General features: G+C 69.8%; 93 protein-coding genes, 2 tRNA genes and 2 pseudogenes (1 of these 97 only partly in view). 29 read left to right on the top strand and 68 right to left on the bottom strand.

Annotation, left to right across the window (positions count from 1 at the left end; translation table 11 throughout):
• Nucleotides 1–549 precede the first annotated feature (549 nt).
• From ACIA8R_RS35950 to ACIA8R_RS35900, 11 genes are all read right to left on the bottom strand, one after another.
• A complete protein-coding gene (locus ACIA8R_RS35950; RefSeq protein WP_364095836.1) occupies nt 550–1,047 on the bottom strand; it encodes a hypothetical protein in 498 nt (165 codons plus the stop codon).
• A complete protein-coding gene (locus ACIA8R_RS35945) occupies nt 1,044–1,544 on the bottom strand; it encodes a hypothetical protein (RefSeq protein ID WP_357708274.1) in 501 nt (166 codons plus the stop codon). Before ACIA8R_RS35945 ends, ACIA8R_RS35950 begins: the two co-directional genes overlap by 4 nt.
• A 6-nt stretch (nt 1,545–1,550) precedes the next feature.
• On the bottom strand, nt 1,551–2,711 hold the full coding sequence (locus ACIA8R_RS35940; RefSeq protein WP_397042231.1) for an MlaD family protein: 1,161 nt from the start codon (nt 2,709–2,711) through the stop codon (nt 1,551–1,553).
• The gene (locus tag ACIA8R_RS35935) at nt 2,708–3,688 is read right to left on the bottom strand and encodes an MCE family protein (protein WP_397042230.1); all 981 of its coding nucleotides are present in this window, start codon (nt 3,686–3,688) and stop codon (nt 2,708–2,710) included. The genes ACIA8R_RS35940 and ACIA8R_RS35935 overlap by 4 nt, the downstream gene beginning before the upstream one ends.
• Complete coding sequence (locus tag ACIA8R_RS35930; protein WP_364095845.1) at nt 3,685–4,674, bottom strand: MCE family protein; 990 nt, start codon at nt 4,672–4,674, stop codon at nt 3,685–3,687. Before ACIA8R_RS35930 ends, ACIA8R_RS35935 begins: the two co-directional genes overlap by 4 nt.
• Entirely contained in the window at nt 4,665–5,657 is a 993-nt protein-coding gene (locus ACIA8R_RS35925; protein ID WP_397042229.1) for an MCE family protein, read from the bottom strand. The genes ACIA8R_RS35930 and ACIA8R_RS35925 overlap by 10 nt, the downstream gene beginning before the upstream one ends.
• Nucleotides 5,654–6,709, bottom strand: a complete 1,056-nt coding sequence (locus ACIA8R_RS35920; RefSeq protein ID WP_397042228.1) for an MCE family protein — start codon at nt 6,707–6,709, stop codon at nt 5,654–5,656. Before ACIA8R_RS35920 ends, ACIA8R_RS35925 begins: the two co-directional genes overlap by 4 nt.
• On the bottom strand, nt 6,706–7,488 hold the full coding sequence (locus tag ACIA8R_RS35915; RefSeq protein WP_364095854.1) for an ABC transporter permease: 783 nt from the start codon (nt 7,486–7,488) through the stop codon (nt 6,706–6,708). The genes ACIA8R_RS35920 and ACIA8R_RS35915 overlap by 4 nt, the downstream gene beginning before the upstream one ends.
• The gene (locus ACIA8R_RS35910) at nt 7,485–8,231 is read right to left on the bottom strand and encodes an MlaE family ABC transporter permease (RefSeq protein WP_397042227.1); all 747 of its coding nucleotides are present in this window, start codon (nt 8,229–8,231) and stop codon (nt 7,485–7,487) included. Before ACIA8R_RS35910 ends, ACIA8R_RS35915 begins: the two co-directional genes overlap by 4 nt.
• Nucleotides 8,232–8,299: 68 nt before the next feature.
• Complete coding sequence (locus ACIA8R_RS35905) at nt 8,300–9,301, bottom strand: ABC transporter ATP-binding protein (protein ID WP_397042226.1); 1,002 nt, start codon at nt 9,299–9,301, stop codon at nt 8,300–8,302.
• 103 nt (nt 9,302–9,404) lie between these two features.
• Nucleotides 9,405–9,971: a TetR family transcriptional regulator gene (locus ACIA8R_RS35900; RefSeq protein ID WP_357708265.1), complete on the bottom strand. Its 567-nt coding sequence runs from the start codon at nt 9,969–9,971 to the stop codon at nt 9,405–9,407.
• 90 nt (nt 9,972–10,061) lie between these two features.
• On the opposite strand from ACIA8R_RS35900, the gene ACIA8R_RS35895 reads away from it, so the two are divergent.
• Nucleotides 10,062–10,460, top strand: coding sequence for a nuclear transport factor 2 family protein (locus ACIA8R_RS35895; RefSeq protein WP_397042225.1), 399 nt, complete (start codon nt 10,062–10,064; stop codon nt 10,458–10,460).
• Here the strand turns inward: ACIA8R_RS35895 and ACIA8R_RS35890 are convergent.
• The 10 genes from ACIA8R_RS35890 to ACIA8R_RS35845 form a co-directional block, all read right to left on the bottom strand.
• Nucleotides 10,450–10,677, bottom strand: a complete 228-nt coding sequence (locus ACIA8R_RS35890; RefSeq protein ID WP_397042224.1) for a hypothetical protein — start codon at nt 10,675–10,677, stop codon at nt 10,450–10,452. The genes ACIA8R_RS35895 and ACIA8R_RS35890 overlap by 11 nt on opposite strands.
• A gap of 95 nt (nt 10,678–10,772) precedes the next feature.
• Nucleotides 10,773–11,717 carry a glycosyltransferase family 39 protein gene (locus ACIA8R_RS35885; protein WP_397042223.1) on the bottom strand — a complete coding sequence of 315 codons (945 nt, stop codon included), beginning with the start codon at nt 11,715–11,717 and terminating at the stop codon, nt 10,773–10,775.
• A 169-nt stretch (nt 11,718–11,886) separates the two neighbouring features.
• Nucleotides 11,887–12,279, bottom strand: coding sequence for a 50S ribosomal protein L7/L12 (gene rplL / locus ACIA8R_RS35880; protein ID WP_357708258.1), 393 nt, complete (start codon nt 12,277–12,279; stop codon nt 11,887–11,889).
• Between the two features lie 72 nt (nt 12,280–12,351).
• Nucleotides 12,352–12,879, bottom strand: a complete 528-nt coding sequence (gene rplJ, locus ACIA8R_RS35875) for a 50S ribosomal protein L10 (RefSeq protein ID WP_357708257.1) — start codon at nt 12,877–12,879, stop codon at nt 12,352–12,354.
• A 239-nt stretch (nt 12,880–13,118) separates the two neighbouring features.
• Entirely contained in the window at nt 13,119–13,946 is an 828-nt protein-coding gene (locus ACIA8R_RS35870; RefSeq protein WP_397042222.1) for a DUF1396 domain-containing protein, read from the bottom strand.
• Between the two features lie 231 nt (nt 13,947–14,177).
• On the bottom strand, nt 14,178–14,897 hold the full coding sequence (rplA, locus tag ACIA8R_RS35865; protein ID WP_352325431.1) for a 50S ribosomal protein L1: 720 nt from the start codon (nt 14,895–14,897) through the stop codon (nt 14,178–14,180).
• Between the two features lie 60 nt (nt 14,898–14,957).
• Nucleotides 14,958–15,389 (bottom strand): 50S ribosomal protein L11, encoded by a 432-nt coding sequence (gene rplK, locus ACIA8R_RS35860; RefSeq protein ID WP_357708255.1) that lies wholly within the window; start codon nt 15,387–15,389, stop codon nt 14,958–14,960.
• Nucleotides 15,390–15,506: 117 nt separating this feature from the next.
• Nucleotides 15,507–16,319 carry a transcription termination/antitermination protein NusG gene (nusG, locus tag ACIA8R_RS35855; RefSeq protein WP_397042221.1) on the bottom strand — a complete coding sequence of 271 codons (813 nt, stop codon included), beginning with the start codon at nt 16,317–16,319 and terminating at the stop codon, nt 15,507–15,509.
• Nucleotides 16,320–16,379: 60 nt separating this feature from the next.
• A complete protein-coding gene (gene secE, locus ACIA8R_RS35850) occupies nt 16,380–16,625 on the bottom strand; it encodes a preprotein translocase subunit SecE (RefSeq protein ID WP_125642950.1) in 246 nt (81 codons plus the stop codon).
• Nucleotides 16,626–16,700: 75 nt separating this feature from the next.
• Nucleotides 16,701–16,773, bottom strand: a tRNA-Trp gene (locus tag ACIA8R_RS35845).
• A gap of 158 nt (nt 16,774–16,931) precedes the next feature.
• Between ACIA8R_RS35845 and ACIA8R_RS35840 the strand changes: the two genes are divergently transcribed.
• A complete protein-coding gene (locus ACIA8R_RS35840) occupies nt 16,932–18,140 on the top strand; it encodes a pyridoxal phosphate-dependent aminotransferase (RefSeq protein ID WP_357708252.1) in 1,209 nt (402 codons plus the stop codon).
• A gap of 88 nt (nt 18,141–18,228) precedes the next feature.
• Here the strand turns inward: ACIA8R_RS35840 and ACIA8R_RS35835 are convergent, their stop codons facing one another.
• Nucleotides 18,229–18,753, bottom strand: coding sequence for a hypothetical protein (locus ACIA8R_RS35835; protein WP_364095883.1), 525 nt, complete (start codon nt 18,751–18,753; stop codon nt 18,229–18,231).
• 41 nt (nt 18,754–18,794) lie between these two features.
• A complete protein-coding gene (locus ACIA8R_RS35830) occupies nt 18,795–19,382 on the bottom strand; it encodes a hypothetical protein (protein ID WP_357708248.1) in 588 nt (195 codons plus the stop codon).
• Between the two features lie 150 nt (nt 19,383–19,532).
• Between ACIA8R_RS35830 and ACIA8R_RS35825 the strand changes: the two genes are divergently transcribed.
• Nucleotides 19,533–20,555: an adenosine deaminase gene (locus tag ACIA8R_RS35825; RefSeq protein ID WP_357708247.1), complete on the top strand. Its 1,023-nt coding sequence runs from the start codon at nt 19,533–19,535 to the stop codon at nt 20,553–20,555.
• Here ACIA8R_RS35825 and ACIA8R_RS35820 read toward each other — a convergent pair.
• Nucleotides 20,544–21,326: a hypothetical protein gene (locus ACIA8R_RS35820; RefSeq protein WP_397042220.1), complete on the bottom strand. Its 783-nt coding sequence runs from the start codon at nt 21,324–21,326 to the stop codon at nt 20,544–20,546. The genes ACIA8R_RS35825 and ACIA8R_RS35820 overlap by 12 nt on opposite strands.
• Nucleotides 21,313–21,852, bottom strand: coding sequence for an RNA polymerase sigma factor (locus ACIA8R_RS35815; RefSeq protein ID WP_357708245.1), 540 nt, complete (start codon nt 21,850–21,852; stop codon nt 21,313–21,315). The genes ACIA8R_RS35820 and ACIA8R_RS35815 overlap by 14 nt, the downstream gene beginning before the upstream one ends.
• Nucleotides 21,853–21,968: 116 nt before the next feature.
• Between ACIA8R_RS35815 and ACIA8R_RS35810 the strand changes: the two genes are divergently transcribed.
• Nucleotides 21,969–22,706 carry a methyltransferase domain-containing protein gene (locus tag ACIA8R_RS35810; protein ID WP_357708244.1) on the top strand — a complete coding sequence of 246 codons (738 nt, stop codon included), beginning with the start codon at nt 21,969–21,971 and terminating at the stop codon, nt 22,704–22,706.
• A 98-nt stretch (nt 22,707–22,804) separates the two neighbouring features.
• Here ACIA8R_RS35810 and ACIA8R_RS35805 read toward each other — a convergent pair whose 3' ends face one another.
• From ACIA8R_RS35805 to ACIA8R_RS35785, 5 genes are all read right to left on the bottom strand, one after another.
• Entirely contained in the window at nt 22,805–23,689 is an 885-nt protein-coding gene (locus ACIA8R_RS35805; protein ID WP_397042239.1) for a carbohydrate ABC transporter permease, read from the bottom strand.
• Entirely contained in the window at nt 23,689–24,573 is an 885-nt protein-coding gene (locus tag ACIA8R_RS35800; protein WP_357708243.1) for a sugar ABC transporter permease, read from the bottom strand. Before ACIA8R_RS35800 ends, ACIA8R_RS35805 begins: the two co-directional genes overlap by 1 nt.
• A gap of 73 nt (nt 24,574–24,646) precedes the next feature.
• Complete coding sequence (locus ACIA8R_RS35795; protein WP_357708241.1) at nt 24,647–25,915, bottom strand: extracellular solute-binding protein; 1,269 nt, start codon at nt 25,913–25,915, stop codon at nt 24,647–24,649.
• 208 nt (nt 25,916–26,123) lie between these two features.
• Nucleotides 26,124–27,995, bottom strand: coding sequence for an acyl-CoA dehydrogenase family protein (locus tag ACIA8R_RS35790; protein WP_397042219.1), 1,872 nt, complete (start codon nt 27,993–27,995; stop codon nt 26,124–26,126).
• Complete coding sequence (locus ACIA8R_RS35785) at nt 27,988–29,235, bottom strand: amino acid permease (RefSeq protein WP_364095899.1); 1,248 nt, start codon at nt 29,233–29,235, stop codon at nt 27,988–27,990. Before ACIA8R_RS35785 ends, ACIA8R_RS35790 begins: the two co-directional genes overlap by 8 nt.
• An 80-nt stretch (nt 29,236–29,315) precedes the next feature.
• Here ACIA8R_RS35785 and ACIA8R_RS35780 point away from each other — a divergent pair, with 80 nt between their 5' ends.
• The 4 genes from ACIA8R_RS35780 (at nt 29,316) to ACIA8R_RS35765 (ending at nt 32,317) form a co-directional block, all read left to right on the top strand.
• Entirely contained in the window at nt 29,316–29,786 is a 471-nt protein-coding gene (locus tag ACIA8R_RS35780; protein WP_397042218.1) for an Lrp/AsnC family transcriptional regulator, read from the top strand.
• Nucleotides 29,787–29,856: 70 nt separating this feature from the next.
• Nucleotides 29,857–31,278: a serine hydrolase domain-containing protein gene (locus ACIA8R_RS35775; RefSeq protein ID WP_397042217.1), complete on the top strand. Its 1,422-nt coding sequence runs from the start codon at nt 29,857–29,859 to the stop codon at nt 31,276–31,278.
• A gap of 20 nt (nt 31,279–31,298) precedes the next feature.
• On the top strand, nt 31,299–31,730 hold the full coding sequence (locus ACIA8R_RS35770) for a hypothetical protein (protein WP_397042216.1): 432 nt from the start codon (nt 31,299–31,301) through the stop codon (nt 31,728–31,730).
• Complete coding sequence (locus tag ACIA8R_RS35765) at nt 31,727–32,317, top strand: TetR/AcrR family transcriptional regulator (RefSeq protein ID WP_397042215.1); 591 nt, start codon at nt 31,727–31,729, stop codon at nt 32,315–32,317. The genes ACIA8R_RS35770 and ACIA8R_RS35765 overlap by 4 nt, the downstream gene beginning before the upstream one ends.
• 370 nt (nt 32,318–32,687) lie before the next feature.
• Here the strand turns inward: ACIA8R_RS35765 and ACIA8R_RS35760 are convergent, their stop codons facing one another.
• The 6 genes from ACIA8R_RS35760 to ACIA8R_RS35735 form a co-directional block, all read right to left on the bottom strand.
• Complete coding sequence (locus ACIA8R_RS35760; protein ID WP_397042214.1) at nt 32,688–33,833, bottom strand: acetyl-CoA C-acetyltransferase; 1,146 nt, start codon at nt 33,831–33,833, stop codon at nt 32,688–32,690.
• Between the two features lie 72 nt (nt 33,834–33,905).
• A complete protein-coding gene (locus ACIA8R_RS35755; RefSeq protein WP_364095917.1) occupies nt 33,906–34,556 on the bottom strand; it encodes a hypothetical protein in 651 nt (216 codons plus the stop codon).
• A gap of 24 nt (nt 34,557–34,580) precedes the next feature.
• Nucleotides 34,581–35,255, bottom strand: a complete 675-nt coding sequence (locus ACIA8R_RS35750) for a class F sortase (RefSeq protein WP_357708230.1) — start codon at nt 35,253–35,255, stop codon at nt 34,581–34,583.
• A 71-nt stretch (nt 35,256–35,326) separates the two neighbouring features.
• Entirely contained in the window at nt 35,327–36,631 is a 1,305-nt protein-coding gene (locus ACIA8R_RS35745) for a hypothetical protein (RefSeq protein WP_397042213.1), read from the bottom strand.
• Between the two features lie 133 nt (nt 36,632–36,764).
• Nucleotides 36,765–37,544, bottom strand: coding sequence for a class F sortase (locus ACIA8R_RS35740; protein ID WP_397042212.1), 780 nt, complete (start codon nt 37,542–37,544; stop codon nt 36,765–36,767).
• Nucleotides 37,544–38,854 carry a hypothetical protein gene (locus tag ACIA8R_RS35735; RefSeq protein WP_397042211.1) on the bottom strand — a complete coding sequence of 437 codons (1,311 nt, stop codon included), beginning with the start codon at nt 38,852–38,854 and terminating at the stop codon, nt 37,544–37,546. The genes ACIA8R_RS35740 and ACIA8R_RS35735 overlap by 1 nt, the downstream gene beginning before the upstream one ends.
• Before the next feature lie 268 nt (nt 38,855–39,122).
• Between ACIA8R_RS35735 and ACIA8R_RS35730 the strand changes: the two genes are divergently transcribed.
• Nucleotides 39,123–40,268 (top strand): acyl-CoA dehydrogenase family protein, encoded by a 1,146-nt coding sequence (locus ACIA8R_RS35730; RefSeq protein ID WP_357708226.1) that lies wholly within the window; start codon nt 39,123–39,125, stop codon nt 40,266–40,268.
• Nucleotides 40,269–40,311: 43 nt separating this feature from the next.
• Nucleotides 40,312–40,473, top strand: a complete 162-nt coding sequence (locus tag ACIA8R_RS35725) for a hypothetical protein (protein WP_357708225.1) — start codon at nt 40,312–40,314, stop codon at nt 40,471–40,473.
• Nucleotides 40,474–40,486: 13 nt separating this feature from the next.
• On the opposite strand, the gene ACIA8R_RS35720 is transcribed toward ACIA8R_RS35725, so the two are convergent.
• Nucleotides 40,487–40,915 carry a MarR family winged helix-turn-helix transcriptional regulator gene (locus ACIA8R_RS35720; protein WP_397042210.1) on the bottom strand — a complete coding sequence of 143 codons (429 nt, stop codon included), beginning with the start codon at nt 40,913–40,915 and terminating at the stop codon, nt 40,487–40,489.
• Nucleotides 40,916–40,935: 20 nt separating this feature from the next.
• Here ACIA8R_RS35720 and ACIA8R_RS35715 point away from each other — a divergent pair, with 20 nt between their 5' ends.
• Nucleotides 40,936–41,298 carry a MarR family transcriptional regulator gene (locus ACIA8R_RS35715; protein WP_364095936.1) on the top strand — a complete coding sequence of 121 codons (363 nt, stop codon included), beginning with the start codon at nt 40,936–40,938 and terminating at the stop codon, nt 41,296–41,298.
• Here ACIA8R_RS35715 and ACIA8R_RS35710 read toward each other — a convergent pair.
• The 3 genes from ACIA8R_RS35710 to ACIA8R_RS35700 all read right to left on the bottom strand — a co-directional run bounded on the left by ACIA8R_RS35710 (nt 41,295) and on the right by ACIA8R_RS35700 (nt 45,145).
• Complete coding sequence (locus tag ACIA8R_RS35710) at nt 41,295–42,098, bottom strand: alpha/beta fold hydrolase (protein ID WP_397042209.1); 804 nt, start codon at nt 42,096–42,098, stop codon at nt 41,295–41,297. The two genes, ACIA8R_RS35715 and ACIA8R_RS35710, sit on opposite strands and share 4 nt — an antisense overlap.
• Nucleotides 42,095–44,317, bottom strand: coding sequence for a SpoIIE family protein phosphatase (locus ACIA8R_RS35705; protein WP_364095939.1), 2,223 nt, complete (start codon nt 44,315–44,317; stop codon nt 42,095–42,097). Before ACIA8R_RS35705 ends, ACIA8R_RS35710 begins: the two co-directional genes overlap by 4 nt.
• 123 nt (nt 44,318–44,440) lie before the next feature.
• Complete coding sequence (locus ACIA8R_RS35700) at nt 44,441–45,145, bottom strand: metal-dependent transcriptional regulator (RefSeq protein WP_357708219.1); 705 nt, start codon at nt 45,143–45,145, stop codon at nt 44,441–44,443.
• A 102-nt stretch (nt 45,146–45,247) separates the two neighbouring features.
• Here ACIA8R_RS35700 and ACIA8R_RS35695 point away from each other — a divergent pair, with 102 nt between their 5' ends.
• Nucleotides 45,248–45,871, top strand: coding sequence for a UdgX family uracil-DNA binding protein (locus ACIA8R_RS35695; protein WP_397042208.1), 624 nt, complete (start codon nt 45,248–45,250; stop codon nt 45,869–45,871).
• On the opposite strand, the gene ACIA8R_RS35690 is transcribed toward ACIA8R_RS35695, so the two are convergent.
• Together ACIA8R_RS35690 and pdxH are read right to left on the bottom strand one after the other, a co-directional pair.
• Nucleotides 45,817–47,103 carry an MFS transporter gene (locus ACIA8R_RS35690; RefSeq protein ID WP_357708215.1) on the bottom strand — a complete coding sequence of 429 codons (1,287 nt, stop codon included), beginning with the start codon at nt 47,101–47,103 and terminating at the stop codon, nt 45,817–45,819. The two genes, ACIA8R_RS35695 and ACIA8R_RS35690, sit on opposite strands and share 55 nt — an antisense overlap.
• Nucleotides 47,104–47,113: 10 nt before the next feature.
• Complete coding sequence (pdxH, locus tag ACIA8R_RS35685; protein ID WP_357708213.1) at nt 47,114–47,791, bottom strand: pyridoxamine 5'-phosphate oxidase; 678 nt, start codon at nt 47,789–47,791, stop codon at nt 47,114–47,116.
• A 153-nt stretch (nt 47,792–47,944) separates the two neighbouring features.
• Between pdxH and ACIA8R_RS35680 the strand changes: the two genes are divergently transcribed.
• Both ACIA8R_RS35680 and serC read left to right on the top strand, forming a co-directional pair.
• Nucleotides 47,945–49,051 carry a citrate synthase 2 gene (locus ACIA8R_RS35680; protein WP_357708212.1) on the top strand — a complete coding sequence of 369 codons (1,107 nt, stop codon included), beginning with the start codon at nt 47,945–47,947 and terminating at the stop codon, nt 49,049–49,051.
• A 111-nt stretch (nt 49,052–49,162) separates the two neighbouring features.
• Nucleotides 49,163–50,272, top strand: coding sequence for a phosphoserine transaminase (gene serC / locus ACIA8R_RS35675; protein ID WP_357708210.1), 1,110 nt, complete (start codon nt 49,163–49,165; stop codon nt 50,270–50,272).
• Here serC and ACIA8R_RS35670 read toward each other — a convergent pair.
• Nucleotides 50,269–50,640: a BlaI/MecI/CopY family transcriptional regulator gene (locus ACIA8R_RS35670; RefSeq protein WP_397042207.1), complete on the bottom strand. Its 372-nt coding sequence runs from the start codon at nt 50,638–50,640 to the stop codon at nt 50,269–50,271. The two genes, serC and ACIA8R_RS35670, sit on opposite strands and share 4 nt — an antisense overlap.
• Before the next feature lie 37 nt (nt 50,641–50,677).
• On the opposite strand from ACIA8R_RS35670, the gene ACIA8R_RS35665 reads away from it, so the two are divergent.
• Nucleotides 50,678–51,256: a TIGR00645 family protein gene (locus ACIA8R_RS35665; RefSeq protein ID WP_357708207.1), complete on the top strand. Its 579-nt coding sequence runs from the start codon at nt 50,678–50,680 to the stop codon at nt 51,254–51,256.
• A 3-nt stretch (nt 51,257–51,259) separates the two neighbouring features.
• On the opposite strand, the gene ACIA8R_RS35660 is transcribed toward ACIA8R_RS35665, so the two are convergent.
• From ACIA8R_RS35660 to ACIA8R_RS35625, 8 genes are all read right to left on the bottom strand, one after another.
• Entirely contained in the window at nt 51,260–51,880 is a 621-nt protein-coding gene (locus tag ACIA8R_RS35660) for a rhomboid family intramembrane serine protease (protein WP_364095954.1), read from the bottom strand.
• A gap of 113 nt (nt 51,881–51,993) precedes the next feature.
• Nucleotides 51,994–52,758 (bottom strand): crotonase/enoyl-CoA hydratase family protein, encoded by a 765-nt coding sequence (locus ACIA8R_RS35655; protein WP_357708204.1) that lies wholly within the window; start codon nt 52,756–52,758, stop codon nt 51,994–51,996.
• Nucleotides 52,759–52,764: 6 nt separating this feature from the next.
• Entirely contained in the window at nt 52,765–53,538 is a 774-nt protein-coding gene (locus tag ACIA8R_RS35650) for an SDR family NAD(P)-dependent oxidoreductase (RefSeq protein WP_357708202.1), read from the bottom strand.
• A gap of 48 nt (nt 53,539–53,586) precedes the next feature.
• Complete coding sequence (locus ACIA8R_RS35645) at nt 53,587–53,925, bottom strand: STAS domain-containing protein (RefSeq protein ID WP_364095958.1); 339 nt, start codon at nt 53,923–53,925, stop codon at nt 53,587–53,589.
• 161 nt (nt 53,926–54,086) lie between these two features.
• Complete coding sequence (locus ACIA8R_RS35640) at nt 54,087–54,824, bottom strand: energy-coupling factor ABC transporter ATP-binding protein (protein WP_397042206.1); 738 nt, start codon at nt 54,822–54,824, stop codon at nt 54,087–54,089.
• Nucleotides 54,818–55,573 carry a cobalt ECF transporter T component CbiQ gene (gene cbiQ, locus ACIA8R_RS35635; protein ID WP_357708199.1) on the bottom strand — a complete coding sequence of 252 codons (756 nt, stop codon included), beginning with the start codon at nt 55,571–55,573 and terminating at the stop codon, nt 54,818–54,820. Before cbiQ ends, ACIA8R_RS35640 begins: the two co-directional genes overlap by 7 nt.
• A 23-nt stretch (nt 55,574–55,596) precedes the next feature.
• Nucleotides 55,597–56,604, bottom strand: a complete 1,008-nt coding sequence (locus ACIA8R_RS35630) for an energy-coupling factor ABC transporter permease (RefSeq protein ID WP_357708198.1) — start codon at nt 56,602–56,604, stop codon at nt 55,597–55,599.
• A 74-nt stretch (nt 56,605–56,678) separates the two neighbouring features.
• Complete coding sequence (locus ACIA8R_RS35625; RefSeq protein WP_397042205.1) at nt 56,679–58,535, bottom strand: glycosyltransferase family 2 protein; 1,857 nt, start codon at nt 58,533–58,535, stop codon at nt 56,679–56,681.
• A 292-nt stretch (nt 58,536–58,827) separates the two neighbouring features.
• Between ACIA8R_RS35625 and ACIA8R_RS35620 the strand changes: the two genes are divergently transcribed.
• Together ACIA8R_RS35620 and ACIA8R_RS35615 are read left to right on the top strand one after the other, a co-directional pair.
• Complete coding sequence (locus ACIA8R_RS35620; RefSeq protein ID WP_357708196.1) at nt 58,828–59,199, top strand: hypothetical protein; 372 nt, start codon at nt 58,828–58,830, stop codon at nt 59,197–59,199.
• A gap of 313 nt (nt 59,200–59,512) precedes the next feature.
• A complete protein-coding gene (locus ACIA8R_RS35615; protein ID WP_397042204.1) occupies nt 59,513–60,454 on the top strand; it encodes a D-2-hydroxyacid dehydrogenase family protein in 942 nt (313 codons plus the stop codon).
• A gap of 27 nt (nt 60,455–60,481) precedes the next feature.
• Here the strand turns inward: ACIA8R_RS35615 and ACIA8R_RS35610 are convergent, their stop codons facing one another.
• Nucleotides 60,482–61,051, bottom strand: a complete 570-nt coding sequence (locus ACIA8R_RS35610) for a CGNR zinc finger domain-containing protein (protein WP_364095969.1) — start codon at nt 61,049–61,051, stop codon at nt 60,482–60,484.
• A 72-nt stretch (nt 61,052–61,123) separates the two neighbouring features.
• Here ACIA8R_RS35610 and ACIA8R_RS35605 point away from each other — a divergent pair, with 72 nt between their 5' ends.
• Both ACIA8R_RS35605 and ACIA8R_RS35600 read left to right on the top strand, forming a co-directional pair.
• Entirely contained in the window at nt 61,124–61,873 is a 750-nt protein-coding gene (locus tag ACIA8R_RS35605; protein ID WP_357708192.1) for a class I SAM-dependent methyltransferase, read from the top strand.
• Between the two features lie 54 nt (nt 61,874–61,927).
• Complete coding sequence (locus ACIA8R_RS35600) at nt 61,928–62,698, top strand: arylamine N-acetyltransferase (protein WP_397042203.1); 771 nt, start codon at nt 61,928–61,930, stop codon at nt 62,696–62,698.
• Nucleotides 62,699–62,851: 153 nt separating this feature from the next.
• Here the strand turns inward: ACIA8R_RS35600 and ACIA8R_RS35595 are convergent, their stop codons facing one another.
• Complete coding sequence (locus ACIA8R_RS35595) at nt 62,852–63,694, bottom strand: hypothetical protein (RefSeq protein ID WP_397042202.1); 843 nt, start codon at nt 63,692–63,694, stop codon at nt 62,852–62,854.
• Between the two features lie 55 nt (nt 63,695–63,749).
• Here ACIA8R_RS35595 and ACIA8R_RS35590 point away from each other — a divergent pair, with 55 nt between their 5' ends.
• Nucleotides 63,750–64,454, top strand: a complete 705-nt coding sequence (locus ACIA8R_RS35590; RefSeq protein WP_397042201.1) for a class I SAM-dependent methyltransferase — start codon at nt 63,750–63,752, stop codon at nt 64,452–64,454.
• Between the two features lie 203 nt (nt 64,455–64,657).
• On the top strand, nt 64,658–65,479 hold the full coding sequence (locus ACIA8R_RS35585) for a hypothetical protein (protein WP_397042200.1): 822 nt from the start codon (nt 64,658–64,660) through the stop codon (nt 65,477–65,479).
• An 81-nt stretch (nt 65,480–65,560) separates the two neighbouring features.
• Here the strand turns inward: ACIA8R_RS35585 and ACIA8R_RS35580 are convergent.
• Nucleotides 65,561–65,863: pseudogene (locus ACIA8R_RS35580) on the bottom strand (Imm8 family immunity protein); the annotation flags it as partial.
• A 206-nt stretch (nt 65,864–66,069) separates the two neighbouring features.
• On the opposite strand from ACIA8R_RS35580, the gene ACIA8R_RS35575 reads away from it, so the two are divergent.
• A complete protein-coding gene (locus ACIA8R_RS35575; RefSeq protein WP_364095986.1) occupies nt 66,070–66,804 on the top strand; it encodes a peptidase E in 735 nt (244 codons plus the stop codon).
• Nucleotides 66,805–66,875: 71 nt separating this feature from the next.
• On the opposite strand, the pseudogene ACIA8R_RS35570 reads toward ACIA8R_RS35575, so the two are convergent.
• The 3 genes and pseudogenes from ACIA8R_RS35570 to ACIA8R_RS35560 form a co-directional block, all read right to left on the bottom strand.
• A pseudogene (locus ACIA8R_RS35570) lies at nt 66,876–67,139 on the bottom strand (DUF5984 family protein); the annotation flags it as partial.
• A gap of 542 nt (nt 67,140–67,681) precedes the next feature.
• Nucleotides 67,682–68,602, bottom strand: a complete 921-nt coding sequence (locus ACIA8R_RS35565; protein WP_364095989.1) for a hypothetical protein — start codon at nt 68,600–68,602, stop codon at nt 67,682–67,684.
• Nucleotides 68,595–69,047, bottom strand: coding sequence for an RNA polymerase sigma factor (locus tag ACIA8R_RS35560; protein WP_397042238.1), 453 nt, complete (start codon nt 69,045–69,047; stop codon nt 68,595–68,597). Before ACIA8R_RS35560 ends, ACIA8R_RS35565 begins: the two co-directional genes overlap by 8 nt.
• A gap of 244 nt (nt 69,048–69,291) precedes the next feature.
• On the opposite strand from ACIA8R_RS35560, the gene ACIA8R_RS35555 reads away from it, so the two are divergent.
• Nucleotides 69,292–69,756: a hypothetical protein gene (locus tag ACIA8R_RS35555; RefSeq protein WP_397042199.1), complete on the top strand. Its 465-nt coding sequence runs from the start codon at nt 69,292–69,294 to the stop codon at nt 69,754–69,756.
• Between the two features lie 345 nt (nt 69,757–70,101).
• On the opposite strand, the gene ACIA8R_RS35550 is transcribed toward ACIA8R_RS35555, so the two are convergent.
• From ACIA8R_RS35550 to rlmB, 3 genes are all read right to left on the bottom strand, one after another.
• Nucleotides 70,102–70,719, bottom strand: a complete 618-nt coding sequence (locus tag ACIA8R_RS35550) for a DUF6461 domain-containing protein (RefSeq protein ID WP_364095995.1) — start codon at nt 70,717–70,719, stop codon at nt 70,102–70,104.
• Nucleotides 70,720–70,858: 139 nt separating this feature from the next.
• A tRNA-Thr gene (locus ACIA8R_RS35545) sits at nt 70,859–70,931 on the bottom strand.
• 20 nt (nt 70,932–70,951) lie between these two features.
• Entirely contained in the window at nt 70,952–71,920 is a 969-nt protein-coding gene (gene rlmB, locus ACIA8R_RS35540) for a 23S rRNA (guanosine(2251)-2'-O)-methyltransferase RlmB (RefSeq protein ID WP_357706250.1), read from the bottom strand.
• Nucleotides 71,921–72,070: 150 nt separating this feature from the next.
• Between rlmB and ACIA8R_RS35535 the strand changes: the two genes are divergently transcribed.
• Nucleotides 72,071–72,769 carry a class I SAM-dependent DNA methyltransferase gene (locus ACIA8R_RS35535; protein ID WP_397042198.1) on the top strand — a complete coding sequence of 233 codons (699 nt, stop codon included), beginning with the start codon at nt 72,071–72,073 and terminating at the stop codon, nt 72,767–72,769.
• Between the two features lie 115 nt (nt 72,770–72,884).
• Nucleotides 72,885–73,217 (top strand): NIPSNAP family protein, encoded by a 333-nt coding sequence (locus ACIA8R_RS35530; protein ID WP_397042197.1) that lies wholly within the window; start codon nt 72,885–72,887, stop codon nt 73,215–73,217.
• Between the two features lie 57 nt (nt 73,218–73,274).
• Here ACIA8R_RS35530 and cysS read toward each other — a convergent pair whose 3' ends face one another.
• A complete protein-coding gene (gene cysS / locus ACIA8R_RS35525; RefSeq protein WP_364096007.1) occupies nt 73,275–74,666 on the bottom strand; it encodes a cysteine--tRNA ligase in 1,392 nt (463 codons plus the stop codon).
• Between the two features lie 43 nt (nt 74,667–74,709).
• Nucleotides 74,710–75,096, bottom strand: coding sequence for a PPOX class F420-dependent oxidoreductase (locus tag ACIA8R_RS35520; protein ID WP_397042196.1), 387 nt, complete (start codon nt 75,094–75,096; stop codon nt 74,710–74,712).
• Between the two features lie 59 nt (nt 75,097–75,155).
• On the opposite strand from ACIA8R_RS35520, the gene ACIA8R_RS35515 reads away from it, so the two are divergent.
• Nucleotides 75,156–76,118: a DUF2637 domain-containing protein gene (locus ACIA8R_RS35515; protein ID WP_397042195.1), complete on the top strand. Its 963-nt coding sequence runs from the start codon at nt 75,156–75,158 to the stop codon at nt 76,116–76,118.
• Nucleotides 76,119–76,219: 101 nt separating this feature from the next.
• On the opposite strand, the gene ACIA8R_RS35510 is transcribed toward ACIA8R_RS35515, so the two are convergent.
• From ACIA8R_RS35510 to ACIA8R_RS35495, 4 genes are all read right to left on the bottom strand, one after another.
• Complete coding sequence (locus ACIA8R_RS35510; RefSeq protein ID WP_352355438.1) at nt 76,220–76,489, bottom strand: GlsB/YeaQ/YmgE family stress response membrane protein; 270 nt, start codon at nt 76,487–76,489, stop codon at nt 76,220–76,222.
• A 98-nt stretch (nt 76,490–76,587) separates the two neighbouring features.
• Entirely contained in the window at nt 76,588–76,875 is a 288-nt protein-coding gene (locus ACIA8R_RS35505) for a GlsB/YeaQ/YmgE family stress response membrane protein (protein ID WP_364096016.1), read from the bottom strand.
• 184 nt (nt 76,876–77,059) lie between these two features.
• The gene (ispF, locus tag ACIA8R_RS35500) at nt 77,060–77,530 is read right to left on the bottom strand and encodes a 2-C-methyl-D-erythritol 2,4-cyclodiphosphate synthase (RefSeq protein ID WP_357706244.1); all 471 of its coding nucleotides are present in this window, start codon (nt 77,528–77,530) and stop codon (nt 77,060–77,062) included.
• A 17-nt stretch (nt 77,531–77,547) separates the two neighbouring features.
• Nucleotides 77,548–78,030, bottom strand: a complete 483-nt coding sequence (locus tag ACIA8R_RS35495; protein WP_020544658.1) for a CarD family transcriptional regulator — start codon at nt 78,028–78,030, stop codon at nt 77,548–77,550.
• Nucleotides 78,031–78,280: 250 nt separating this feature from the next.
• Here ACIA8R_RS35495 and ACIA8R_RS35490 point away from each other — a divergent pair, with 250 nt between their 5' ends.
• Entirely contained in the window at nt 78,281–78,862 is a 582-nt protein-coding gene (locus tag ACIA8R_RS35490) for a copper chaperone PCu(A)C (protein WP_357706243.1), read from the top strand.
• Between the two features lie 55 nt (nt 78,863–78,917).
• Here ACIA8R_RS35490 and ACIA8R_RS35485 read toward each other — a convergent pair whose 3' ends face one another.
• Both ACIA8R_RS35485 and ACIA8R_RS35480 read right to left on the bottom strand, forming a co-directional pair.
• Nucleotides 78,918–79,610: a response regulator transcription factor gene (locus ACIA8R_RS35485; RefSeq protein WP_357706242.1), complete on the bottom strand. Its 693-nt coding sequence runs from the start codon at nt 79,608–79,610 to the stop codon at nt 78,918–78,920.
• Complete coding sequence (locus ACIA8R_RS35480) at nt 79,607–80,779, bottom strand: sensor histidine kinase (RefSeq protein WP_397042237.1); 1,173 nt, start codon at nt 80,777–80,779, stop codon at nt 79,607–79,609. The genes ACIA8R_RS35485 and ACIA8R_RS35480 overlap by 4 nt, the downstream gene beginning before the upstream one ends.
• A 132-nt stretch (nt 80,780–80,911) precedes the next feature.
• On the opposite strand from ACIA8R_RS35480, the gene phoU reads away from it, so the two are divergent.
• A complete protein-coding gene (phoU, locus tag ACIA8R_RS35475; RefSeq protein ID WP_357706240.1) occupies nt 80,912–81,556 on the top strand; it encodes a phosphate signaling complex protein PhoU in 645 nt (214 codons plus the stop codon).
• Between the two features lie 191 nt (nt 81,557–81,747).
• Nucleotides 81,748–81,817, top strand: the 5' portion of a protein-coding gene (locus ACIA8R_RS35470; RefSeq protein WP_357706239.1) for a class I SAM-dependent methyltransferase. 665 nt of this gene lie beyond the right edge of the window; 70 of the gene's 735 nt are visible here — the first part of the coding sequence; its start codon is at nt 81,748–81,750; its stop codon lies beyond the right edge, outside the window.

The raw sequence follows: 81,817 nt of genomic DNA, 5'->3' as shown, positions 1-81,817 counted from the left end.
ACTCGGTCTGGAGGGCGAGAAGGTCAGGAACTTCGAGGGGCTCCTGGATACGCGCGAAAGAGACGCGACGGGGACCAGCGGGTACGGCGGAGGCGTTGCGCGAGGCTGCCAACAGATGTCCTTCCGAGGGCTCGCGGCGGACTGACTACACGCACGCCAGACAACCTCGCAACGTGAGCAAGCATCACGGGTCGTCAAAGGGCAGCGCAAAGGGGCAGTGTAGCCGAACGGCACACGCCTGTCCACTTCGCTCTCGCTGCATGCTCCACGTTGGTCGCAGCATCGCCCGTTCAGCCGCAAACGTCAAGCCCGCGAGCCCGACTTTTAGCCGCCTAGAGGCCCGGACGCTGGAGTTTTCTCCCCAGTGTGATCGGGCGCCTACCGCCAGGCCCAAGACGATACCCGCGATCGTGGGCGGTTAACGCTCCGTCACCCCAGGGGTCGAACCCATGCCGACCGCCGGTGTAGCTGTGACTGGAGTACCCCTATCAAGGGCTTCGCCAAACCTGATTTTTGGTAACAATTGAAGGTAGCGGCGCGCCCGGCGGCTCAGGCCGTCCCCAGCAGCGTGGACAGCCCCTCGACCAGCCAGCGCCCGTCTTGCCGGACCATGACGAACCGGGCGCGATTCTGGGTGACCTGTTGCTGGGGCCTGTCCTGGTTCGGCACTACTTTTACCGTAACCATGTTCACGAACAACAGGACCTCGACCCTGTCGGGCGTGGCGCGCTCGACGCCGGCGTCCACCACGGCCGCGGTGCGGACGGTCTTCTCCGCCTTGGCCTTGGACACCAGCGACGTGGTGAGCTCCTTGTAATGCCTGGTCAGCTCACCTGTCGTGTACGCCCCCGCCCTGGCCAGGTCGGCCTCCACCGAGCGGTAGTCGTAGGAGAACATGTCGGGGGCGACCTGCCGGGCCGTCGCCATGGCCTCGGCCGCCGCCCCGTCGGCCCCACGCAGGTCGCTCAGGTCGAACCACATCCTGGGCACCAGCACGCCCGCGACGATCACCAGGACGCCGAGCAGGACCACCGTGACGGTTCTCACACCACCTGCACCACCTTCGACACCAGCCAGACGCCGTCGACCTTGGTCACGTCCATCGTCCAGCGGTAGAAGCGCTCCTGGGGCGGGCTCTTGGAGCCGTCCCAGCGGATCTCGGCGTCGGCCACCACCAGCACCTTGGCCGTGCCGCCGGACATCGACACCAGGCCGGTCGCGCGCAGCACTCCGTGCTGGACGACCTTGTTGGCGACCGTGGTGCTCTTGAGCTTGCCCGCGATGGCCTGGTAGCCGGTCTTGGCGCCGGCCGTGCAGGTGGCGAGGATGCGTTCCACGTCGGCGTCGACGGTCTTGTAGTCGAGCGAGACCAGGTTCTTGGCGTGGGTGCCCGCCGCCAGCAGCGCGGCCTGCCTCTCGTCGGCCAGGGCCTGCGCGTCACGCGCCTGGAAGGAGATCCACACGCCGCCGGCGACGAGCGCCGCCAGCGTCACGCTGAGGGCGGCCACGAGGATGCGGGCCGGGCGCGCGGGAAGTCCTCCCACCTGTGCTCACCCCTTCCGGCCGGTCGCCGGATCATAACCCGCCAGCCACGCCGGGAGCCCCGGAATCGACGGAGGCGGTTGGGGAGCGGGGGCGTTGCGGGCGCCGCGCACCCCGGTCGCGCTGCCGCGCGGCTCCCGGCAGTACGCCTCCGGGTCGGGCGGCCGCGGGCTGACGTCCTGCGGGCGGCGCCGGCGTACGCCCTCGTAGCCGCGGGTGCAGGGCCTGGGCACGTTGAGGTCGAGGTCGAGGCCGAAGTGCAGGCCGTCCCGGTCGACCACGGAGAACGCGCCCGCCACGGCGGCCGGGTAGCCGATCAGGAGCTGCCGCAGGGCGGTGACCCGGGCGGAGACCGTGCTGCCGCCGACCACGAGGTGGGTCAGCAGCGGGCGCAGGTGGGGGGCGACGCCATCGGTCAGGCGTTCGAGTGACCGGGCGGCGCGCGGGGTGCGGTCGATGACGTGGGCGAGGTCGCCGCGCCCGTCCCGAAGCGAATCGGTCAAGCCGGCCAGATCCCCGGCGAATGCCTTTAGATGGCTCCCAGAAGCCCGCTGAGCGTCGAGCACGGTCTCCCCGTCGTGAAGGACCGCCACCGTCTCGGGAAGCACGCTCTCGGCCTGTCCGAGCAGCGTCTCGCCCGCGTCGGCCAGCCGCCGCAGGTACGGCCCGTTGCCGCCGAGGCCCTTGTCCAGCTCGGTCACGACCGTCTCCAGGTCGCGCGGATCGACCGAGGACAGCAGCCGGTCGGTGTCGCCGAGCAACTGGGCGGTGCTGACCGGCAGGCGCGTGTGCTCGCGCCCGATCACGTCCCCCGCCCGCAGGTACGGCCCGGCGCCCCCGGTGGGCCGCAGGTCCAGGTACTGCTCCCCCACGCCCGACCGGTTGGCCACCACGGCCAGCAGGCCGCGGGACGGGACGGGCGTGCCGGCCCCGAGCCTGACCACGGCCCGCGCGCCGTCGCCCGCCACGGCCAGCGACTCCACCCGGCCGATCGGCACCCCGCGGTAGGTCACCTCCGAGCCGTCGAACAGCCCGCTCGCGTCGGCCAGCTCGACCGTGACCCGGTAGGCGGGATCGACCAGGTCGGCGCCCACCCGGGCGTACCTGACCAGCGTGTACGCCACCGCCACCACCCCGATCAGCGCGAACGCCAGCAGCCGGACGGTCATCGTGCGCCTCCGAGCAGATTGCGCAGCGCCGTGCCCGGCGAGGCGTCGACGGTGAGGTCGGCGTTGGCGTAGTCGCCGCGCAGCATGGACGAGGCCGACCCCGGGAACGGGAACGTGATCGCCGTCGCCAGCCCCGACGCGACGCTGTCGCGCGCCCGGTCGAGGTTGCGCAGGAGTTCGCGCAGGTGGCGGAGGTCGGCGAGGGTGTCGGCCTGGGAGCGCTCGACGACGCGGGTGGCGGTGCGGCCGAGCCGGTCGAGGGCGGCGAGCATGGCGGTCAGGCCGACGCGCTGGTCCTTGAGCAGGGTGACGGCCGGGCCGATGTCGGTGGCGGTGGCCCTGATCGTGGCGCGCTGGGCGGCCAGGGTGCGGGTGAGGCCGTCGAGGGCGTCGATCAGCCGGACGATCTGCCTCTTCGAGCCGTCGAGCCCGGCGGCGAACGCGCCGAGCCTGCGCAGCAGGTCCTTCACGCGGGCCGAGCGGCCGTCCAGCACGTCGCCCAGCTCGCGGTTGACGGTGGCGACCTGGTCGAGTCCGCCGCCCTCGACCAGCAGCGAGGCGGCCGACAGCACCTCCTCGACCTCGGCGGTCGTGCTGGTGCGGGCCACCGGGATCGGGCCGCTCAGCCGCCCGCGCCCGGCGGGCAGCAGCTTGACGAACTTCTCCCCCAGCAAGCTCGTCTGCGAGATCGCCGCGGTCGTGAGGTCGGGCAGGGCGACGTCGCCGCGTACCGCGCAGACCACGTCGGCCCGCCAGTCGGCACCCAGCTCGACCCGGGTGACCTCGCCCACGGTGACGTCGTCGACCTTGCACAGCGAGCGCGGCACGAGGTCGAGCGCGTCGGCGAACCGGATGATCACCGGGTACGGCCGTTCGCCCAGGTCGGCGCCGCCGGGCAGCGGCAGCGAGGCCACCCCTTCGAAGCCGCACCCGGTAGCGGTCAGGAGCAGCAGCGCCAGGACGAGCGGGCCTCTCATCGGAGGAGTCCTTCCGGCAGGGGGTCGGGCGGCCGGATCGAGGCGGGCAGCGGGACCAGGTTCTGGATGATCGTGTCGAACCAGCGCCCGTTGCCGGTCGCGTCGGCGAGCTGCCGGGCGAACGGCCCGAGCAGGGCGAGCGACCGGTCGAGGCTCTCCTCCTGGCGGCGCAGCACGGCGACGAACGAGCGCAGCCGTTCGAGGGCGGGTCTCATCGTGGTCCTGTTGTCGGCGACCAGGCCGTCGATCTGCCCGGCCAGCACCACCGTGTTGACCAGCAACCCGTGGACGACGGCCCGCCGGGCGGAGACCTCGCGCAGCAGCAGGTCGCCGTCGGTGACCAGGCCGTGCAGGTCGGCGTTCCTGCGGGCCAGCAGCCCGGTGACGGTACGGGCGTGGCCGACCAGTTCGTGCAGGCGGGTGTCGCGGTCGGCGACGGTGCGCGAGAGCCTGCCGAGGCCCTTCAGGGACCCCCGGATCTCCGCCGAGGAGCCTTCCATGGTCTGCGACAGCACGGTCATGGCCTCGGCCAGGGCCCGCTCGTCGACGCGGCCGGCGGCTCTCCCCAGATCACCCACGGCGGGGGCCACCTCGTAGGGAACGCTCGTGCGCGACAGCGGGATCTGCCCCTGAAGCCGGCCGTCGCCCTCGGGGACGAGCATGACGAAGTGGGCGCCGAGCAGGGTCTTGATCCGGATGTCCGCCTTGGTCTGCGAACCGAGCCGGACGTCGTCGGCCACCCGCAGGTCGACGCGTACGTGGTCGCCTTCCAGGTCGACCCCGACGACCTCCCCTACCTTGACCCCGGCGATCATCACGTCGTCGTGCTCGCGCAGCCCCGCCGAGTCGGCGAACGCGGCCGAGTACGTGCTGCCGCGCGGCAGGCCGCCGACCGCCAGGGCCGCCACGACCAGCGCCAGGGCCACGACGATGCCGCCGACGCCGAGCGGCACGGGGTCGCGTCGCCTGAAGGGGGTCAGTGGCATCGCGGGCTCCCGTTGACGATCTTCGGGGTGCGTACGCCACCGCTCCTGACCGTGAGCGAGCAGAGGTAGAAGTTGAACCAGGATCCGTAGGAGGAGGCCCGGACGAGCTGGCCGAGGCGGTCGGGCGCGCGGGCGACGGTGTCCTCGACCAGGGCGCTCCTGGCGTTGAGCGCCTTGAGCAGCCCGCCCGCGTGCCGGACGCTCGCGCGCAGGTCGGGGCGGGCCCTGCGGACCAGGCCGCCGGTGACGGCGGTCAGGCGGTCGAGCGTGGCCAGCGAGTCGCCGATGGCCTCGCGGTCGCCGGCCAAGCCGCCGATCAGGGCGCGCAGGTCGATCAGCAGCCGGTCGTAGTCGTGCTCGCGGCCGGCGATCTCGCCGAGGACCGCGCCGAGGTTGGTGATCACTCGACCGATCACGGCGTCGCGGTCGGCGAGCGTGCCGGTGAGGGAGGCGATGTGGCCGAGCAGGGCCTCGACCGTGCCGCCCTCACCCTGGAGCACCTGGACGATCTGCCAGCTCAGCTTGTTCACGTCTTGGGGGCGGATGGCGTTGAGCAGCGGCCTGAAGCCGTTGAACAGGGCCGTGACGTCGAGCGCCGGGCGGGTGGCGGCGACGTGGGCGCCCGGCGGGAGCAGGCCGGGGCCGCCGGGGCCGGTGGAGAGCGTCAGGTAGCGGTCGCCGATGAGGTTGCGCCAGCGGATCGCCGCCACGACCGCGCGGGGCAGGGCGGTGGTGCGCCGTACGGAGAAGGCGACCTCGGCCCGCGTGCCCGCCAGCGTGACGTCCTCGACCCGGCCGACCGGCACGCCGGCGATGCGGACCTCGTCGCCCTCGCGCAGCCCCGAGGCGTCGGTGAACAGGGCGTGGTAGACGACCGCGGCGGTGAAGCGGGCGCCCGAGATCGTGATCGCGAGGGTGGCCACGCACAGGGTGGTGACGAGGGCGAAGACGGCCAGCTTGAGCGCCGGCCCGAGCGTGGTCATCGCAGCATCAGCCTCGCCAGGTCGGCCGTGCCGTCGTCGAAGCGGACCCCCGGGAAGGGCACGGGCGCGTGGTCGGGCAGGCCGTAGCAGGCCGGACCCCTGCGGTCGGCGTAACGCGGGGTGTCCTTGCCCGGTTCGTACGGATGCGCCGGCCGGACGATCTCCAGCACCGCCTTCGTGCTGCCGTGGCCGAAGGCGTCGTCGAGCAGCGGCCGGAGGCGGTCGAGGCCGCGCAGGACGCACGGGATGACGGGCGCGTGGTGGGCGGCGACGTCGAGGGCCGGGCGGACGACGTGCGGAAGGCCGACGAGGCCCGGTTCGTTCGAGGTGAGCAGCAGGTCGGCGGCGGTGGCGGCCCGGGTGACGGCGGCCGTGGCCGGGGCGAGCGGGGCGGCGGTGAGGGTGCGGCCGATCGCCGCGCCGTTGGCGAGGGTGCGCAGCAGGTCGGGGGCGGCCTGGCCGTACAGGGCGGCGACGTCGGCGAGCTTGGCGATGTCCCGCTTCAGGGTCGGCAGGTGGGGCTGGAGGCGCCGGAGGTAGGCGTCGGTCCTGTCCAGGGTCGTGCCGAGGCGGGCGCCGCGACCGTCGAGGGCGGTGGCCAGGGCGTTCAGGGCGTTGCTCAGGCGTTCGGGGTGGACGGCGCGCAGCTGGGCCAGCAGGCGGTCGAGGATCCGGGTGATCTCGACGGCGGCGGCCGAGGACCTGATGACGTCGCCGTCGCGCAGCGGGCCGCGCGGGGACCTGGGCGGGATCAGGGCGACGTACTTCTCGCCGAACAGGGTCTTGGCCCGCAGCTCGGCGGTCGAGCCGCGATCGACGTCGTGGTCGAGGGCCAGGGTGAGGCGGGCGCCGTGCCCGGCCGGCGCTAGGTCGGCCACCTCGCCGACCACGACCCCGTTGACCTTGACGTCGGCCCGGCGGTCGAGCTGGAGCCCGGCGGCCGGCAGCAGCAGCGTGACGTGCCGGGCGGTGGAGAACACCTTGAGGTAGACGGCCAGCGTCAGGGCCGTGAACGCGGCGATGATCGCCAGGAGCGCGACGCCGTATCTCATCCGGCCAGCCTCACCGTCGTCGTCGTGCCCCAGATGGCCAGGCCGAGCAGCAGGTTCGCGACGTTCACCGTCACCAGCACCGCGCGTACGGCCCGCCCGACCGCCACCCCGACCCCGGCCGGGCCGCCGGTGGCGTGGAAGCCGTAGTAGCAGTGGACGAGGATCACCAGGACGGCGAAGACCATCGCCTTGCCGAAGGACCACAACACGTCGTACGGCGACAGGAACAGCTCGAAGTAGTGGTCGTAGGTGCCCGTGGACTGGTCGTGGAGCACGGTCACGATCAGCCGGGTGGCGACGTAGGAGGCGAGCAGGCCGAGCACGTACAGGGGCATGACGGCGGCGAACCCGGCGATCAGCCGCGTGGTGACCAGGAACGGCACCGACGGGACCGCCATGACCTCCAGCGCGTCGATCTCGTCGCCGACCCGCATCGCGCCGAGCTGGGCGGTGAACCCGCAGCCCACGGTGGCCGACAGGCCGATCGCGGACACCAGCGGCGCGATCTCGCGGGTGTTGACGTAGCTGGACAGGAAGCCGGTGAAGGCCGAGCCGCCGATGCGGTCGAGCCCGGTGTAGCCCTGCAGGCCGACCTCGGTGCCGGTGAAGAAGGTCATGAAGGCGACGATCGTCATCGTGCCGCCGATCACCGCCAGGCCGCCGCTGCCGAGCCCGACCTCGGCCAGCAGCCTGAGCACCTCCCGGCGGTGGCGCGCGGCGGCCGGGACGGCCCTGATCGCCCTGGCGTAGAACTCGCCCTGCCGGTTGAGCGTCCTCATGACAACACCAGCTCGTTGTAGACCGCACTGATCAGGAAGTTCTCGGCGAACAGCACCAGGGCGGCGAACACCACCGCCTGGTTGACCGCCTCCCCCACCCCCTTGGGCCCGCCGGCCGCGCTCAACCCCTTGTACGCGGCCACCAGCCCCGTCGTGACGCCGAAGACCAGCGCCTTGCCCTCCGACACCCACAGGTCGGAGAGCTCGGCCAGGGCGTTGAACGACTGGAGGTACGCGCCGGGCGACCCGCCCTGGGCGACCACGTTGAACAGGTAGCCGGCGACCAGCCCGACCGTGGTGACCAGGCCGTTGAGCAGCGGCGCGACCAGCGCGCACGCGGCGACCCTGGGCACGACGAGCCGGTGGAGCGGGTCGACCGCGAGCACCTCCATGGCGTCGATCTCGTCCCTGATCCGGCGGGCGCCGAGGTCGGCGCAGATCGCGCTGCCGGCCGCGCCCGCGATCATCAACGCGGTCACCACCGGGCCCGCCTCGCGCACGATGCCGAGCACGGCGGTGGCGCCGGTGAAGGACTGGGCGCCGAACTGGCGGATGAGGTTGCCGGTCTGCATGGCGAGCACCGCGCCGAAGGGGATGGCGACCAGGGCGGTGGGCAGGGCGCTCACGCTGACGATGAACCACGCCTGCCGGACCAGCTCGCGCACCTGGAACGGCCGCCGCCCGGCGGCCCTGGCGGTGTCGAGCGACATGGCGACGAACCGCCCGATCTCCTCGATCACCATGCGCACCCGCCTCGAAGCGGATGGTGACCGTCGTGGGCCGTGCGAGGGCGCTCTTCGGAGTTCATGATCTACGCGACGCCGTTCGCGTGGGCGTCGAGCAGCCGGGGGTACTCCTCCAGCCAGTCGCGGCCCTGTTCGTCCACGAACGAGCCCTGCGGCGGGGTCACGCCGTGGGCCGCCAGCCACCGGCCGGGCGGCTGCTGCGAGCGGCGGATCGCGTCGCCGCTCGGCATGAGCTGCGGCGGGATCGGCGGCAGCCCGCCGGGATCGTGGCCCAGCCGCGCCTCGGCCGCCAGCTCGGAGACGTCCTTCTCCTCCGACATGCCGATCGGGCCGTGCCTGCGGGCGTTGAGGAACTGCCGGACCACCGGCTCGTCGCTGGACAGCAGCATCTCGCGCGGCCCGAACATGACCAGCTCGCGGCGGAACAGCAGCCCGATGTTGTCGGGGACCGTGCGGGCGGTGTTGATGTCGTGGGTGACGATCAGGAACGTGGCCTCGACGTCGGCGTTGAGGTCGACGATCGTCTGGTTGAGGAAGGCGGTGCGGACCGGGTCGAGGCCGGAGTCGGGCTCGTCGAACAGGATGATCTCCGGGTCGAGCACCAGCGCCCTGGCCAGGCCGGCGCGCTTGCGCATGCCGCCGGAGATCTCGCCGGGCAGCTTGCCCTCGGCGCCGGCCAGGCCCACCAGGTCGATCTTCGCCATCACGGTCCGGCGGATCTCCGCCTCGGTCTTCCTGGTGTGCTCGCGCAGCGGGAAGGCGATGTTGTCGTAGAGGTTGAGCGAGCCGAACAGGGCGCCGTCCTGGAACAGCACGCCGAACAGCCGGCGCAGCTCGTAGAGCTTGCGCTCGCCGCAGCTCGCCAGGTCGTGGCCGTCGATCCAGATGTGGCCGCGGTCGGGGCGCAGCAGGCCGACCAGCGTCTTGAGGAAGACCGACTTGCCGGTGCCCGAGGGGCCGAGCAGCACCGAGATCTCCCCCGCGGGCAGCGTGAGCGAGACGTCCTGCCAGACGACCTGCCGACCGAACGACTTGGTCAACCCGTCGACCACGACCTCGACGCCCACTGGCCACCTTCCCGATCACAGGGAGTACTCGGGGGATTACGTGCCGCACACTTTACTTCCCGGATGCCGTTCCGGCGAATTGGAGCCTCTCGCCGCCCGGCGGTTACGGGACTTCCGGCCCGGTGAGGGTCCGCAGGCTCGGGCGCAACAGCCGGGCGATCTCCGCCGACGGCGCGTCGCGCAGCTCGGGCAGGCCGAGGAGCTGGTGTCCGACGGTCACGCCGAGCAGGATCGTGGTCATCAGGGCCGCGCGCACGCGGGCGTCCTCGCCGGGGATCGACGCGGCGAGCCGGTCGATCTGGCGGGCGAGCGCCTCGCGGGCCGCCGTGGCCGCCTCGGGGTGGGTGAGCATCGAACGCATCATCGCCAGCGAGCCCTGGGGCAGCTCGCCCATCTTCACGTCGAGCGTGGCCAGCAGGTGCTCGACCAGCTCGTCGGGGCCGGGGACGGCGCCCGGGTCGGGGGTCGCGCGCACGGCGGCCCGGAAAAGCTCCTGCTTGTTGCCGAAGTACTGCATGACCAGGGCGGGGTCGACCTCGGCGGCCTTCGCGACCGCCCTGATGGTGGCGCGCTCGTAGCCGACTTCCGCGAACAGGGCCCTGGCCGCGTCGAGGATCCTTCCCTCGGTCCGGCGCCGCCGTTCGGCGCGGGGCAGCACTCGCTCGCTCACGGTCCGACTCTACCCGTGTTGACCGTTGCTCCACTTTCGCTCTACGCTCGTTGAGTCAACGACCGTTGAGCGAGATGCGAGGTTGTGAACATGACCGTCGAGGAGATCGTCGTCGCCTTCCACGGCGCGATGCTGCACAAGTCGGCCGACGAGCTGGCCGACCTGTACGCGGAGGACGGGATGCACGAGTTCCCGTTCGGCGGATTGCCGCCGTACGAGGGGCGGGAGGCGGTGCGCGCGGGGTACCGGGCGGCCTGGGGCGTGTCCCCCGCCGTGCCGCAGGAGGTGGAGCGGGTCGCGTTGCACCGTACGGACGATCCCGAGGTCGTCGTCGTCGAGCAGAACGCGCACGTCAAGGTGGGCGACCGGCCGATCACCGTCCCCGGCCTGCTGATGTTGCGGATCAGGGACGGCAGGATCGTCCACTGCAAGGACTTCATGGACGCCAGCGCCATCGCCAAGGTCCGGGAGGCGGCGCTCAGCTCGTGAGGTCGAAGACGGTGACGCCGCCGACCGTCGTGGCGGTGAAGGCGTCCCGTACCCAGGCGGCGATCCGGGCCGCCTCGTCGCTGCCGCCGGATCCGGCGCCGCCGAAGCCGCCCATCCCGGTGCCTATGAAGTAGTGGACGCGCTTCTGGGCCACGTACTGCTTGAACCGGGCCAGCGGGGGGGCGGGGTCGGTGCCGTTGAAGCCGCCCACGGCCATGACGGGCAGGCCGGCGGCGAGCTGGTAGGCGGCGGCGTTGTTCGAGCCGACGGTCGCCGCGGTCCACGTGCAGCCGTCCTGGCGGAGCAGAGCGGTCAGCTCGGCCGGTGGCGTGCCCGCGTCGAGCAGGCCCCCGGCCCCGCCGCGTCCGCCCGGCGGCCGGCCGCCGTCCTGTCCGCCCCACGGGTCCCGCCCGTCCCCACCAGCACGGCGACGGCCGGAGCCAGGGCGACGGTGTAGTACGCGTGGAAGATCCCCTGCATCAGGCTGAACACCAGCCCGGTCACCACCAGCCAGCTCTCCCACACCCACACCGCGGCCCGCACTGGATCGGTCCGGGACGCCCGCCGGGTGAGCCACGTGACCGCGACGAGCAGCGCCAGGGCCGCGGGCAGCAGCCACCACCCGGCCGCCGCCACCATCGCCGCACCGGCCGCCAGGAGCTGCCACACCCGCCGCCACAGGACGCCCGGCGCGGTGACGAGATGCACCAGCGCGAACCCCGGCACCACCAGGAACGCCTGCAACATCTTGACCAGGAACGCGAACCCGATCACCGCCCCCGCGCCCAGCAGCCACCGCGTCGAACCGCGCTCCCGGGCCCGCGTCACGCAGTACCCGGCGACGGTCAGCGACAACACCAGCAGGGCGTCGGGGTTGTTGAACCGGAACATCAGCACGGCCACGGGTGTCACCGCCATCGCCGTCCCGGCCAGCAGCGCCGCCCAGGCGGGGAACGACCGGCGCACGGTCGCATACACCACGGCCACCGCGCCGACGCCCATGAGCGCCTGGGGCACGAGGACGGCCCAGGAGTTCAGGCCGAAGATCCGTACGCTGAGCGCCATCGGCCAGAGCGAGGCGGGGGTCTTGTCGACGGTGATCGCGTTCGCGGCGTCGGACGCCCCGAAGAAGAACGCCTTCCAGCTCTGGCTCCCGGCCTGCACGGCCGCCGAACAGAAGGAGTTGGCCCACCCCGACGCCCCGAGCCCCCACACGTAGAGGACTCCGGCGCCGAGGAGCAGCACGGCCAACGCCACGCGGGATCTCGCTTCGCTCAGCACACCTGCACGCCAGGCAGGCCCGTTGGCCGGGCGATGAGACGCGGATGAGAATCTCCTGAGGCGTCCCCGTACATGCGAAAAGAGGCGGTCACACCCGGCACCAGGGTGTGTCCGCCTCTTCCGAAGAGCTGTGTGAAGTGGGAAGTTACTTCACGGTCACGGTGGCGCCGGCGCCCTCGAGGGCAGCCTTGGCCTTCTCCGCCTGCTCCTTGTTGACCTTGCCGTCGAAGACCGGCTTGGGAGCGCCGTCCACCAGGTCCTTGGCCTCCTTGAGGCCCAGGGACGTGAGGGCGCGGATCTCCTTGATGACCTGGATCTTCTTGTCGCCGGCGGCCTCGAGGATGACGTCGAACTCGTCCTGCTCCTCAACGGCGGCGGCCTCGCCACCGCCACCGGCGGCGGGGGCGGCGGCGACCGCGACGGGGGCGGCGGCCTTGACGTCGAAGACCTCTTCGAACTGCTTCACGAACCCGGACAGCTCGAGGAGGGTCATCTCCTTGAACGCGTCGAGCAGCTCGTCGGTGCTGAGCTTCGCCATGATGCTTTTCCTTACGTTTAGGACTTGCAGAAAACTAGGAACGGGACCGCGGAAGTTGCGGCAACCCCCGTGTTACTCGCCCGCTTCTTCGTCGCGCTTGGCACGAAGGGCGTCGGCCAGCTGAGCCATCTGCGTGGGCAGCGCGGCGAAGACCGCGGCCGCAGCGCTCTGCTTGGCCTTGAGAGCACCGGCGAGCTTAGCGAGAAGGACCTCGCGGGGCTCGAGGTCGGCGAGCTTGGTGATCTCGGTGGCGTCGAGGGTCTTGCCCTCCAGCACGCCGCCCTTGATCACCAGAAGGGGATTGGCCTTGGCGAAGTCACGCAGACCCTTGGCCGCCTCGACAACGTCGCCGTTGACGAAGGCGATCGCGGTCGGGCCCGTGAGCAGGTCGTCGGGGAACGACAGACCGGCTTCGTTGGCCGCGATCTTGGTCAGGGTGTTCTTCGCCACGGCGAACTTCGCATTCTCACCAAGAGCAACGCGCAGCTGCTTGAGCTGGGCGACGGTGAGACCGCGGTACTCGGTCAGAACGGCGGCGCTGCTGCCTTCGAACTCGCTCTTGAGCTCGGCAACGGCTGTCGCCTTATCCGCCCTCGCCATGGGCCTCCTTCCAGGTGTGCCGCCGGCGAAGGCCCCTGGAAATGAGAACAGCCCCGGGCGCAGGGGCGCACGGGGCTCACATATGGAACTACACCATATGGGAAACTCGCATCACACCTGCGCGGGCCGTCCACAGAACGTGGATCCTTCGGTCGCCAGGACTGATGCACCTGACGACGACCGGCGGTCTTCGGCAACGACCAGAGTACGTGCTGGTCGCCGAGTTTCCAAATCGATTCTCAGTTGACGGTCGTCTTCGGCAGCTCCCCGACCTGGTCGGCGGCCGGGGCCTCGACCTTCACCGGCTCGTTGAAGCCCTTGAAGAGCAGCGTGGCGTCCAGCGTCGCGCCCTCCTTGGAGCCGTTCAGGGCGAGCTTGCGGGGCAGGCCGTCGCCGGCCACCCAGATGTCGAACTTGACGTCCTTGAGCTCGGCGAGGTTCGTACGGGCCTGCTGCTGCTTGTCGGCGGGCAGCTGGCCGACGGCCGCGTCCACGGGGAAGGTGCCGCTGTAGTGGGTGGCGTCCTCGCCGTTGACGCGCTCGGTGCCGACCTGCTGCACGTCCTTGGACGCGGTGACCAGCTTGGTCACGTTGGCCAGGTCGAACTGCTGGATCTGGCTGAGGTACTGGTTGACCTGGTTCTGGTCGCCCACGTCGGCGAGCGAGACCTTGATCCACGGCATGGTCGCGCCGACGAGTTGCTTGAGCGCCTCGACCTTCACATAGACGGTGTCACCCTGGAGGATGGCGCGTACGCCGCCCGGCAGGTTCCGTCCGCCCATGTCGACGGTGTCGAGGGTCAGGTCGACGGCGAGCTGGGGCTTGCTCTGGTAGAGCATGCGTCCCTGCACCTTGCCGTTGCCTTCTTGGGGGTGCGTCACGTTCGCGACGGCGTCCACCGTGTAGCTGGTGACCTCCGCGGTCTTCTGCGCGGCCTGCGCGAGCACCTCCGAGGCGGCCAGGTTGATCTGGACGGGCTGCACGTTCGTACCGCACCCGGCGACCGTGGCCGCGATGAGGGCAGCTCCGGCCGCGGCGGTGGCGAGACTTATCCTGCGCTTCAGCATGTTTTGACCCTACGGTTGAGTTGTCCCGTCGTGGCGACTTCCCCGCATAATTCGGGGAAAACCCAGGGTTCTCCCCCACAGACTGTGCACGATTCCTCCACAACCCCGCCCACCTGGCGAGATCATCCGGAACAGAAACGTCGCGCCTCGCGGGCACCTCCCCGCACGACGTGCGGAAAACCAAAAGGTCCCCGCCTGAGACAGGCGGGGACCTTCGGAAGAACGAAGCCGTTACGCGTCGAGCTCGGCGGTCAGGCCACGGGTGAGGTTGGGGTCGACGGGGACGCCGGGGCCCATGGTGGTGGAGAAGGTGACCTTCTTCAGGTAACGCCCCTTGGCCGCGGACGGCTTGAGACGCAGCACCTCGTCAAGGGCGGCGGCGTAGTTCTCGATGAGCTGACGCTCGGGGAACGACGTCTTGCCGATGATGAAGTGCAGGTTCGCCTGCCGGTCGGTGCGGAACTCGATCTTGCCGCCCTTGATCTCCGTCACGGCCTTGGCGACGTCGGGCGTCACGGTGCCGGTCTTGGGGTTGGGCATGAGACCACGCGGGCCGAGCACGCGGCCCAGACGGCCGACCTTGCCCATGAGGTCAGGGGTGGCCACCACGGCGTCGAACTCGTTGAGCCGGTTGCCCTTGGCGATCTCGTCGATCAGCTCGTCGGCGCCGACGATGTCGGCGCCCGCCTCGCGGGCTGCCTCGGCACGGTCACCGGTCGCGAAGACCAGGACCCGGGCGGTCTTACCGGTGCCGTGCGGGAGGTTGACCGTGCCGCGCACGATCTGGTCGGCCTTGCGAGGGTCGACACCCAGCCGCAGCGCCACTTCCACGGTGGCGTCGAACTTGGTGGTCGACGTCTCCTTGGCCAGCTTGGCGGCGTCGGCGGGCGTGTAGAGCTTGTCGCGGTCGACCTTGGCGGCCGCGTCCTTGTGCGCCTTGCTGCGCTTCATGTCTGTCTCCTTGTGGTTCGCGGGCCGGGACCCGGCCCTCCCACGGATCTGGGAAAAGTCTTAGTCGGCGATCGTGATGCCCATCGACCGGGCGGTGCCGGCGATGATCTTCTCAGCAGCCTCGACGTCGTTGGCGTTGAGGTCGGGCATCTTGGTCTCGGCGATGCTGCGCAGCTGCTCGCGCGTCAGACGGCCGACCTTGTCCTTGTGGGGGACGGCGCTGCCCTTGTCGAGACCCAGGGCCTTCTTGATCAGCTCGGGCGCCGGGGGCGTCTTCGTGATGAAGGTGAAGCTGCGGTCTTCGAAAATGGTGATCTCAACGGGGATGATGTTGCCCCGCTGGGCCTCCGTCGCAGCGTTGTACTGCTTGACGAAGTCCATGATGTTGACGCCGTGGGGACCGAGGGCGGTACCGACCGGCGGAGCGGGCGTGGCCTGGCCAGCGGGGAGCTGGACCTTGACGAGCGCCGCGATCTTCTTCTTCGGAGGCATGAGTCCTTCTCCGGGTCCTGATCGTGATGCCGTCCGGACGCGGATGCGCCCGGACATGTCGGAAGGCCACCTTTCGCGAAAGGCGGCCGACCGAACGTCTAAGTGTAGGTGATCGTCCTAGATCTTCGAGACCTGGTTGAACGAGAGCTCGACCGGGGTCTCACGACCGAAGATCGAGACGAGCACCTTGAGCTTCTGCGACTCGGGGCTGATCTCGCTGACCGAGGCGGGAAGGGTGGCGAACGGGCCGTCCATGACCGTGACGGACTCGCCGATCTCGAACTCGACCGTGGGGCCGCTGGCCGCCTTGGCGGTGGCCTTCTTGCTCTCCTCGGTCGGCTCGGGCGCCAGCAGCTTGGCGACCTCGTCGAGGCTGAGCGGGCTCGGCTTGTTGGACAGGCCGACGAAACCGGTCACGCCGGGCGTGTTGCGCACGGCGGCCCAGGACTCGTCGGTCAGCTCCATGCGCACCAGGACGTAGCCGGGCAGCACGCGCTCCTTGACCGGGACCTTCTTGCCGCTCTTGAACTCCTGGACGGTGTGCGTGGGCACCTCGACCTGGTAGATGTAGTCCTCCATGTTGAGCGACACGTTGCGGCTCTCGATGTTGGACTTCACGCGGTTCTCGTAGCCGGCGTAGGAGTGGATCACGTACCACTCGCCGGGGAGCCCGCGCAGCGAGCTCTTGAACTCCTCGACCGGGTCGACTTCAGGCAGGGGCTCGGCCTCCGCGTCAGCGGGGGCCTCCTCCGACTCTTCGACCTCGTCGGTCTCGTCGGCCTCCTGGAGAGCCGCCTCGACGCCTTCGTCGCGAGCCTCACCCAGCTCGTCGCCCCATTCGTCGGTGGTCTCTCCCAGCTCGTCGTCGCCTCGCTCGTCGCGTGGCTCCTCGGCCGGAACAGAAGACTCGGACACGTGACCTTTCCTCATTTCCTCGAATCGAATGGTGTCGCCATCAGCCGACACCACACGGCGTCGAGCTAGGCGGGCTCACTCCCCGCCGAAGACGCGGAGGACGGCCCAGCCGAGAGCGGCGTCAAGCCCATAGACGATCGCCACCATGATCAGAACGAATACCAGAACGACCGTGGTGTAGGTGATGAGATCCTTGCGTGTCGGCCAGATGACCTTGCGAAGCTCGTTGACGACCTGCCGATAAAAAAGGGCAGGTGAAGTGCGCGTCTTCTTCTCGCCACTGGGCTTGCCTGCGGTCTCGCCGCGCGTGTCGATCGCCACAGTCCTCACCTGAATCTGTCGTATCCAACGCAGTTCTGCGGCGCGCTTACACGCCATTTGCGCGGACCGCACTCGCAGGGCACGAGGGACTCGAACCCCCAACCGCCGGTTTTGGAGACCGGTGCGCTACCAATTGCGCCAGTGCCCTATGTCGTCAACCACACTACCCTGATCGACTCACTGCCTGGACCGAACCGCTCGCCGACATGCGGCGGAAGGACCAGGCGAAAGCATACGGGGGATTGCCCGGTACGTCGAACCCAAACCTGATCGCCCAGGTCACGCCCGCGTGGGAGCATGGTGAGCATGTCCACGCGACCCCGTATCTCCGCAAGAATCTCCGCGATTTCCGAGTCCGCCACGCTCGCGGTGGACGCCAAGGCCAAGGCGATGAAGGCGGCCGGCCGCCCCGTCATCGGCTTCGGCGCGGGCGAGCCCGACTTCCCGACGCCCGGCTACATCGTCGAGGCCGCGGTCGAGGCGGCCCGCGACCCGCGCAACCACAAGTACACGCCGGCGGGTGGCCTTCCCGAGCTGAAGAAGGCCATCGCCGACAAGACGCGGCGCGACTCCGGCTACTCCGTCGAGCCGTCCCAGGTGCTCGTCACCAACGGCGGCAAGCAGGCCGTCTACGAGGCGTTCGCCACGCTGCTCGACCCGGGCGACGAGGTCATCGTCGTCGCCCCCTACTGGACGACCTACCCCGAGGCGATCAAGCTGGCCGGGGGCGTCCAGGTCGACGTGGTGACCGACGAGTCCACGGGCTACCTGGCGAGCGTCGAGCAGCTTGAGGCGGCCCGCACCGAGCGCACGAAGGTCCTGCTGTTCGTCTCGCCGTCCAACCCGACGGGCGCGGTCTACTCGCGCGAGGACACCGTGGCGATCGGTCGGTGGGCGGCCGAGCACGGGCTGTGGGTGGTCACCGACGAGATCTACGAGCACCTGGTCTACGGCGGCACCGAGTTCACCAGCATCGCCACGGCCGTTCCCGAGCTGGGCGACCGGGTCGTGATCCTCAACGGCGTGGCCAAGACGTACGCGATGACCGGCTGGCGGGTGGGCTGGCTGATCGGGCCGTCCGACGTGGTCAAGGCGGCGACCAACCTGCAGTCGCACGCCACCTCGAACGTGGCCAACGTGTCGCAGATCGCCGCGCTCGCCGCGGTGTCCGGCGACCTGTCGGCCGTGGCCGAGATGCGTACGGCCTTCGACCGGCGGCGCCAGACCATGGTGCGGATGCTCAACGAGATCCCGGGCGTGTTCTGCCCGGAACCCAAGGGGGCGTTCTACGCGTACCCGTCGGTCAAGGAGCTGCTGGGCAAGGAGCTGCGCGGCCGGCGGCCCGGGTCGTCGGCGGAGCTGGCCGAGCTGATCCTGGAGGAGGCCGAGGTGGCGGTCGTGCCGGGCGAGGCGTTCGGCACGCCGGGCTACTTCCGGCTGTCCTACGCCCTCGGTGACGACGATCTGGTCGAGGGCGTCAGCCGCATGGCCAAGCTGCTGTCCGAGGCTCACTGAGCGACGTGGAAGGCGCCCTGCCCGGCCTTCGCGGGCCCGGCCGGGCGCCTCGGCGGTTCCACAAGGTCGCAGAAGACGCCTTCGCGGTTCAGGAGGCGCCTTCTCTGATGGCGGCGGCGGTCTGGCGGAGCTGGGCGGTCATGCCGGGTGTTGCGGCGAGGTAGACGGCCGTACCGGGGCTCTCCAGCCACATGAAGTTGCGCAGGCCGCCGCGGGTCGTCCAGCGCAGCGCCGGCTTGCCGCGGTAGGCGGTCAGGGTCGAGCGGGCCACCAGTGTGGCGAACTGCTCGGCCGTCCGCACGCCGCACACCACGCCCACCCGCAGCAGCTCGCCCTCGTCGTCGCGCCAGGTCACGCCTCTGACCTTGAGGCGCCTGGCGAGCGCGTCCAGACGGCCGAAGCTGCCCGAGCGGGCCAGCGGCGGCGGCGCGCCGGGGACCTTGAGCCTGGTCGATCCGCAGGCCAGCGTGACGGGCTTCCCGGCCGCCGGGTCGCTCGCCTGCTCGCTGGCCGGCGGCGGGGTGGCGCTGGGCGGCCGCGGCGTGTCGCCGCCGCACCCTGCCGTGCCGGCGGCCAGCGCGAACGTGATGAACACCGCTGCCGGACGCCGCATCGTCCCCCCATGACTCGTGGGATCAACCAGGGAAAAGGCTCCTAGTCTCCTACAGGACCACGGGCCGAGGCGGCAATAGGCAGCAGTTCGCCGGCGAGGGAGTCGCTCACCCGGATCCAGGCGCCCGTCCCGGGGCGCTCCAGCCAGGCGATCATCCTGCCGCCGCGCGGGTGCGGGCCGACGATCGCGGGCCGGCCGCGGACCGTGGTCTCGCGGGCGTCCGGCACGTCGAGGTGCGCGCGGTAGGTGTCCCAGTCCGCGGCCGCCGTACCGTGCTCGACCTGGGCCTCCACGTAACGGTCCGCGGTGCCGTACCTGGCCCGGACGCCGTCGGGGGCGACCGCTCCCCCGCCGCTGCGGCGCAGGCCGCGCGGCAGGTAGGTGAGCCAGAGGTCGTCGGAGACGACCGCGAACAGGGGCTCGGGCGGGGCCGCCGCCGCGGCGCCGGGGCGGGGCGCCACCTTCAGGGGCGGCGCCGGCACGTACGACGAACCCGCCGAAGGCGGATGCGAACGGCCGAAACCCGACTGGAACAGGGCGTAGATGACGAGAGCCGTCATCGCGAACGCCAGTCCGGCGAGCAGCGCGCGCCGGCCCTGCCCGGCGACACCGCCTCCCTCAGGGATCATGGACGGTTGATCCCCCGATCCGGGCGACCTCTACCGTGCCGATGCCGTGCCGATCCCGTGCCGATCCCGTGCCGATCCCAGGCCGATGCCGGACCCGTCGCCTTCCGCGACACGCGAATCCGCACCTGGGGCCAGTGGCAAAATATGGAAATGCACCGGCCCCTGCACACGCTGCCCAAAGCCCATCTCCACCTGCACTTCACCGGCTCCATGCGGCACTCGACGCTGATCGAGCTGGCCAGGGAGCAGGGGCTGCACCTGCCCGACGCGCTGGAGCAGGACTGGCCGCCGCGGCTGCGGGCCACCGACGAGCGCGGCTGGTTCAGGTTCCAGCGGCTGTACGACATCGCCAGGTCGGTGCTCAGCCGTCCCGAGCACGTCTACCGGCTGCTGCGCGAGACCGCGGAGGACGAGGCGGCGGCCGGTTCCCGGTGGCTGGAGATCCAGGTGGACCCGTCCGGGTTCGCGGCGCGGTTCGGCGGGCTCACGGCGACGCTGGAGCTGATGCTCGACGCGGCGCGGCAGGCCGCCGAGCACGCCGGGGTCCACATGCCGGTGGTCGTGGCGGCCAACCGGACCAGGCATCCGCTCGACGCGAACACCCTGGCCAGGCTCGCCACCCAATACGCCGACAAGGGCGTGGTGGGCTTCGGCCTGTCCAACGACGAGCGGCGCGGCGAGGCGCGCGAGTTCGAGCGGGCCTTCCGCATCGCCAAGCGCGGCGGGCTGCTGGCCGTGCCGCACGGCGGCGAGCTGCTCGGGCCGCGCAGCGTGGCCCAGTGCATCGACGACCTGGGCGCCGACCGGGTCGGGCATGGCGTCCGGGCGGCCGAGGACCCGTGGCTGATGCAGCGGCTGGCCGACCGGCAGATCTGCTGTGAGGTGTGCCCGACGTCCAACGTGGGGCTGGGCGTGGCCGAGCGGGCGGCCGACGTGCCGCTGCGGCGGCTGTTCGACGCCGGGGTGCCGATCGCGCTGGGCGCCGACGACCCGCTGCTGTTCGGCACGCGGCTGTTGCGGCAGTACGAGCTGGCCAGGGAGGTCTACGAGTTCTCCGACGCCGAGGTCGCCGAGCTGGCGCGGCAGTCGATCCGGTCCTCGACCGCGCCGGAGACCGTGCGCAAGGAGCTGCTCAAGGGCGTGGACGACTGGCTGACCGGCTCACCGGAGTGACTCGGCGATCTTCACCGCCCTCTCCTTGGTCCCGGCGCCCTCCAGGCGGTAGGTGAGCGTGTCGCGCTGCCAGACGAGGGTGGGGGCGGCCTGGCGCAGGGGGACCTCGGTGCCGTCCTGGCGGCGGATGTAGCCGAGCGGGTGCTCGCCGGGGATCCACCAGGCCGAGGTGCCGGCCACCTGGACGTAGTCGGGCCAGGGCGGGCCGAGCTGCTTGAAGAAGAACGGGTCCACGCCGCCCTGGAACTGGTCGAGCCGGACGCCGTCCGGCCAGAACATCGACACGACGCGGCCCTGGTCGGCGATGGTGGCGTGGTCGGGGGCGCCGAGCTCTGACGGGGTTCTGATCGGGAACTTCACCAGAGCGGGCAGGCCGTCGGGGGCGACCGGGCGCTCACCGGGGAGGTTCGCGGTGGTCCGTACCGGTGTGGGGGGTGTGTCGGCCAGTTGCAGTTCGATGCCGGCGAAGCGGAGGACCCGGGCCACGGCGGCGCGGCCCTGGGGGGTGGCGGCCGTGACGGCGATGACGGCCAGCACGACGGCCGCCACGACCTTCCACCTGGCCCGCCGTACGCGCCGCACGCTGTCCTGGGGCTGGGTCTCCAGGCGGGCACGGACGGCGGCGGCGTCGGACGGAGGCGGCGACGGGGTCTCCAGCCGGGCGCGGACCGCGGCGGCGACGTCGGGCGGGGGCGGGGACGGGGTGTCGAGGAGGTCGCCGAGGGCGGTCAGTTCGGCTTCCAGGTCGTCGAAGGGGTCATGCGAGCTCACCGCCCACCTCCTCCCTCAGCCGGGCCAGCCCCCGATGGGTGCTGGACTTGACGGTACCGACCGGCCAGCCGAGCACCTGGGCCGTCTCCGCCTCCGACAGTTGCAGGAAGTACCGGCACACGACCGCCTGGCGTTCCCGTTCGGGCAGGCCGCGTACGGCCTCCAGCAGCCGGGCCCGCCGGTCGGTGGCGACGGCCGCGCCCGCCGGGTCGTCGGGGGCCGCGGGATCGGCGGCGGCGGTGAGCCGTACGGCCAGGTCGGAGCGGCGCCCGCGGGCCCGGGTCAGGTTGTGCGTCTCGTTGGCCACGATCCGCAGCAACCAGGGACGGAAGGGCGCGTCCCTCCGGAACCCGGACAGATGACGGAAAGCCTTGACGAACGCCTCCTGCACGACGTCCTCGGCCTCGTCGCCCGCGCCGAGCATGGCGGCGGTGCGATGGGCGAGCGCGCTGTACCTGGCGACCAAGGCCTCGTAGGCCCCCAGGTCACCGTCGAGGGAGCGGGCGATCGCCTCGTCGTCGTCCATGGCGTGTCGCATTCCATCGCATCCGGCCGGGCGCGGGGAAGGGCGTTTCACGCATCAGGTCATCCTCGGGGGCATTAGACTCGTGCAATCCGTCTGCCCCTCAAAGGAACGGGACTATGTCTTCTGGGTATGACCGTGTAGTGCAACCGGCGGCCGGTGACGAGGCCCTGGAGAACCACCTGGGTGGGGACGAGGCCAAGAACTATCGGCAGTACGAGTTCGACATGGTCGCCCCGCACGTCGGCCGCTCGATGCTGGAGATCGGCTCCGGGCTGGGCCACTTCGCCGAGCAGTTCCTGCCGCGGCTCGACCGCCTGGTCGTCAGCGACTTCGACCCCTACTGCGTCGAGCAGCTCGGCAAGCGCTTCGAGGGCCGCGACGACATCGACGTCCTGCAGTTCGGCCTGCCGACCGACATCCCGCTGAAGGACAAGGTCGACACCGTCGTCATGATGAACGTGCTGGAGCACATCGAGGACGACGCCGAGGCGCTGCGCTCGCTGGCCCGCGTCACGCTGCCCGGCGGCCGGATCATCATCTGGGTGCCCGGCTACATGCAGCTTTACGGAGACTTCGACCGCAAGGTCGGTCACGTCCAGCGCTACACGCCCAAGACCCTGCGCGCGACGGTCTCCAAGGCGGGGCTCGACATCGACGTGCTCAAGCCGATCAACTTCCTGGGCGGCATCGCCTGGTGGGCGGCGGTCCGGCGGGGCGGCGTCGGCTACCCCGACCCGCGCCTGGTCAAGATCTACGACCGCACCGTGGTCCCGGCCACGCGGCTGATCGAGCGGTTCATCCGTCCGCCGTTCGGCCAGACGGTGTTCTGCGTGGCCCGCGTCCCGCAGAAGTAGGCCCGCAGAAGTAGGCCCCCAGAAGTAAGCCGCAGAAACAGGCCCGCGGAAAGTGAGCCCGGCCGCCACCCGGTGGGTTGGTGGCGGCCGGACGTTTTCTACTTGATCGAGCCGGCGGTCAGTCCGCCGACGACCTTCCGCTCGATCAGCGCGAACAGGATGATCACCGGGATGGTGGCGATCACCGAGCCCGCGAAGAGGTTCTGCCAGTCCACCTGGTACTGGCCGATGAACGAGTTCAGCGCGACCGTGAGCGGCTGGTTCGCCGGGGTCGTGGTCAGGGTCAGGGCGACCACGAACTCGTTCCACGCCGCGATGAACGTGAAGATCAGTGCGGTGATCACGCCCGGCATGGCCAGCGGCAGCGTGATCCGGAACAGCGCGCCGAAGCGGCCGTTGCCGTCGATGAAGGCGGCCTCCTCCAGCTCACGCGGGATCGAGGCGAAGTAGGCGTTCAGGATCCACACCGCGAACGCCAGGTTGAACCCGCCGTTGACCAGGATCAGCGACCAGATCGAGTCCACCAGGCCGAACTGGTAGAACTCGCGGTAGATGCCGACGAGCATGGCCGTGGGCTGGAACATCTGGGTGATCAGCACCAGGATCAGGAACGCCGTGCGCCCCCGGAACTTGTGCCGGGCCGAGTAGTACGCGGCCGGCAGCGCCACGAGCAGCACCAGGATCGTCGAGCCGCCGGCGACCTTGAGCGTCACCCACAGGTTCCCGGCCAGGCCGCTGGTCCAGAAGTTGGCGAGGTTCGACCACACCCACTCGTCGGGCCAGAACGTCACCTCGCGCAGCGACTCCTGCGACCGCAGCGAGGTCAGCAGCATGACGAGGTACGGGAACAGGAAGACGAACGCGACGATGTACGCCGCGGCCGCCACGATGACGGTCTTGACCCTGGGCAGGCGGCGCTGCGCCCGCCCGCGATGACCGGGCTGGTGGCGCGGACCGGCCTTGGACATGGTCTGCACGGCCATCACGCCACCTCCTTGTTCCAGCGCGACACCTTCAGGAAGATCGCGGTCAGCACGATGACCATGCCGAAGTTCACGACGGACATCGCGGCCGACTCACCGATGTTCGAGTTCTTGAGGATGAACATGAGGATGGTCGAGGTGGCCGTCGAGTAGCCCGGCTGGCCGTGGGTCATCGCCCAGATGATCGGGAAGCTGTTGAAGACGTTCATGACGTTGATCAGCGCGGCCACGGTGAGCGCGGGGCGCAGCAGCGGCAGCGTGATCGACCAGTACGTCCGGAGTTTGGTGGCGCCGTCCATCTTGGCTGCCTCGTAGACGTCGGCGGGGATGGTCGCCAGCCCGGCCAGCAGCGCGTACGTCGTGAACGGCACGGAGACGAAGACCGCCACGAACACCAGCCACGGCATCGCGCTGGAGGCGTCGCCGAGCTGGTCGGCGGAGGCGCCGCCCATCGCGTCGATGAGCCCCAGCTTCACCCTGATCTGGTTGATCACCCCGACCTCGGGGTCGAGCATCCACTTGAAGATGATCGCCGTCATCAGCACCGAGGCCGCCCAGGGCGCGATGAGCGCCCAGCGAGCGATCTTGCGGCCGGGGAAGCGCTGGTTGAACAGCTGGGCGAGGGCGAGCGAGATCAGCACGGTGAGCGCGACGACCGCGACCACCCAGACCACGCTGCGGATCATGATGTCGGCGAAGTCCTTCTCGCCGAACAGCTTCGTGTAGTTGTCCGGGAAGTTGTCTCCCTGGACCACTCCGAACCGGCTGATCTTGAGGAACGACGACCGGATCATCTCGATCACGGGCCAGAGCACGACCAGCGCGATCAGCACCACGGCCGGCCCGATCCAGGCCAGGGGTTCGAGGGCGCGCAACCTTCTCATGAGGAACCTTCCATGACGGTGGAGCCGGCGCGGGGACGCGACCCGCGCGCCGGCTCCACAGACCCCCGCTGGATCAGCTGGCTTCGGCGGTCTTCTGCAGCTCGCCGAGGACCTTGGCCGGGTCGTCCTTGACGGCGCCGCCGATGGTCTGCTTGATCGCCGGGTTCACCTCGGCCCACTTCGGGTCCTGGAACGGGTAGAAGCTGGCGTTGGGCAGCGCGTCGAGGAACGGCTTGAGCTTCTCGTCGCCGGACAGCTTCTGGATGCCGCCGTTGGTGACGGGCAGCAGCTTGTAGGTGTCGGAGATCTTCTGGGCGGCGTTGCCGGTGTAGAAGAAGTCGAAGAACTTCTTGATCTCGGCGGCGTGGCCGTTCTTGTTGAACGCCATGATCCAGTCCATGACGCCGAGGGTGGTGTCGAGCGGGCCGGACTTGCCGGGGATCGCCGCGACGCCGTAGTTCTTCAGGCCGGCCGCGTCGAAGATCGGGATGGACATCGGTCCGCCGTTGACCATGCCGACCTTGCCCGCGCCGAAGTCCTCCCAGACCGTCTTACGGTCCTTGGTGCCCGGGTTCGGGGTGGTGAGGCCGGCGTCGACCAGGCCCTTCATGTAGGTGAAGGTCTCGACGTTCTGCGGGGAGTTGATGGCCCACTTGCCGGAGGCGTCCTTGTAGCCGCCGCCGTTGCCCAGCATCCACAGGAACGACTCGCCCTGGGCCTCCTCCTGGCCCAGCGGGAGGCCGAACGGCTGGCTCACGCCGGCCTTCTTCAGCTTCTCGGCGTCGGCCTTGAGCTCGTCCCAGGTCTTGGGCGGCTCGGCGATGCCGGCCTTGGTGAACAGGTCCTTGTTGTAGAACAGCGCGCGGGCGGAGGAGACGAACGGGAGGCCGTACGCGGCGCCGTCCACCTTGCCGAAGTCGGCGAACTTCTGCAGCAGGTCGCCGGACACGGCCGGGGACACGACCTCGTCGACCTTGTAGAGCAGGCCGTCCTTGACGAAGCCGGAGTAGTCGCCGGTCTGCAGGATGTCGGGCACCTGGCCGTTCTGGACCATGGTGGCGACCTGCTTGTCGATGTCGTTCCAGTTGATGACCTGGACGTCGACCTTGATGTTCGGGTTGGCGGCCTGGAACTCGTCCACGACGCCCTTCCAGAACGTCTCGCCCGAGTTCGGCTTGCCGGGGCCGTCGCCGTAGTCGGCGGCGACCATCTTGAGGGTGACCTGGCCGCCGCCGGAGGCCTGGGTGTTGTTCCCGCCGCCACCCGAACCGCCGTCGGAGCCGCAGCTGGACAGGACCAGCATCGTGGCAAGGCCGAGAGCGGCGCCGCCCACAAGCTTCATGTTCACTGGTGATACCGCCTTCTCGTCGGACGGGTGGCTGGTCCGTACCAGCTACCTGACCCCGTCCAAGGGGATGAGGGGTGCGAGAGCCACAGCTCAACGCGTTTGCGCCAGAGTAAGCCTGTGTTCAGCAGCCGGTCTATACCGGCTGGTATCGGTTTGAAAACACTCAGGGCAGAGAAAGCTCACAACCGGTCTAGACCACGCGTCACAGGATCTTTCTCCGCACGTTCTCCCCGCCGTCCGGCGTCCCGATCCACGGCCCCTCGATGGACGGGTCGAGGATGCCCTCCTCCAGGAACTCGTAACGGCTGTCGAGCACGTAACCGGCCAGGCGGACGTCCTGTTCGTCGCTGTTGTCCCAGAGCTCGTCGAAGAGCGTGCGGACGCGGCGGCGGGCCTGCCGGCAGAAGGTGTCGGCCAGCTCGTACGGCCTGCGCCCGAGGTCGTCGGCGTCCTCCTCGGCCTTCAGGCAGACGGCCGTCATGGCGTACAGCTCGGCCCCGATGTCGACGATCCGGCCGAGGAAGGACTGCTTGTGCTCCAGCCTGCCCTGCCAGCGTGACATGCCGTAGAAGGTGGACCGGGCCAGTTTCCTGCTGGTCCGCTCCACGAACCGCAGATGCTGGGCCAGCGGGCCGAAGGCGGTGTAGGCCGTGGGCAGGTTGCCCGAGCCGGCCATGAGAGTCGGCAGCCAGCCGGCGTAGAAGCGGCTCGCCCGGCCGAGCGCCTGGGCACGTTCCTGGCGGGACGCCTCGGGGTTGATCAGCTCACCGGCCGCGGTCAGGTGGGCGTCCACGGCCTCGCGGGTGATCATCAGGTGCATGATCTCGGAGGAGCCCTCGAAGATGCGGTTGATGCGGGAGTCGCGCAGCATCTGCTCGGCGGGCACGCCGCGCTCGCCGCGGGCGGCCAGCGACTCGGCGGTCTCGTAGCCGCGTCCGCCTCTGATCTGGACCAGTTCGTCCAGCGACCGGTAGGACATCTCGGTGGCGTACAGCTTGGCGAGGGCGGCCTCGATCCTGATGTCGTTGCGCCGGTCGTCGGCCAGGCGGGCGGTGAGCTCGCTGACGGCGTCCAGGGCGTACGCGGTGGCCGCGATGAAGGCGATCTTGGTCGCCACGGCCTCGTGCCGGCCCACCTTGCGGCCCCACTGCTCGCGGGCGTTCCCCCACTCACGGGCGATCTTCAGGGCCCACTTGGCGTTGCCCGCGCAGGTCGCCGGAAGGGACAGGCGGCCGGTGTTGAGCGTGGTGAGCGCGATCCGCAGCCCTTGGCCCTCCTGCCCGATCAGGTTCCTTGCCGGAACTCTGACCTGGGAGAACTCGGTGACGCCGTTCTCGATGCCGCGCAGGCCCATGAAGCTGTTACGCCGCCTGACCGTGATGCCCGGACTGTCCCCCTCGACCACGAAGGCGCTGATCTTCTTGCCGGTCCTGGCCATGACCACGAGCAGGTCGGCGACGACGCCGTTCGTCGTCCAGAGCTTGACCCCGTTCAGCACGTAGTCGTCGCCGTCGCGCACGGCGGTCGTGGACAGCCGCGCGGGGTCCGAGCCCACGTCGGGCTCGGTGAGCAGGAAGGCCGAGATCTCGCCGGCCGCGCAGCGGGGCAGGAACTCCCGTTTCTGCTCCTCGGTGCCGAACTGCTTGAGCGGCTGCGGCACACCGATCGACTGGTGCGCCGACAGCAGCGTGGCCAGCGCGGGGCAGTAGGAGCCGACCAGCGTGAGGGTGCGGCAGTAGTACAGGTAGGGCAGGCCGAGGCCGCCGTACTCCTCGCCGATCGTGATGCCGAACGCCCCGAGGGCGGCCAGGCCCTTGACCACCTCGTCGGGCACCTGCGCGGTGCGCTCGATGAGGGCCGGGTCGACGTGGTCCTCCAGGTAGCGCCGTACCGCCCGGACGAACTCCTCGCCCCGCCTGGCGGCCTCGTCCGGCGGCCTGGGCGCCGGATGCACCAGATCCAGCCGGAGATCGCCGAGGAACAGCTGCTTGGCGAAGCTGGGCCGCGTCCATTCGCGCTCCCTGGCCTGCTCGCCGACCTGCCTGCTCTCCGCGTACTTGGTCTGCTCACTCATGGCACCCTCCCGACGGTGCGCCGTCATGTGCTGGGAGTACTGCCCGCCTGACGGCTTTAAGCACGCCCAGCGCGACGGCGGCCAGCACGGCCGGCACCGCCAGGAAGGCCCCGCAGCACGCCAGCGCGACCGCCGACATCCCGGTCGCCACGACGGCGGTGACCCGCAGCCGCCCGGCGGGCAGCACCCGGACCGCCGCCGCCACGCCCGCCGCCGTGACGGCCGCCAGGCACGCCGAGGTGGCCCGCATCAGCAGGTCCAGATCCACCGCCCACACCACGACGGGCACCGTCAGCACGGCCAGCGCCCCCAGGCTCCGGTACGGCCCCCGTCCCCCGGCCAGCCAGGCGGGCATGGCCCCGTCCCTGGCCAGCGCCACCCCCAGCCGCGCCGCCCCCGCCAGGTACGTGTTGACCGCCCCGAACGTCAGCAGCACCGCCAGCACCCCGGTCACCGGCCGCGCCACTCCCCCGAGGCCGGCCTCCAGCAGCGCGCTCAGCGGCACGCCCGGCATGTCCGCGCCGAGCACGCCGACCGAGGTGATGCTGACGCCCAGGTACAACCCGCCGACCACGACGAGGGTGACCACGGTGGCCCTGGTCAGCCCGCGCCTCCCGGCGGCGAACTCGGCCGACAGGTGGCTGGCCGCCTCCCAGCCCACGAAGGCGAACATGAGCACCCCGGCCGCGCCGGCCACCCCGGCGAGCCCGTGCGGGGCGAAGGGGGTGAAGCGGTCGAGGTCGGCCCGCGGGGCGGCGGTGACCACGGCAACGGCCAGCAGGGCGACGAGCAGCGCGACGGAGGCGAGCTGCAACCGCCCCGCGGTACGCAGCCCGGCGACGTTGGCGGCGAACGCCGCGGCCAGGATCAGCACGCCGGCCAGGGTGCCGTCCACGCCCAGGCACGCCTCGACGTACCGGCCGCCCACGAGGGCGCCCGCCACGGTCCCGACCGGCACGGCCCCGTAGAACCACCAGCCGACCACGGCGGCGGCCCGCGGCCCGAAGGCCAGCCCCGCGAAGCTCGCCACCCCGCCCCCGTCGGGATACCGGACGCCGAGCGCCGCGAACGTCAGCGCCACCGGCACGCTCAGCGCGAGCAGCCCCGCCCAGGCCAGCACGGAGGCCGGCCCCGCCGCCGCGGCGGCGAGCTGCGGCAGCACCAGCATCCCCGGCCCCAGCACCGCGCCCACCAGCAACGCCACGCCCTGCCCCGCACCCATCCGGCCCTGTTCAGTCACGCACGTGAAAGTAGCCCGATCGTTCGGCCCCGCCCCCGCTCCACCGAACGTTCGATCGGAGAAGAGTGCAGAATCGCGTCATGGACGAACTTGATTCGGCGATCATCCGCCTGCTCCAAACGGATGCGCGGCAGTCCAACCGGGAACTGGCCCGCCGGCTCGGCATCGCCCCCTCGACCTGCCTGGAACGGGTCAGGGCGCTCACCCGGCGCGGCGTGATCCGCGGCTACCACGCCGACATCGACCCCGCCGCGCTCAACCGGAGCACGCAGGCGATGGTCTCGGTCCAGGTCCGCCCGCTGAGCCGGGCCGTGATCAACGCCTTCAAGCAGTCGGCCGCCGAGCTGCCCGAGGTGCTGAGCGTGTTCGTGCTGGCCGGCGGCGACGACTTCCTGCTGCACGTCGCGGTCCAGGACCTCGACCACCTCCACTCCTTCCTGCTCGACCGGCTCAGCAAGCGCAAGGAGATCGTCGGCTTCCGCACCTCGGTGATCTTCCAGCAGGTGCACGACACGGTGCCGGAGCGGCTGCCGTCCCCCATGGAGACCTGACTTTCGTCGGGGGTACCACTGGACCGTCGGCAGATTCGGAGGTGGGGGCGTTCTCCGTACGTTTGCCTGCATGAGCTTGAAGATCGCCCTCGCCGGGCTGGCCGCGGCCCTGACCCTCACCCCCGCTTCCGCCCCGGCCTTTGCCTCGGCCCCCGTCGAGCCGACCCCCGCCGCCGTGGACTCCTACCTGCGCGAGGCGCTGGAGGCCACCGGCGTGCCCGGCCTGTCCGTCGTGGTGACCCACGGCGACAAGGTCGTGCACGCCACCGGGTACGGCAAGGATTCCGAAGGGCGTGCGATCACCGCGGCCACGCCGATGCGGGTGGCCTCGGTGAGCAAGTCGTTCACCGCGCTGGCCGTGATGACCCTGGTGGAGCAGGGGAAGATTGCACTGGATGAGCCGGTGGCCGGGCAGCTTCCCGGTTTCCGGATGGCCGACCCGCGCCATGCCAAGATCACTGTGCGCCAGTTGCTGAACCAGACCTCCGGGCTGTCCGACAGCTCGCTGGACATCGGCGACCTGGAGTCCGCCGGCTCGCTGGCCGACTACACCGCCCGCCTGGCCGAGGGCCGCCTGGCCGCCGACCCGGGCAGCCGGTACGCGTACTGCAACGTCAACTACGACCTGGCCGCCCGGCTGGTCGAGACCGCGAGCGGCCGGCCCTTCGACGCCTTCATGAAGGACCGCGTCTTCGGCCCGCTCGGCATGACCGGCAGCGCCGTGAGCGCCCAGGCCGTCCGGCCGGCGGACGGTTTCGTCTCGGTCTACGGCATGTGGCTGCCCCGGCCGGAGGCGTCCGGGTTCCTGGACGGCAGCGGCTCGGGCGCGGTCATCACCACTGCCGCGGACATGGGCAAGTGGCTGATCGCCCAGAACGGCGCCGGCCGCCCGCTGGTCAAGAAGCAGAGCCTGGAGACCATGCACAAGCCCGGCCTGCAGGGCTACGGCATGGGCTGGGGCCTGGAGGAGGAGTCCGGACTGCTCGTGCACTCCGGCAACCTGTTCACCTACAACGCCGTCGAGGCCGTCTCGCCGAAGACCGGCTACGGCTTCGCCGTCATGACCAACGGCGCCTCGCTCTACGACCCCACCTACGACATCATGCGGGGCCTGGCCGCGATGAGCGAGGGCCGCGCGCCGGCGGCCCTGGGCGGCGACCGGCAGCTCTACGACCTGGTGCTGGGCCTGCTCGCCGTCGTGGCGGCCGGCCTCGGGGTCATGGGCGTGCTGCGGGCGCGGCGGTGGGCGAACCGGCGGTCGGGGAAGCCGTGGTGGCGGATCGCCCTGCGGCTGGTGCCGGTGCTGCTGCCGGTCCTGGTGTTCGCGTTCTACCCGAACTGGGTCTCCGTGCTGCTCAACGGCCGGTACGTGACCTGGGAGCAGCTCACCTACTTCCCGGCGTCGTTGTCGATCACCCTGCTCGCCGCGGCCCTCGCAGGGCTCGTGACCGCCGTCGTCCGAATTTGTGTACTGTGTAAGCTTACCAAGTAAGCAACTTCGAGGAGATCCCGATGACCGCGGTCGCCGTCGCCGTCCCGCTCGTATGGCTCGCCTGGCTCGTCCTCATCGACTGGGTGCCCATGTTCCCGCTCAACGACCTCAGCGGAGCGAACGTCAAGGGGCGGGCCCTGGCCACCGCGATCAACTACCCGTTCCCGCTGCTCATCGCGGCCGGCGTCGCGCTGCACCGGACGTGGTCGCTCGCCGCCGCGACGGTTCTGTGCCTCCTGGTCATGGCCGGTCACGTACGGAGCTGGTGGCTGCCCTACTTCGGCACGGCCACGGACGAGCAGCGCGAGCTCTACCGGCGCGAGTACAGCCGCACCTGGAAGGTCCTGCCGACCGCGGGCCGTGCCGTGGTCATCGACGTCCAGCACATGGTGGTGGGCGTGCTGTCCCTGCTCATGCTGGCGACCACGATCGTCGTTACGCTGACCGCATGACTCAGGCACCCAGGCGGGCGGGGCGACCGGCCGTGCTCAGCGTCGAGCGCATCGTGGCCGCGGCCGTCGGCATCCTCGACGCCGAGGGCCCCGACGCGCTGACCATGCGCCGCCTGGGCGCCGACCTCGGGGTGGCGGCCATGTCGCTCTACCGCCACGTACCCAACCGGGACGCGCTCGTGGCCCTGGTCGTCGACCGGCTGTTCGCCGAGGCCATGGCCGGTTACACGCCGGTCTCCGACTGGCCGCGGGCGCTGGCCGGGTTCGCCGTGGCCTACCGCCGCTTCCTGCTCGCCCACCCGCGCGCCGTCCCGCTGCTGGCCACCCACCCCGTGGACGTACGGCTCGCCACCGAGCTGATCTCCGGCCTCCTGGCCCGCTTCGAGGCGGTGGGCGTGCCCACCGCCGACACCGTCAACGCGGTGCAGTCGGTGGGCGTCTACGTGCTCGGCCACGCCCTGGCCCAGGTCGGCTCGACCGCCGAGACCCACGACGCGGATGCCCTGCGCTTCTACGACCAGTGGTTCGACGCGGGCCTGCGGGCCATGGTGACGGGCTTCGAACAGCAGCTCGCGGCGGCCGGTTAATTCAGTTGCCCGCCGTCACGGACACGCCGTAGCTTGTCGGTCATGCGCCTTTACCTGTGACAGCAGCCACCTCAGTCCATCGTCCGACAGACGCGGCCACGCTGTGCTCGCCGACGCCCGGCCCTTTCCGGAGCCGCGTCCTGAGTCCGCGTAAAGGAGCTTCACATGCGAGTTCGTTCAGCCAGGAAGAAGACCGCCACGCCCGTGCCGCCCCGGCAACTGCCCAAGATGCCGCAGCGACCGGTCGTTTCGCCCCGGCGGATCATCCCGTCCAAGGGCCGCTAGACAACTACCGGGATGGTAGTTAGCGAGCGCCGCCTCCCCTCTTACGCCCGGGAGGCGGCGCTCACCCTTTCCTGGACCGGTTCTCCTAGAGCCGCTCGATGATGGTGACGTTGGCCTGGCCGCCGCCCTCGCACATCGCCTGCAGGCCGTAGCGGCCGCCCGTGCGCTCCAGCTCGTGCAGGAGCTTGGTCATCAGGATCGCTCCCGTGCCGCCCAGCGGGTGGCCGAGCGCGATGGCGCCGCCGTTGGGGTTGACCTTGGCCGGGTCGGCGTCCAGCTCCTTGATCCAGGCCAGCGGCACCGGGGCGAACGCCTCGTTGATCTCCACGACGTCGATCTCGTCGATCGACATGCCCGCCTTCTTCAGGGCCCGCCGGGTGGCCGGGATCGGCGCGGTCAGCATGTACACCGGGTCGTCGCCCATGAGCGCGAGCTGGTGGATGCGGGCGCGCGGGGTCAGGTTGTGCTCGCGCACGGCCTGCTCGGAGGCGATCAGCACGGCTCCGGAGCCGTCGGAGATCTGCGAGGAGGTGGCCGCGGTGATCTGGCCGCCCTCCTTCAGGGTCTTGAGCCCGGCCATCTTCTCCAGCGTGGTGTCGGGCCGGGGGCCCTCGTCGTCCTCGACGCCGTTGATCGGGGCGATCTGGTCCTTGAAGTAGCCGTTCGCGACGGCCTTGGCGGCGCGCTGGTGGGACTCGTAGGCGAACTGCTCCAGCACGTCACGCTGGAGTCCCCACTTCTCGCACATCAGCTCGGCGCCGCGGAACTGGGAGATCTCCTGCTTGCCGTAGCGCTCGACCCACTTGTCGCCGAACGGGAACGGCATGCCCTTCTCCAGCGCGGCGGTGATCGACGCGCCCATCGGGACGATGCTCATCGACTCCACGCCCGCGGCCACCACCAGGTCCTGGGTGCCCGACAGGACGCCCTGGGCGGCGAAGTGGATGGACTGCTGGGACGAGCCGCACTGCCGGTCGATCGTGACGCCGGCCGTCGTCTCGGGCAGCCCCGCCGACAACCAGGCATTTCGCGCGATGTCCATGCTCTGGGGGCCGAACTGCATGACACACCCCATGATGACGTCCTCGACCGCCGCCGGATCGACGCCGGTGCGGTCGATGAGCGCCTTCAGCGTGTGGGCGGCCAGGTCGGTGGGATGGACGGTGGACAGACCGCCCTTCTTCTTGCCGACCGGGGTACGGACCGCTCCGACGATGTACGCCTCTGCCACAGTGCCTCCTGGAAACCGAGCATTATTCGGTTATTAGGGAGAGACTACAACAGAACGACGTTCTGTGGCTCGTCACTCCGGGGGCAGAAGGTCCTCCGCGGCGTCGACCCTGAACCGCCACCGGTCCACGACCAGCCCGTTCAGCGATTCTGCCAGCTCCAGAGCCAGACCTCCGAGCTTGACGGGCTCGTCGCCGCGCAGCTCGATCGCGGTCAGCTCGGTGGCGAACGGCAGCAGCTCCCCCACCGCCGGCGGCTGCCCCTTCTGCGGGACCAGCGCGGCCCGGATGTCGCCCGACGTGTACGTGAACTCGTCCTCCCCCTGCTCAAGCAGGGGCGCCAGGTCCTCGGCGGACGGGCGTACCGGCAGGATGACGGCGGGACCGCCCCCCTCACCGTCAGCCGGATCGCTCACCTCGCCCCGGCACACCGCGAGCCCCTTGAGCCGGAAGGCCAGCCCCTCGGCCAGGTAGCGGTCGAAGAAGTCGAACGGCAGCGGCCCCTCGGCGGTGACCCGGCAGGCCCACACCTTCTCCAGCACCCCGCCGGTCAGCTCGCTGTCGGCCTCGACCGGCGCGCACACCCGCACGTCGGCCGCCACGATGTCGTCACCGTCGGGTCGTGCGTCCGGATCGGCCAGCCGGACGATCCGCAGCAGCTCGGCGGTATCCGGTTTGACGGGCAATGCCGCCGTCGGGCCAGTACGCAGTCTCCGCTTCGCCATCCAGCCCATGCCCGCCTCCGCGAATCAGCTTCGATAGGAGCTCGTCATCGTCGCGTAGACGATGATGTTGTCGTTGTAGTGCCCGATGGTGCGATCGTAGGTCCCACCACAGGTGATGAGGTGGAGCTGGGCGTTCTCCCTGCCCCCGTAGACGCGCTCGGTCGGGAACGTCTTCTTGCTCGCCTGCTCCACGCCGCCGACCGTGAACACGGCGGTCGTCTTGTCCTGGCGTCTGACCTCGATGGTGTCGCCGTTCTTCAGCTCGCCGAGGCGGCTGAACACGGCGCTGCGCGTCCGGGTGTCCTTGTGCCCGAGCAGCACCGCCGGGCCCGCCTCGCCGGGCGTGGACATGTTCCGGTACCAGCCGGCCAGGTTGGGGTTGTCGGACGGCGGCACCTCGATCGCCCCGTCCTTGGCCAGCCCCACGGACTTGATCGGCGCGTTGATCCCGAGCCGCTTGATCACGATCCGGACCGGCGTCGAGGGCAGCATCGGCGGCGCCGGCACGATCTGCGGCAGCGGCGGCGGCTGGTCCGGCGGCGCCTGGAACAACGCCTGCTGCGGCTGCCCCGACGCCTGCGTCTGCACCGCCACGGGCAGGGCGTCCCTGTCCATGCCGTACTCCTCGGGCGACTGCAGCACGATCAGCATGCCCGCCACGACCGTGACGACCCCGGCGATGGCCGCGCCGATCAGCACGGTCCTGAGCGCGGCACTCCCCCTGTCCCGCGGCGGCGGGCCACCGTAGGGATACTGCCCGGCCACGCCGCTCAGCCCCTGCCCGCGGTACGCCGGCGCAGCACCAGCCCACCGGCCGCCGCGGCCGCGATCAGGACGGTGCCGGTGAGGACGAACAGCCGCCCGTCAGGCCCCGCCATACCCCCGGCCCCGGTGTCGGCCCCGGCCTTGGGGGTCTTCGACTTGTCGGGCGGGGTGACGGTCACGGTCGCGGTGCTGGTCTTGGTGGGCTTGGGGGTGGGCGTCGGCGTAGGAGAGGGGGTCGGCGTGGGCGTCGGCGTGGGCGTCGGCGTCGGGTTCGTTCCTGTGCCTGCGGTCACCTGGAAGGTGTAGCTCTTGAGCGCTGCCTCGTTCTGGACGGTGCATTCGATCGCCGGCTGCGTGCCCGTCGTGGTGTTGGACCCGAAGTTGACCTTGCCGGGCTTCACCGTGACCGTACCCGCAGTGCTGGCTGTGGCCTTGACGTCGAAAGCAAGGGTCGGAAGAGGGATGGTCTGTCCGGCGGTGATCGTGCCGGTGGTGCCCTCTCCGGTGGCGGAGGTCAAATTGGTGATCCCGGTCAAAACGGCATAGGCGAAGATCTTCGCACTGATCGTCTCGCCCGTGGTCGGAGCCTTCAGCTCCTTACCCGCGGTGTAGGTTCCCTTCCACTTGATGGCGAAGGGGTCATTCACCTTGGCAGCGGTCGGCATCGTCATCTCGACCTTGATCTGGACGTCCTGGTAGTCCGCGGCGCCAGGACCGGCGCACTCGTAGTCGACGAGGTCGCTGGTCCCCGTGCCGCCACCACCGGTCCCGATGGGGACTTCCAGGCTCTCGGTGCTGGTTGTCGTGCAGGTGGCCGACGTGTTCACACTTGAGGCCAGGTGCAGCAACAACTGTCCCGGCTTCACCGAAACCTTGCCTGTGGTGCCCGCGGGCACTGAGACCTTGTAAGTGACTTCCTTGGCCGGCACCGACGTGCTGGTGGTGACGGCGGCCCCCGTCTTCGCTCCCGGATCCTGGATCGAACCCACCGACGGCGTCAGTGCCGCGTTGACCTGCAGAGTCGTTGCTGCGGTCGGAGCAGCGGCGAGCGTCAACGCGGGGATGTTCACCGTCACGTCGAAGGTCTGACCTGCCGCCGCCGAGTCAGGGCCGGTCAGATTTACGCTGATCGACTGGCTGGCAGCCGCCAGAAGGGTTCCCTGACAGGTGTAACTGAACACCTTCGGGGCCGCCGCTTCGGCGGGGAAGGACAGGCCGACCACCGAGCCGACGGAGACGGCGAGTGTGCCCATCAATCCCAAGGCGGAGGTCTTGTGGGCGAGGCGGCGCCACGCCTGGGACGTAAGCACGGGTCCATCTCCGTTTCAGCGCAGTGTCAACAGTCGTGCCAGAATTCCAGCCGATGGTCACGGTTCGGTTGAGATCCTACGAACTGTCCCTGTCAACTTCCCGTAAAACGCAAAATTCGCCCCAAAAACCCCATCAGCCCTTCGTCTTCGACAGGGTCGCGTACACCACGATGTTGTCGGTGTAGCTGTGCGCCTCCTTGTTGAAGACGCCGCCACACGTGATCAGCCTCAGCTGCGAGTCCTTGGTGTTCCCGTACACCCGGGACGTCGGGAACGACGACTTGCTGACCTGCTCGATCCCGCTCACCGTGAACCGGGTGACCTTCCCGTCCGACCGGTACACGTAGATCTGGTCGCCCTTGGCCAGCTCGCGGAGGCGGTCGAAGACGGCGGGGCCCTTACGGGTGCTCACGTGGCCGTTGATGACCGCGGGCCCGAGCTCGCCCGGAACCGGCGAGAAGCGGTACCAGCCGGTCTGGTTCGGCCTGGTCAGCGGCGGGGTGCCCAGGTTGCCCTTGATGTCCACGGTGACGCCGCCGATGGGGGCGTTCACCTTGATCTTGGGGATCTTGATCCGGCTGGGCCGGGCCTTGGCCTTGGCGGCCTTGGTCTTCGCCTTGGGGATCGGCGGCACGGTCGGCGCGGCGGCCAGCGGCGGCGGCGCCTCCGGCCGGGCCGGGGTCAGCGTCGCGCCCTTGCCGCCCGGACCCACGGTCGCGGGCAACACGAACGCGCCGGCGTTCTCGATCTGCACGGTGGTCGGCTGGTCGGCGGCGGCCAGCGTGCCGGAGCCGTCGTCCACCTTGGGCGCCACGGAGAGCAGGCCCACCATGATCGCGCCGACGCCGGCCAGCGAACCGGCGATCAGCAGTCCGGGCATCGCCCGCTGCATCGGAGTCTTCTGCTCGGCCATCACTTCGTTCCTCCCGCGTGCGCGGCCCTGCGCCGGCGCAGAGCGAGCCCGCCGCCCGCGCTGCCCATGAGCAACATCGCCCCACTGGCCATCAGCCCGTACGGCCGGTCCGGCTCGTCGGGCGCCTCACCGGTGTCCACCCCACCCTTGGGGATCTTGGCCACCTGCGCCCTGACGTACGTGGTCGCCGTCGGGCCGGTCGCGGTGGGCGTGCTCGTGCTGGTACTCGTCCCGGTCGCCGCCGGCACCACGATCACGTGCCCGAGCCCGCTGCTCGGGGTGGGCCGGGAGTGGTTCCGCGTGGGGGTGCTGGTCGCGGTGGACGTGCCGGTGTTGGTGGGAGTGGTCGTCGGAGTCGTCGTCGGCGTCGTGGTGGGCGTGGTCGGGGTCGAGCTCGGGGACGGCGACGTGGAGGGGCCCTGCACGATGATCTCGACGGTGTCCGGCCTGCTGGTGACGGTGCAGGTGGCTCTGTGGAGCGTGGGGGGACTGATCATTTCGCGGTTCAGGAGCTTGAAGGCGTCCAGGTTGACGGGCGCGTCGTCGAGGCTCCTGATCGTGACGGTGTGCTTGCCGTAGTCGAGGTCGTGACGCTTCCAGAGGCTGACGTTGCCTTCGATCGCGTTCGTGTCCTGGCCGTTGGGCAGCTTCTTGGGGTCGACGCGCCCTGTGTCGTCGTCGTCCACGGTCACGTTGACGGTGCTGACGTCCGGCATGCGGCGGCCGATGTACTCGAACCCCGTCCCGGTGAAGGTGATGCTGGCGCTGTCTCCCTTGACGTCGCTGGTGTGGACGTCACGCAGCCAGTCCTTGTACTCGGGCCGGGTCGAGCCCACATGCTGCCAGTTCCCGGTGTAGGTCACCCGGTCGGTTCTGTCGTCGTTCACGATGATCTCTTGCTTCGGAGGGACGAAGTCCACCGTCATGCCCTGGACGGTCAGCTTCAGCACGCCCTCTTCGGTCAGCGCGGCCTCCGACGCGAGCCCCTCCGGGGGCTCCAGCCGGACGTTCGGTTCGAGCGCCGCCTGGTCCTTCGAGCCCTTCGGCTGGAGCACGCCGGTCCACGCGCCTTCCGCCTGGACGTTCCCGAGAACCGAGACCCTCGCCCCCGCCTCGAAGTAGTCCGGGGACATGAACCTGCGAGCGCCGGTGTATTCGAGCGACCAGGTGAGCGCCAGGTTGCCGCCCTTCTGCGCCACCGTGGGAATGCCCACTCGCGCCCTGAGGGTCACCGGCCCGTCCCCTGCGACCCCACCCTTGCAGCTGTAGTCGACCACCAGGTTGAACGTGCCCGCATTCGCGGGTGGCACGGCCAGGAGACCAGCCGTCGCCACGGAACCGATCGATGCGGCGAGCAACGCCCTGCGCCACCGACTCACGGGACACTCCGATCATCACAAATAGACCGAGGGTAGATCTTAGAGTCGAAAACACCCCCAACGCAGGCCGATTCCCTCAAGTTCCAGCACTTGTGATGAAGCCGTGTCCCCCGCTGTCCTCCTCGCCCGAAAAGCGGGTATACCTCCGGGTAACAGAATCGTATTCTGTCGTGCACGACACCTGCTTGGAGGCGAACCGATGCAGCGAGACCTCTTCGACGAGGAGCACCTGCTCTTCCGGGAAACCGTGCGCGAGTTCATGGCCCGCGAGGTCGTGCCGCACCACGGCCAGTGGGAGAAGGACGGCATCGTGCCCCGCGAGGTCTGGAAGAAGGCCGGCGAGCTCGGCATGTTCGGCTTCGGCGTCCCGGAGGAGTACGGCGGATCCGGCATCACCGACTTCCGCTACAACGCGGTGATCGTCGAGGAGATCATCGGGAACGGCGCCTCCGGCCTGGGCTTCTCCCTGCACAACGACGTCATGGCCCCGTACGTCGTCGAACTCACCGACGACGGGCAGAAGCAGCGCTGGCTGCCCGGCTTCGCCTCCGGCGAGCTCATCACCGCCATCGCGATGACCGAGCCGGGCGCCGGCAGTGACCTCCAGGGCATCAGGACCACCGCCGTCCGCGAGGGCGACCACTACGTGGTCAACGGTCAGAAGACGTTCATCACGAACGGTGTCAACGCCGACCTCGTGGTCGTGGTCGCCAAGACCGACCCGGACGCGGGCGCCAGAGGCACGACGCTGATCGTGGTCGAACGCGGCATGGACGGCTTCAACCGCGGCCGGAACCTGGACAAGGTCGGCATGAAGGCCCAGGACACCGCCGAGCTGTTCTTCGAGAACGTCCGGGTGCCGGTGGCCAACCGTCTGGGCCCGAACGAGGGCGAGGGCTTCTTCCACCTGATGAACAACCTGCCCCAGGAACGCCTGTCGATCGCCGTGGCGGCCGTGGCCGCGGCGGAGGCGGTGCTGGAGCAGACGATCGAGTACTGCAAGACCCGCCAGGCGTTCGGCCGCAACATCGGTTCGTTCCAGAACACCCGCTTCGTCCTGGCCGAGCTGGCCACCGAGACGGAGATCGCCCGCCACTACGTGGACAAGTGCATCCTGGCGCTCAACGCCAAGCAGCTCACCGTCGTGGACGCGGCCAAGGCCAAATGGTGGACCACCGAGCTGCAGAACAAGGTCATCGACCGTTGCCTCCAGCTCCACGGCGGCTACGGCTACATGATGGAGTACCCGGTCGCCAAGGCGTGGCTGGACAGCCGCGTCCAGACGATCTACGGCGGCACCACCGAGATCATGAAAGAGATCATCGGCCGGTCCTTCGGATTCTGACGGCAGCCGCGCGCCGGGCCGGGCCGCGCCGCATACTGTCAGCATGGACGGCGGCCTGATCCTCCTCGTTTTCCTGGCGTTACTGTTCGCCTGGGGGCTCAACCGCGTGCGCAGGGCGTTCCGGTTCGGCCCCGTCGGCTACGTGGGCGTGATGATCGTGTTCATCATCGCCATGCTGCTCGTCTGGGGCCAGACGATGCGCTGACGCCGGGAGCGCCTCAGCCCGGCATCCCCTCCACGAACCGGGTCAGCAGCCGGGCGAACTCGGCCCGCTCGGCCGCCGACCAGTCTGCCGTGGCCGAGGCGAAGGCCGCCTGCCTGGCCTGCCGGGCCTGTCCGAGCGCCGCGACGCCCGCCTCGGTCAGCACCAGCCACGCCCGCCGCCCGTCGGCCTGATCGGCCTCCCGTCGCACCAGCCCCGCCGTCACGGCCGCCGTCACGAGCCGGCTCGCCCGCGGCTGGTCGACGTTCAGCGCCTCCGCGACCATCGACACGGTGACCTGCCCGCCGGCGCCCTCGACCACGTCGAGCACCTCGAACTCGGGCCCCGTCGCGCCCTGTCGCCGGGCCAGCGCCCGCCTGCTCTGCCTGCGCCTGATCGCGACCATCGCGCGTTCGATCGCGGCAATTTCCTTGTCTTCATACATATAGTTGTTATTGTACATGCATGGACAAACCTATCGGATACTGGGTGAAGCACCTCGACAACCTGCTGGAGGACGCGATGGGCCAGACCCTGTCCGCGTACGGCGCCTCGCGCAGGGAGTGGCAGCTTCTCCACGCCACCGCCCACGATCAGAACGCCGCCGCGCTGGCGCCGTTCGAGGGTGTGGAGGAGGCCGTACAGAGTCTGACGTCGAGGGGATGGCTCGCGGACGGAGAGCTGACCGCCGAGGGAAGGGCCACGCACGCCGCGGTCTCCGAGCACGTCACCCGATTCAGGCGGCGCATCACCGAGGGCGTGAGCCCGCAGGAGTACCTGACCGCCGTCGACGTGCTGCGCCGCATGGCGGCCAACGCCGAACGTTAGCCGGCCGCCCGGTCGGCCTCCAGCACGACCCGGGCGACCAGCCCGGGATCGTCGCTCATCGGCACGTGCCCGCAGCCCTTGAGCAGCCTGACCCGCTGCCCCGACCACCGCGCCGCGCGGACGGCCTGGCGGCGCGGCAGCAGCCGGTCACGCTCGCCCCACGCGATCGTGACCGGGCACTTGGGCGGAGCCGGCGGCATCAGCCCGCCGAACGACTCCAGCGTCTCGTCGAACCCGGCCGCTCCGGCCAGCGCCTGCGTGGCCGCGACGAGCCCGGCGGGGTCGAGCCGGCCCGGCCGGGCGACCAGGATGCCGCTGGACAGGGCGCGCGTGAACGGGCTGCCGGCCGCCATGGCCGCCTGCTCCGGCGACATCGCGCGGGCCGAGCCCCGCAGGGCCTTCAGCATCGACTGGCAGTAGAGCAGCTCGGACCGCGACCAGAACCCGGCCGGTGACAACGCGGTCGCCGTGCGCACGACGCCGCGCGAGGCGAGTTCGAGCGCGATGTAGCCGCCGAGCGAGTTGCCCACCACGTGCGGCTCCCGGATGCCGAGCAGCGCGCAGAACGACTCGACCGCGTCCGCCAGCGACTCCGCGGTGTACGGGATGCCCGCCGGCAACCGCGGCGACACCCCGAAACCGGGCAGGTCGATCGCGATCACCGTGTGGTCGACGGCCAGCCGGTCCATCACGGGCAACCACGCCTGCCAGTGGTGTCCGATGCCGTGGACGAGGATCAGCGGCTCGCCGGTGCCCCGGCGCTCGAAGGCCAGCTCCATGCGGCCCAGTGAACCACTCACCTGCGCCGGGTGGGAATCTCGAACCAGACCGCTTTGCCTTCCCTGGTGGGACGGGATCCCCAGCGCTTGGCGAGCTGGTCGACCAGGTAGAGACCGCGGCCGCCCTCGTCGTTCTCACCGGCGCTGCGGATGCGCGGCAGGCGCAGGTCCTGGTCGAACACCTCGACCCAGACCGACTCCTCGCCCCTGCGCAGCCTCAGCGTGAACTCCTTGTCGCCGGCCGGCTCCTCCTCGAAGCCCGGCATGTCCCAGGAGTCCTCGAACGGCAGCGGCGGCCCCTCGACGACCAGCTCCCGGCGCGGGGAGTTGGCGGTGGAGGCGTGCAGCACCACGTTGGTGACGACCTCGGAGACGAGCAGGCAGGCCAGCTCGGCCCGTTCTTCGGGCACGTTCCAGCCGGAGAAGGCCTCGGAGGCCATGCGGCGCGCCTCGCCGACCATGATCGGCTGGGCCGGGAAGGTGCGCTCCTCGACGTCGAGGTCGACGTCGCTGGAGCGGACGACGAGGATCGCCATGTCGTCGTCGATCTCGCCGGGCACCGCGACCGTGGCGGCGTCGGCGATGCGCTCGACGTCGGCGTCGGCCATCTTGGCGAGCTTCTCGCACAGCACGCCGAGCGTCTCCTCCTCGCTCGGCATCCGCCCGTCGCGGCCCGGACGCCGATCGACCAGGCCGTCGGTGTAGAGCAGCAACGCCGCGCCCGGCGGGAGGGTGCGGGTCTCCTCCTTGTAGACCAGGTCGGCGTGCAGGCCCTTGGCCCGGACGCCCAGCGGCTGGCCGACCTCCTCGATGTCCATCTCCAGGCACTGGCCGTCGACCACCAGCAGCGGCGGCGCGTGCCCGGCGTTGGCGAAGGACAGCTGGCGGGACCAGGCGTCGTAGACCAGGTACTGGCAGGTGACGATGGGCGGGATGCTGACGTCGGCGCCGTTGTCGTCCTGCTCGGGGGTGGCGATGATGCGGGTCCACTCGTCGAGCCTGGCCAGGATGTCGGCGGGCGACTTGTCGTCCTGGGCGAAGGCCCGCAGCGCCGCCCTGAGCTGGCCCATGATGGCCGCGGCCTTGGCGCCCCTGCCCTCGACGTCGCCGATCACGATGCCGACCCGGCCGGCCGAGAGCGGGATCACGTCGTACCAGTCGCCGCCGACCTGGGTCTGGATGCCCTGGCCATGGGAGGCGAGGGGGGCCGCCGGGTAGTAGCGCACCGCGATGTCGAGGCCGTCGAGCTGGGGCAGCGCCCGCGGCAGCAGGTGCTTCTGGAACGACTCGGCCGTGTGACGCTCCTCCTCGAACAGCAGCGCGTTGTCGATCGCGAGGGCCACGCGGGTGGCGATGGCGCCCACGAAGTCGCGGTCGAAGGCGTCGTAGTGGGGGCTGCGCCGGTCGGTCAGGTTGGACAGGCCGAGGTACATCAGGCCCAGCGTCTCGCCGCGCACCAGCAGGGGGGCGACGATGGCCGAGGTCATGCCGATCTCGCCGGCCAGCCGCGCGCTGCCCTCGTGGGGCATCGGGTAGCTGGTGGTGGAGAAGTCCTCCACCAGGATGGTCTCCTGGCGGCGCAGCGCGGTGTCGGCGTAGTGGCCGGAGGGGTAGCGGATCTCCGCGCCCACCGGCTTCCACGTGCCCGCGGGTGGGGTCCAGCCCTGGACGTGCTCCGAGACCCGGCGGACGAGCCGGTCGCCCTCCATGAGCTCGATGAAGCAGTGGTCGGCGAACTGCGGGACGAGCATCTCAGCGACGCGCTTGAGCGTCTCCTCGACGTAGAGCGAGCCGGCCAGGCGTTCGCCGATGCGCTCAAGGAGCCCGAAACGGTCTTTCTCGCGTTCGTTGCTGCGCAGGGCCTCGCGGGCCAGGATGACGATGCCGGTGACCGAGCCGGACGGGTGACGCAGCGGCACGGCCTGGGCGCGGACGTAGACGATCGTGCCGTCGCCGCGCCTGACGTCGAACGTGCCCTCCCACACGCCACCCTTGAGCACATGCTTGGCCAGCTCGATCGCCTGCGGGTGGTCCTTGTCCATGATCCCGAGGGACAGGACGGACGCGTCACGTGCCGGCGCCTTGCCGGGACGGCCGAACAGCTGCTCGGCGAAGGGATTCCAGTAGAGGAGATTGCTGAAGCGGTCTGTCACGACCACTGCCATTTCGGCATGGTCCAGAACGGACCCGGCACCAAGGTGATCAGCCGTTTCTTGTGACAGATCCCCCCATCGCTTCATCCGGAGACCACTCCTTGGGGTGGCTTGTGCGCACAGCGGACCACGGGCGCTCCTGCAACTGTCTTGGCCAGGGGAGAGTGGAGGGCCTCCCGAGAGGGATTCAACCAAGTGGCTGCGCGCGCGTCAGCGCTTGGAGACAAAAACGTGCGCGGCAACGTCACGCGGAAGCTCCGCGGGAGTGTCGTTCGCGTCACCGTCACCTGTCACCCGCACACCGTCGTCGCTCGCCGCGAGCGTCACCTCGCGTCCGGGTTGTATCCCAACTTGCTTGAGTTTAAGCATCACAGCAGGATCGCTTTGCACTTGTTCGCTGATCCGGCGCACCACGACCGGAATGTCCCTCGGCCCGGCGGCCTCGGACATCGAGGTCAGGACGTTGGCCGCGCCCTCGGCGGCCTCCGGCGCCCCCAGCTCGGCCAGCCCCGGGATGGGGTTGCCGTGCGGGCAGACCGTGGGGTTGTCGAGCAGCGTCACCAGCCGCGCCTCGACCGACTCGGACATGACGTGCTCCCACCGGCACGCCTCGATGTGCACCTCTTCCCAGGGAAGGCCGATGACCTGGGTGAGCAGGCATTCGGCCAGACGGTGCTTGCGCATCACGCGCGTGGCCAGCGTGCGGCCCAGGTCGGTCATCGACAGATGCCGGTCGCCCTCGACGCGGACGAGGCCGTCGCGCTCCATGCGGGCGACGGTCTGGCTCACGGTGGGGCCGCTCTGCTGGAGGCGCTCCGCGATGCGGGCGCGAAGGGGGACGATGCCCTCCTCTTCGAGCTCGTAAATCGTGCGGAGATACATCTCCGTCGTGTCGATCAGGCCGTGTGCGGTCAAGGCTCCTCCCAACTGAAATGCTACGCCGGTCGTGGCGGGGACTGAGCCCGTCCGCTACGGGCACAGAAGTCTTCAGGAACCCTATTGGGAGAACGACCGACGATGGTTAAGGACGGCAACAACGGGGCGGCCGAGTTCCTTCCCGACCGGCGTGATCTCGGCTCCCTGCGGACCGCGGCGGCCCGCTGCGAGGGCTGCGACCTGTACGCCGCGGCCACCCAGACGGTGTTCGGCGAGGGCCCCGAGCAGGCCCGCTTCATGCTGGTCGGCGAGCAGCCCGGCGATCGCGAGGACCTGGAAGGGCATCCTTTCGTGGGTCCTTCGGGACGCGTGCTGGACCGCGGGCTGGAGGAGGCGGGAATCGAACGGGACGCGGTCTATTTGACAAACGCCGTCAAACATTTCTCCTTCACTCCGCGGGGGAAGAGAAGGATCCACCAGAAGCCGACGGTGGCCGAGATCGAGGCCTGCCGGCCGTGGCTCGGCGCGGAGCTGGCGCTGGTGGGGCCCGAGGTCGTCGTGGTGCTCGGCGCGACGGCGGCCAGGTCGCTGCTGGGCAGGGCGTTCCGGCTGACGGAGCACAGAGGCGAGCCGGTGCCGCTCGGCGACGCGCTCGCGGTGGCCACGATCCACCCCTCGGCGGTGCTGCGCGCGCCCGACAGGGACGCGGCCTACGCGGGCTTCGTCTCCGACCTCAGGGCCGCGGCGCGGGTGTCGGAGCGGTAGTCGCGGAACGCGGCCACCGACAGGCCGACGACGAGCACGGTGACCGCGCACGCCAGTCCCCCGCCCACCCAGGCGCCGGTGAGCCCGAAGGCGGTCGCGGTCGCCCCGGCGCGCAGGTCGCCCAGGCGCGGGCCGCCCGCCACCACCACCATGAACGCTCCCTGCATGCGCCCGCGCATCTCGTCGGGGGCGTAGAGCTGCAGGATCGACTGCCGCCACACCGACGAGATCACGTCGGCCACGCCGCCGACCGCCATGAACGCCACGACCAGCCACAGCTCGCCCACCAGCCCCGCGGCCGCCACGGCGAGCCCCCACATGGCGATCGCCAGCACCAGCGCGAGGCCCTGGCGCGAGACGCGGCCCACCCAGCCGGAGAACAGCGCGCCGGCTACCGAGCCGATGGCCATGGCCGAGGTCGCCCAGCCGAGCGCGGTCATCGAGCCGCCGAAACGTTCGGCGGCCAGTTCGGGGTAGAGGGCGCGCGGCATGGCGAAGACCATCGCGATGATGTCCACGACGAACGACATCAGCAGCACCGGGCTCCTGGCGATGAAGCTGAGGCCCTCCCAGACCGCCCGGGCCCCCGGACGTCCCACCTCGGTCAGCGGGGGCAGGGCGGGCAGCCTGAGGGCCGCGTAGAGGCCGGCGCTGAACAGCAGGGCGTCCACCGCGTAGGCGGCGGCGTAGTTGGGGTGGTCGCCGCCGGTGGCCAGCAGCACGCCGCCGAGCATCGGGCCGACGACCGCGCCGAGGCTGTAGACCAGCGAGTTGAGCGCGTTGGCGGCCGGCACCAGCTCGGGGTCGAGGATGCGCGGGATCACCGAGCCCCTGGTCGGGCCGGTGATCGCGAACCCGGTGGCGTTGACCGCCGTCGCCGCGAAGATCAGATAGACGTTGCCCAGCCCGAGCAGGGCCTGCGCCAGGATGACCAGGGTGGCCGCCCAGGTGATGAGCGAGCCGATGACGAGCAGCCTGCGCCGGTCGAAGGCGTCGGCGACGGCCCCGCCCCACAGCCCGAAGACCAGCAGCGGGATCAGGTTGGCCATGCCGAGCAGGCCCACCCAGAGCGAGGAGTGGGTCAGGTCGTAGACCTGCTGGCCGACCGCCACGACGGTGACGGCGACGCCCACGTTCGAGACCGCCTGACCGGACCAGATCCGGCGGTAAGCGGGCACGGCCAGCGGCCTGGTGTCCACAAAATGACGTTTGACCAGTTCCCCGAATGCCACCTAAGGCAATTTAAGGGGCAAGTCTTTCCAAGGCCCACCCGGGTCGGGTACGCCGGTACCGCAGCCTGTCGTGCATCCGGTCCAGCTGTCCCTGCCAGAACTCCACCTCGATCGGGGTGACCCGGAAGCCGCCCCAGAAGTCGGGCACCGGCGGATCCTCCGGCCAGCGGGCGGCCAGCTCCTCGTAGCGCTCGTCCAGCTCCTCGCGCGAGCGGACGACCGCCGACTGGCGCGAGGCCCAGGCCCCGATGCGCGAGCCGTACGGGCGGGAGTTGTAGTAGTCGGCCGACTCCTGGTGGGAGATGCGGGCGACCGTGCCCTCGATGCGGATCTGGCGGCGGATGGCGTGCCAGGGGAACAGCAGCGAGGCTCGCCCGTTCTCGGCCAGGTCGCGGCCTTTGCGGGACTCGTAGTTGGTGTAGAAGATGAAGCCCTGTTCGTCGTAGCCCTTGAGCAGGACGGTCCTGGCGCTCGGCCGGCCGCCCGCGGAGGCGGTGGCGAGGACCATGGCGTTGGGTTCGGGCAGGCCGGATTCGAGCGCCTCCTGGAACCAGACGGTGAACTGCGCGATGGGGTCGGACGCGAGGTCGGTTTCGAGCAACGGCTCGCCCTCGTACGTTCGGCGTAGCCCCGCCAGCAGGGGCGGGCGCGGGGTGGCATCCACGAGAAGGTATTCTTGCGCGCTCATGTGGCAGATCCCACAGAAGGCTCCCTACCAGCGGGTTTGGCGTTTCGGCGGGTCCCGAGACCGACCATGAGCTGGGAGGGGGTTAAATTGACCCGCCGGTATCTCGACATCAAGGCATTGCCGTTACATGGCAAGAAAGGGAGGCGGCCGAGCATGTCCGACTTCAAACCCGGCCTCGAAGGCGTCGTAGCTTTCGAGACCGAGATCGCGGAACCGGACAAAGAAGGGGGCGCCCTTCGATACCGGGGCGTCGACATCGAGGAGCTGGTCGGCCGTGTCCCGTTCGGGCACGTTTGGGGCCTGCTGGTCGACAACAAGTTCCAGCCGGGCCTGCCCCCGGCGGAGCCGTACCCCATCCCTGTCCACTCCGGTGACATCCGTGTAGACGTGCAGAGCGCGCTGGCCATGCTGGCTCCGGCCTATGGCTTCAAGCCCCTGCTCGACATCAGTGACGAGGAGGCCCGCGACCAGCTCGCGCGCGCCTCCGTGATGGCTCTCTCCTTCGTCGCGCAGTCCGCGCGCGGCCTCGGCCTGCCGATGGTGCCGGAGAGCCGGGTCGACGAGGCGAAGACCATCGTCGAGCGTTTCATGATCCGCTGGCGCGGTGAGCCTGATCCCAAGCACGTCAAGGCCATCGACGCTTACTGGACCTCGGCCGCCGAGCACGGCATGAACGCGTCCACGTTCACCGCCCGCGTCATCGCCTCCACCGGCGCGGACGTGGCGGCGGCGCTGTCCGGCGCCGTCGGCGCCATGTCGGGCCCGCTGCACGGCGGCGCCCCCGCCCGCGTGCTCCACATGATCGAAGGCGTGGAGCAGCTCGGCGACGCCAAGAAGTACGTCCAGGGCGAGCTCGACAAGGGCAACAGGCTCATGGGCTTCGGCCACCGCGTGTACCGCGCGGAGGACCCGCGCGCCCGCGTGCTGCGCCGTACCGCCAAGGAGCTCGACGCGCCCCGCTACGAGGTCGCGGCGGCGCTGGAGCAGGCCGCCCTGGAGGAGCTGCACGCCCGCAAGCCCGACCGGGTGCTCGCCACGAACGTCGAGTACTGGGCGGCCGTGGTGCTCGACTTCGCCGAGGTGCCCTCGCACATGTTCACCTCGATGTTCACCTGCGCCCGCACGGCCGGCTGGGCCGCGCACATCCTGGAGCAGAAGCGCACCGGAAGGCTGGTGCGGCCGAGCGCCAACTACATCGGCCCGGCGTCGCGCCCGCTCAGCGACGTCCCCGGCGCCTCCGAGGTTGCCGGCACGATCTGACACGATTTCGCCCGTGTCATGAACGGCCCGCCCGATCAAGGGCGGGCCGTTCCGCGTCTCATTCGGCGGACCCGCGCGACGTCACCCGGACGGCCTCAGTACGCTTGGCACGTGGCTGACATCGTGATTCCCGCTGACATCAAGCCCGCCGACGGCCGCTTCGGCTGCGGGCCCTCGAAGGTTCGCACCGAGCAACTGGCCGCGCTCGCCGCCTCCGGCGCGAGTCTCATGGGCACCTCCCACCGCCAGAAGCCGGTCAAGAACCTGGTCGGCCGCGTGCGTTCCGGGCTCGCCGACCTGTTCTCGCTGCCCGAGGGCTACCAGGTCGTGCTGGGCAACGGCGGCACCACCGCGTTCTGGGACATCGCGGCCTTCGGGCTGATCAGGGAGAAGTCCCAGCACCTGGCGTTCGGCGAGTTCTCCTCGAAGTTCGCCGCGGTCGCCAAGAAGGCGCCCTGGCTGGGCGACCCGAGCGTGATCAAGTCCGACGTCGGCACCTACCCCACCGCGGTGGCCGAGGACGGCGTCGACGTCTACGCGCTCACCCACAACGAGACCTCGACCGGCGTCGCCATGCCGATCTCCCGCGTGGGCGGCGACGACTCGCTGGTGCTGGTCGACGCCACCTCCGGCGCGGGCGGCCTGCCGGTCGACATCGCCGAGACCGACGTCTACTACTTCGCCCCGCAGAAGAGCTTCGCCTCCGACGGCGGCCTGTGGATCGCGATCATGTCGCCGCGCGCCCTGGCCAGGGTCGAGGAGATCGCCGCCTCCGGCCGGTACGTCCCCGAGTTCTTCAGCCTGCCGATCGCGATCGACAACTCCGGCAAGGACCAGACCTACAACACGCCCGCCGTGGCCACGCTGTTCCTGCTGGCCGACCAGCTCGACTGGATGAACGGCAACGGCGGCCTGGCCTGGACCACCGCCCGCACGGCCGACTCCAGCCAGCGCCTGTACACCTGGGCCGAGAAGTCGTCCTACGCCACGCCGTTCGCCGCTCCGCAGTTCCGCTCGCAGGTGGTCGGCACGATCGACTTCAACGACGACGTCGACGCCGCAGAGGTGGCCAAGGTGCTGCGCGCCAACGGCATCGTCGACACCGAGCCCTACCGCAAGCTGGGCCGCAACCAGCTGCGCATCGCGATGTTCCCGGCCATCGAGCCGTCCGACGTCGAGGCGCTGACGGTCTGCGTCGACCACGTGGTCGAGCGGCTCTAGCCCGGCGCCCGCCGGCGCGTCCGGCGGGCCAGCTCGTCCAGGAGCGCCAGGGCGTCCTCCTCCTCGACGCTCTGCGCGAACCTCGTCAGCACCGGCAGCCTGTCGGTGCTGACGGCAAGCGCCTCCAGCATCAGGCGGCTGACGTGCTCGGCCCTTGAGCAGGCGGCCGCGTAGCGGAAGGCGTTGCGCGAGGGCGTGCGCACGAGCAGCCCCTTGCGCGCCAGCCGCTCGGCCACGGTCTGCACGGTCGTGTACGCGAGGTCGCGTTCCTCGTTGAGCCTGTCGAGCAGCTCCCTGACGCGCATGGCCCGGCCGGCATCCCACAGCACGTTCATGATCGCGCGTTCCAGGGATCCCAGGTTCGCCAACTCACCAGTCCTCCGGCTCGATCAGTAGGAAACATTCTTGCCTGAAAAGCCCCCTATCGGCCAGGGGCGAGCGCTGCCCCGGAGCCTCGGCTACCTCATGTTCGCCAGCCGCTGGCTCCAGGTCCCGCTCTACCTGGGCCTCATCGTGGCCCAGGCGGTGTACGTCTGGCAGTTCATGACCGAGCTGTGGCACCTGCTGAGCAGCGTCTTCCTGCACCCGGCGACCGGCGACGGCACGTCGGCCGAGGTCGTCGTCATGCTCACGGTGCTGGCGCTGATCGACGTCGTGATGATCTCCAACCTGCTGATCATGGTGATCATCGGCGGCTACGAGACGTTCGTCTCGCGCATCAATCTCAACGACCATCCCGACGAGCCCGAATGGCTCTCCCACGTCAACGCCAACGTGCTGAAGGTCAAGCTGGCCACGGCCATCATCGGCATCTCGTCGGTGCACCTGCTGCAGACGTTCATCCGGGCGCGTGACGTGCCCAACGACAAGATCATGTGGCAGACGATCATCCATCTGGCGTTCGTGGCCTCGGCGATCGGCCTGGCGCTCATCGACCGCATGCTCTCCAGCTCGCCGGCCGAGCACACCAAGCCGCACCTGTAGGGCTCAGAGCGAGGCGGGCAGCTCTTTCCTGCGCCGCAGCACCCAGGCGGCCACCACGCCGCCCAGGAGCCCGAACAGGTGGCCCTGCCAGGAGATGCCCTGCTGGTTGGGCAGCAGGCCCCACAGGATCGAGTAGTAGGCCACGCCCACGCCGATGCCGATCAGGATGTCCACCAGGCGGCGGTCGAACAGCCCCCGGGCCAGCACGAAGCCGAAGTAGCCGAAGACCAGGCCGCTCGCGCCGATCGTGATCACGCCGGGGCTGGACACCCACGTGCCGACGCCGCCGATCACCACGATCAGCAGCGTGGCCCACAGGAACTTGCGGATGTCGCGCACCGCCGCCAGGAAGCCCAGCACCAGCAGCGGCAGCGAGTTGGCCATGAGATGGCCGAAGCCGCCGTGCAGGAACGGCGCGAAGAAGATGCCCAGCAGGCCGTCGGGGTCCCAGCCCGCGATGCCGTACGAGTCGAGCGCGCCGCCCATCACGTAGTCGACGCCTTCCAGCACCCACATCACGGCGAGCATGGACCCGAGGATGACGATCGCCTTGATCGCGCTCGACAGGAAGGTGCCGGCGCCGCGCCTGGCCGACTCGAACCTGGAACCGGACTGGTCGCTCATGCGCTCTCCTGGTGGTCGTCTCCTCTTTTTTACCGTACGCAGGAAAGCTCACGCGCGCGCGTTGACGCCGCCCCTCCCGGACGTCCCGGAAGGGGCCGGCGTGCCGACGAGGGTTACTCGCCCTTCCACTGGGGGGCGCGCTTCTCGGCGAAGGCCGCCGCGCCCTCCATCGCGTCCTTGGAGCCGAACACCGGGTTGATGATCGCGCCCTGCTTCTTGAACATCTCCTCCAGCGACCAGTCCTGGGACTCGATGATCACCTTCTTGGTCGCCGCGAGCGCCAGGGGCGCGTTGGCGGCGATCTTGCGGGCCAGCTCCAGCGCGCCCTCCAGGGCGGCCCCCGGCTCGGTGATCCGGTTGACCAGGCCCAGCTCGTACAGGCGGGAGGCCGGGTAGTGGTCACCGGTCAGGGCGATCTCCATGGCCACGTGGTACGGGATGCGCCGCGGCAGCCGCATGATCCCGCCCGCGCCCGCCACCAGCCCCCGCTTCGGCTCGGGCAGCCCGAACGTGGACTCCGACGAGGCCACGATGACGTCGCAGGACAGGGCCAGCTCGAACCCGCCGGCCAGCGCGTACCCCTCGACCGCGGCCACCAGGGGCTTCTTGGGCGGCGCCTCGGCGATGCCGCCGAAGCCGCGGCCCTCGACCACCGGGAGGTCGCCGGTCAGGAACCCCTTGAGGTCCATGCCCGCGCAGAACGTGCCGCCGGCGCCGGTCAGCACGTACGCCGAGATCTCGGCGCGGGCGTCGAAGGTGTCCAGCGCCTCGGCGATCCCCCGGGCCACCGCGCCGTTGATCGCGTTACGCGCCTTCGGCCGGTTGATGGTGATGATCGCGACGTTTCCGGACTGCTCGACGAGCACTTCGTCAGACACGAGACCTCACTTGGGCTGGAAGCGGATGCCGCCGTCGAAGCGCACGACCTCGGCGTTCATGTAGTCGTTCTGGATGAGCGAGTGGACCAGGTGGGCGAACTCGTCGGCGCGGCCCATGCGCTTGGGGAAGACGACCGGGGCCACGAGCTTGGCCTTGAACTCCTCGGCGTTGCCGGAGAAGCCGTAGATGGGGGTGTCGATGATGCCGGGGCAGATCGTGTTGACGCGTACGCCGATGGCCGCCAGGTCGCGCGCGGCGGGGACCGTCATGCCCACGATGCCGCCCTTGGAGGCGGAGTAGGCGAGCTGGCCCGTCTGGCCCTCCAGGGCGGCCACGGAGGCGGTGTTGATCACGACGCCGCGCTGGCCGTCGGCGTCGACCGGCTCGGTGGCGGCGATGGCGGCCGCGGCGACGCGCATCAGGTTGAACGTGCCGATCAGGTTGACCTCGATCACCTTGCGGTACGTGGCCGGGTTGTGCGGCTTGCCCTCGCGGTTGACCGTGCGCTCGGCCCAGCCGATGCCCGCGCTGTTGACCACGACGCGCAGCGGCTTGCCCGTGGCCACGGCCGCGTCGACGGCCGCCTGCACCTGATCGTCGTCCGACACGTCCGTCCTGACGAAGACGCCGCCGAGTTCGTCGGCGACGGCCTTGCCGCGCTCCTCGTTGAGATCGGCGATGACCACGGTGGCGCCCGCCCGGGCGAGCTCACGGGCCGAGGCCTCGCCAAGGCCGCTGGCACCGCCGGAGATGATTGCTGCAGATCCGTTGACGTCCATATCCCGGACCTTAACGCGCCAACCGAATGAAGTTCTACTCGGGGCGGGTTAAATTCCCCCCACGGCGCTGTCGACGTCGGAGTACACCTTGATCCGCCGGTCGAGCCCCGTGGTCCGCAGGATGCGGGCCACGGGCGCCTGGGGCGCGGCCAGGCACACCCCGCCGCCTTCTCCGGTGGCCAGCCGCCAGGCCTCGATCAGCACCGAAAGACCGCTGGAGTCCATGAACGACAGCTGCTGCAGGTCGAGCACGAGCCTGGCGCTGTCCTGCTTGATGGCGTCGCGTACCTCGTCGCGGAGGAACGGTGCGGTGAACAGATCGAGCTCTCCCTCAACGGCCACCACCACGGCGTCACCCAGGGCGTGTCGCGCAAGCCGCAGCTTCATTTGGCCCCTCCTCGATGAGCCACTGTACTTCGACATCCCCGGATAGCGGGCATGCACAAACTACGAAGAGCCGGATGTGGAAGGACTGGGCCGGATCGATCGCGCGCCGGAGGTCGCGCCAAGGGTTCCCACCCGGCCCGCGACCTGGGCGCCAGGTCGCCTCACCCGGCCGGGACGGCGAAGCCGTAAGGGAGCTCCAGGCGGTGTTCGGCCAGCAGCCCGGGGTCGGCCAGCAGCTCGCGCGTCGGGCCGTCGGCGGCGATCACGCCTCCCGACAGGATCAGCGAGCGCTCGCACAACTCCAGCGCGTACGGCAGGTCGTGGGTGACCATGAGCACCGTCACGTCCAGCGACCGCAGGATCTCGGCCAGCTCCCTGCGTGCGGCCGGGTCGAGGTTGGAGGAGGGCTCGTCGAGCACCAGGATCTCCGGCCGCATCGCCAGCACCGTGGCCACCGCCACCCTGCGCCGCTGCCCGAACGACAGGTGGTGCGGCGGCCGGTCGGCGGCCTCCAGCATGCCGACCCGGTCGAGCGCGTCGCGGACCACCCGGTCGAGCTCGGCGCCCTTGAGTCCGGCGTTGGCCGGGCCGAAGGCGACGTCGTCCTTGACCGTGGGCATGAAGAGCTGGTCGTCGGGGTCCTGGAAGACCAGGCCGACGCGCTGCCTGATCTCCTTGAGCGTGTCCTTGCGCACCGGGACGCCGCCCACGGCCACATTGCCGTGCCCGGCGGTGAGAATGCCGTTGAGATGCATGACGAGGGTCGTCTTGCCGGCGCCGTTGGGGCCGAGCAGCGCCACCCGCTCGCCGCGGCCGATCGCCAGGTTCACGCCGAACAGCGCCTGAGTGCCGTCGGGGTAGGCGTAGGCCAGGTCACTGACCTCCAGAGAGTTCACCATGAGAGCCCCAGAACCGCGAGTGCCGTGACGGGCAGGGCGAGCGCCGCCCCCCACTGCCCGATGGATGCCGAAATATCTTGAATTATCGGCATCCGTCCGGAGTAGCCGCGGCTCAGCATCGCCAGATGCACCCGCTCACCCCGCTCGTACGAACGGATGAACAGCGCCCCGGCCGAGCGCGCGATCACCGGGATCTGCCGGAAGTTGCGCGCCTCGAACCCGCGCGACTCCCGCGCCACCCGCATCCGCCGCATCTCCTCCACGATCACGTCCATGTACCTGAGCATGAACATGGCGATCTGCACCAGCAGGCTCGGCAGCCGCAGCCGCTGGGCCCCGACGAGGATGACCCGCGGCTCGGTGGTGGCCGCGAGCAGGATCGAGGCGATCACCCCGAGCGTGGCCTTGACCAGGATGTTCCAGGCCGCCCACAACCCCTGCACGCTCAGCGAGACCCCCAGCACCGTCGTGCGCTCCCCCATCCCGATCACCGGGATCAGGAACGCGAACAGCACGAACGGCACCTCGATCACCATCCGCCGCAGCACGTGCCCGAACGGCACCCGCGCGGCCAGCGCGACGCCCCCGAGCAGCACCGCGTAGACCGCGAACGCCCAGAAGCGCTCCCGCGGCGTGGCCACCACGACGACGGCGAAGGCGAAGACGGCGAGCAGCTTGCACTGCGGCGGCAACCGGTGGACCGGTGAGTCACCCGGCAGATAGAGATCGTGCCGATGCCCCGCGCCCACCGTCACTCACCGTCTCTCACAGATCAGACCCCCACGTTCGTACGGCTCCGCGCGGCGAACGCCACGCCACCGGCGATGAGCAGCACGAGCCCGACGCCGACGATCCCGGCCACGCCGACCGGGATGCCGCCCACCTCACCGTAGTCGGCCAGCGCCCACGACCCGAACGCGTGGTCGACCGCCTGCCCGCTGAAGCCCTTGTTCTCGGCCACGGCCTCCAGCCCGTCGGGGTCGGAGGCGGCGAAGAAGGAGACCACGCCGGCCAGCACCAGGGTCAGCCCGATCCCGCCCAGCAGGAACGGCCTGAGTGCGCCCGGCCGGGCCGCCGGCGCCTCCTCGCCCACGGTCGTGGTCGTGCCCTCGGCGCCCTTGAGCACCAGCGGCTTGGCCAGCCCGCGGGCGCCGTAGACCAGGTCGGGCCGTACGGCCAGCACGGCGGCGACGGTGGTGGCGGTGATCAGGGCCTCGCCGATGCCGATCAGCACGTGCACGCCGCCCATGGCCGCGGCCACGGCCGACACCTCGATGGGCGCGGTCCCGCCGATCCAGAACAGCAGCGAGAACACCAGCGCCGAGGCCGGCACCGAGATCAGCGCACCGAGGAACGCCCCGAGCGTCACCCCGCCCCTGCCCCTGGACAACCCGGTGACCAGCCGGAACACGCCCCAGCCGACCAGCACGGTGACGATGCCCATGATCGTGATGTTGACGCCCAGCGCGGTCAGCCCGCCGTCGGCGAAGAACACTGCCTGCACCAGGAGCACCACGGCCATGCAGAGCACCCCTGTGTAGGGCCCCACGAGTATCGCCGCCAATGCGCCGCCCAGCAGGTGGCCGCTGGTGCCCGCCGCGACGGGGAAGTTCAGCATCTGGACCGCGAAGATGAAGGCCGCCACGAGCCCCGCCATGGGCGCGGTCCGGTCGTCAAGTTCCCGGCGTGCGCCCCGCAGGCAGACCGCCACCCCGGCGGCCGCCACCGCTCCGGCGGAGACGGAAGTAGCTGCGTTGAAGAAGCCATCGGGTACGTGCACGGCAACGCCTCCAGAAGGACGAACAAATCCTTCTCACTTTAGAGCATTGCCTTGCACCTGCACATAGGTGGCAATTACTGAAGGATCCTCCTGAGGATCGTTCGCGGCGTCAGCCGGTGCACGACCGTGCTCAGCCGCCCCTTCCCCGAGGTCGCGTACGGCCGCACGCTGCGCAGCAACGCCGCGCCCCACCACCTGCGCGGACCGGCGACCGTCTCGGCGTCGGTCTCGACCCTGAACCGCGCGGGCGGCCCGCCCAGGTCGAGCTCCAGGTAGGCGTCCCAGGTGCCGGGCGGGAGCCGGCCCACCGCCGGCCTGGCCGCGAACCCGCCCCCGGGCAGCGCCGTCACGCGCTCGGCGCGCTCGCGGCCGGTACGCCGCTCCCGCCAGACGATCTGCCTGACCGCCGTGCACTCGGGGACCGTCCCGGCCACGCTGACCTCGCCGTGCACGACGAGCCGGTGGCCCAGCGCCCACCGCGTCCTGTGCAGCCGGACCGTGCCGGGCACGGCGACGACGTGCCCGCCGACGTCGATGCTCAGGTTGCCGTTGTCCCGGGTGAAGTACGGCAGGGTCACCACCCCGCCGATCAGGTGGGCCGGCGGCCGGGTGACGCCGTTGTCGCGGTCGGCGCCCAGCCTGCCGTGGCGCACCACCCCCTCCAGCTCGACCGCCACCCGCAGGTCCCAGACGCCGGAGGAGAGCGCGGCGACGTCCACCCGGGCGGTGAACTCGGCGCCCTGCCGCTCGGCCGGAACGACGAGCTCGCCGTGCGGGTCGTTGCGGGCGCGCAGCACCAGGGCCACGCCGTCGTCCTGGCTGATGCCGTCCAGGCCGGCCGTGCCGGTGACCACCAGGTGGTCGCCCTCCCAGCGCAGCCCGGTCAGCCGCCGCCGCACGGTGGCGCTCTCGATGCGGGCCAGCCGCACCAGGCGGTCGACGTCGCCGAGCGCGGCCACGCGCTGCTTGTCGATGCTGTTGAGCCGGGCGTGCACGCCGGGGGTGAACCACTCGTCGCACAGCGCCGCGACCTCCTGCGCGATCTCCTTGCGGCGTACGTCGTCGCTCTCCAGGAACACCGCGCCGAGCTGGGCGAAGGCGTCGAGCCTGAAGTGCCGGCGCAGCAGGTGGTCGCGCAGCGGGCCGGGCTCGACGTGCCGGGCCATGAGCCGGATGGGCCGCCGGATCATGGACAGCCAGGCGACCGGGTCCCTGCTGCCCGCCCGCTGCATGATGCTGGTGCCGTCGGATCTGGAGACCAGGTGGTAGCAGTCGTGGTCGGCGACCACCGAGATCACGCCGGCGTGGCAGTAGGCGTGCACGGTGAACATGATGTCCTCGCCGACCAGCATGTCCTCGGCGAAGCGGATGCCGTGCCGCTCGACCATCTCCCGCCTGAACAGCTTGAAGCAGCTCAGGCTGTTGTAGACGTTGCTGTCGGCGAGGGTCAGGCGCTCGGCGTTCTGCTGGAACATCGAGGCGGGGGCCCGCCTGCCGTGGCCCACGATCTTGCCGAGCACGATGTCGGAGCCGTTCCTGTCGGCCATGGCGACCATGCGTTCGAGCGCCTCGGGGCCGAGGTGGTCGTCGGCGTCGCAGAAGAAGACGTACCGGCCGGTGGCGTGGCCGAGGCCGACGTTGCGCGGCCGGCCCGCGCCGCCCGAGCCCTCGATGTGCACGACCTTCACGCTGGTCTGGTGGTAGGTCGCGTAGAGGTCGAGGAGCTCGGCGCCGCCGTCGGTGGAGCCGTCGTCGACGACGATGATCTCCTTCTTCACCCGCTGCACGAGCGCCGAGGTGAGACACCTGTCCAGATAGGGACGGCAGTTGTGCACCGGGATGACGACGCTGACGTCGACCGTCTCGTCGTTGTTCCCCGCCGCCGACATCGCCACCACTACCGCCACCTCAGAGTCACGTTGCGCTGCCATGTCGTTTCAGTATGTGACGAACGCCCGTCGCCGCGGGGGCCGATCGACCGTCTTCGAGCCACCTAATTTGCCCAGCACGGCGATTCGTTGCATTCCTCGGAAAAGACCCCAGACACGGCTCTAATCAGCACATTCAGCGGTGACCGAATGAGTTTCAGGGGAAAATCTTCGACCTGTGAGAGGAAGAAACTCTCCGCCGGGAGCATGGACCTACTCCTCGGGCTCGCACGTCATCCTCCGGCGGGGTACAGACGTCTACAGTTAGGCAACCTTGACCGGGAAGGTGGCGGGAATGGCATCGAATCTTCGCTGGCATCGGGCGGGCGGCATGACGATGAGCAAGTCCGACTTCGCTCGTTCCTCAGCGCGTCTGACCGAGCTCTTCCAGTGCTCGGCGATGCTGCGACGTACGCGGATGCGGGCCGAGGAGATCGTCGACGAGGCCCGCGCGCTGCTGGCCGAGGCGGAGGCCGAGGAGCTCGCCGACCCCGACCGCATCGAACGGCTGCGCACCCAACTGGAGCAGGCGCGAGCCTCCTACTCCAAGGTTCTCACCGCATATGTGACGCTCTGCCGCAGGATCAACGAGGAGCGGCAGGAGATTCTGGCGATGCAGATGGAGATGGAGCTGAACCGCGATTCCGGCCTGCCAGGAGTGGCCTGATGATTTGCCCTGGACAATTGCCGCAACCCGCGCGGGAATGACCCCACCGGCCCCCGGTCCGCGCCTCCCCTGAGAACGTCTCAGATAGATGTGAACCTATGTGACACCTGAGACGTCATTTGTGCAGGGAGGCCCACCATGCGCGTCCTTGACGGTCTGGCGACGCCGGACCTGGAGGAGCTCAACCTGGAGCTGATCCTGGTCGCGGCGCTGCACGAAGAGGCGGAAAGGCTGGCCGCCGACTGAACGGGCTCCAGCTCCCCGGCCCCGCCGGGGAGCTGGAGCAGGGGGCCGCGGCGTAGGATCACAGGTCATGCTGCGCTGCGCCGTCCTCGACGACTACCAGGGCGTGGCCCTCGGCCTGGCCGACTGGTCACGGGTCCGGGCCACGAGCTTCCGGGCCCACTTCACCAGCCACGACGAGCTGGTCGCGGCCCTCTCCGACGTCGAGATCGTGGTCATCATGCGGGAGCGCACGCCGTTCACCGCGGAGGTGTTCGAGCGGCTGCCCCGGCTGCGCCTGCTGATCACCACGGGCATGCGCAACGCCTCCGTCGACCTCGACGCCGCCCGCGCCCGCGGCGTCACGGTGTGCGGCACGGGCGGCGCCTCCACCCCGCCGGCCGAGCTGACCTGGGCGCTGATCCTCGGCCTGGCCCGGCACCTGGTGCCCGAGGCCACGGCCATGCGCTCCGACGGCCCGTGGCAGAGCACCGTCGGCATGGATCTGCACGGCAGCACCCTCGGGCTGGTCGGCCTCGGCAAGATCGGGGCGCAGATGGCCCGGATCGGGCAGGCGTTCGGCATGGACGTCATCGCCTGGAGCCAGAACCTGACCGCGGCGCGCGCCGGCGAGCTGGGCGTGCGGGCGGTGACCAAGGAGGAGCTGTTCGCCGAGTCGGACGTCGTCTCCGTCCATCTGGTGCTGAGCGAGCGCACCCGCGGGCTGGTCGGCGAGCGCGAGCTGTCGTTGATGCGGCCCAGCGCCTACCTGGTCAACACCTCGCGGGCGGCCATCGTCGACCAGGCCGCCCTGGCGTCGGCGCTGCGCGAGGGGCTGATCGCGGGGGCCGGGCTGGACGTCTTCGAGACCGAGCCCCTGCCCGCCGGGCACGAGCTGCGCAGACTGCCCAACGTGCTGGCCACCCCGCATCTGGGATACGTCACCGGCGGCAACTACGAGACCTTCTTCCGCGACGCCGTGCAGGACATCGACGCGTTCCTGGATGGCGCGCCGATCCGCGTCCTCAGCTGACCCGGCCCGGTTCACCTCCTGGCCGGTTCACTCGGTCCGTGTCCTGGCGCGGAAGGCCGCGGTCTTGACCCGGTTCTGGCAGGCGGTGGAGCAGAAGCGGCGGGTGCCGTTGCGGGAGACGTCCACGTAGACGCGGTCGCAGTGGGGGGCGGTGCAGACGCCGAGGCGGTCACTGAACTCGCTGCCGAGCACGATCGCGAGCCCGGTCGCGCAGCTCGCGGCCCAGTCGCCCGCCAGCGAGCCGCCGGGGCCGTGGAAGTGCAGGTGCCACGGCTCGCCGTCGTGGCGTTCGAGCATCGGCCTGGCCCTGCTCTCCTCCAGCAGCGCGTTGGTGGCCAGGGCGGCGGTGTCGGCGTCGCCGTCCGCCACCGCGCGGAACACCTCGCGCAACCGGGCCGCGACCTCGGCCAGCTCGGCGGCGTCGGCCGCGCCGAGCTCGCGGTGGCCGGGATAGACGCTGTCCAGCGCCTCGGAGGCCGCCGCGACGAGGTCGCCGGGGACGGGGAACTCACGCCCTCGCTGCTCGCCCGGGGTCAGCCCGTTGACCAGCGCCACCGCGACCCGGATGATCGTATCCGTGTGACTGTTGTAATCCACTTGACCAGTTACACCTTCGCGCTCTAAGTTGTGACTGCCCAAATCTTAGACGACGGTTACAGGGAGATTGTGATGCTCACCCACGAAGTCGCACTGCACTGGATCGAGCGTTGGGACCGCCAGCAGGAGGGCTACCTGCCCGACCGGGAGGCCCGCTTCACCGCGCTGATCGACGCGGTCGAGGCCCTGGGACGACCCGATCCCGTGGTCATCGACCTGGGCTGCGGGCCGGGGTCGCTGTCCGCCCGGCTGCTCGAACGCCTTCCCCAAGCCACCGTGATCGCCGTCGACGCCGACCCGCTGCTCCTCGGTCTCGGCCGGGCCGCCTACCCGGGGCTTCGGTTCGTCTCCGCCGACCTGCGCACCGGTGGGTGGACCGCGGCGCTCGGCCTCGACCGTCCCGCCGATGCCGCCGTCAGCACCACCGCGCTCCACTGGATCTCGCCGGAGGAGCTCCAGGAGACGTACGCCGAGCTGGCCGGCGTGCTGCGACCCGGCGGGGTCCTGCTCAACGGCGACCACATGGACTCCTCCTCCCCCACCCTGGCCCGGCTGGAGCGCGCGGTGCACCAGCGCGAGACCGACCGGGTCTTCGGCGACCGCCTCCCCGAGGACTGGCGCTCCTGGTGGGACGCCATCTCCGCCGACCCCGCGTTCGCCGACCTCAACCAGGAGCGCAGCACGGCCGGCGCCTCCCACGACGGCTCCGAGTCCCACTTGGTCGAGCACCACGTCAACGCGCTGACCAAGGCCGGGTTCGGCGAGATCGGCACGTTGTGGCAGCGGGGTAACAACCGTCTGCTGTGCGCCGTACGGAGCTGAGCCCCGACGCCATCCGGCGGGCACGAGCAGGCGAGACGTGGTTTCCTGTACGTCATGGACGAGTCGCAAGTCACCCGCTACTTGGACAGATTCGGAGCGTCCCGGCCGGTGCCCCCGGACGTCCACGGCCTGCGCGCCCTGCAGCTCGCGCACCTGAGGGCGGTGCCGTTCGAGAACCTGAGCATCCACCTCGGCGAACCCATCTCGCTCGCCACGGACGCCCTGTTCGACAAGCTGGTCACCCGCCGCCGCGGCGGATTCTGTTACGAGCAGAACGGCCTGTTCGCCGCGCTGCTCACCACACTCGGCTATCGGGTGACCATGCTCGCGGCGCGGGTGTTCGGGGGCGGCCGGCCCGGGCCGCTGTTCGACCACCTCGCGCTCCGCGTCGACCTCGACGAGTCGTGGCTGGTGGACGTCGGCTTCGGCGACTTCGCCGACGAGCCGCTGCGGCTGGACGAGCGCGGCGAGCAGAAGGACCCGGCCGGGACGTTCCGGATCGTCCCCGCTCCCGGGGAGCACGGCGATCTCGACGTGTCGCACAACGGTGAGCTCGCCTACCGGCTCACGGGGCGGGCCTACGAGCTGGCCGACTTCGTACCGACCTGCTGGTGGCAGGCGACCTCGCCGGACTCGCACTTCACCAGGTCGCCGGTCTGCTCGATCCGTACGGCGGAGGGGCGTACCACGGTCAGCGGGCGCAAGCTGATCGTCACCCGGCAGGGGGAACGGGCCGAACGCATCCTGAACGAGAACGAGCTGCTTCCGGCGTACCGGGAGCACTTCGGCGTGCTGCTGGACCGGGCACCGGCAGCCGGCGCCTGACTCCCCCTGCCCCTCTCCGGGCTCTTTCGGGCCCTTGGGGATCTTCCTGGCTCTCCCGGGCCCTTGCGGCTCTTCCTGGCTCGTGGGCCCCCTTGGCTCTTCCTGGCTCTCGGGCCCTTTCGGCTCTTTCTGAGCGGCGGTGCCGAGGCGTCGTCAGCGCCTGATCGGCTCGCGCAACACCGGCAGCCCCGCCTCGGAGTCGAGCACGAGCCGGTTCCCCAGCGGCCGCGCGAGCGTGACGGTGGTCGTGGCCGTCTTCAGCATGGCCGGACACACCTGGACAACCCTGGCACTTCCCTCGTCCACATCGACCACCACCACCTGGTCCGTCTCGTAGACCCGAACCCCGTGCACGGTCTCGCAGGCGCCGTACCCGTACCGGAGCAGCAGCCCCTGCGACTCCCCCGCGACGAGGTCGTACGCCAGCACCTCCTCGACCTTCCCCGGCACCCGCTCGGGACGAGCGGTCACAGCCGACGGATCGACCGCCACATGCACCTTCTTCTGCTCGACCCCCTCAACGCTGAACACCCACGCGGGGACCCGGACCGTCCCCCGGCTGGTCTCCACCGGCACCCGGCCCAGCCGGACACCGACCACCCGAAGCGGACGGCAACCCTCGGCCGGGCACTCGTCCTCGATGAAGGGGGCCGGCCTGCCGAACTCCGCGTACGCCCTGGACGCCGACACGAGCGGCACACGCGAGACCTTCCCGTCCGGCCATCGCACGTCCGCGCTGGGCGGTGTGTCCGTGGGCAGTTCGACGTCCAGCCGCCACACACCGTTGTGCGCGCTCCTGTTCACCCAGGCCGGAATGTCGCCCACCCGCGCCCATCCCTGCGGATTCAGCACCTCCAACGCCACGAACCCGTCGCGCCAGGCACGATCGTCCGCCGACCCCTGCCACCGCGCAGCCACCTCACGGGCCCGCCCTTGGAACGTCCCCCGTCGCCCGGAATCATCCCCACCGCACACCAGCCCGATGAGCAGTGCCATGAAGAGCCCCACGCTCACCCGTGCTCGTGAACCACCTGAACTACGGTGACCGACCATGGCCGACTACATCTCCCCCGTCTTCTACGACTTGCTCGCAGTGAACAGCCACATACCAGACGTCCGCAAGAAGTTGCCGCCCCTCCTGACCGGAGGTCACCGCAGCATCCTGGAGATAGGCGCCGGAACCGGCCTGATCACCACATCCGTGGCCGAATGGACACCGGCCGAGATCTTCGCCCTGGAACCCTCGGCCGCGATGCGCGCAGTCCTACTGTCCCGCCTGGCCGAACGCCCGGACCTGCTCGAACGGGTCACCGTACTCCCCCACGACGCCCTGAGCCTCGACCTCGACGACCCGCTCGAAGCCATGGTGATGATCAACGTGATGTACGCCCTGGAACCCGGCTACCGCAAGCGGCTCTGGCCCGTCCTGGCCGGTCAGTTGGAGCCCGGCGGTCTTCTGATCTTCACCTGGCGCGACGGCGGCCCGCCGAAACCCCGTCCCATGCGGCAACTCGACTCCCGCCAGGTGGGCCGCCACACGTACACGGTCTCGTCCGAGATCACGGAGTCGGACGACGAAGGCGCCACGTGCCGCTACCTCTACCGGATCACTCAGGGCGACAAACTGCTCAGCGAGGAAGAACTCATCGGCCACGCCTACCGTCCTGCCTGGGAAACCCTCCGGGAAGAGCTCGCGAGCGCAGGCTTCGTCCAGGCCGACGCCCCCGACGGCCTCCTGGCCTGGCGACGCACCTGAACCGTCCTCGAACACCGGGCTGCCACACCGACCGCCATCGCCTCTCGACGTCCGGGCAAATCGACGGCTCCCTCGATATCCCGCACCACCACTGAAACTCAGAATTACCACTCGGCACAGGATCGTTACGAGATATCCCGCATCTCCCCAACACCATTCTCTTACTCTTTCCTCTGCTATATCTCACCCGATCAAGGACCCTGATGAAGCTCTTCTTCGCAAGCCTCGCGACCACGGCCGCAGTCGTGTGCGCGGCAGCCGTACCCGCTCAGGCCGCATCCCTGGCAACCATGCAGGCCGCCCCCACGGACCCGGTGAAAGCCCTGAAGGCCCAACTGCTCCCGGGCAAGGGTGTGAAGATCACCGAATTAAGCAGCATCACCCTCGAATTCACCGCCAACGACCAGGCCATGCAGGTACAGGTGAACACCCGCACCGACGGCACTCTGGCGTTCGGCAAGGGCAACGTGGCGGCCGGCGACCTCCGCGTCCGCATGTCCTCCCGTCAGAAGGCCGCCAAGCCGCCCTACCGGGTCATCGCCGAAGGCAGAAACGCGTACGTGACGAACGCCGGAATCGCCAAGGCGCTGCCCGCCGGTCGTCCCTGGATCGGCGCGAGGACCGGCGACCACGAGAACTCCATCCTCGACACCGGCATCACGCCGGCCGACCTGACGTTCATGCTGGCCAACTCCTCCGAAGTGGCGACCGGCGAATACCAGGGCACCTCCACCCTCGCCGCCTACCGCCACAACAAGGCCGCCGGTGACGGCGACGTCGAATTCCACCTGTACTTCGACAAGAACAACCTGCTCACCCGCGCCGTCGTCGACAGCACATCCACTTCGGACAGCGACGCCTACGAGCAGATGGCCTTCCATACCGACACCAAGTTCTCAGGGTGGGGCGTCAAGACGAAGATCACCGCACCGGCAGCCACCAAGGTCATCAGCGAGAAGAAGCTCAACGCGAAGACCCGCCAGGCCGTCATCAAGGCCGGCTACCCCGAATTCGGCCCCTTCTGACCCCCACCACACTCCCGCCAGGCACCACTGCTGTACGGCCCCGCCGTACAGCAGCCCCCAGCCCTCACCCGGTCGGCCGATCCTCTCCGCCAGCTCACCCCAAGTGGGCGCCTCCAGTACGGCAATCCGATCGCTCAGCCACTCGGTCACCTTGTCAGGATGAAGTTCGGCGACAAAGAGCCGGTGCCGACCGACGATAAAAGGCCGCTGCCCGAGTTTCTCCACGAGCGCCGACGGAGTGCAGACGGTGAGCTGAAATTGCTCCTCACCCACCCCACTTTGAGGACCGACATACATTTCCGGAAGCTCGCAGGCATGGGCGGGATCGTCGATCCTCCCAGCCTCAAGATCGACCCAGCGGAACGCTCCTACTCGTGCCCTCACCACTCAATGATCGCTTCGGAATCACGTGGACCACGCCTTGTGTGAGGCGTGAGACGCGGAATCCGATTCCCCTCTCCGACGTCGTCGGCACTGTCCGGAACCAGGTGCTCCCGTCCTCACCCGGAACCGAGGCCCCGATGGAGGCATGAAGCCGGTGAGGGCGACGAAGGGCTCATTGCACGTGACCCTTCTCAGGCGGAAAATGCGTGATCGTGATCAGAGAGTCCCAGATCCTGGCCTGCTCCGGTGTGCTGTATCCGCCTGAGGGATTCAGGCACGTCGGCGTTCAGATATGGCAGGCGAGACAGTTGGCCGCTGTGCGCAAGCCGCGCATGTGCCTCATCGCGACGGCGGTGGGTGACTCGCGAGAGCACATCGACGGCTGGTCCGCGCGGGCCGCGTCCTTCGGCGACACGCACCTCTCCCATCTCCAGCTGTTCACCCAGCCGAACGTGGCCGACGTGCGGGCGCATCTCCTTGCTCAGGATGTGATCTTCGTATCCGGGGGCAGCGTGGTGAACCTGCTGGCGGTCTGGCGTGCGCACCGCCTCGATGAGATCTTGCGGGAGTGCTGGGAGAAGGGTGTCGTACTTGCCGGACAGAGCGCGGGCAGCCTGTGCTGGCACACGGGCGGCGTCACCGACTCCTTCGGCGACGAACTCGATCCCCTGGATGACGGATTGGGATTCCTGCCGTTCAGCAACGGCGTCCATGATGACTTACGCGATCAGCCCCGGCGGGCACGGTTCCGCGAACTCGTGGGCAGAGAGACGCTGCCTTCGGGGTACGCCACCGAAGACGGCGTCGCCCTGCACTACGTCGGCACCGAACTGCACGAGGTCGTGAGCGTCCTTCCGGACCGGAACGCATGGTTCGTCGAGGCGGACGGCGAGGGCGGGCACAGCGAGCAGGCCCTTCCCGCCCGCCATTGGGTCCCTTGAGAGGAACTGCGCTGCAGCTCCGCCCCCGCGGCCCCAACCCGTGACCCATCCGAGCTGCCGGCATCACGCACGTGCTCGATGCGCAACTCTCCGAAGTCCAGCTCGACGCCAGCCGACGCCCCCAGTCGCTCAAGCTCGGTGATCCGCTCTTCCACGGCTGTGACCACTCGCCGCCCGAAATCCTCGATCGCTTCGAGGTGGACCAGGACGATACGAGTGCTACGGGGACGGGCGCAAGCCACTTCACGACCACCTCGTCGCGGTCGTCCGTCCCGCGCCACATACGGATGAGCGGCGCCACGCGAGAGCGGCCCAGCACGCCTCTGGAAGATCATCAGAGTGTGATCCGCCAGGCGCTTGCGCTGCCCCTGTCAACAGAAGGTCAGGGGTTCGATTCCCCTCGTCGGCTCTGCAAGCGAAAGGCCCCTGAGCAGGCGTTACGCCGTCAGGGGCCTTCTGCATCCCGACCTTCAACCGGTGTCTTCGGCGCCTTTGTGAGCCACCGGGGCCTGTCCGCCCAGGAGAGCGCTGGAGATGGCTTCCGTGGCCGCCCCTCCAGCAGGTGGCCGTAGACGTCCTTCGTGATCAAAGCGGTGGCTGTGCCGTCGCAGCCCGCGCGAGCTGCGGTCCGGGGCGCCTTCCGCCTCGACCCAATGGCCGGCCGCACACTCGTTGTAGGGGGAAGCCTGATCACCCCGTCCCCGTGGCCTTGGCCCGTTTCTTTCGGGCGGGACGATGGCAGACGGGATGATCAGGCAGAGGTGGAACGCGCAAGTGCGCCACTCGACAGAGGACCCGTGGTGGCCGGTCAGGGCACGCGTCCGGCGAAGCCGCCAGAAGTCCGACCGGGCCAGGACGTGGTCGACGGCGATGGCCCTCAGCGGAGCCGGTCCAGGTCGAACGCCACACCGGCCAGGCGGATCGTCCGCACCCTCGGGTCCTTCAGCAGCTCCCGCAGCTCGCGGACCGAGCTGAGCTGGTCCACATAGCCGTAGGCGAGCCCGGCCTCGGCTGCCTTGCGCAGCCGATCCAAGGACAGGTCGAAGGATCGCAGGTTGGCGTTGTCGTGGTCACGCAGCAGGGCGACCCAGTCGCGGAACTGCGGCAGGTTGCCACCGCACATGTCCTCGGTCTTGTCGCCGCTCTTGCCGAGGTCCATCGCGTCGTTCCAGTAGTCGAAGCCCCAGGTGACAGGGAGGGAGCCGGGTCTGCGCTCGTACACGATCCGTTCGGCGCAGGTGCCGTACTGCTTCACGACCGACTTCATCTCGGCCTCGCCGAGCGGCTGCTCGAACTCCACAACCGCCAGCGAGCTGAGGTCGGCGGGCAGCCGGGCGAGCACCGCGCGCACGTCGTCCTTGGGCGCCAGCGTGGTGCCGATGTCGAACAGAGACTGGGAAAGCCGGGTGTTGGCGGTGTGGCCCAACGGCAGGCGGCCCACGCGGCCGAAGAAGTCCTGACTGATCGCGTACGGCTCGCTCCCGGCCGGCCAGTCTCCGGTCGGCGCGATGGGACGCGCGGCCACCTCGAACGACATCGAGAGGGGCGTGGTCTGGCAACAGGAGCCGACCGTCACCGTGTACGCCGGGTTGTAGATCTTGAACGCGGTGCCGAGCACGGCCTGCATACGGCGTTCCCGGTCGCCGCGGGTCTGCACCAGGGACGAGCCCTCGGTCGCGGCCACCGCGAGCAGCGCCAGCACGGCCAGGACGAGGGCGACCGTCCTGAACAACCCCCGCCGGACCGCGCGCCGGGTGCGCTTGGGGTCGAAGTCCGGCAGGTCCGGCATCTCAGGCATGTCCATTGCTCTCCTCGTAAAGGTCGGCGAAGGCGGCCCTCGCCCGCCACACCGCGGTCTTGATCGAGTTGTGCGACCTACCGGTCATCGCGGCCACCTCCACCATCGAGAAGCCCTCGAAGTAGACCAGCGTGAGCAGCCGGCGTTGCTGCTCGGGCAACCGCTCGAGCGCGTCGCGCACGTCCAGCGACTCCACGTGCAGCGGCGGCACACCCAACTCGTCAGGGTTCGGTAGGGCCATCTCGCGGCGGCTCCTACGTACGTGATCGACCAGGACGTTGCGCGCGATCGTAAGCAGCCACGCCGCCGCGTTATCACCCCGCCAACCGAGCAGCGCTCTGGTCGCCTTGACGAACGTCTCCTGCGCCAGGTCCTCGGCGAGATGCGGATCGCGGGTCCTGCGCAAGAGGAACCCGCACACGAGCGGCCAGTGCTCGCGATACAGCTCCTCGATGATGTCGCCCCCCGAACGGTTTCGATTGTCACGTCACATACAGACGCCACCGCGGCGAGGATGGTCACACGGGTTGCCGATCAATGTGCCGGAAGCATGACATCGCAGCAGAACCAGGGCCGCCCCCTCGACCGAGTGCCGGCATGAGCGCCGTCAACGGTGCATCAGGTGAACGGACATGCTGTGAGCGGATTCCAGAGCCCCTTCTCATCGCGTGCCATGCTGAGATGGCGGAATGAATGAAGCCGATCGCGCTGCGGTGCTCGCCTTGCAGAATCTCTTCGCGACGCTGGGCGCAGATGAGCCTCAGGAGCGGGCTGCCTCAGAGATCTCAGAGGACGTACCTCAGCTGGCCGGCTTCTTGGCGCTGCGGCGCATATGGCCAGACCTGATCAACGGCTGGGCTGCGCCGGGAGCGCTGGAAGGCATTCCCGCGGCTGCTCGACTGCTCGCCGACGGCGCGGACCCCACCGACCTTGCACGGGTCGCCCAGGCGGCCGCCTACGAAACAGCGTTCGGTCTCCTTCACAGCCTCACCGCCCACGGCCGCGACGACGACGCACCCATCGACACCCCTGGCTGGCGTCTCATGGAAACCACACCGTCAGGCGAACTCACGGGCAGGGCCGTACAAGGTCTTCATGAGAGCCTGCTCACCATGGACCCCTCAGGCCGCGACGGGCAGGACATCTTCGGCTAGAGACGGTTGCTGTACGAGATCGAAAAGGCCCTCTCCCGATCGCGGGAAAGGGCCTTCTACGTGCAGAGCCGACGAGGGGAATCGAACCCCTGACCTTCTGTTTACAAGGGCAGGGCAAGCGCCTGGTGGATCACGCCCGGAGATCCCCGAGCAGCAGGTTCAGTCCGTCTTCATGTGATCAGGTAAGTCGGCGTTGCTGTACGGGTTGCTGTACAGCAACCATCACCCATCGACGTTCTCAGCAGGAGGGCTGGACTGCTGCACGTAGGACGCAAGCCTCAATACCGGCCAGCCCAGCTCATGACACCACCAGCAGGACCCTCCCCGCATGAGGGTCCTGCTCGCCTATCGGCCCCTCAGGAAGGACGGCGCCTCGCTAACCCACTCCTCGCTCAGCCTCGCTCCTGTGGCGAGTTCGATGGCGGTCAGAGCAGCCGCCCGCCAGCTTTCCCCCTTCTCCCAATCGAAGTAGCGAAGGATGGCCTGCACCTCCGGCCACCGATCCCAACCTGGCCGCCCTGTTGCTCCCTCGGCGTACATGGCGTCAAAGGAGAACACCATCTCGCCGTCAACGGCGAAGCCGATCGAATTGGTGGCGTTGACGTTCCAGTAGGCGCTGTAGGCTCGTCCATTCGTGCTCAGCCGGGGGAGAACCGGCGGAAAGACACTCTGATATCCGTTGCACTCGAAAAGCGCGACGTGCCGATCCGAACGATCGACGAGCATCCCCCAGGGCGCGTCATCGGACAGATTGATGAACACCTCCTCATGCTCGAAGGTGTTCGTCTCGTGGATCTCGTACTGTCCCGTTCCGCTCACCCGTTCACCGATCTCCGCAAGACTCAACGCAGATCCGTCGTGGGGCACGAACACCGTCCAGCAGATGGCTTCTCCCATCCAGCTGCCATCGAGCAACCGCCTGTAATGCAGGTATGCCTCGCGCGCAACCTCATCATCAACCACGCTGACCTCCATCGACCATGGCGAGGGGAAGATCGTCGCAGGAAGGACCGACAGAAGTCGGAGAGGTTGCTGTACGAAGCTGCTGTACGGAGATCACAAAGGCCCTCCGGGATCATCCCGAAGGGCCTTTGAGCTGCAGAGCCGACGAGGGGAATCGAACCCCTGACCTTCTGTTTACAAGACAGATGCTCTGCCGATTGAGCTACGTCGGCACGGCCTACCAGTGTAGACGCTAGCGGCGCCTGTGACGAGCGACCTCGTACAGTGCCACACCGGCGGCGACTCCCGCGTTGAGGGATTCAGCCGCGGCCTGCATCGGGATGCGGACGACCACGTCGCACTGCTCTCGTACCAGCCGCCCGAGGCCCTTGCCCTCGGAGCCCACCACGACCACGAGCGGCTCGGCGAGGAGGTCGGCGTCGCCGATGTCGATCTTTCCGGCGCCGTCGAGGCCGACGATGAAGAGCCCGGCTTCGCGGTATTCGCGGAGGGCGGCCGTCAGGTTGGAGGCGCGGGCGACGCGGAGCGTGGCGAGGGTGCCGGCTGAGGTCTTCCAGGCGCCACCCGTCACACCGGCCGAGCGGCGGGACGGGATGAGCAGGCCATGCGCGCCGAAAGCGGTCGCGGAGCGGGCGATGGCGCCCAGGTTGCGCGGGTCGGTGACCGAGTCGAGCGCCACGATCAGCGGGACCTCGGCCGCGTCCTGGGCGAGTTCGACCAGCTCGGACGGGTGGGCGTAGTCGTAGGCCGGGATCTGGAGCGCGATGCCCTGGTGGACGGCGCCCTCGGTCAGCCGGTCGAGCTTGTCGCGGGAAACTTCGAGCAGCGCGATGCCGCGCTCCGCCGCGATCTTGATGGAGTCGCGGACGCGGTCGTCGTTCTCGACGCGCTGGGCGACGTAGAGGGCGTTGGCGGGCACGCCGGCCTGCAGCGCCTCCAGCACCGGGTTGCGGCCGCCGACGTATTCGGGGGCGTCCTCGGAACGCTTCTGCCGGACCGGGCCGCTGCCCGGACGGCGTGTGTCGCCGCGCTCTTCCCTGGCGATGCGCTCGGCCCTGGCCTTGTCCTTGAACCAGTGGCGCGCCTCGGCAGGCGGCGTCGCACCCCTGCCCTCGAGCGACCGGCGCTTCTGGCCCCCGGTGCCCTTGGACGGGCCTTTCTTCTTCGCGGGCCTGCCCGATGCCCTACCGCCTGCTGCCATGCCATCAAGGGTATCGGCCCGCCGGCCCACCCGATCCCGCCGACCATGGCCCGCCCGATCCGACGCGCTTCCTGACGCGAACCGCCACGAATCACCATGACCCCCGCAAGCACCACCACCCGCCCCGAACGCGAGTTATCGTCCTTGGCCATGACTGAGTCCGCCTACCTCCACACCACCCGGACGGCCTATGACACCGTCGCCCCCGAATACGCCGAACTGCTCAGGAACGAACTTGACGGCAAGCCCCTCGACCGGGCCATGCTGGCGGCGTTCGCCGAGCACGTGCAGGGACCGGACGCCGGAGAGGTGGCGGACCTCGGCTGCGGTCCGGGCCGCGTCACCGCCCACCTCCATTCCCTCGGGGTGAACGCCTTCGGCATCGACCTGTCCCCGAGGATGATCGACGTCGCCCGCCGGAGCCACCCCGGCCTGCGCTTCGACGTGGGTTCCATGACCGCGCTGGACCTGGCAGACGCGTCCTTGGCCGGCGCCGTCGCCTGGTACTCGACCGTCCACACCCCGCCGGAGCTGCTGCCGACGGTGTTCGCCGAGATCCACCGGGTCCTGGTCCCGGGCGGCCATCTGCTGATCGCGTTCAAGGTCGGCGACGAGCGCCGCCACCTCAGCCAGGGCTACGGGCACGAGCTGTCGCTGGACGTCTACTGGACGCCCCCCGAGCTCATCGCCGACCTCCTCGCCAAGGCCGGACTGTCTCTGTACGCCCAGCTCATCCGCGAACCCGACGACAGCGAGAAGCCCCGCTCAGGCCGACAGGCCTTCTTCCTGGCCCACAAGCCTGAGAACTCTCCGGCCCACAAGCCCGACGCCTCCGACCCCCGTTCCTAGCGGAAGCCCTTCGTCCACGCCGTCGAACACTGACAGAAGGTGTCAGCGAACGCAGGTAGCGTGCCAGCCGTCCTCCCGCATGCATACCGACCGTCGCCCTCGAAGGAACGCAGACATGATCCTGGAGATCCGCACCTACCGCCTCAAGCCCGGCACAGGCGAAGAATTCCTCCGGGTCATGCGCGACGAAGCGCTCCCGCTCCTGGCGAAGGCCGGTATCGACGTGGTGGCCCACGGCGCCTCCCTCGTGGACGAGGACGGCCACGAGGAGGCGTACCTGATCCGCGCGTTCCCCACGAGAGAGGCCCGCGACGAGCAGGAGGACGCCTTCTACGGCAGCGCCGAATGGCATCAGGGCCCGCGTGAGGGCATCGTCTCGCGCATCGACGGCTATCACACGATCGTGATCGAGGCGACCGACGCCGCCGTCACGGCCCTGCGCCGCTGACGGTTCCGGATCGACGGCGGGCGCCGAAGGAGCCCGCCGTCGAGAACCGGCGGAAGGTCAGCGGGCCAGCTCCCAGCGGGCCCCGTGCGGCGTGTCCTCGACCGTGATGCCCGCGTCGGTGAGCTGGTCGCGGATCGCGTCGGCAGCCGCGTAGTCCTTGCGGGCCCGCGCGGCCTTGCGCTGCTCCAGGGCCACCGCGACCAGCGCGTCGACCACCGGCGACAGGTCGGAGCCGGCCCCGCGCCACTGCGGCGAGCGAGGGTCGAGGCCGAGCACGTCGAGCATGTTCTGGGTCTCGGCGAGGAGCCGGGCGATGGCTTCCTTGTCGCCCCGCGCCAGCGCCACGTTGCCCTCGCGCACCACCTCGTGCACCACGGCGAGCGCCTGCGGCGTGCCGAGGTCGTCGTCGAGCGCGTCGGCGAACGCCTGCGGAAGGGGCGCGTCGGCGTCGACGTCGTGGATCACCTCGGCGGCGCGGGTGACGAAGCCCTCGATCCGCTGGTACGCCGCCGCGGCCTCCAGCAACGCCTCCTCGGAGTACTCGATCGAGGAACGGTAGTGCGGCGCGGCCAGGTAGTAGCGCAGCTCCACCGGACGCACCTTCTGCACCATCTCGGGGATCAGCAGCGAGTTGCCGAGCGACTTGCTCATCTTCTCGGCGCCGATCTTGAGCATGCCGTTGTGCATCCAGTAGCGGGCGAAGCCGTCGCCGGCCGCCTGCGACTGGGCGATCTCGTTCTCGTGGTGCGGGAAGATCAGGTCGATGCCGCCGCCGTGGATGTCGAACGTCGGCCCGAGGTACTTGGTGGCCATCGCCGAGCACTCCAGGTGCCAGCCGGGACGCCCGAGCCCCCACGGCGTGGGCCAGGTCGGCTCGCCCGGCTTGGCGCCCTTCCACAGGGCGAAGTCGCGCGGGTCGCGCTTGCACGTCTCGTCGTCGGTGTCGGCTGCGGCCCGCATGTTCTCCAGCTTCTGGTTGGAGAGCTTGCCGTAGTGGTCGGCGTAGGACTGGACGCTGAAGTAGACGTCGCCGCCCGAGGCGTAGGCGTGGCCGCGCTCGATCAGCCGCTCCATCAGCGTGATCATCTCGGGCACGTGGCCGGTCGCCCGCGGCTCGACGGTGGGCGGCAGGCAGCCGAGCGTGTCGTAGGCCCAGGTGAAAGCCCGCTGGTTGCGCTCGGCGACCACGAACCAGGGCACGGACTCCGAAGCCGACACCCTGATGATCTTGTCATCGATGTCGGTGACGTTGCGGCAGAACGTGACGTCGTATCCGGAGCGGGTGAGCCAGCGCCTGAGCACGTCGAAGTTCACGCCCGAGCGGATGTGCCCGATGTGCGGAGGAGCCTGCACGGTCGCCCCACACAGGTAAATCGACGCCCGGCCGGCTTCGACCGGAACGAATTCACGGATGGCGCGCGTGCTGGTGTCGTAGATGTGCAGGCTCACAAAAGAAAGGCTAACGCCTCGGAGGCCCTTGTAGGCCGATTACTCAGCCTCGCAGCGTGACCTTGTCCGGACGGATCCGGATGATCAGCCGCTCGGTGCCCGGCTTGTCCGTCCAGGGGCCGCCTGTGTACTTCTGGGCCAGCTCCTGGATCAGCGCGCCCTCGGGGTCCTCCTCGATCGTCACCCGGCCGCGCACCTCCAGGTAGCGGTAGGGGTTGCCGGGGTCGATGACCAGCAGGCTCGTACGCGGGTCGCGCTCGAAGTTGCGCGGCTTCACCCGCCCCCGGACGGTCGAGAACAGCACCTCGTCGCCGTCCGTGCGGACCCACACCACGGTCGACTGCGGCCCGCCGTCGGGGTTGATACTGGTCACCGTCGCATGGTTCGGGGCATCAAGGAGTTCGCGCGCTTCTTCCGGCAGCTCGGGCATGTGTCTCCCTCGATCGGTCTTGATCCCCATTCTTCTGTAGTCTCGAAGGCGCCATGGACGTGACTCCCCCCTCTACGCTCCGTCGCCTGGGCATCGCCCTGGCGGGGCTCGCGGTGGCCGCTCTTACCGGAGCCGCCTGCGCGCTGTCCTTCGACGATCTGCGTGCGCTGGCCATCACCGGCGAGGCGCGGCAGGACCTCGCCTTCCTCTACCCGGCCGCCTTCGACGCGCTGCTCGTGGTCGCGCTGCTCGGCGTGCTGCTGCTGCGGCCCGCCCGGCCGCTGGTGCGGGCGCAGGCCGCCACCGTGCTGGTCCTGCTCATCGTGGCCGCCGCGGCGGCCAACGTGGCGACCGCGCTGCGGTTCACCTTCGACGCGCGCCAGGTGGCCGTGGGCGTGGCCCTGGCCCCCTGGGTCATGCTGGCCCTGGCCCTGTGGCTCTGGCTGCTGCTGATCAAGCACGTCCAGGCGCACCGGGGTGCGGCGCGCGAGGAGGACGAGGACGACCTCGTGCCCTTCCATCCGGGCCGGGCGGCCGACACGCCGCCGCCGCTCGTGACGGAGGCGCCTCCGCCCGTGCTGGAACCCACGCCGCTGGTCGGGCCCACGGCCGCGCCGGAGACGCCGCCGGTCCCGGCCCAGGTGTCCGAGTGGCGGGCCTTACCGCAAGAACCGGAACCGGAGCCGGAGCCCGAGCCCGAGCCGGAGCCGGAGCCGGAACCCACGCCTGAGCCCGAGCCCGAGCCGCTGAAGCGGCCGGTCCGGTGGGGCGACCGGGTCAAGCCGACCGACGTCCTGGTCCACCCGCGCACCGACACGCGCGACGTCGACACCCGTGACGTCGACACCCAGCCCGTCCCCGTGATCGAGGACGACCTCGGCGACCGTCCGGCCGACGACGGGCCTCAGACGCGCCACAGCGACTCTGAGGACACCGCGCCGCACCCGGTGGTCCACGAGGACACCCGGGCCCCGTCCGGCCGCCTGCGCAGCACTCCGCGCCCGCCGGACCCCGAGGAATGAGCCAGGGCGCCGACCGACGCCCCGAAAACTGAGAGGCCCGTCCGGGATCATCCCGGACGGGCCGTTTCGTGTACGTCTATCTCGTCTGCCCCGCGCCTGCGCTAGACCCTGGAGCCGCGCCGCAGTCCGGCGACCAGGCCGACACCGACGACCGCCAGGACGACCTGCATCACCAGCTCGATCCAGTCGATGCCGGGGGTCGTCTCGACGCCGAGGACCTGGGCGATGAGCGTGCCCAGCAGGGCGGCGACGATGCCGACGACGATGGTGAGGATCCACCCGATGGCCTGCCTGCCGGGAAGCAGCAGGCGACCGATTGCGCCGATGACGGCGCCAATCACGATGGCGCCAAGGATGGACTGAATGGTCATGACACGAAACCTCCCCGTGAGGGTGAGCCGTTCACTCTCACGGGGTGCTTCGCTACCCGATCGCCGGCGATTATGCGCCGGCTTTACGAATGACCAGGTCAGGTCGTGGTTCGCCCGCTGCGTCCGCCGCGTCCGGCGCCCAGCCGCGTCACCAGGAGCACGCCGACCACCGCCAGCACGAGCTGGAGTATGTGTTCGAGCCAGTCGATGCCCTTGGTGTCGGCCCAGCCGAACGCCTGTGCGATCAGCGTGCCGATCAGCGCGGCCACGATACCGACAATGAGCGTCAGGCCGATGGACATGTTCTGCCTGCCGGGCACTATCAGCCGGGCCAGCGCACCGACGATTGCGCCGATGACTACTGCGGAAACGATCGCGCCGATCATGTGTAGCTCCCCCCGAGACGTTCACATGTCTTAGAGGTGGACATACCCGACACCTGGGAAAACTACCCCCGGAAGGCGGCGGTCCGTACCGCGCCAGTGACGAACCGCCGCCCCCACAGTTGGCGGGTTCGGCGACGACCCGCCGGGACACCCTCACGTATCCCACACATATGACGCGGAACGCCTAGGAAAGGTTGGCCACGACAGCCGTCGCGATGGCGGCGATCCCCTCGCCGCGCCCGGTGAGCCCGAGCCCGTCGGTAGTGGTGGCCGAGACGCTCACAGGCGCCCCCACGGCGCCGCTGAGCGCCAGCTCGGCCTCGGTACGCCGAGGAGCCATCTTGGGACGGTTGCCGATCACCTGGACGGCCACGTTGCCGATCTCGAAGCCCGCCGCGCGCACCTGGCGGGCGGTCTCCTCCAGCAGCGTGACCCCTGAAGCCCCCGCCCAGCGAGGGTCGGACGTGCCGAACAGCCCGCCCAGGTCGCCCAGGCCGGCCGCGGACAGCAGCGCGTCGCAGGCGGCATGCGCGGCGACGTCGCCGTCGGAATGGCCGTCGAGCCCGATCTCCGTCGGCCAGTGAAGGCCGGCGAGGCTGAGCTCACGCCCCGAGTCGGCAGAAGCGAACGGGTGGACGTCGACTCCGACGCCCACCCGTGGAAGATTCGTGTTCAGGAGTTGAGAACCTCGTCGAGCAGGGCCTCAGCCTTGTCCTCGTTGGTCTTCTCGGCGAGCGCGAGCTCGCTGACCAGAATCTGACGAGCCTTCGCGAGCATGCGCTTCTCACCCGCTGACAGGCCGCGCTCGCGGTCGCGACGCCACAGGTCGCGAACCACCTCCGCAACCTTGTTCACATCGCCGGACGCGAGCTTCTCCAGGTTCGCCTTGTAACGGCGCGACCAGTTGGTCGGCTCTTCCGTGTGCGGCATCCGAAGAACATCGAAAACCCGCTCAAGGCCTTCCTGGCCGACGACGTCGCGCACACCGACGAGTTCCGCGTTTTCTGCTGGCACCTGGACGGTAAGGTCGCCCTTGTCGACCTTGAGCACCAGGTAGGTCTTTTCCTCACCCTTGATGGATCGCGTCGTGATTGCTTCGATCCGAGCAGCCCCATGGTGGGGGTAGACGACAGTGTCGCCGACCTGGAAAGTCATGTGACAAGTACCCCTTCCGCTGTACTCCAGGGTACCACGCGTCCACAGGCTCCCGGAACAGTGAAATCCTCATAACTGCAGGTCAAAGCCGCATATTGGGGCTTGACAAGTCCTCGACTGTATGAATCGCATTTCCGGACATAGCGAATGACCTGCAGGGGTGCGGATATGACCATGGATTCAGGTGGATATGGTAGGCGCTGCCCAACACGCATGCGCCTTACCGCGCAAGACCAAGGAGAACCCGCACGTGACCAGCCGTCGCTGGATTGTCGTAGCCGCCGCGTTCTTGGCAGCCCCCGTGCTCGCGGGCTGCGGGGCAGGATTCGACGCCAACACCAACAAGCCGTACGCCCCTAACGAGGCGGTCGCACTCATCGACCAGGGTGCTTATGGCACGCGCGGCATTCACATCCCGCAGGCGTTCATCCTCGGCCCCGACTCCGGCGCCCAGCTCGCCTGGCGTGGTTCGGCCCCGATCTACCTGAACATCCTCAACACCGCGAACGCCGCCGACACCCTCCAGGCCGTCTCCGCGGGCTCGGTCGGGGCCGTGAAGGTCGCCACGCCGATCCAGCTTCCCCCGAACCAGCTCGTCAACACCGGCAAGCCGCAGCCGCAGCTGATGCTGGAGGGCATCTCCACGAGCCTCAGAGGCGGCGAGAGCATCCGCCTGGACCTCCAGTTCGCCAACGCCGGGACAGTGTCCCTGACCGTCCCTGTGGTCACGCGCAGCCGTGAGTTCAAGGACTACCCCGCCGCCCCCAACGCCACCCCGGCTCCGACGCCCTCGGCGTCCGCCACTCCCGAGGCCACCGAAGAGGCCCACTGACGGCATGAAAAAACCCTTGTTCTGGTACGAACCCACGTACCAGAACAAGGGTCGTTCATTCCTCGGCGGCGTCGAACTTGTAGCCCAGGCCGCGCACGGTGAGGATGCAGCGCGGGTTGGACGGGTCCGCCTCGATCTTGGCGCGCAGGCGCTTGACGTGGACGTCGAGGGTCTTGGTGTCGCCCACGTAGTCGGCGCCCCAGACGCGGTCGATGAGCTGGCCGCGGGTGAGCACCCGACCGGCGTTGCGCAGCAGCACCTCCAGCAGCTCGAACTCCTTCAGCGGCAGCTGCACCTGCTCGCCGCGGACCGCGACGACGTGCCGGTCGACGTCCATGCGCACCGGGCCGACGGCCAGGACGGCGGTCTCCAGCTCCTCCACCACGTCGCCCTGACGGCGCAGCACCGCGCGGATGCGCGCCACCAGCTCCCGCGAGGAGAACGGCTTCGTGACGTAGTCGTCGGCGCCCAGCTCCAGGCCCACGACCTTGTCGATCTCGCTGTCCTTGGCGGTCAGCATGATGACCGGCACCTTCGAGCGCTGCCGCAGCGAACGGCACACCTCGGTGCCCGGCAGGCCGGGCAGCATCAGGTCGAGCAGGACGAGGTCGGCGCCGTTGCGGTCGAAGGTGTCGAGCGCCTCGGGCCCGGTCGCCGCGACCGACACCTCGAAGCCCTCCTTGCGCAGCATGTAGGACAAGGCGTCGGAGAAGGACTCCTCATCCTCAACCACTAGGACTCTGGTCATTTTGCGGCCTCCAGGGGAATCGAGGGTGGTACTGCCACCGCCGTGCCGCCGAAGGCGGGCAGACGGAGGGTGAAGGTGGAGCCGGAGCCTTCCTTGCTCCAGACGGACACCTCGCCCGCGTGGGCCGCGGCGACGTGCTTGACGATGGCCAGGCCGAGCCCGGTGCCGCCGGTCGCCCGTGATCTGGCCGCGTCCACGCGGAAGAAGCGCTCGAAGATGCGCTCCAGAGACTCCTCGGGGATGCCGATGCCCTGGTCGCTGACGCTGATCTCGACGGAGTCGCCGGCCGGACGGACGCTGACCACGACCCGCGTGTGCTCGGGACTGTAGGCGACGGCGTTGTCGATGAGGTTGCGCAGGGCGGTGACGAGCAGCTCGTCGTCCCCCCAGATGCGCAGCCCCTCGGTGCCGCCGGTGACCAGCGTGATGTCCTTGGCCACCGCCTTGGTGTTGCAGTGGTCTATGGCGTCGTGGATGGCCTCGTCGATGGCGACCTGGCCCGGGGTGGGGATGGGTTCGGCGCCCTGGATCCTGCTCAGCGTGATCAGGTCCTGGACCAGGTAGGTGAGCCGGGCGGCCTCGTGCTGCATGCGCCCGGCGAAGCGGGTGACCGCCTCGGGGTCGTCGGCGGCGTCCTGGATGGTCTCGGCCAGCAGGCTCAGCGCGCCCACGGGCGTCTTCAGCTCGTGGCTGACGTTGGCGACGAAGTCGCGGCGCACGGCCTCGACCCTGCGCCGTTCGGTCTGGTCCTCGGCCAGCACCAGCACCTGGCCGTAGGAGCCGAGGGGGGCGACGCGGACGGCGAAGTTCGTCGTCTCCTGGCCGAACTTGTGACCGGCGACGTCGATCTCGCTCTCGCGGATCTCGCCGTCGCGGCGTACCTGTCTCGCCAGTGCGAGCAGCTCCGCGGCCATCAGCCTGTCGCCCTTGACCAGCCCGAACGCGCGCGCGGCCGAGCTGGCGCGCAGCACGCGGTCGTGCGCGTCGAGCACGACGGCGGACGAGGGGAGCACGGCGAGCACGGAGGCCACGCCCTGCGGCAGCGCCGCTCCGGTCTCGACGCCGTCGGCTGAATCGGTCCTCTTCGGAGCCTCGATCTGGTTCCTGTAGAACAGGACCGCCAGGGCTCCCACGACGAACCCGGCCAGGGCCGCGAAGCTCATGGCCATCTCACTCATGCCTCCGATGGTAGGTGGCGAAGTCCAAGGGACAGACCTCTCACCTGCGGATGAACGGCCCTTTCCTGGAAAGTTCATCTCGCAGTAGAGGTTCGTTCATCAAGCGCCACGTACGGTGACGACATGCGCGACGCGTACCATGAAGAACTTGATCTCCTGACGGGCAAGCTGGTCGAGATGACGAGGCTGGTCCGCTCGGCCATCTCCCGTGCCACCACGGCCCTCCTCGACGCCGACCTCCAGCTCGCCGAGAGCGTCATCTCCCGCGACCAGGAGGTGAACGCCATCTTCGCCGACATCGAGACGTCGATCTTCGAGCTGATGGCCAGGCAGCAGCCGGTAGCGGTGGACCTGCGAATGGTCATCACGGCGCTGCGCATGGGCACCGACCTCGAACGCATGGGCGACCTCGCCGTCCATGTGGCCAAGGTGGCCCGGCTGCGGCACCCCGACTCGGCGATTCCGCCCGAGACGCGCTCGACCATCGTGGAAATGGGGCAGATCGCCGAGAACCTGGTCACCAAGGCCGGCAGCTGCGTGGCGTCCAGGGACGTCGAGTCGGCCCTTGAGCTGGAGCAGGACGACGACGCGATGGACCGGCTGCACCGGCGGCTGTTCCGCAACATCCTGGCCAAGGACTGGCAGCACGGGGTGGAGCCCGCGATCGACATCACGCTGATCGGCCGGTACTACGAGCGGTACGCCGACCACGCGGTGCGCGTGGCGGGGGACGTCGTCTACATGGTCACCGGCGCCCGTCCCAGCTAGCCGCTTCCCGAAGCCGGGCGGCACCATCCGGGGGGTGCCGCCCGGCTTCGCCTGCCCTTCGGCGTGGGAGTCACGGGACGCGCGATCCGGCTGGACAAACAGCGGCGAGCGCGCTCAGATACCTGTGAAACGCCCCGCGTCCTGGGGAAAAGCGGGTGCGGCGTGGTCTCCGCCTGTGGCAGGCTCCGCCGGTGAATCGTGAACAGATCTCCCGACTCGCCCATGCGGATCATCCGATCGCGGCTCCGCTCGACGACGACT

Source organism: Nonomuraea sp. NPDC051191 (assembly GCF_044455665.1).
Lineage (GTDB): Bacteria > Actinomycetota > Actinomycetes > Streptosporangiales > Streptosporangiaceae > Nonomuraea.
This window is presented reverse-complemented; position numbering and strand designations above follow the sequence as displayed.

Bases quoted from the DNA above. Each gene is read 5' to 3' on its own strand.
- ACIA8R_RS35940 (WP_397042231.1), bottom strand. From the start codon at position 2,711: ATGACCGTCCGGCTGCTGGCGTTCGCGCTGATCGGGGTGGTGGCGGTG.
- ACIA8R_RS35935 (WP_397042230.1), bottom strand. From the start codon at position 3,688: ATGAGAGGCCCGCTCGTCCTGGCGCTGCTGCTCCTGACCGCTACCGGG.
- ACIA8R_RS35930 (WP_364095845.1), bottom strand. From the start codon at position 4,674: ATGCCACTGACCCCCTTCAGGCGACGCGACCCCGTGCCGCTCGGCGTC.
- ACIA8R_RS35925 (WP_397042229.1), bottom strand. From the start codon at position 5,657: ATGACCACGCTCGGGCCGGCGCTCAAGCTGGCCGTCTTCGCCCTCGTC.
- ACIA8R_RS35920 (WP_397042228.1), bottom strand. From the start codon at position 6,709: ATGAGATACGGCGTCGCGCTCCTGGCGATCATCGCCGCGTTCACGGCC.
- ACIA8R_RS35915 (WP_364095854.1), bottom strand. From the start codon at position 7,488: ATGAGGACGCTCAACCGGCAGGGCGAGTTCTACGCCAGGGCGATCAGG.
- ACIA8R_RS35910 (WP_397042227.1), bottom strand. From the start codon at position 8,231: ATGGTGATCGAGGAGATCGGGCGGTTCGTCGCCATGTCGCTCGACACC.
- ACIA8R_RS35895 (WP_397042225.1), top strand. From the start codon at position 10,062: ATGACCGTCGAGGAGATCGTCGTCGCCTTCCACGGCGCGATGCTGCAC.
- ACIA8R_RS35890 (WP_397042224.1), bottom strand. From the start codon at position 10,677: ATGGCCGTGGGCGGCTTCAACGGCACCGACCCCGCCCCCCCGCTGGCC.
- rplL (WP_357708258.1), bottom strand. From the start codon at position 12,279: ATGGCGAAGCTCAGCACCGACGAGCTGCTCGACGCGTTCAAGGAGATG.
- rplJ (WP_357708257.1), bottom strand. From the start codon at position 12,879: ATGGCGAGGGCGGATAAGGCGACAGCCGTTGCCGAGCTCAAGAGCGAG.
- ACIA8R_RS35870 (WP_397042222.1), bottom strand. From the start codon at position 13,946: ATGCTGAAGCGCAGGATAAGTCTCGCCACCGCCGCGGCCGGAGCTGCC.
- rplA (WP_352325431.1), bottom strand. From the start codon at position 14,897: ATGAAGCGCAGCAAGGCGCACAAGGACGCGGCCGCCAAGGTCGACCGC.
- rplK (WP_357708255.1), bottom strand. From the start codon at position 15,389: ATGCCTCCGAAGAAGAAGATCGCGGCGCTCGTCAAGGTCCAGCTCCCC.
- nusG (WP_397042221.1), bottom strand. From the start codon at position 16,319: ATGAGGAAAGGTCACGTGTCCGAGTCTTCTGTTCCGGCCGAGGAGCCA.
- ACIA8R_RS35840 (WP_357708252.1), top strand. From the start codon at position 16,932: ATGTCCACGCGACCCCGTATCTCCGCAAGAATCTCCGCGATTTCCGAG.
- ACIA8R_RS35835 (WP_364095883.1), bottom strand. From the start codon at position 18,753: ATGCGGCGTCCGGCAGCGGTGTTCATCACGTTCGCGCTGGCCGCCGGC.
- ACIA8R_RS35830 (WP_357708248.1), bottom strand. From the start codon at position 19,382: ATGATCCCTGAGGGAGGCGGTGTCGCCGGGCAGGGCCGGCGCGCGCTG.
- ACIA8R_RS35825 (WP_357708247.1), top strand. From the start codon at position 19,533: ATGCACCGGCCCCTGCACACGCTGCCCAAAGCCCATCTCCACCTGCAC.
- ACIA8R_RS35815 (WP_357708245.1), bottom strand. From the start codon at position 21,852: ATGGACGACGACGAGGCGATCGCCCGCTCCCTCGACGGTGACCTGGGG.
- ACIA8R_RS35810 (WP_357708244.1), top strand. From the start codon at position 21,969: ATGTCTTCTGGGTATGACCGTGTAGTGCAACCGGCGGCCGGTGACGAG.
- ACIA8R_RS35805 (WP_397042239.1), bottom strand. From the start codon at position 23,689: ATGGCCGTGCAGACCATGTCCAAGGCCGGTCCGCGCCACCAGCCCGGT.
- ACIA8R_RS35800 (WP_357708243.1), bottom strand. From the start codon at position 24,573: ATGAGAAGGTTGCGCGCCCTCGAACCCCTGGCCTGGATCGGGCCGGCC.
- ACIA8R_RS35795 (WP_357708241.1), bottom strand. From the start codon at position 25,915: ATGAAGCTTGTGGGCGGCGCCGCTCTCGGCCTTGCCACGATGCTGGTC.
- ACIA8R_RS35790 (WP_397042219.1), bottom strand. From the start codon at position 27,995: ATGAGTGAGCAGACCAAGTACGCGGAGAGCAGGCAGGTCGGCGAGCAG.
- ACIA8R_RS35780 (WP_397042218.1), top strand. From the start codon at position 29,316: ATGGACGAACTTGATTCGGCGATCATCCGCCTGCTCCAAACGGATGCG.
- ACIA8R_RS35775 (WP_397042217.1), top strand. From the start codon at position 29,857: ATGAGCTTGAAGATCGCCCTCGCCGGGCTGGCCGCGGCCCTGACCCTC.
- ACIA8R_RS35770 (WP_397042216.1), top strand. From the start codon at position 31,299: ATGACCGCGGTCGCCGTCGCCGTCCCGCTCGTATGGCTCGCCTGGCTC.
- ACIA8R_RS35765 (WP_397042215.1), top strand. From the start codon at position 31,727: ATGACTCAGGCACCCAGGCGGGCGGGGCGACCGGCCGTGCTCAGCGTC.
- ACIA8R_RS35755 (WP_364095917.1), bottom strand. From the start codon at position 34,556: ATGGCGAAGCGGAGACTGCGTACTGGCCCGACGGCGGCATTGCCCGTC.
- ACIA8R_RS35740 (WP_397042212.1), bottom strand. From the start codon at position 37,544: ATGGCCGAGCAGAAGACTCCGATGCAGCGGGCGATGCCCGGACTGCTG.
- ACIA8R_RS35730 (WP_357708226.1), top strand. From the start codon at position 39,123: ATGCAGCGAGACCTCTTCGACGAGGAGCACCTGCTCTTCCGGGAAACC.
- ACIA8R_RS35725 (WP_357708225.1), top strand. From the start codon at position 40,312: ATGGACGGCGGCCTGATCCTCCTCGTTTTCCTGGCGTTACTGTTCGCC.
- ACIA8R_RS35720 (WP_397042210.1), bottom strand. From the start codon at position 40,915: ATGTATGAAGACAAGGAAATTGCCGCGATCGAACGCGCGATGGTCGCG.
- ACIA8R_RS35715 (WP_364095936.1), top strand. From the start codon at position 40,936: ATGGACAAACCTATCGGATACTGGGTGAAGCACCTCGACAACCTGCTG.
- ACIA8R_RS35705 (WP_364095939.1), bottom strand. From the start codon at position 44,317: ATGAAGCGATGGGGGGATCTGTCACAAGAAACGGCTGATCACCTTGGT.
- ACIA8R_RS35695 (WP_397042208.1), top strand. From the start codon at position 45,248: ATGGTTAAGGACGGCAACAACGGGGCGGCCGAGTTCCTTCCCGACCGG.
- pdxH (WP_357708213.1), bottom strand. From the start codon at position 47,791: ATGAGCGCGCAAGAATACCTTCTCGTGGATGCCACCCCGCGCCCGCCC.
- ACIA8R_RS35680 (WP_357708212.1), top strand. From the start codon at position 47,945: ATGTCCGACTTCAAACCCGGCCTCGAAGGCGTCGTAGCTTTCGAGACC.
- ACIA8R_RS35660 (WP_364095954.1), bottom strand. From the start codon at position 51,880: ATGAGCGACCAGTCCGGTTCCAGGTTCGAGTCGGCCAGGCGCGGCGCC.
- ACIA8R_RS35650 (WP_357708202.1), bottom strand. From the start codon at position 53,538: ATGGACGTCAACGGATCTGCAGCAATCATCTCCGGCGGTGCCAGCGGC.
- ACIA8R_RS35645 (WP_364095958.1), bottom strand. From the start codon at position 53,925: ATGAAGCTGCGGCTTGCGCGACACGCCCTGGGTGACGCCGTGGTGGTG.
- ACIA8R_RS35640 (WP_397042206.1), bottom strand. From the start codon at position 54,824: ATGGTGAACTCTCTGGAGGTCAGTGACCTGGCCTACGCCTACCCCGAC.
- ACIA8R_RS35625 (WP_397042205.1), bottom strand. From the start codon at position 58,535: ATGGCAGCGCAACGTGACTCTGAGGTGGCGGTAGTGGTGGCGATGTCG.
- ACIA8R_RS35620 (WP_357708196.1), top strand. From the start codon at position 58,828: ATGGCATCGAATCTTCGCTGGCATCGGGCGGGCGGCATGACGATGAGC.
- ACIA8R_RS35615 (WP_397042204.1), top strand. From the start codon at position 59,513: ATGCTGCGCTGCGCCGTCCTCGACGACTACCAGGGCGTGGCCCTCGGC.
- ACIA8R_RS35605 (WP_357708192.1), top strand. From the start codon at position 61,124: ATGCTCACCCACGAAGTCGCACTGCACTGGATCGAGCGTTGGGACCGC.
- ACIA8R_RS35600 (WP_397042203.1), top strand. From the start codon at position 61,928: ATGGACGAGTCGCAAGTCACCCGCTACTTGGACAGATTCGGAGCGTCC.
- ACIA8R_RS35595 (WP_397042202.1), bottom strand. From the start codon at position 63,694: ATGGCACTGCTCATCGGGCTGGTGTGCGGTGGGGATGATTCCGGGCGA.
- ACIA8R_RS35590 (WP_397042201.1), top strand. From the start codon at position 63,750: ATGGCCGACTACATCTCCCCCGTCTTCTACGACTTGCTCGCAGTGAAC.
- ACIA8R_RS35585 (WP_397042200.1), top strand. From the start codon at position 64,658: ATGAAGCTCTTCTTCGCAAGCCTCGCGACCACGGCCGCAGTCGTGTGC.
- ACIA8R_RS35565 (WP_364095989.1), bottom strand. From the start codon at position 68,602: ATGCCTGAGATGCCGGACCTGCCGGACTTCGACCCCAAGCGCACCCGG.
- ACIA8R_RS35555 (WP_397042199.1), top strand. From the start codon at position 69,292: ATGAATGAAGCCGATCGCGCTGCGGTGCTCGCCTTGCAGAATCTCTTC.
- rlmB (WP_357706250.1), bottom strand. From the start codon at position 71,920: ATGGCAGCAGGCGGTAGGGCATCGGGCAGGCCCGCGAAGAAGAAAGGC.
- ACIA8R_RS35535 (WP_397042198.1), top strand. From the start codon at position 72,071: ATGACTGAGTCCGCCTACCTCCACACCACCCGGACGGCCTATGACACC.
- ACIA8R_RS35530 (WP_397042197.1), top strand. From the start codon at position 72,885: ATGATCCTGGAGATCCGCACCTACCGCCTCAAGCCCGGCACAGGCGAA.
- ACIA8R_RS35520 (WP_397042196.1), bottom strand. From the start codon at position 75,096: ATGCCCGAGCTGCCGGAAGAAGCGCGCGAACTCCTTGATGCCCCGAAC.
- ACIA8R_RS35510 (WP_352355438.1), bottom strand. From the start codon at position 76,489: ATGACCATTCAGTCCATCCTTGGCGCCATCGTGATTGGCGCCGTCATC.
- ACIA8R_RS35505 (WP_364096016.1), bottom strand. From the start codon at position 76,875: ATGATCGGCGCGATCGTTTCCGCAGTAGTCATCGGCGCAATCGTCGGT.
- ACIA8R_RS35495 (WP_020544658.1), bottom strand. From the start codon at position 78,030: ATGACTTTCCAGGTCGGCGACACTGTCGTCTACCCCCACCATGGGGCT.
- ACIA8R_RS35485 (WP_357706242.1), bottom strand. From the start codon at position 79,610: ATGACCAGAGTCCTAGTGGTTGAGGATGAGGAGTCCTTCTCCGACGCC.
- ACIA8R_RS35480 (WP_397042237.1), bottom strand. From the start codon at position 80,779: ATGGCCATGAGCTTCGCGGCCCTGGCCGGGTTCGTCGTGGGAGCCCTG.
- phoU (WP_357706240.1), top strand. From the start codon at position 80,912: ATGCGCGACGCGTACCATGAAGAACTTGATCTCCTGACGGGCAAGCTG.